96 protein-coding genes, 1 pseudogene and 1 riboswitch (1 of these 98 running past the window's edge) are annotated in these 114,940 nt (G+C 72.2%); of the genes and pseudogenes, 59 read left to right on the top strand and 38 right to left on the bottom strand.

Annotation, left to right across the window (positions count from 1 at the left end; genetic code table 11):
- The first annotated feature begins 15 nt into the window (after positions 1 to 15).
- From DT019_RS06400 to DT019_RS39430, 4 genes are all read left to right on the top strand, one after another.
- Entirely contained in the window at positions 16 to 1,212 is a 1,197-nt protein-coding gene (locus DT019_RS06400; protein WP_189389221.1) for a bifunctional adenosylcobinamide kinase/adenosylcobinamide-phosphate guanylyltransferase, read from the top strand.
- A 30-nt stretch (positions 1,213 to 1,242) separates the two neighbouring features.
- A complete protein-coding gene (cobT, locus tag DT019_RS06395; RefSeq protein WP_114035647.1) occupies positions 1,243 to 2,328 on the top strand; it encodes a nicotinate-nucleotide--dimethylbenzimidazole phosphoribosyltransferase in 1,086 nt (361 codons plus the stop codon).
- Between the two features lie 79 nt (positions 2,329 to 2,407).
- Positions 2,408 to 4,177, top strand: coding sequence for a phosphatidylglycerol lysyltransferase domain-containing protein (locus tag DT019_RS06390; RefSeq protein WP_114035646.1), 1,770 nt, complete (start codon positions 2,408 to 2,410; stop codon positions 4,175 to 4,177).
- Complete coding sequence (locus DT019_RS39430) at positions 4,174 to 4,905, top strand: hypothetical protein (RefSeq protein WP_189389218.1); 732 nt, start codon at positions 4,174 to 4,176, stop codon at positions 4,903 to 4,905. Before DT019_RS06390 ends, DT019_RS39430 begins: the two co-directional genes overlap by 4 nt.
- On the opposite strand, the gene DT019_RS06380 is transcribed toward DT019_RS39430, so the two are convergent.
- Complete coding sequence (locus tag DT019_RS06380; RefSeq protein ID WP_114035645.1) at positions 4,854 to 5,609, bottom strand: hypothetical protein; 756 nt, start codon at positions 5,607 to 5,609, stop codon at positions 4,854 to 4,856. The genes DT019_RS39430 and DT019_RS06380 overlap by 52 nt on opposite strands.
- A gap of 69 nt (positions 5,610 to 5,678) precedes the next feature.
- On the opposite strand from DT019_RS06380, the gene DT019_RS06375 reads away from it, so the two are divergent.
- Positions 5,679 to 6,470, top strand: coding sequence for an adenosylcobinamide-GDP ribazoletransferase (locus tag DT019_RS06375; RefSeq protein ID WP_388975983.1), 792 nt, complete (start codon positions 5,679 to 5,681; stop codon positions 6,468 to 6,470).
- A 3-nt stretch (positions 6,471 to 6,473) separates the two neighbouring features.
- Here DT019_RS06375 and DT019_RS06370 read toward each other — a convergent pair whose 3' ends face one another.
- Genes DT019_RS06370 through DT019_RS06350 form a run of 5 tightly spaced genes read right to left on the bottom strand, consistent with a single transcriptional unit; the run spans position 6,474 to position 13,019 of the window.
- Positions 6,474 to 7,289: an endo alpha-1,4 polygalactosaminidase gene (locus DT019_RS06370; RefSeq protein WP_114035643.1), complete on the bottom strand. Its 816-nt coding sequence runs from the start codon at positions 7,287 to 7,289 to the stop codon at positions 6,474 to 6,476.
- A complete protein-coding gene (locus DT019_RS06365) occupies positions 7,286 to 7,903 on the bottom strand; it encodes a spherulation-specific family 4 protein (RefSeq protein WP_114035642.1) in 618 nt (205 codons plus the stop codon). The genes DT019_RS06370 and DT019_RS06365 overlap by 4 nt, the downstream gene beginning before the upstream one ends.
- Before the next feature lie 58 nt (positions 7,904 to 7,961).
- Positions 7,962 to 9,398 (bottom strand): hypothetical protein, encoded by a 1,437-nt coding sequence (locus tag DT019_RS06360; RefSeq protein WP_114035641.1) that lies wholly within the window; start codon positions 9,396 to 9,398, stop codon positions 7,962 to 7,964.
- Positions 9,395 to 10,945, bottom strand: coding sequence for a GT4 family glycosyltransferase PelF (gene pelF / locus DT019_RS06355; RefSeq protein ID WP_114035640.1), 1,551 nt, complete (start codon positions 10,943 to 10,945; stop codon positions 9,395 to 9,397). The genes DT019_RS06360 and pelF overlap by 4 nt, the downstream gene beginning before the upstream one ends.
- Before the next feature lie 40 nt (positions 10,946 to 10,985).
- Positions 10,986 to 13,019 carry a hypothetical protein gene (locus DT019_RS06350; protein WP_388975378.1) on the bottom strand — a complete coding sequence of 678 codons (2,034 nt, stop codon included), beginning with the start codon at positions 13,017 to 13,019 and terminating at the stop codon, positions 10,986 to 10,988.
- Between the two features lie 310 nt (positions 13,020 to 13,329).
- Between DT019_RS06350 and DT019_RS06345 the strand changes: the two genes are divergently transcribed.
- The 8 genes from DT019_RS06345 (at position 13,330) to DT019_RS06310 (ending at position 25,283) form a co-directional block, all read left to right on the top strand.
- Positions 13,330 to 14,850: a leucyl aminopeptidase gene (locus tag DT019_RS06345; protein ID WP_114035638.1), complete on the top strand. Its 1,521-nt coding sequence runs from the start codon at positions 13,330 to 13,332 to the stop codon at positions 14,848 to 14,850.
- Positions 14,851 to 15,183: 333 nt separating this feature from the next.
- The gene (gene lpdA / locus DT019_RS06340) at positions 15,184 to 16,572 is read left to right on the top strand and encodes a dihydrolipoyl dehydrogenase (protein ID WP_053727683.1); all 1,389 of its coding nucleotides are present in this window, start codon (positions 15,184 to 15,186) and stop codon (positions 16,570 to 16,572) included.
- Positions 16,573 to 16,665: 93 nt separating this feature from the next.
- A complete protein-coding gene (gene sucB, locus DT019_RS06335) occupies positions 16,666 to 18,429 on the top strand; it encodes a 2-oxoglutarate dehydrogenase, E2 component, dihydrolipoamide succinyltransferase (protein ID WP_114035637.1) in 1,764 nt (587 codons plus the stop codon).
- Between the two features lie 205 nt (positions 18,430 to 18,634).
- Positions 18,635 to 19,261: a GntR family transcriptional regulator gene (locus tag DT019_RS06330; protein ID WP_114035636.1), complete on the top strand. Its 627-nt coding sequence runs from the start codon at positions 18,635 to 18,637 to the stop codon at positions 19,259 to 19,261.
- A gap of 226 nt (positions 19,262 to 19,487) precedes the next feature.
- Complete coding sequence (gene aceE / locus DT019_RS06325) at positions 19,488 to 22,184, top strand: pyruvate dehydrogenase (acetyl-transferring), homodimeric type (RefSeq protein ID WP_114035635.1); 2,697 nt, start codon at positions 19,488 to 19,490, stop codon at positions 22,182 to 22,184.
- Positions 22,185 to 22,284: 100 nt separating this feature from the next.
- Positions 22,285 to 23,058: a VOC family protein gene (locus tag DT019_RS06320; RefSeq protein WP_114035634.1), complete on the top strand. Its 774-nt coding sequence runs from the start codon at positions 22,285 to 22,287 to the stop codon at positions 23,056 to 23,058.
- A gap of 227 nt (positions 23,059 to 23,285) precedes the next feature.
- Complete coding sequence (locus tag DT019_RS06315; protein WP_114035633.1) at positions 23,286 to 24,269, top strand: helix-turn-helix transcriptional regulator; 984 nt, start codon at positions 23,286 to 23,288, stop codon at positions 24,267 to 24,269.
- Between the two features lie 78 nt (positions 24,270 to 24,347).
- A complete protein-coding gene (locus DT019_RS06310; RefSeq protein ID WP_189389215.1) occupies positions 24,348 to 25,283 on the top strand; it encodes a winged helix-turn-helix domain-containing protein in 936 nt (311 codons plus the stop codon).
- A gap of 49 nt (positions 25,284 to 25,332) precedes the next feature.
- On the opposite strand, the gene DT019_RS06305 is transcribed toward DT019_RS06310, so the two are convergent.
- The gene (locus tag DT019_RS06305) at positions 25,333 to 25,563 is read right to left on the bottom strand and encodes a hypothetical protein (RefSeq protein WP_114035631.1); all 231 of its coding nucleotides are present in this window, start codon (positions 25,561 to 25,563) and stop codon (positions 25,333 to 25,335) included.
- 259 nt (positions 25,564 to 25,822) lie between these two features.
- Between DT019_RS06305 and DT019_RS06300 the strand changes: the two genes are divergently transcribed.
- Positions 25,823 to 26,692, top strand: a complete 870-nt coding sequence (locus tag DT019_RS06300; protein WP_114035630.1) for a winged helix-turn-helix domain-containing protein — start codon at positions 25,823 to 25,825, stop codon at positions 26,690 to 26,692.
- Between the two features lie 107 nt (positions 26,693 to 26,799).
- Positions 26,800 to 27,321 carry a DUF4240 domain-containing protein gene (locus tag DT019_RS06295; RefSeq protein ID WP_189389267.1) on the top strand — a complete coding sequence of 174 codons (522 nt, stop codon included), beginning with the start codon at positions 26,800 to 26,802 and terminating at the stop codon, positions 27,319 to 27,321.
- Between the two features lie 18 nt (positions 27,322 to 27,339).
- Here the strand turns inward: DT019_RS06295 and DT019_RS06290 are convergent, their stop codons facing one another.
- Entirely contained in the window at positions 27,340 to 28,143 is an 804-nt protein-coding gene (locus DT019_RS06290; RefSeq protein ID WP_114035628.1) for an SDR family NAD(P)-dependent oxidoreductase, read from the bottom strand.
- A gap of 119 nt (positions 28,144 to 28,262) precedes the next feature.
- Here DT019_RS06290 and DT019_RS06285 point away from each other — a divergent pair, with 119 nt between their 5' ends.
- On the top strand, positions 28,263 to 28,913 hold the full coding sequence (locus DT019_RS06285) for a TetR/AcrR family transcriptional regulator (RefSeq protein ID WP_114035627.1): 651 nt from the start codon (positions 28,263 to 28,265) through the stop codon (positions 28,911 to 28,913).
- Between the two features lie 9 nt (positions 28,914 to 28,922).
- On the opposite strand, the gene DT019_RS06280 is transcribed toward DT019_RS06285, so the two are convergent.
- Both DT019_RS06280 and DT019_RS06275 read right to left on the bottom strand, forming a co-directional pair.
- Positions 28,923 to 30,188, bottom strand: a complete 1,266-nt coding sequence (locus DT019_RS06280) for an amidohydrolase (protein WP_223279326.1) — start codon at positions 30,186 to 30,188, stop codon at positions 28,923 to 28,925.
- Positions 30,189 to 30,225: 37 nt separating this feature from the next.
- Positions 30,226 to 30,753, bottom strand: coding sequence for a GNAT family N-acetyltransferase (locus DT019_RS06275; RefSeq protein WP_114035626.1), 528 nt, complete (start codon positions 30,751 to 30,753; stop codon positions 30,226 to 30,228).
- A gap of 36 nt (positions 30,754 to 30,789) precedes the next feature.
- Here DT019_RS06275 and DT019_RS06270 point away from each other — a divergent pair, with 36 nt between their 5' ends.
- The gene (locus DT019_RS06270) at positions 30,790 to 31,686 is read left to right on the top strand and encodes a TIGR01777 family oxidoreductase (protein WP_114035625.1); all 897 of its coding nucleotides are present in this window, start codon (positions 30,790 to 30,792) and stop codon (positions 31,684 to 31,686) included.
- 706 nt (positions 31,687 to 32,392) lie between these two features.
- Positions 32,393 to 33,709 carry an NAD(P)/FAD-dependent oxidoreductase gene (locus tag DT019_RS06265; protein ID WP_114035624.1) on the top strand — a complete coding sequence of 439 codons (1,317 nt, stop codon included), beginning with the start codon at positions 32,393 to 32,395 and terminating at the stop codon, positions 33,707 to 33,709.
- Positions 33,710 to 33,760: 51 nt separating this feature from the next.
- On the opposite strand, the gene DT019_RS06260 is transcribed toward DT019_RS06265, so the two are convergent.
- The gene (locus tag DT019_RS06260; protein ID WP_114035623.1) at positions 33,761 to 35,209 is read right to left on the bottom strand and encodes a regulator; all 1,449 of its coding nucleotides are present in this window, start codon (positions 35,207 to 35,209) and stop codon (positions 33,761 to 33,763) included.
- Between the two features lie 226 nt (positions 35,210 to 35,435).
- Between DT019_RS06260 and lipB the strand changes: the two genes are divergently transcribed.
- The 4 genes from lipB (at position 35,436) to DT019_RS06240 (ending at position 38,556) form a co-directional block, all read left to right on the top strand.
- Positions 35,436 to 36,245, top strand: a complete 810-nt coding sequence (lipB, locus tag DT019_RS06255) for a lipoyl(octanoyl) transferase LipB (protein ID WP_114035622.1) — start codon at positions 35,436 to 35,438, stop codon at positions 36,243 to 36,245.
- Between the two features lie 139 nt (positions 36,246 to 36,384).
- Complete coding sequence (gene lipA / locus DT019_RS06250; protein ID WP_114035621.1) at positions 36,385 to 37,341, top strand: lipoyl synthase; 957 nt, start codon at positions 36,385 to 36,387, stop codon at positions 37,339 to 37,341.
- Between the two features lie 275 nt (positions 37,342 to 37,616).
- Positions 37,617 to 37,829 carry a hypothetical protein gene (locus DT019_RS06245; protein WP_114035620.1) on the top strand — a complete coding sequence of 71 codons (213 nt, stop codon included), beginning with the start codon at positions 37,617 to 37,619 and terminating at the stop codon, positions 37,827 to 37,829.
- A 19-nt stretch (positions 37,830 to 37,848) separates the two neighbouring features.
- Positions 37,849 to 38,556, top strand: coding sequence for a DUF4191 domain-containing protein (locus DT019_RS06240; RefSeq protein ID WP_114035619.1), 708 nt, complete (start codon positions 37,849 to 37,851; stop codon positions 38,554 to 38,556).
- Between the two features lie 96 nt (positions 38,557 to 38,652).
- On the opposite strand, the gene DT019_RS06235 is transcribed toward DT019_RS06240, so the two are convergent.
- The gene (locus DT019_RS06235; protein ID WP_114035618.1) at positions 38,653 to 39,120 is read right to left on the bottom strand and encodes an RDD family protein; all 468 of its coding nucleotides are present in this window, start codon (positions 39,118 to 39,120) and stop codon (positions 38,653 to 38,655) included.
- Positions 39,121 to 39,329: 209 nt separating this feature from the next.
- Between DT019_RS06235 and glnA the strand changes: the two genes are divergently transcribed.
- Entirely contained in the window at positions 39,330 to 40,739 is a 1,410-nt protein-coding gene (gene glnA, locus DT019_RS06230; RefSeq protein ID WP_114035617.1) for a type I glutamate--ammonia ligase, read from the top strand.
- A gap of 164 nt (positions 40,740 to 40,903) precedes the next feature.
- Positions 40,904 to 42,790, top strand: coding sequence for an ABC transporter ATP-binding protein (locus tag DT019_RS06225; RefSeq protein WP_114035616.1), 1,887 nt, complete (start codon positions 40,904 to 40,906; stop codon positions 42,788 to 42,790).
- Positions 42,791 to 42,802: 12 nt separating this feature from the next.
- On the opposite strand, the gene DT019_RS06220 is transcribed toward DT019_RS06225, so the two are convergent.
- A complete protein-coding gene (locus DT019_RS06220; RefSeq protein WP_114035615.1) occupies positions 42,803 to 43,909 on the bottom strand; it encodes a HoxN/HupN/NixA family nickel/cobalt transporter in 1,107 nt (368 codons plus the stop codon).
- Between the two features lie 28 nt (positions 43,910 to 43,937).
- Positions 43,938 to 44,150: riboswitch (cobalamin riboswitch) on the bottom strand.
- Between the two features lie 76 nt (positions 44,151 to 44,226).
- Between DT019_RS06220 and DT019_RS06215 the strand changes: the two genes are divergently transcribed.
- Positions 44,227 to 44,589 (top strand): metalloregulator ArsR/SmtB family transcription factor, encoded by a 363-nt coding sequence (locus DT019_RS06215; RefSeq protein ID WP_114035614.1) that lies wholly within the window; start codon positions 44,227 to 44,229, stop codon positions 44,587 to 44,589.
- A gap of 70 nt (positions 44,590 to 44,659) precedes the next feature.
- On the opposite strand, the gene DT019_RS06210 is transcribed toward DT019_RS06215, so the two are convergent.
- Complete coding sequence (locus DT019_RS06210; protein WP_114035613.1) at positions 44,660 to 44,941, bottom strand: hypothetical protein; 282 nt, start codon at positions 44,939 to 44,941, stop codon at positions 44,660 to 44,662.
- A 117-nt stretch (positions 44,942 to 45,058) separates the two neighbouring features.
- Between DT019_RS06210 and DT019_RS06205 the strand changes: the two genes are divergently transcribed.
- Positions 45,059 to 45,418, top strand: a complete 360-nt coding sequence (locus DT019_RS06205) for an arsenate reductase family protein (RefSeq protein WP_114035612.1) — start codon at positions 45,059 to 45,061, stop codon at positions 45,416 to 45,418.
- Here DT019_RS06205 and DT019_RS06200 read toward each other — a convergent pair.
- Entirely contained in the window at positions 45,415 to 46,320 is a 906-nt protein-coding gene (locus tag DT019_RS06200; protein WP_114035611.1) for a Gfo/Idh/MocA family protein, read from the bottom strand. The genes DT019_RS06205 and DT019_RS06200 overlap by 4 nt on opposite strands.
- Before the next feature lie 314 nt (positions 46,321 to 46,634).
- Between DT019_RS06200 and glnII the strand changes: the two genes are divergently transcribed.
- The 6 genes from glnII to DT019_RS06170 all read left to right on the top strand — a co-directional run bounded on the left by glnII (position 46,635) and on the right by DT019_RS06170 (position 53,543).
- A complete protein-coding gene (gene glnII / locus DT019_RS06195) occupies positions 46,635 to 47,666 on the top strand; it encodes a glutamine synthetase (RefSeq protein WP_114035610.1) in 1,032 nt (343 codons plus the stop codon).
- Positions 47,667 to 48,040: 374 nt separating this feature from the next.
- Positions 48,041 to 48,625 (top strand): winged helix-turn-helix domain-containing protein, encoded by a 585-nt coding sequence (locus DT019_RS06190; RefSeq protein WP_114035609.1) that lies wholly within the window; start codon positions 48,041 to 48,043, stop codon positions 48,623 to 48,625.
- Between the two features lie 256 nt (positions 48,626 to 48,881).
- Complete coding sequence (locus tag DT019_RS06185) at positions 48,882 to 50,147, top strand: sensor histidine kinase (protein WP_114035608.1); 1,266 nt, start codon at positions 48,882 to 48,884, stop codon at positions 50,145 to 50,147.
- Positions 50,132 to 50,779 carry a LuxR C-terminal-related transcriptional regulator gene (locus tag DT019_RS06180; protein ID WP_114035607.1) on the top strand — a complete coding sequence of 216 codons (648 nt, stop codon included), beginning with the start codon at positions 50,132 to 50,134 and terminating at the stop codon, positions 50,777 to 50,779. Before DT019_RS06185 ends, DT019_RS06180 begins: the two co-directional genes overlap by 16 nt.
- A gap of 74 nt (positions 50,780 to 50,853) precedes the next feature.
- The gene (locus tag DT019_RS06175) at positions 50,854 to 51,999 is read left to right on the top strand and encodes a methyltransferase (RefSeq protein ID WP_114035606.1); all 1,146 of its coding nucleotides are present in this window, start codon (positions 50,854 to 50,856) and stop codon (positions 51,997 to 51,999) included.
- Between the two features lie 98 nt (positions 52,000 to 52,097).
- Positions 52,098 to 53,543 (top strand): DUF1996 domain-containing protein, encoded by a 1,446-nt coding sequence (locus DT019_RS06170; protein ID WP_114035605.1) that lies wholly within the window; start codon positions 52,098 to 52,100, stop codon positions 53,541 to 53,543.
- 51 nt (positions 53,544 to 53,594) lie between these two features.
- Here the strand turns inward: DT019_RS06170 and DT019_RS06165 are convergent, their stop codons facing one another.
- The gene (locus DT019_RS06165) at positions 53,595 to 53,978 is read right to left on the bottom strand and encodes a hypothetical protein (protein ID WP_114035604.1); all 384 of its coding nucleotides are present in this window, start codon (positions 53,976 to 53,978) and stop codon (positions 53,595 to 53,597) included.
- A 99-nt stretch (positions 53,979 to 54,077) separates the two neighbouring features.
- Between DT019_RS06165 and DT019_RS06160 the strand changes: the two genes are divergently transcribed.
- The 6 genes from DT019_RS06160 to DT019_RS06135 all read left to right on the top strand — a co-directional run bounded on the left by DT019_RS06160 (position 54,078) and on the right by DT019_RS06135 (position 60,289).
- Complete coding sequence (locus tag DT019_RS06160; protein WP_114035603.1) at positions 54,078 to 54,659, top strand: rhomboid-like protein; 582 nt, start codon at positions 54,078 to 54,080, stop codon at positions 54,657 to 54,659.
- A 29-nt stretch (positions 54,660 to 54,688) separates the two neighbouring features.
- Positions 54,689 to 55,483, top strand: coding sequence for a tyrosine-protein phosphatase (locus DT019_RS06155; RefSeq protein WP_114035602.1), 795 nt, complete (start codon positions 54,689 to 54,691; stop codon positions 55,481 to 55,483).
- Positions 55,484 to 55,559: 76 nt separating this feature from the next.
- Complete coding sequence (locus DT019_RS06150; protein WP_114035601.1) at positions 55,560 to 57,494, top strand: hypothetical protein; 1,935 nt, start codon at positions 55,560 to 55,562, stop codon at positions 57,492 to 57,494.
- Between the two features lie 66 nt (positions 57,495 to 57,560).
- Complete coding sequence (locus DT019_RS06145; RefSeq protein WP_114035600.1) at positions 57,561 to 58,448, top strand: metal-dependent hydrolase; 888 nt, start codon at positions 57,561 to 57,563, stop codon at positions 58,446 to 58,448.
- Between the two features lies 1 nt (position 58,449).
- On the top strand, positions 58,450 to 59,514 hold the full coding sequence (locus DT019_RS06140) for a PDR/VanB family oxidoreductase (RefSeq protein ID WP_114035599.1): 1,065 nt from the start codon (positions 58,450 to 58,452) through the stop codon (positions 59,512 to 59,514).
- A 61-nt stretch (positions 59,515 to 59,575) separates the two neighbouring features.
- Entirely contained in the window at positions 59,576 to 60,289 is a 714-nt protein-coding gene (locus DT019_RS06135) for a TetR/AcrR family transcriptional regulator (RefSeq protein ID WP_114035598.1), read from the top strand.
- Between the two features lie 121 nt (positions 60,290 to 60,410).
- Here DT019_RS06135 and DT019_RS06130 read toward each other — a convergent pair whose 3' ends face one another.
- The 4 genes from DT019_RS06130 to cynR all read right to left on the bottom strand — a co-directional run bounded on the left by DT019_RS06130 (position 60,411) and on the right by cynR (position 70,719).
- The gene (locus tag DT019_RS06130; protein ID WP_114035597.1) at positions 60,411 to 62,012 is read right to left on the bottom strand and encodes a fused response regulator/phosphatase; all 1,602 of its coding nucleotides are present in this window, start codon (positions 62,010 to 62,012) and stop codon (positions 60,411 to 60,413) included.
- A 119-nt stretch (positions 62,013 to 62,131) separates the two neighbouring features.
- Entirely contained in the window at positions 62,132 to 64,165 is a 2,034-nt protein-coding gene (locus tag DT019_RS06125; protein ID WP_114036037.1) for an ATP-binding protein, read from the bottom strand.
- Positions 64,166 to 64,255: 90 nt separating this feature from the next.
- Entirely contained in the window at positions 64,256 to 69,589 is a 5,334-nt protein-coding gene (gene pulA, locus DT019_RS06120; RefSeq protein ID WP_114035596.1) for a pullulanase-type alpha-1,6-glucosidase, read from the bottom strand.
- Positions 69,590 to 69,822: 233 nt separating this feature from the next.
- Positions 69,823 to 70,719 (bottom strand): transcriptional regulator CynR, encoded by an 897-nt coding sequence (cynR, locus tag DT019_RS06115; RefSeq protein ID WP_189389213.1) that lies wholly within the window; start codon positions 70,717 to 70,719, stop codon positions 69,823 to 69,825.
- Between the two features lie 124 nt (positions 70,720 to 70,843).
- Here cynR and DT019_RS06110 point away from each other — a divergent pair, with 124 nt between their 5' ends.
- Together DT019_RS06110 and cynS are read left to right on the top strand one after the other, a co-directional pair.
- A complete protein-coding gene (locus DT019_RS06110; protein ID WP_114035595.1) occupies positions 70,844 to 71,428 on the top strand; it encodes a carbonic anhydrase in 585 nt (194 codons plus the stop codon).
- A 45-nt stretch (positions 71,429 to 71,473) separates the two neighbouring features.
- Complete coding sequence (gene cynS / locus DT019_RS06105; RefSeq protein ID WP_114035594.1) at positions 71,474 to 71,944, top strand: cyanase; 471 nt, start codon at positions 71,474 to 71,476, stop codon at positions 71,942 to 71,944.
- Positions 71,945 to 71,987: 43 nt separating this feature from the next.
- Here the strand turns inward: cynS and DT019_RS06100 are convergent, their stop codons facing one another.
- From DT019_RS06100 to DT019_RS06080, 5 genes are all read right to left on the bottom strand, one after another.
- Positions 71,988 to 73,052, bottom strand: coding sequence for a LacI family DNA-binding transcriptional regulator (locus tag DT019_RS06100; RefSeq protein WP_114035593.1), 1,065 nt, complete (start codon positions 73,050 to 73,052; stop codon positions 71,988 to 71,990).
- A complete protein-coding gene (locus tag DT019_RS06095) occupies positions 73,037 to 74,725 on the bottom strand; it encodes a glycoside hydrolase family 13 protein (RefSeq protein WP_114035592.1) in 1,689 nt (562 codons plus the stop codon). The genes DT019_RS06100 and DT019_RS06095 overlap by 16 nt, the downstream gene beginning before the upstream one ends.
- A gap of 71 nt (positions 74,726 to 74,796) precedes the next feature.
- A complete protein-coding gene (locus DT019_RS06090; protein WP_223279325.1) occupies positions 74,797 to 75,648 on the bottom strand; it encodes a sugar ABC transporter permease in 852 nt (283 codons plus the stop codon).
- A 7-nt stretch (positions 75,649 to 75,655) separates the two neighbouring features.
- Entirely contained in the window at positions 75,656 to 76,648 is a 993-nt protein-coding gene (locus DT019_RS06085) for a carbohydrate ABC transporter permease (protein ID WP_114035590.1), read from the bottom strand.
- An 80-nt stretch (positions 76,649 to 76,728) separates the two neighbouring features.
- Positions 76,729 to 78,003, bottom strand: a complete 1,275-nt coding sequence (locus DT019_RS06080) for an extracellular solute-binding protein (RefSeq protein WP_114035589.1) — start codon at positions 78,001 to 78,003, stop codon at positions 76,729 to 76,731.
- 288 nt (positions 78,004 to 78,291) lie between these two features.
- Here DT019_RS06080 and DT019_RS06075 point away from each other — a divergent pair, with 288 nt between their 5' ends.
- From DT019_RS06075 to DT019_RS06065, 3 genes are all read left to right on the top strand, one after another.
- Positions 78,292 to 79,935 carry a glycoside hydrolase family 13 protein gene (locus tag DT019_RS06075; RefSeq protein WP_114035588.1) on the top strand — a complete coding sequence of 548 codons (1,644 nt, stop codon included), beginning with the start codon at positions 78,292 to 78,294 and terminating at the stop codon, positions 79,933 to 79,935.
- Between the two features lie 25 nt (positions 79,936 to 79,960).
- Complete coding sequence (locus DT019_RS06070; RefSeq protein ID WP_114036035.1) at positions 79,961 to 80,989, top strand: LacI family DNA-binding transcriptional regulator; 1,029 nt, start codon at positions 79,961 to 79,963, stop codon at positions 80,987 to 80,989.
- Positions 80,990 to 81,090: 101 nt separating this feature from the next.
- Positions 81,091 to 82,002 carry a phosphatase PAP2 family protein gene (locus tag DT019_RS06065; protein WP_114035587.1) on the top strand — a complete coding sequence of 304 codons (912 nt, stop codon included), beginning with the start codon at positions 81,091 to 81,093 and terminating at the stop codon, positions 82,000 to 82,002.
- Positions 82,003 to 82,038: 36 nt separating this feature from the next.
- Here DT019_RS06065 and DT019_RS06060 read toward each other — a convergent pair whose 3' ends face one another.
- Positions 82,039 to 85,032: a bifunctional [glutamine synthetase] adenylyltransferase/[glutamine synthetase]-adenylyl-L-tyrosine phosphorylase gene (locus DT019_RS06060; RefSeq protein WP_114035586.1), complete on the bottom strand. Its 2,994-nt coding sequence runs from the start codon at positions 85,030 to 85,032 to the stop codon at positions 82,039 to 82,041.
- Between the two features lie 560 nt (positions 85,033 to 85,592).
- On the opposite strand from DT019_RS06060, the gene DT019_RS06055 reads away from it, so the two are divergent.
- Complete coding sequence (locus DT019_RS06055; RefSeq protein ID WP_223279323.1) at positions 85,593 to 87,698, top strand: PIG-L family deacetylase; 2,106 nt, start codon at positions 85,593 to 85,595, stop codon at positions 87,696 to 87,698.
- A gap of 23 nt (positions 87,699 to 87,721) precedes the next feature.
- Here the strand turns inward: DT019_RS06055 and DT019_RS06050 are convergent, their stop codons facing one another.
- On the bottom strand, positions 87,722 to 88,831 hold the full coding sequence (locus DT019_RS06050) for an acyltransferase family protein (RefSeq protein ID WP_189389210.1): 1,110 nt from the start codon (positions 88,829 to 88,831) through the stop codon (positions 87,722 to 87,724).
- Between the two features lie 194 nt (positions 88,832 to 89,025).
- On the opposite strand from DT019_RS06050, the gene DT019_RS06045 reads away from it, so the two are divergent.
- Genes DT019_RS06045 through DT019_RS06035 form a run of 3 tightly spaced genes read left to right on the top strand, consistent with a single transcriptional unit; the run spans position 89,026 to position 92,205 of the window.
- A complete protein-coding gene (locus DT019_RS06045) occupies positions 89,026 to 89,913 on the top strand; it encodes an alkaline phosphatase family protein (protein WP_223279322.1) in 888 nt (295 codons plus the stop codon).
- 1 nt (position 89,914) lies between these two features.
- The gene (locus DT019_RS06040) at positions 89,915 to 91,183 is read left to right on the top strand and encodes an MFS transporter (protein WP_114035583.1); all 1,269 of its coding nucleotides are present in this window, start codon (positions 89,915 to 89,917) and stop codon (positions 91,181 to 91,183) included.
- Positions 91,180 to 92,205, top strand: a complete 1,026-nt coding sequence (locus tag DT019_RS06035; protein ID WP_114035582.1) for a PD40 domain-containing protein — start codon at positions 91,180 to 91,182, stop codon at positions 92,203 to 92,205. Before DT019_RS06040 ends, DT019_RS06035 begins: the two co-directional genes overlap by 4 nt.
- A gap of 72 nt (positions 92,206 to 92,277) precedes the next feature.
- On the opposite strand, the gene DT019_RS06030 is transcribed toward DT019_RS06035, so the two are convergent.
- Together DT019_RS06030 and DT019_RS06025 are read right to left on the bottom strand one after the other, a co-directional pair.
- A complete protein-coding gene (locus DT019_RS06030) occupies positions 92,278 to 92,637 on the bottom strand; it encodes a 5-carboxymethyl-2-hydroxymuconate Delta-isomerase (RefSeq protein WP_114035581.1) in 360 nt (119 codons plus the stop codon).
- 32 nt (positions 92,638 to 92,669) lie between these two features.
- Positions 92,670 to 93,269, bottom strand: coding sequence for a CGNR zinc finger domain-containing protein (locus DT019_RS06025; RefSeq protein WP_189389207.1), 600 nt, complete (start codon positions 93,267 to 93,269; stop codon positions 92,670 to 92,672).
- A gap of 87 nt (positions 93,270 to 93,356) precedes the next feature.
- Between DT019_RS06025 and DT019_RS06020 the strand changes: the two genes are divergently transcribed.
- Positions 93,357 to 94,619: a cysteine desulfurase gene (locus tag DT019_RS06020; protein ID WP_114035579.1), complete on the top strand. Its 1,263-nt coding sequence runs from the start codon at positions 93,357 to 93,359 to the stop codon at positions 94,617 to 94,619.
- A gap of 39 nt (positions 94,620 to 94,658) precedes the next feature.
- Here DT019_RS06020 and DT019_RS41015 read toward each other — a convergent pair.
- Positions 94,659 to 94,745: pseudogene (locus DT019_RS41015) on the bottom strand (glutamine synthetase); the annotation flags it as partial.
- A gap of 105 nt (positions 94,746 to 94,850) precedes the next feature.
- On the opposite strand from DT019_RS41015, the gene DT019_RS39425 reads away from it, so the two are divergent.
- A complete protein-coding gene (locus DT019_RS39425; protein ID WP_317617738.1) occupies positions 94,851 to 95,024 on the top strand; it encodes a hypothetical protein in 174 nt (57 codons plus the stop codon).
- 138 nt (positions 95,025 to 95,162) lie between these two features.
- Here the strand turns inward: DT019_RS39425 and DT019_RS06010 are convergent, their stop codons facing one another.
- A complete protein-coding gene (locus DT019_RS06010; protein WP_189389204.1) occupies positions 95,163 to 95,783 on the bottom strand; it encodes an HNH endonuclease signature motif containing protein in 621 nt (206 codons plus the stop codon).
- Positions 95,784 to 95,856: 73 nt separating this feature from the next.
- Between DT019_RS06010 and DT019_RS40135 the strand changes: the two genes are divergently transcribed.
- Both DT019_RS40135 and DT019_RS40130 read left to right on the top strand, forming a co-directional pair.
- A complete protein-coding gene (locus tag DT019_RS40135; RefSeq protein ID WP_223279321.1) occupies positions 95,857 to 96,114 on the top strand; it encodes a hypothetical protein in 258 nt (85 codons plus the stop codon).
- A 118-nt stretch (positions 96,115 to 96,232) separates the two neighbouring features.
- The gene (locus DT019_RS40130; protein WP_317617737.1) at positions 96,233 to 96,964 is read left to right on the top strand and encodes a site-specific integrase; all 732 of its coding nucleotides are present in this window, start codon (positions 96,233 to 96,235) and stop codon (positions 96,962 to 96,964) included.
- 55 nt (positions 96,965 to 97,019) lie between these two features.
- On the opposite strand, the gene DT019_RS06000 is transcribed toward DT019_RS40130, so the two are convergent.
- A complete protein-coding gene (locus DT019_RS06000) occupies positions 97,020 to 98,381 on the bottom strand; it encodes a glutamine synthetase family protein (protein ID WP_114035578.1) in 1,362 nt (453 codons plus the stop codon).
- A 238-nt stretch (positions 98,382 to 98,619) separates the two neighbouring features.
- On the opposite strand from DT019_RS06000, the gene DT019_RS05995 reads away from it, so the two are divergent.
- The 5 genes from DT019_RS05995 to DT019_RS05975 all read left to right on the top strand — a co-directional run bounded on the left by DT019_RS05995 (position 98,620) and on the right by DT019_RS05975 (position 104,528).
- On the top strand, positions 98,620 to 100,596 hold the full coding sequence (locus tag DT019_RS05995) for an amino acid transporter (protein ID WP_189389201.1): 1,977 nt from the start codon (positions 98,620 to 98,622) through the stop codon (positions 100,594 to 100,596).
- A gap of 80 nt (positions 100,597 to 100,676) precedes the next feature.
- The gene (locus tag DT019_RS05990; protein WP_114035577.1) at positions 100,677 to 101,036 is read left to right on the top strand and encodes a hypothetical protein; all 360 of its coding nucleotides are present in this window, start codon (positions 100,677 to 100,679) and stop codon (positions 101,034 to 101,036) included.
- Between the two features lie 62 nt (positions 101,037 to 101,098).
- Positions 101,099 to 101,794 carry a DUF3105 domain-containing protein gene (locus tag DT019_RS05985; protein ID WP_114035576.1) on the top strand — a complete coding sequence of 232 codons (696 nt, stop codon included), beginning with the start codon at positions 101,099 to 101,101 and terminating at the stop codon, positions 101,792 to 101,794.
- A complete protein-coding gene (locus DT019_RS05980; RefSeq protein ID WP_114035575.1) occupies positions 101,791 to 102,432 on the top strand; it encodes a DUF305 domain-containing protein in 642 nt (213 codons plus the stop codon). Before DT019_RS05985 ends, DT019_RS05980 begins: the two co-directional genes overlap by 4 nt.
- A gap of 137 nt (positions 102,433 to 102,569) precedes the next feature.
- Positions 102,570 to 104,528 (top strand): protease pro-enzyme activation domain-containing protein, encoded by a 1,959-nt coding sequence (locus DT019_RS05975; protein WP_114035574.1) that lies wholly within the window; start codon positions 102,570 to 102,572, stop codon positions 104,526 to 104,528.
- Between the two features lie 410 nt (positions 104,529 to 104,938).
- On the opposite strand, the gene DT019_RS05970 is transcribed toward DT019_RS05975, so the two are convergent.
- From DT019_RS05970 to DT019_RS05960, 3 genes are read right to left on the bottom strand one after another with little or no spacing between them, the layout of a single operon-like run.
- Positions 104,939 to 105,772 carry an alpha/beta fold hydrolase gene (locus DT019_RS05970; RefSeq protein WP_114035573.1) on the bottom strand — a complete coding sequence of 278 codons (834 nt, stop codon included), beginning with the start codon at positions 105,770 to 105,772 and terminating at the stop codon, positions 104,939 to 104,941.
- Entirely contained in the window at positions 105,769 to 106,449 is a 681-nt protein-coding gene (locus tag DT019_RS05965; RefSeq protein ID WP_114035572.1) for a DUF998 domain-containing protein, read from the bottom strand. The genes DT019_RS05970 and DT019_RS05965 overlap by 4 nt, the downstream gene beginning before the upstream one ends.
- Before the next feature lie 32 nt (positions 106,450 to 106,481).
- Positions 106,482 to 107,915 (bottom strand): APC family permease, encoded by a 1,434-nt coding sequence (locus tag DT019_RS05960; protein ID WP_114035571.1) that lies wholly within the window; start codon positions 107,913 to 107,915, stop codon positions 106,482 to 106,484.
- 84 nt (positions 107,916 to 107,999) lie between these two features.
- Here DT019_RS05960 and DT019_RS05955 point away from each other — a divergent pair, with 84 nt between their 5' ends.
- Together DT019_RS05955 and DT019_RS05950 are read left to right on the top strand one after the other, a co-directional pair.
- Complete coding sequence (locus tag DT019_RS05955) at positions 108,000 to 108,845, top strand: DUF4190 domain-containing protein (protein ID WP_114035570.1); 846 nt, start codon at positions 108,000 to 108,002, stop codon at positions 108,843 to 108,845.
- 78 nt (positions 108,846 to 108,923) lie between these two features.
- Complete coding sequence (locus DT019_RS05950; protein ID WP_114035569.1) at positions 108,924 to 110,684, top strand: NAD+ synthase; 1,761 nt, start codon at positions 108,924 to 108,926, stop codon at positions 110,682 to 110,684.
- A gap of 30 nt (positions 110,685 to 110,714) precedes the next feature.
- Here DT019_RS05950 and DT019_RS05945 read toward each other — a convergent pair whose 3' ends face one another.
- The 3 genes from DT019_RS05945 to DT019_RS05935 form a co-directional block, all read right to left on the bottom strand.
- Positions 110,715 to 111,737: an endonuclease/exonuclease/phosphatase family protein gene (locus DT019_RS05945; RefSeq protein WP_114035568.1), complete on the bottom strand. Its 1,023-nt coding sequence runs from the start codon at positions 111,735 to 111,737 to the stop codon at positions 110,715 to 110,717.
- Between the two features lie 181 nt (positions 111,738 to 111,918).
- Entirely contained in the window at positions 111,919 to 112,530 is a 612-nt protein-coding gene (locus DT019_RS05940) for a TetR/AcrR family transcriptional regulator (RefSeq protein WP_114036031.1), read from the bottom strand.
- A 61-nt stretch (positions 112,531 to 112,591) separates the two neighbouring features.
- Entirely contained in the window at positions 112,592 to 114,199 is a 1,608-nt protein-coding gene (locus DT019_RS05935; protein ID WP_114035567.1) for an MFS transporter, read from the bottom strand.
- A 197-nt stretch (positions 114,200 to 114,396) separates the two neighbouring features.
- Between DT019_RS05935 and panB the strand changes: the two genes are divergently transcribed.
- Positions 114,397 to 114,940, top strand: the 5' portion of a protein-coding gene (gene panB, locus DT019_RS05930) for a 3-methyl-2-oxobutanoate hydroxymethyltransferase (protein ID WP_114035566.1). 335 nt of this gene lie beyond the right edge of the window; the window shows 544 of its 879 coding nt (coding positions 1–544); the start codon lies at positions 114,397 to 114,399; the stop codon falls past the right edge of the window.

Below are 114,940 nucleotides of genomic sequence, written 5' to 3'. Positions count from 1 at the left end.
GGGAGGATCGTCCCTGTGGAACTGACTCTCCTCGGCACCGGGGCCCCCGTCGGCCTGCCGCGCCCCGACTGTCCCTGCGCCGCGTGCGCCCTGGCCCGCGGCCGCGACGCGCGGGCCGCGACCGCCCTGCTCGTCGACGGCGCGCTGCTGCTCGACCTCACCCCGGGTGCGGCCCTGGCCGCGGCCCGGGCCGGGCACACCCTGGCCGGGGTGCGGCAGGTGCTGCTCACCCATCCGCACGACGGGCCGGCCGTGGAGCTGCCCGCCGGACTGCCCGCGGCGGGGCGGGTGCCGGACGGCCGCAGGCTCACCCTGATCAGCGGCCACCGGGTCCTCGCGGTGCCGCTGGACTCGCCGGGGACGGGGTACGAGGTGACCTCGCCGGAGGGCGAGCGGCTGCTCTACCTGCCCCCGGGCGGCGCTCCCGCGGGCGCCGCCGGGATGCGCCCGTACGACATGGTGGTGGCCGATGTCGCCGGGCGGCCCGACGCGCTGGCGCGGCTGCGGGCGGCGGGCGGCATCGGCCCGGCCACCGACGTGATCGCCGTGCACCTCGACCACGACGTGCCGCCCGGGCGGGAGTTGGAGCGCCGGCTCGCGGCGCTCGGCGCGCGTGCGGTGCCCGACGGCACCACGCTGACCGTCGGCGAGTACCACGCGGTGCCCGATCTGCCGCGCCGCACGCTGGTCCTGGGCGGCGCGCGTTCGGGCAAGTCGGTGGAGGCCGAGCGGCGTCTGGCCGCCTTCCCGCAGGTCGTGTACGTCGCGACGGGCGGACTTCGGGACGGCGACGCGGAGTGGGCCGCGCGGGTGGGCCTGCACCGCGAACGGCGGCCCTCCTCCTGGCGCACCGAGGAGACCTGCGAGCTCGCCCCGCTCCTGGAGGAGCCCGGGCCGCCGCTCCTGGTCGACTGTCTGGCGCTGTGGCTGACCGACGCGATGGACCGGGTCGGCGCGTGGGACGACGAGAAGTGGGCGGCCGGCGGCGAGCGCGCGCTGAAGGAACGTACGGCGGAACTCGTCGCGGCGGTCCGGGGCACCTCGCGGACGCTGGTCGCGGTGAGCAACGAGGTGGGCTCCGGCGTCGTGCCGGCCACCTCGTCGGGACGGCGGTTCCGGGACGAACTGGGGCGCCTGAACGCGGCGTTCGCGGCCGAGTGCGAGCAGGTCCTGCTCGTCGTCGCGGGGCAGGCGCTCACACTGCGCGGCTGAGGCGGGCGCGCTGGCGGTACTGTTCGGCAAATGAGCAGGCTGAACCTGGACGACTTCTCCGATCTGATCGAACGCCCCGACAACGGTGTGCGGCGGGACGCCGAGGAACGCCGGGAGCGGCTGACCGTGCCGCCCGGCGCGCTCGGCCGGCTCGACGAGCTGGCCACCTGGCTCTCGGCGGCGCAGGGCGCCAACCCGGTCCGGGCCCTCCAGCGGCCCCGCGTGATCCTCTTCGCGGGCGACCACGGCGTGGCCGGGCTCGGCGTCTCGGCCCGCCCGGCGGCCTCCGCGCACACGCTCGTACGCTCCGTCCTGGACGGCGCGAGCCCGGCCGCGGTGCTCGCCCGGCGGCTAAGCGCCTCGGTCCGCGTGGTCGACGCGGGCCTGGACTGCGACCCCGCTCTGCTGCCCGAGGACGTCGTACGCCACCGGGTGCGGCGCGGCAGCGGCCGGATCGACATCGAGGACGCGCTGACCGTCGAGGAGGCGGAGGCGGCCGTACGGCTCGGCATGCGCATCGCCGACGAGGAGGCCGACTCCGGCACCGACCTGGTGGTGCTCGGCGACCTCAGCGTGGGCGGCACCACCCCCGCGGCAGTGCTGATCGCGGCTCTGTGCGGGACGGACGCCTCGGTGGTGACCGGCCGCGGCGGCGCGGGGATCGACGACCTGGCGTGGATGCGCAAGTGCGCCGCGATCCGCGACGCGCTGCGCCGGGCGCGGCCGGTTCTCGGCGATCAGCTGGAACTTCTGGCCGCCGTGGGAGGCGCGGACCTTGCCGCGACGACCGGTTTCCTGCTGCAGTGTGCGGTGCGCAGACTGCCGGTGATCCTGGACGGGGTCGTCTCGTCGGCCTGTGCGCTGGTGGCTCAGCGTGCGGCCTTCCGGGCTCCGGACTGGTGGCTCGCTGGCCAGTTGAGCGGCGAGCCGGGCCAGGCCAAGGCGCTGGACCGGATGGCGCTCAACCCTCTGCTCGATCATGGCGTCACAGTGGGCGAAGGAACCGGGGCACTGCTCGCTCTTCCCCTCGTACAAGCCGCGGCCGCACTGGCCGCGGAGCTGCCCGAGCGCACCGATGCGCGCACGGAGAGCGCGCAGGAGAGCGGCGACGAGTGAGCCGCGGCGGAGCCGGGGGCTGCCCTCGGCTCCCCCCGCGACCGCTGTGGAACGCATTGCCCCCATATCATCGCGTTTCATGGGAGAAGTCCGCTTGAGCACCACCGAAGGAACGAACCGGAGCACCGCCCGGTCGCGACGCAGCGCGGCGTTCGCCGTCTGGTACCTGCGCATCGTGACGTTCATCAATTTCCTGAGCGCCGTATGGGTCACCCTCGGCCAGGGGCTTCGGCGGCACAACACGGACGACTACTTCACGCCGTATCTGCTCGAAGCCGGCTTCACCTCCGGCGTCGTCACGCTGTTCCTCGCCGTCACCATGCGCCGGCGCAAGCGGGCCGCCTGGATCCTCAACATCGTGCTCGCCGGGCTCTTCCTGGCCCTGTTCGCGTTCGCCATGGTCTTCCCGGACATCCACCGCTACGCCCAGAACTGGATCTCGCTCGGGCTGACCGCGGCCTTCGTGCTCGCGCTGTTGCTCGGCCGCCGCGAGTTCTACGCCAAGGGCGACCGTTCCAACCCGCTGGCCGCGGTGGTCACCGCCGTCGGCGGCCTGCTGATCACCTCGCTGATGGCGGCGGTCCTGGTCAGCGCGACCAACACGTACGACGGCACCGACCACTCGACCTTCCTCGAGCGGTGGCGCTACGGCGTGATGCGGCTCGTGTTCCTGGTCCCCGACGACCGGCACACCCAGGGCATCACCACACCGGGCTGGGTCAACGTCACCATCAACGTCCTGGCCACGCTGCTCCTGATCGCCGTCCTCTACGCCGCCTTCCGCAACCGCAAGGCCGTCGACCCGCTCACCGTCGAGGACGAGGAGAAGCTGCGCGCGCTGCTCGACAAGCAGGGCGAGCGCGACTCGCTGGGCTACTTCGCGCTGCGCCGCGAGAAGGCCGTCATCTGGTCGCCGACCGGCAAGGCGGCCGTCACCTACCGCGTGATCAACAGCGTCTCGCTGGCCTCCGGCGACCCGATCGGCGACCCCGAGGCCTGGCCGGGCGCGATCGAGCCCTGGCTGGCCGAGGCACGGGAGCACGGCTGGATCCCGGCCGTGACCGGCGCGAGCGAGGAGGCCGGGCAGATCTACGCCCGGCACGGCCTGGACGCCCTGGAGATGGGCGACGAGGCGATCGTGGAGACCGCCGAGTTCACCCTGGAGGGCCGCGCGATGCGGACCGTGCGCCAGGCGTACAACCGGGTGAAGAGGGCCGGGTACGAGGTGCGGATCCGCCGTCACGCGGACATCCCTGCCCAGGAGATGGACGAACTCCTGCGCAAGGCCGACGACTGGCGCGACGGCGCCACCGAACGCGGCTTCTCCATGGCACTCGGCCGGCTCGGCGACCCCGCCGACGGCCAGTGCATGATGCTCGAATGCTTCGACGGCGAGGGCGAGTTGAGGGCGCTGCTCAGCTTCGTGCCGTGGGGCCCCCACGGGCTCTCGCTCGACCTGATGCGCCGTGACCGCGACTCCGAGAACGGCCTGATCGAGTTCATGGTGATCGAACTCCTGCAGCGCGCCAAGGAGATCAAGATCACTCAGGTCTCACTGAACTTCGCGATGTTCCGTTCCGTCTTCGAGCGCGGCTCGAAGCTCGGGGCAGGACCCGTGCTGAGGCTGTGGCGCTCGCTCCTCAGCTTCTTCTCCCGCTGGTGGCAGATCGAGTCCCTTTACCGGTCCAATGCCAAGTACCGGCCGATCTGGGAGCCGCGGTTCACGTTGTTCGAGAAGAGTGCAGACCTGCCACGCATCGCCATCGCGTCCGCGCGCGCCGAAGGGTTCCTGGAGGCCCCGGGGCTGCCCAAGTGGCTGCACCGCAGGCATCTGGAATCCCAGAGATGAGCGGCTCGGGGAAGGGGTTCGCGCGCCGGTTCGCGGCGCGCGAGTGGGGGCCCCTGTTCAGGACCGTGAAGTACGCGGTGCGCACGCAGCGCTGGCGGGCTATTCCGCTCACCCTCTCCGCGGTCGCCCTCACCTCGGTCTTCCAGATCATCCAGAACCAGTCCTGGGGTTTTCGGCCGGTGCAGATCGTGGGCTCGGTGAAGGCCGAGTACCCGCTGTGGATCTCGCTCGTGCGCACCCCGCTCTCGCTCTTCGTGCCGGCCCTCGACCTGCCGGTGTGGGGCGCGCTCGTCCAGGTGCTGCTCGTCTTCGGCATCGCGGAGATCTGCATCGGCCGGGGCCGGATGCTGCTCATCGCGTACGCGGCGACGCTGGCCGGCACCCTGTACGCGCGGGTGGGCATCCACATCGGCCCGGACAGCGTGTTCGGGCTGCCCGCCTCCGCCGCGAAGATGGTCGACACCGGCCCGTCGGCCGCCGTCGTCGCCCTCGCCGTGTACGTGTGCTGGCGCTACCGGGCGTACTGGACGGCCGGGACCGTGGCGATGGCGATGGTCGTCGAGGTGGCGCTCAAGAACAACCTCGCGGGCAAGGAGCACATCGCCGCGCTCCTGGCGGTCGCCGTGATCTGCTGGATCACCTGGGTACGGCGCAAGCGCCGGCGCGACCGCCTTGATCAGGGGCGGCGCACCGGGAGTCTGTCGGGTGCGCCGCCGATCCAGTCCTGAAAGCGGCGCCTCGGCTGGGACCAGCGCCGGTCGTGGCGGAAGGCCCTGAGCTGGGCCTTGGCCCTGGCGCGCGGCCGGTTGCGGTAGAAGCGCTGGGCCCACGGGGAGCCCGGCCGGGCGAGCCGCACCGCGCCGAACAGCGCGACGAACGGCACGAACGTGCCGATCACCGACAGCCGCACCTTGCCCTTGAACAGCGAGATCAGCACGAAGCAGAAGTTGATCGCGATCGTGGTGATGAACGACCCCCTGCTCTGCCGTTCCTCGGGGCTCACGTCGTTGACGCCGAGCGGTGAGAACCCCGCGAGCACCAGCGTCATGAGGGCGGCGGCCATCACCACGATCTCGACGCTCTTGCGCCCGTTCTCGCTCCAGTACACGTCGTCGAGGTGCAGGATCAGCGCGAACTCGTCGAGGACCAGGCCCGCCCCCGTCCCGAAGAGCACGGCGAAGACGGCCGCCGCGATGCCGTGCCGTCCGCTGCCGACCGCCCCGAAGCCCCCGACGACGGTGAGGATGACACCGGGCACCACGTGGTGGATGTGCAGCCCGCCCGGCCTGATGTTCCGGAACGGGCCGCGCCCGGCCCGGATCAGGCGGGTGATGGAGCGCGTGACCAGGAACGTCACGACAAAAGAGGCCAGCGCGAGCAGCATGGGGAGCTTGCCCGGCTCGGTGATGTTCCGATAGAACCAGTGACCCATCCCACCCGCCCTTGTTTGCGCTGGTATGCGCAATTTACCGCCGCCGGGGGCCCGAGCGCTCGGGATACCCTGCGCCGGGTGAACCCCAGCAAGGCCCTGCACGGCGTACGTTTCGCCTTCGGCACCCTCACCGTCTTCCCCGCCCGCATCACCCGGTGGGACCGCTCCGCCGCCCGCGCCGGCATGACGCTCGCTCCGCTCGCCGGGCTCGCCGTCGGCCTGTGCGCGGCGGCCGCGGGCGCGGGGTGCTGGGGGCTCGGGTCCGGGGGGCTGCTCGCGGCGGTGGTGAGCGCGGCCGTGCCCGCCCTGCTCACCCGGGGTCTGCATCTGGACGGGCTCGCCGATGTCGCGGACGGCCTGGGCAGCGCCAAGCCCGCCGAGGACGCGCTGCGCATCATGAAGCGCAGCGACATCGGCCCGTTCGGCGTCGTGGCGCTGCTCTTCTGTCTGCTGGCCCAGATCGCGGCCCTGTCCCGGCTGTACGAGGACGGCTGGGCCCGGGGTGCCGCGGCGACCGTCGTCTCGGCCGTGGCCGCCCGCGCCGCGCTCACCCTGGCCTCCCGGCGCGGGGTCCCGGCGGCCCGTCCGGAGGGGCTCGGCGCGGTCGTGGCGGGCACGGTGCCGGTGGGTCGCGCGCTCGTGGTGGCCGCCCTGGTGACGGCCGCCTGCGCGGCGGCGGGAGCGCTGTTCGGGCCGTGGTCCGCGCTGCACTTCGCGCTCGCCGTGGCGGCCGGACTGGCCGCCGCCCAGATGCTGCTGCGGCGCTGTGTGGGACGGTTCGGCGGGGTGACGGGCGATGTGTTCGGGGCGGTCGCGGAGACCGCCGCGACGGCGGCCCTGGCCGCCCTCACCCTCGGCTGAGGCTCAGCAGGGTCTGCGCCACGCCAGCAGGTCGTACTTCTTCTCCATCGAGCTCAGGCCCAGCTTCTTGGACTGGGCGCAGAAGCGCTCCGGCGGCAGTTCGTACTCGACGTGGAAGACGGCCTTGTTCGCCTTCACGAACGGCGTGAGCTTGTCGCACTCGCCGTACTGGGCGCACTGCTCGTTGACCGCGAAGTCGAAGTGGTCGAGCAGCCGCGGGATCTGGTCGAGGTCGTTCTTCAGGCCCACGGCCAGGCCCCGGTCGTGGGCGAGCTTCGCGATGAGCTCGTTGTACTTCAGCTGGTCGGCGGGCTTGAGGGGGAAGCCGGTGTCGTTGTTGTAGCCGTCCATGTTGTCCGGCTCGACCGCGTCGAAGCCCTTCTGCCGACAGAGGTCGAACCGCTTGGCCATCAGGGGCTCCAGGACGTCGGTGCGCCGGATGTCGAGCCAGCGCTCGCCGTCCCAGCCGTTGCCCTTGCCGAGCACCGCCTGGGGGAACTGCTTGGCGTCGGGCCGCCAGTTCTCCCAGGCGCCCGTCGAGACGTAGCAGATGACCTTGCGGCCCCTGCGGTGCAGATCGGCCACCGCCGCCGCGTCCTGGTCGACGGCGTCGATGTCGTACACCTGGACGTCGACGCTCGGGTCGAGCTTGCCCTTGAGCTGCCACTGCCAGGTCAGGCCCGGGGCGGGCTGCCAGTGCGGGCCGGAGGGCGCGGGGGGCGAGGAGTCCTGGCCGTCCCCGTCGTCGGGGCCGTCGGGGGAGCTGGAGCACGCCGCCAGCAGGCAAAGCGGGACAAGCAGCCAGAGTGCGCGTTTCACCGGACGGGCTCCAAGCGGTGCGGCAACGTGCCCCAGGGGTGCGGCAGTTGACCGGGGACGAGACAGTGGACCGGGGCCAGGGCCACCGCGTCCGGCGGGGCCCCGTAGATGAGGTGGCAGGTGTCGGGGGTGGTGGGCCCGGCCGGCCGGTACGCCGACCACGGCCCCTCGAAGGTGACCAGAAGATCGCCGATCCGGGCGTAGCCGGGGTGCGGCACGGCGCCGTGGTTCAGGACAAGGGTGACATACGTGTCGTACGTGGCGGCGAGCGCGGCCCGCAGGTCGGCGTAGTACGGCAGTTGGACGGCCGAGGTGGCCACCTGGTCGAGGAAGAGCCCGTGCACCCCGTACCAGGCGCGGTGGCGGGCCGCCTCGCGCACGACGTCCTGCGGGGGGCGGTCGCCGTAGGCGGTGTCCACGTACCCGAGCACCCGCACCCCCGCCGAGCGCAGCCGGCCGGCCACCGCGGCGAAGGCGGCGTCGGGCGAAGGGCCCGCGCCGCTGGCCGGGTTGAGGACGACCCCGTACAGCGAGGGCGCGGCGGCGATCAGCGCGTCCCAGGCCTCGGGCTGCTCGGCCGGGTGCTCGTAGTAGGGCACCAGCAGCTTGCTCATGGGCTTCCTCGCAGCGCGCTCGGGGTACTCGGGTGGCTCTGTTTCCTCGACGGCATCCTCATGAGCGGTGGGCGGTCGCCCTCCCCAGCAGGACACAGACCAGCACGGCGAGCAGCGCGGCCGCGCACCCCGACACCACCGGGCCGGTCTGCCGCGGCGCGCCCAGGAGGAGTGCCAGGGTCTGCGCGACGGCCGCCGCACAGCACACCAGGGCGGCGCCCGCCGCCGCCCCGAACGACTGGAGCAGCAGCCCGGCCCACAGCACCGCGCCGATCAGGAGCAGGGTCGCCAGGCGCAGGCCGCCGAGCGCCGGGGCACCAGGCCACAGCCGGGTGCCCGCCTCGGCGAGCGCCGCCAGGATCAGCAGATAGGCGCCGAGGCAGCAGGTCACGGTGGCGGCGACCGAGCCGCGGAACCCCCGGGCGCTGGACGTGGTCCGCAGCCCGGTCAGGCTCGCGGCCCGGAACCGGTGCAGCAGCCATTCCGCGGGGCCCATGCTGAGGGTGAGCGCGACCGCGGACGGCCCGGCCACCGCTCCGGCCGAGCCGTGCCGGAACACGTCGCCCAGGGCGGCGTACAGCACGAGCACGCCCGCGCCGAGCCCGAACAGGCCGTACGGCACGGAGGCGGCCATCGGGGGCGACACGGCGCCGCGCGGTCCGGGCCCGGCCGTCTCGCCGCGCAGCGCGAGCACGGCGAGAGTCACCGCCGCGAGCAGCGAGACGAGCAGCAGCACCGGGCCGACGGCGGACGGCAGCCCCGGTACGAGCCCGAGGGTCAGCGGCAACAGGGCGCACAGCAGCGGGCGTTCGCGGCCGAGCACGAGCAGCGCGGTGGCCGCCGCGAGGTAACAGCACTGACCGGCGGCGAACGCGGCGGCGGGCAGTTCGCCCGGACCGGTCACGGCCAGCGCGGCCAGGGAGCTGAGCGCGGCGCCGAGCGGGGCGCCCAGGCGCAGCGCGCGGACGGCGGCCGGGCGGTCGGCGAGGCTGAGCCAGGAGTGCGCCCGGTGCGAGAGCGACTGGTTCCACACCCAGCCGGTGACGGCTCCGGCGAGCAGCGGAATGGTTCCGGCGGGCAGGCCGAGCGTGGCGCGCGGGCCGGCGAGCAGGGGCGCGCCCAGGACGTAGGCGAGGCCGGGCAGCGCGAAGACGAGGCCCCGCAGGAGGCAGGAGCCGAGGTGGGTGTGCCAGGGTTCGGCGGGCGGCGCCGGGGCCGGGGGGTAGCGGCGCTCGACGCGGCCGTAGAGCTCCTCGGCGAGCGAGAAGGAGTCGGGGTGGCCGTAGACGGCTCTTATCTGGGCGTCCGTCATGCCGTCGGACTCGATGATCGCGGCTATCTCGTCCGGGTGCACGGCCGCGGCTATCAACTCGTCCAGGCGCAGGGCGAGTTCGGCCAGCGGGTCGTCCGCGGGCGGCTTGGGCAGGCGCTGGCGGGGGATGAAGGGCAGGGTGTCCTGCCCCTCCTCCCCGCCGACCCACAGCGATCCGCTCACCGGGGTGCCCCGTCGAGCAGGCCGGCCTTGGCCTCGCCGGACAGCTCGCGGTACCACGGCCCGGTGAGTTGCAGGGTCCAGTCGTCCTCGGGCGTGAACGCGGCCCGCGCGAGCTCCGGTTCGGGGTGTCCGGCCAGTTCCAGGTAGATGCGGCGGAAGCCGTCCACCGAGCGGTGCAGGGTGAACTTGTCGATCACCCGCTGCCGGGCGGCGGCGCCGAGCTCGGCCCGCCGCTCGTGGTCGCGCAGCAGCGCGAGGGCCGCCTCGGCCATCATCGCGGGCTCCCGGGGCGGCACGACGACACCGGCCTCACCGGCCGCCTCCCGTACACCCCCGACGTCCGTGGACACCGTGGCGCGGCCGCAGGACATCGCCTCGATCAGCGAGAACGGAAAGCCCTCGCTGATGCTGGAGAGCATCACCACGCTGCCCGACGCGTAGGCGCTCGCCACGTCGCTGACCCGGCCCTCGTAGGAGATGCCGTCCGTGACGCCCAGCTCGGCGGCCAGCTTCTCCAGGCGGGTGCGGTAGTCCTCGCCGCCGGCCGGGACTCCCCCGTACAGGCGCAGCCGGGTCTCGGGGAGTTCGGCCCGCACGATGGCGTACGCGCGGATCAGGGTCTCCAGGTCCTTGATCGGGTCGATGCGTCCGCACCAGCTGAGGGTGGGGACGGCCGGGTCGGGCCCGGCGTGCGGGAAGAGGTCGGGGTCGACCCCGTTGTAGACCGTGCGGATGCGCTCGGACGGGGCGCCCCCGCGCTCCTCCCAGCGGCGGTTGTACTGGTTGCACGGGGTGATGAGGTCGGCCTGGCGGTAGCCCATGGAGTTGAGCTCCCGGTAGAAGCCCAGCAGGACCGCCTTCACCGGCCAGCTCTGCTCGCCGGTGCGGTAGCCGAGGTAGCGCTCGCGCAGATAGATCCCGTGCTCGGTCAGCAGGAACGGCACCCCGTCGAAGTACTGCGCGGCGAGCGCGGGCAGCGTGGCGAGGCCGCTGCTGACCGCGTGCGCCACGCTGTCCGCCGGAATGCGGGCGGACAGCGGGCGCAGTGCGTGTTCCAGGAGGTCGGTCGCGGTCAGGGCGTCGTGCACGGTGGGCTTCGCCCTGGACAGCGCCAGGTGCGGCATGGTCCAGATCCACATCAGGGACTTCAGCGCCGCTTCGGAACGCAGTGCCGCCGAAAGCCGCCCGGCCCGGGCCAGCTCCGCGAGCCCGTACAGGGCCGAGGTGAAGTCACAGCCGGACTCCGGGTCGAGCAGGGCGAGCAGGAAGCGCTCGTAGGTGTCGGTGAACCGGCGCCTCTCCTTGCCGAGGAGCGGCCGCCGCCCACCGGGCCGCGGCCCCCACAGGGGGAAGGCCGTGTGCCGGTAGACGTTGGCCGGTAGCTCCCAGGCGACCGGCTCACGGCCACTGCCGGTGAGGGCGACGACGTTGAAGTCGACCTCCGGCATGCCGCGGACGAGCTGGTCGCACCAGGTGCTCACACCCCCGTGTATATGCGGATATGTGCCTTCGGTGAGCATGGTGACATGACGGCCACTGCTCGGCATGGATGTCCCCCCAGGACAAGCGGTCGTGCGAGACGAGCGATCAGGCCGGCAACTTCAGCGTGACCGCCGACTGGAGCAGCTCGGGAGAGGACCAGTCGGAGCGCTGACCCGCGTACGGCGTACCGAACACGGTGGTGCCGAGGAGCAGTTGCTTGCGCGTGCCCTCCGGTGCCGTGATCGGTGCGGCCACCCCGTTCGGAGCCTGCACGGTGACAGTGTCGCCGATCCGGTAGGCGGTCACCGAACCGGAAGCCAGCGCCTTGTCCCAGGACGCGCGCCGGGCGAACTCGGTTCCCGCGTCCTTCTCGCGCAGGTTCACGATCGGGGCGTTGCCGGCGTAGAGGGCCTTGTAGTCACCGAGGACCTTGTCCAGGACCGGGTAGAGGATCCGCTCCTCGGCCAGGTTGGACTGGTGCACGTAGTGCGGCCGCGGGTCGTTCCACAGGACGTGCGACAGCGCGGTCTTGGCCTCCCGCGGGACGATGTACGACTGGTAGCCGGTGGCGGTGTCGAGCGGGGCGGCCATGCAGGTGGAGGCCGGGTTGTTCTCGCAGACGCCGCTGCCGCCGTCCGCCTTGGAGGTGTACAGCCAGTTGTACTCGTCGGTCATCTCGGCGGCCTTGCCGACGTTGTAGTACACGTTCATCGGGTGCCTGGGCACCGTCTGGGCGGCGCCGACCGCGCGCTGGTCGGGCTCGCGCGAGGCGTCGCTGCCGGTCCACTTGACGCCGTTGTCGGCGAGCGCGCCCGCCAGGTTCGGGTTGTCGTCGGGCTGCTGCGGCAGGACCTTCATGCCGGAGTGCTCACCGGTGACGAGCTCGCTCCTGTCGACCGGCAGGCCCTTCTGGGCGGCCCAGGTGTTGTTCTGCGAGATCTGGGCGGAGATGTCGGCCCGGCTCATCCACTGGGTGGAGCCGTCGGCGTTCTTCTTGCACTGCCAGGGCACGACGGTGGTGTCCTGGATGCAGCCGAGGAACTCGTGGGTGTAGGTGTGGTTCACCCAGCGGAACTTGGCCTTGTCGGCGAGCAGCTGCGCGGTGAGCGCGTCGGTGCCGCCGTTCTCGGACTTCCACTCCTCGCCGGAGCCCGCGTTGAAGACCATGTCGAGCGTGAACCCGTTGGTCTGCTCCCACTGGGCCGCGTACTGGGCGTCGGCCGCGGTCATCCGGATGTCCGGGTTGGTGGCGCCGCCGGCCGGGCAGTCGAAGTCGCCCGGGGTGCAGTTGTGCACGCTGTCCCAGCGGGCGTCGGGCGCGAACACGTCGTCCACGTGCACCGAGAAGTAGTTGCGGCTCTGGCCCAGGTGCACGCCCTGGGTGAGCCACTCCACCATGCCCTTGGCCAGCGCCTGGAACTGCTCCTGGTACTGGTTGTAGGCGAAGGTGACGACCAGCTCGCTGCGGCCGTCGTGGGTGTACTGGCCGAGCATGCTGCCGCCGGTCGGCGCGTCCAGGTAGCTGGTGAAGCCGTCCCTGGGGTGGGCCGCGTAGCCGTAACTCTCGGGAACCGTCGGGTCGTTGTCCTCGAAGGTGAGGGGCCCGTTCAGATATCCGAAGGGGCCCGCCTTGCCGGCCGCGGTGACCTGGGTCTTCGCCCCGTCCAGGACGCCGGACCAACCGCCGTTCTGGTCCGTGTAGTCGAGCCCCACCTCGGGGTGCGCCCAGGTGTAGGCGTCGATCTGGCGGATCCCGAAGGTCTGCTCGTACGCGGCGAGAGCGGTCTGCTCGGGCGCGGCCGCCGAGCCGAACGGGATCTCGTTGGGCGCGACCACGCCCTGGAACTTGGCGCGCGGCCGGCCGCCCACCGTGTCGCTCAGGAACGCGGCGTCGACCGTCGGGCGGCCCGCGGCGTTCAACTGGACGGTCTGGTACGGGACTCCGGTGTTCTTCAGCTCGGCGACGACCGCCCCGACCGCGCTTCCGCCGTCGTCGAGGACCAGCACCTTCAGATCGATGCGCGGCGCCACCGTGGCCGCCGCGTTGGCGGCCGGGATGGCGGTGCCGAGCAGACCGGCAGCCATCAGCGCCGTGAGCGCAAGCCTGGTTCTGCCCAATTTCAAGGCCTTCGCCTTCATTTGTCCCCCCTCATAAAGCCTTCGCGCTCAGAGCTTGCGCGAAGAACCTGTGGTGATGATGCAAAGGGGCACGGTGCCCCCTGTACTCGATTGAGGCGAGTGTGACGTAGCTCTCACGGAGTGTGCGGCCCAAACGTGAAAGAGACACCACGGATGAGTGAATTGCGGCCACCGCGATCGAACGCCGTCACCGCGCGTAGGCTCGTGGCTGGTGGTCGACCCGCCCGAAATACGATGGACCGGGCCCCGGCCGGCCCATCCGACGGTCGAACACTCCACAGGATTCTCAAGGAAGAGAGATCTCACCACCGTGACTGCTCTGACTCTCAGCACTGCCGGTGCGGCAACGCTGCGTGCCGACGCCCTCGTCGTCGGCGTCGCCAAGGCCGCCGGCCCCAAGGGTGGGCTGGTCGTCGCGCCCGGCGCCGAGGCCGTGGACAAGGCGTTCGGCGGAAAGCTCGCCGCCGTCCTGGCGACCCTCGGCGCCAGCGGTGCCGAGGGTGAGGTGACCAAGGCCGTCTCCCCCGCCGGCCTCAAGGCCCCGTTCGTGCTCGCGGTCGGCCTCGGCACCGCCCCCGCCCAGGACGAGGCGTACGCCGCCGAGGTGCTGCGCACCGCCGCGGGCAACGCCGCCCGCGCCCTGCACGGCGTGAAGAAGGCCGCGTTCGCGCTGCCGATCGAGGCCGCCGAGGACATCGAGGCGATCGGCGAGGGCGCCCTCCTGGGCGCGTACGCCTTCACCGCCTACCAGGACCGCGGCGCGGACGCCAAGGGCCCGCTCGCCGAGGTGGCCCTGCTGGGCGCCAAGCCGCGGGACAAGGCCCACAAGGCCGCCGCCGAGCGCTCCCTCGCGCTGGCCGAGGAGATGAACCGCGCCCGCGACCTGATCAACACCCCGCCGAACGACCTCACCCCCGAGGCCTTCGCCGCCGTCGTGTCGGCCGCGGGCAAGGAGCACGGGCTCAAGGTCCAGGTGCTCGACGAGAAGGCGCTGGAGAAGGGCGGCTACGGCGGCATCCTCGGCGTCGGCGCCGGCTCGGCCAACCCGCCCCGCCTGGTGAAGATCTCCTACACCCACGCCAAGAACGCCAAGCACCTCGCCTTCGTCGGCAAGGGCATCACCTACGACTCGGGCGGCATCTCGCTCAAGCCGGCCGGCCACAACGAGACGATGAAGTGCGACATGAGCGGCGCCGCCGCGGTGTTCGCCGCCGTCGTCGCGGCCGCGCGCCTGGGGCTCGAAGTGAACGTCACCGGCTGGCTCGCGCTGGCCGAGAACATGCCGTCGGGCTCCGCCACCCGCCCGGGTGACGTCCTGCGCATGTACAGCGGCAAGACCGTCGAGGTCCTCAACACCGACGCCGAGGGCCGCTTGGTCCTGGCCGACGCGCTGTGGAAGGCCTCCGAGGAGAAGCCGGACGCGATCATCGACGTGGCCACCCTGACCGGCGCCATGGTGCTGGCCCTCGGCGACCACACCTTCGGGATCATGGCCAACGACGACGCCTTCCGCACCGCGATCCACGAGATCGCGGAGGAGTCCGGCGAGCAGTCCTGGCCGATGCCGCTCCCCGCCAACCTGCGCAAGACCATGGACTCCCCCACCGCCGACCTCGCCAACATGGGCGTGCGGATGGGCGGCGGCCTGGTGGCCGGCCTGTTCCTGAAGGAGTTCGTCGGCGAGGGCATCACCTGGGCCCACCTGGACATCGCGGGCCCGGCCTACAACGAGGGCGCCCCGCACGGCTACACCCCCAAGGGCGGCACCGGCTCCTCGGTGCGCACCCTGCTCCGTCTGGCGGAGCGCACCGCCTCCGGCGACCTCGGCTGACAGCCCGGTCACAGCCGACCCACAGGGCGGCCCCGGGCACACGCCCCGGGGCCGCCCGTGCGCACGCTCCGCACCGTCGCGCTCCGTACGGATTTCGCTGTGGATGAAATCCGTACGTCTCCGCGCGGCGGTGGAGTGACCTCTGAGAGGCGCTGAGCCCGACGATCAGCCGTCTCAGACCCCGGCCCCGCGTCCCGCCTTCCGTCAACAAGTGCGAAGATGGGTTCTCGGCAGGACAGGGCCCCCACCACAGGGCCGAAGACAAGCGGCCGAACACCAGCCGCCGCCGGTCATCGACGACCGCGCCCGGCGCACATGCATGGAGGACGTGACGTGGCGAACGACGCCAGCACCGTTTTCGACCTAGTGATCCTCGGCGGTGGCAGTGGCGGCTACGCCGCGGCCCTGCGCGGAGCGCAGCTGGGCCTGGACGTCGCACTGATCGAGAAGAACAAGCTCGGCGGCACCTGCCTGCACAACGGCTGCATCCCCACGAAGGCCCTGCTGCACGCCGGCGAGATCGCCGACCAGGCGCGCGAGGCCGGCCAGTTCGGCGTCAAGGCCACCTTCGAGGGCATCGACATCAACGCGGTCCACGCGTACAAGGACGAGGTCATCTCGGGCCTGTACAAGGGTCTGCAGGGCCTGGTCGCCTCCCGCAAGGTGACCTACATCGAGGGTGAGGGCCGCCTGTCGTCCCCGACCTCCGTGGACGTCAACGGCCAGCGCATCCAGGGCCGCCACGTCCTCCTGGCGACCGGCTCCGTGCCGAAGTCGCTGCCGGGCCTGGAGATCGACGGCAACCGGATCATCTCCTCCGACCACGCGCTGACCCTGGACCGCGTCCCGCAGTCCGCGATCATCCTGGGCGGCGGCGTCATCGGCGTCGAGTTCGCCTCGGCGTGGAAGTCCTTCGGCACCGACGTCACCGTCATCGAGGGCCTCAAGCACCTCGTGCCGGTCGAGGACGAGAACAGCTCCAAGATCCTGGAGCGCGCGTTCCGCAAGCGCGGCATCAAGTTCAACCTGGGCACCTTCTTCCAGAAGGCCGAGTACACCGCCAACGGTGTGAAGGTCACGCTGGCCGACGGCAAGGAGTTCGAGGCCGAGGTCCTCCTCGTCGCCATCGGCCGCGGCCCGGTCTCCCAGGGCCTCGGTTACGAGGAGCAGGGCGTCGCGATGGACCGCGGCTACGTCCTGGTCGACGAGTACATGCGCACCAACGTGCCCACCATCTCCGCCGTCGGCGACCTCGTCCCGACGCTCCAGCTCGCGCACGTCGGCTTCGCCGAGGGCATCCTGGTGGCGGAGCGTCTGGCCGGTCTCAAGACCGTCCCGATCGACTACGACGGCGTGCCCCGGGTGACGTACTGCCACCCCGAGGTCGCCTCCGTGGGCATCACCGAGGCCAAGGCCAAGGAGATCTACGGTGCGGACAAGGTCGTCGCTCTGAAGTACAACCTCGCGGGCAACGGCAAGAGCAAGATCCTCAAGACCGCGGGCGAGATCAAGCTCGTCCAGGTCAAGGACGGGGCCGTGGTCGGCGTCCACATGGTCGGTGACCGTATGGGTGAGCAGGTCGGCGAAGCCCAGCTGATCTACAACTGGGAGGCTCTGCCGGCCGAGGTCGCGCAGCTCATCCACGCGCACCCGACGCAGAACGAGGCGCTCGGCGAGGCCCACCTGGCGCTGGCCGGCAAGCCGCTGCACTCCCACGACTAGTAGCCCCTCGGGCGCGACGACCACTACCTTCCCCAAGCTCTCGACTGCGCTCGAGCAGGGGAGACCCCATTCTCGTAAGGAGCAACCGAAACCATGTCGGTTTCCGTAACCCTTCCGGCGCTCGGCGAGAGCGTCACCGAGGGCACCGTCACCCGCTGGCTGAAGGCCGAGGGCGAGCGCGTCGAGGCCGACGAGCCGCTGCTCGAGGTCTCGACCGACAAGGTCGACACCGAGATCCCCGCCCCCGCCTCCGGCATCCTCGCCTCCATCAAGGTGGCTGAGGACGAGACCGTCGAGGTGGGCGCGGAGCTCGCCATCATCGACGACGGCACGGGCACGCCCGCCGCCGCCCCGGCTCCGGCCGAGGCCGAGGCCCCGGCCGCCCCGGCCCCGCAGGCGACCCCCTCCACCGAGGCCGCCGCCCCCGCCCCGGCCCCCGCGGCCGAGGCCGCTTCCGGCGGTGGCTCCGCCGAGGGCACCGACGTCGTCCTCCCCGCGCTCGGCGAGAGCGTCACCGAGGGCACCGTCACCCGCTGGCTCAAGGAGGTCGGCGAGGAGGTGGCCGAGGACGAGCCGCTGCTCGAGGTCTCCACCGACAAGGTCGACACCGAGATCCCCGCCCCGGTCGCCGGTGTGCTGCTGGAGATCGTGGTCGGCGAGGACGAGACCGCCGAGGTCGGCGCCAAGCTCGCCGTCATCGGTGCTCCGGGTGCGGCTCCCGCCGCTGCTCCGGCTCCGGCCGCCCCGGCCCCGGCCGCAGCTCCGGCGCCCGCTCCGACCCCGGCCCCGGCGCCCGCCCCCGCGGCAGCCCCGGCCGCTCCGGCCCCGGCTCCGGCCGCCCCGGCTGCTCCGGCCCCCGCGGCCGCTCCGGCCCCGGCGCCGGTCACCCCGGCTCCGGCCGCTCCGGCTGCCGCTCCGGTCGCCACCTCCGGTGACGACGGCGCGTACGTCACGCCGCTGGTCCGCAAGCTCGCCTCCGAGTCCGGTGTGGACCTGGGCGCGGTCAAGGGCACCGGCGTCGGTGGCCGCATCCGCAAGCAGGACGTCATCGCCGCCGCCGAGGCCGCCAAGGCTCCGGCTCCGGCCGCCGCCGCTGCCCCCGCCGCGAAGGCCGCCCCGTCCCTCCAGGCGTCCCCGCTGCGCGGCCAGACGGTCAAGATGACCCGCATGCGCAAGGTCATCGGCGACAACATGATGAAGGCCCTGCACTCGCAGGCCCAGCTGACCTCGGTCGTCGAGGTCGACATCACCAAGCTGATGAAGCTGCGCGGCCAGGCGAAGGACTCCTTCGCCGCCCGTGAGGGCGTCAAGCTGTCCCCGATGCCGTTCTTCGTGAAGGCGGCGGCCCAGGCGCTGAAGGCCCACCCGGTCATCAACGCCCGGATCAACGAGGACGAGGGCACCATCACGTACTTCGACTCGGAGAACATCGGCATCGCCGTGGACTCCGAGAAGGGTCTGATGACCCCGGTCATCAAGGGTGCGGGCGACCTCAACATCGCCGGCATCTCGAAGGCGACCGCGGAGCTGGCCGGCAAGGTCCGCGCCAACAAGATCACTCCGGACGAGCTGTCCGGCGCCACCTTCACGATCAGCAACACCGGCTCGCGCGGCGCGCTGTTCGACACGGTCATCGTGCCGCCGAACCAGGTCGCCATCCTGGGCATCGGCGCCACCGTCAAGCGTCCGGCGGTCATCGAGACCGCGGAGGGCACCGTCATCGGCGTCCGCGACATGACGTACCTGTCGCTCTCCTACGACCACCGTCTGGTGGACGGCGCCGACGCGGCCCGCTACCTGACGGCCGTCAAGGCGATCCTGGAGGCCGGCGAGTTCGAGGTCGAGCTCGGCCTGTAGGACCGCCACCGGCGCCACGAGGCGGCTGTAACACTCGTCTCACCAGCGGCCGCGCCCCCGTCCGGACACTTCCGGACGGGGGCGCGGCCGTATTGTTTGGGGGTCACCGCTCGCCTTATGGTCTGTCCGGCGGATCAGGTCGCCGTTGAGCTGCCCAGGCGTCGCGTCCGGACGAGATCCGCCGGGCAGACCTTAAGGAGCCCCCATGACCGTGCCCGTCGTCCACTCGCTGCGCGAGCAGATCCGCGAGCACATCGTGGAGGGGATCGTCAGCGGGCGCTGGAAGCCCGGTGAGCGGATCGTGGAGCGGCGCATCGCGGTGGAGCTCCAGGTAAGCCAGACGCCGGTGCGTGAGGCCCTGCGGGAGCTGGAGAGCCTGCGCCTGATCGAGTCGGCGCCCAACAAGGGCGTACGGGTGCGGAATCTGAGCGCCGCCGACCTGGAGGAGAGCTACCCGGTGCGGGCCGGTCTGGAGCAGATCGCGGCGGAGCTCGCGGCCGGGCGCCTGGCCGAGGACTGCTCGGCCCTGGAGCCGCACGTGGCGGCGCTGTACGAGGCGGACCGGGCGGCCGACGGCACCGCGCAGGTGCGCCACACGGTCGGCTTCCACCGCGAGCTCGTGCGGGCGGCCGACAACAGTGTGCTGTTGCACACATGGGAGGGCCTCGGCATCGAGGTGTTCACCGCGCTCTCCATCCGCTGGCTGGGCACCGTCCAGAAGTCCTACGCGGAGGAGCACGAGGACCTGGTCGCCGCGTTCAGGCGGCGGGATCCGGCCATCGGCGCGCTGGTGAAGGCCCATGTCCTGGGGTGCGCGCCGCGTAGCGCCTGACCTGCGGAGCGGCCCGCCGGGCACCTGGCATTCCAAGGCACCGGGTGCCCTTTTTTGCGGCACCCTGTGCCGACTTTCTCGATTCGAAGAAGTTTTTGGCTCAACGCTTTGATCGATCATCGATCGGCGGCTTACAGTCGACGGCGGACTCACCGGTCCAAGGCCCCGTCCTGCCAGACAAAGGCCCCTTTTTCTCCACCCCCCTCCTGTCCGGAAGGCGGCGATCATGATCGACCCCGTAGCCAAGTTTCCGAGCGAGCTCGACCAGCTCCCGGACCGTGACACCGAGGAGACCGCCGAATGGGCGGCCTCCCTCGATGCCGTCGCCAAGGCCGCCGGCCCGCACCGGGCCGCGTATCTGATGCGCCGCACGCTGCAGCACGCCGAAGGCGCGGGCCTGGCCCTGCCGAAGCTGCTGGAGACGGACTACGTCAACACCATCCCCTCCTCCTCCGAGCCCGTCATCGACGGTGACGAGGAGATGGAGCGCCGGATCACCGCGTGGAACCGCTGGAACGCGGCGGCCATGGTGACCCGAGGCTCGAAGTACGGCGTCGGCGGCCACATCGCGACCTTCGCGTCCGCGGCCTGGCTGTACGAGACCGGCTTCAACCACTTCTTCCGCGGGAAGGAGGGCGACGGCTCCGGCGACCAGCTCTACATCCAGGGCCACGCCTCGCCCGGCATCTACGCCCGCGCCTTCCTCGACGGCCGCCTCACCGAGGCGCACCTCGACAAGTTCCGCCAGGAGTCCGCGGGCGACGGCCTGCCCTCCTACCCGCACCCGCGCCGCCTGCCCTGGCTGTGGGAGTTCCCGACCGTCTCCATGGGTCTGGGCCCGCTCTCCGCCATCTACCAGGCGCGCTTCAACCGGTACCTCACCAACCGGAACATCAAGGACGTCTCGAACTCCCACGTGTGGGCGTTCCTCGGCGACGGCGAGATGGACGAGCCCGAGTCGACGGCGGCCCTCGCACTCGCCGCCCGCGAGGGTCTGGACAACCTGACCTTCGTCATCAACTGCAACCTGCAGCGCCTCGACGGCCCGGTCCGCGCCAACTTCAAGATCGTGCAGGAGCTGGAGGCCCAGTTCCGCGGCGCCGGCTGGAACGTCGTGAAGTCACTGTGGGGCGGCGCCTGGGACGAGCTCTTCCAGCTCGACACCACCGGCGCCCTGGTCCGCCGCCTGCGCGAGGTCCCCGACGCCCAGGTGCAGACGTACCAGACGCGCGACGCGGCCTACATCCGCGAGGACTTCTTCGGCAAGGACCCGGCGCTCGTCGAGATGGCGAAGCTGCTGTCCGACGACAAGATCCTGGAGTGCTTCCACCTGTCGCGCGGTGGCCACGAGCCGCGCAAGGTGTACGCCGCCTACAAGGCCGCCCTGTCCCACAAGGGTGCGCCGACCGTCATCCTGGCGCAGACCGTCAAGGGCTTCACCCTCGGTGAGGGCTTCGCGTCCAAGAACGCGAACCACCAGATGAAGAAGCTCACCAACGACGAGTTCAAGAAGATGCGTGACCTTCTTGAACTGCCCATCTCCGACGCGCAGTTCGTCGACGGCGTGGTCCCCTACGGCCACCCCGGCGCCGACTCCCCCGAGGTCCGCTACCTCCAGGAGCGCCGCGCGGCGCTCGGCGGCCCGGCCCCGGCCCGCCGCAGCCACGCGATCGCCCCGCTGCCGGCCCCGGCCGACAAGTCGTTCGCGGCGTTCGACAAGGGCTCCGGCAGCCAGTCCATGGCCACCACCATGGCGTTCGTCCGGCTGATGAAGGACCTGATCCGCGACAAGACGACCGGCAAGCGCTGGGTCCCGATCGTCCCGGACGAGGCCCGCACCTTCGGCATGGAGTCGCTGTTCCCCTCGCTCGGCATCTACTCGCCGAAGGGCCAGACGTACGAGCCGGTCGACCGCGACCAGCTCATGTACTACCGCGAGGCCAAGGACGGCCAGATCCTCAACGAGGGCATCACCGAGGCCGGCTCGATGGCCGACTTCATCGCCGCCGCGTCGTCGTACGCCACGCACGGCGAAGCGATGATCCCGTTCTACATCTTCTACTCGATGTTCGGCTGGCAGCGCACGGCCGACCAGATGTGGCAGCTCGGCGACCAGCTGGGCCGCGGCTTCCTGGTGGGCGCCACCGCGGGCCGTACGACGCTGACCGGTGAGGGCCTCCAGCACGCCGACGGCCACTCCCCGGTGATCGCGGCGACCAACCCGGCGGCCCTGTCGTACGACCCGGCCTTCGCCTACGAGGTCGCGGCCATCGTCAAGGACGGTCTGCGCCGCATGTACGGCGAGGCCGCCCCGGGCGAGGACCGAGACGTCTTCTACTACCTGACGGTCTACAACGAGCCGATGCCGCAGCCGGCGAAGCCCGCGGGCATCGACGAGGGCATCGTCAAGGGCCTGTACCGCTTCAACACGGCGGAGTCGGCCGGTGTCACCGTGCCGGTGAACGCCTCGCGCATCCAGCTCCTGGCCTCCGGCACGGCGATCCACTGGACCCTTGAGGCCCAGAAGCTGCTCGCCGAGGAGTGGGGCGTGGCCGCCGACGTATGGTCCGCCACCTCGTGGACCGAGCTGCGCCGCGACGCCCTGGAGGCGGACGCCGCGCTGCTGCGCGGCGAGGAGCGCATCCCCTTCATCCGCAAGGCACTTGAGGGCGTGGACTCCCCCGTCCTCGCGGTCTCCGACTACATGCGCCAGGTCCCGGACCAGATCGCGCAGTGGGTCGAGCAGGACTGGTCCTCGCTCGGTGCGGACGGCTTCGGCCTCTCCGACACCCGCGAGGCGGCCCGCCGCCACTTCGGCGTCGACGCCCAGTCGATCGTCGTCGCGGCCCTGGCCCAGCTCGCCAAGCGCGGCGAGGTACCGGTCACGGCCGTGAAGGAAGCGCGCGAGCGCTACGGCCTGTAGGCCCCGACCGGCCACCCGCGCGTGCCCCGTCCCGATTGCCGGGGCGGGGCACGCGTGCGTGAATGGTCTGCCGGGGGCGCCACGACTCCGGGAGCACCGCATGAGGATCTTCAACCGCCCGTCCGCGCCCACCTGGGCCGACCTCTCGACGACCGACGTCGCCGCCGCCAAGGGCTTCTACGGAGGCCTCTTCGGCTGGCAGGGCGCGGACGTGCCGCTGGCGGAGGCGGGCGGCTACGGGATGTTCCTGCTCGGCGACCGGTACGTCGGCGGGTACGGCCCCTGCATGGCTCCGGGGCAGCCGGTGGCCTGGCTGGCGTACTACCAGGTCGAGTCCGCCGACGCGACGGCCGCCGCGGTCACCGGCAACGGCGGTTCGGTCGTCGCCGGTCCCATGGACGTCTTCTCGTCGGGCCGGCTCGCGGTGTTCGCCGACCCCGAGGGCGCGGTCTTCGGCGTCTGGCAGCCGAAGGAGCACCAGGGCTTCGGCGTCGCGGACCAGCCGAACAGCATGTGCTGGTTCGAGCTGCTCACCCGGGACGCGGACCGGGCCAGGACCTTCTACCGGGCGGTCTTCGGCTGGGACTGCGACACCGAGCCGTACGGCGGCTCCGAGTACACCGAGTGGCGGCTCGACGGCGAGAGCTTCGGCGGCATGATGCGCATGAACGAGGACTTCCCGCCGGAGGCGCCGCCGCACTGGATGGTGTACGTCCAGGTGGCGGACTGCGACGCGACCGCGGCGAGGGCGCGGGAGCTGGGCGGCGAAGTGCACGTGCCGCCCACGACCATCCCGCCCGGCCGCTTCGCCCTGCTGCGGGACCCGCAGGGCGGGGTCTTCTCGATCATCGCGCTGACCGAGACCCACCCGTAGCGTCAACGCCGGGCGCCCTACGGGGGCGCGGGGCCGCGCTCGACCGTCAGCGCCGGGCGCCCTACAGGGGCGCGGGGAACTGCGCGACCGGCCACGGACGGCCCGCACCCGAAAACGAACCCCGGGTGCGCGGGGAACGGCGCGAGCACCCCGCACGATCCGCACCCGAAAGCGACCCCGAAGCACACCCGGCCCCACCCAGGCCCCCCACCCTGCATCATGACCGCATGCGCGCTGCCCGGCTCATCAAGATGGTGCTTCTGCTCCAGGCCCGCCCCGCCATGACCGCCGCCGAACTGGCCCGCGAGCTGGAGGTCTCGGAGCGGACCGTGACCCGGGACGCGCAGGCGCTGGCCGAGGCGGGGGTGCCGGTGTACGCGGACCGGGGCCGGGCCGGGGGCTACCGCCTGGTCGGCGGGTACCGGACGCGGCTGACCGGACTCGCCCGCTCCGAGGCCGAGGTCCTGTTCCTGTCCGGAGTGCCGGGCGCGCTGCGGGAGATGGGTCTTGAGGACGCCGCCTCGGCGGCCCGCCTGAAGGTGTCGGCGGCCCTGCTGCCCTCCCTCAAGGACGCCCCCACCGCCGCCGCCCAGCGCTTCCACCTGGACGCCCCCGGCTGGTGGCAGGAGCCCGAGACGCCCGAACTGCTGCCCGCCGTCGCGGAGGCGGTGTGGGACGACCGACGGGTCCGGGCCGGCTACCGGCGCCCGGACCGCTCCGAGGTGGAGCGCGAGCTCGAACCGTACGGCCTGGTCCTGAAGGCGGGCGTCTGGTACCTGTGCGCCCGCCCGGCGGACGAGGACGGCGGCTTCCGGGTGTACCGGCTCGACCGGTTCACCGCGGTCGCGGTCGGCGAGGACCGGTTCGTCCGGGACGCGGACTTCGACCTGCCGGGCTTCTGGGCGGCGCGGTCGGCGGAGTTCGCCCGCTCGGTGCTCCGCGAGACGGTGGTCGTACGGGTCTCACCGGCCGGGGCCGCCCGGCTGCCGTACGCCACCGGCGACCGGGACGCGGTGCGCGAAGCCCTGGCGGAGCGGGCCGGGGAGCCGGACGAGGACGGCTGGGTCACGGTCACCCTGGCGGTCGAGTCGCAGGACGTCGCGTACGGCCAACTACTCACTCTGGGGCCGGAGTTGGAGGTCCTGGAACCCGCCGCGCTGCGCGAGCGGTTCGCCGACGCGGCGCGCGCCCTGCGCCAACTCTACGAATAGATCGGCACCATTGGCAGATACTGGCAGTTTCGGTTGGACAACTCGCCGTCATTGGCAGGAAGTTGTAGGATTCGAAACGTGCCTGGTAACAGCGCTTCGACCGAGGGACAGCGTCGTCCGCGGGATGTGGTCGCGGACGGCTTGCGCGCGCTCATCTCCGGTGGGGAGCTGCGCGTCGGTGAACACCTCCCGACCCAGGCCCAGCTCAGCGAGCGGTTCGCGGTGCCGCGCGGCGCGGTCCGCGGCGCCGTGGAGCTGCTGGAGAAGGAAGGCCTGATCAGGCGGGCCCAGCAGGGCACCCCGCCGACGGTCGCCCGCCCGGCCGCCACCCGGCCGCCCGCGAGCAACGGCCGCGAGGTGCCGGGGCCGCGCCGCCATGCCCCGCGCCCCGCGGGGGTCTTCCTGGGCGAGCGGGTGGCGCAGTGCTTCCGCCAGGAGGAGGTGACCATCGACGCGTACTGCCTCAATGGCGAGACGCTGGCCGCCGCGCTGGCGGGCCCGCTGGTCACCGTGCAGGCCGAGGGCGCCGGTCCGCGCCGGGTGGCCGTGCGCATCCTGCTGCCCGACGCCGAGGCGCCCCTCGCCCTGCCCCAGGTGATCGGCGATCTGCACAACGGCCGGCCGCGCGAGCGGCTGCGCATCACCAGCAACCACATCTACGGCTCGCTGCGGCACTCGCTGCGCATGCTCAAGGTCCGCGACCTGGTGGAGGACGTGACGGTCGAGGCCCGCAAGGTGTCGATCACCCCGACGCAGAAGGTGTACATCCTGAACGGCCGGGAGGTCCTGGCCGGCCACTACCAGGTGACCGAACGCACGGTGGACCTCGACCGGAACCCGATCGAGATCTACGACATGCTCGGCGTGGAGGGCATGCTCTTCCGGCACACCGTGGTGGACGACGACCAGGTGACCCGCAGCTATGTCGAGCAGACCCAGCAGTGGTTCGACTCGCTGTGGAACACCATCGCCCGTCCCATGGACCCCAACGCCCGCCCCGTGGACCCGAGCTGAGCCGGATCGGGAGCGGGCCCGCCCGAGGGCGGTGATCGAGCGGCCCCGTTCAGACCGCGGCGATGAGCAGAAGCACCAGGAGCACGGCCGCCACGCACACCAGGTTGGTGCGCGGCCCGGCCGGTACCGGCCCAGGCTCCCCGCGGACCGCGCCGTCGCCGCCCTTCGTGAGCAGTACACCCAGAGCCAGCACCAGCAGACCCGACGGGCCGAGCAGGGACACCACACCCGCGTTCGACAGCAGTTCGAGGACGATTTGCACGCGTGTCTCCAGTCCCATGGAACACCTCCTCCGGTTGTCGCCGCCGCGGCCCGCACGTACTGACGATCGGTACCCTCATTGGCCGGCGATTGTGTTCCCTCCTCCTACCCGTGCTGAATGGCTGCCATCTATGGTCAGCCGACTGCATATCGGGCAACACGACTATGCCAATGGAACATTGGGCGTCCATCTGGTCCAACCAACCGGTCAATTGGGCCAGTTGACCTGTCCTCGCAGCCATCTGTCCTGTCCTGACCGCGAGTTGTAACCTCTCGGGGTGACGACCCACACCACCGGGACCGACCGGGACGACGTCGGGGAGATCCCCCGCTACCGGACGGTCGCCGACGCACTGCGCCAGGACATCCAGAACGGTGTCCCCGCGCCCGGCGACGCGCTGCCCAAACAGGAGCAGCTCATGCGCCGGTTCCGCTGCGGTCGCGGCACCGTACAGAAGGCGCTCCAGCTGCTGCGCGCCGAGCAGCTCCTGGAGGACGGGGTGTCCGGCCGGGGTGCCCGGGTGGCCCGCCAGGCAGCCATCGGACGGCCATTGGTCTACTACGTCTCCCGTGCCTTCGAGGCGCGCCATGTCTCGCTCGACGTCTGGTCGCTGCACACCGAGGAGCTCTCGCGCGCCGTCCAGCAGCAGGCCGAACTCATCCGGCTCGGCGACCGGGCGGCCCCCGAGTCGGTCCGGGTCCGGGTGCTGGTACCCGATCTGGACACCGACCACCCCTACCCCCGCGCCCTCGACGACCCCCTCGACCCGCGCCCGCTGCGGCGGTTGCGCCGGGTCATCCGGATGTACGCGGAGGCGCTGCACCACTCGCTCACCCAGCTGGCCGAGGAGGGCACGGTCGGCACGGTGTCCGTGGAGATCCGGAGCCTGCCGACGGTGCCGGGCGAGAAGCGCTACCTCATCAACGGCACCCAGATGCTGACCGGCTACTACTTCCTGCGCAGGACCCGCATCCTCGTCGACGCGGAGTCGATAGAGGTGGTCGAACTGCACAGCGACACCCTGTTCCCCGCCACCCTTGAGGGCAACGGGGCGCGGTCCCTGGAGCGCGCGGAGTTCGAGCAGGTGCAGGCCTGGTTCGACTCGCGCTGGGAGATGGTCGCCAACACGCTGCCCCTCGACGAGTAGCGAACGCGGGGCGACAGGTGTGCCAGGGGTGAGCCAGGAGCGGCAACCGGACGAAAAGCGCCGCTCCGCGTGCGCGGCCACCCCCCACCCACGATGCTGGTTCCGTGATGGACGAGACGGAGTTCTGGGAGATCGTCGACCGTACCCGCGAGGCCGCCGACGGCGACCCCGAGGAACAGGCCGACCTGCTCGTGGAGCGGCTGCTGCAGTACGACCCCGACTCCGTGCTCGACTTCGCCCGGCACTTCGAGGCGCGCTACAACCGCGCCTACCGCTGGGACCTGTGGGGCGCGGCCGCCGTGCTGCTCGACGGGGCCAGCGACGACGCCTTCGACTACTTCCGCTGCTGGCTCATCGGCCAGGGCCGCGAGGTCTTCGAGGGCGCGCTGCACGACCCCGACGCGCTCGCCGACCTCCTCGGCGAGTTCGACGAGGAGGTCGACGGCGACGGCGAGGAGCTCGGCTACGCGGCGGACGAGGCGTACGAGCAGCTCACCGGCGTCGTGGCGCCGGACCTCGGCATCCCCGCCCAGTCCGAGGAGCCGGCCGGAATCCCGCTGGACTTCGAGGACGCGTCGGCCCTCGCCGACCGCTTCCCCCGTCTGTGGGAGCGGTTCGGCACCGGCTGAGCGGGGCCGGGCGGCGGATCAGAAGTGCGTGCCGCCGTCGACGCGGACCTCGGTCCCGGTGATGAAGCGGCCGTCGTCGCTCGCCAGCATCGCGACCACCGACGCCACCGTCTCGGGGCCCGCGAAGCCCTGGCCGATGGCCGGGGCGAGCTTCGCGAAGAGCGACATGTCGGCGTCGGCGGGCAGGCCCGGGCCCACGCTCGACCGGGAGGCGCCGGTGCCGTCGGTCATGCCGGACGAGATCGACCCGGGCTGCACGGCGGTGAAGCGGATGCCCTGCTTGGCGTATTCGGCGGCGAGCGCGTGCGTCATCGACTGGATGCCGCCCTTGCTGGCCGCGTACGCCGCCATGTAGGGGTGGGCGAACATCGCCGAGGTCGAGCTGAAGTTGACGACGGCCGCGCCGTTGCCCTTCAGGAGCGCCGGGACGGCTTCGCGGATCATCAGGAACGTGCCGGTCAGATTGACCGCGACGACCTTGTTGAAGTCGGCCAGGCTCGTCTCGTGGGTGTGCGAGGAGCGCAGGATCCCGGCGGCGTTGACCAGCACGTCCAGACCGCCGAGCGCGGCCACGGCGGCGGCGACGCCCGCGCGCACCGAGTCCTCGTCGGCTATGTCGACGACGAGGGTGGTGAGCCGGCCGGCAGTGGCGCCCGCCTTGTCGGCGGTGTCCTTGAGACCGGCCTCGCTGACATCGGCGGCGACGACATGGCCGCCCTCCGCGAGCAGGCGGAGCACGGTGGCCTGGCCGATGCCGGAGCCACCGCCGGTGACCAGGGCGCGGCGACCTTCGTAGCGGTCGGTGACGGTGTTCGGGCTCATCGCGGTCCAGCTTTCTCGCGTGCGGGGATCGTGGATGCCACCACCGTACGCCCAAGTGGCACGTTTTGCCACGACGTCATTCCATGCCGGTACGGAGACCGCGGGCGTAGGCTTGCGCGGTGACCCAGCCCGATCCCCAGGCCGCTCCCCCGGCCAAGGCCTCCCTGACCGAGCGCCGCAAGGCCGCGACCCAGCTCGACATCGCCCGCGCCGCCGCCGCGCTCTTCGCCGAGCACGGGCCCGACGGCACCACCGCCGAGGCCATCGCCCGGCACGCCGGGGTCGCGCTGCGCACCTTCTACCGCTACTTCCGCTCCAAGCAGGACGCGGTCGGCCCGCTGCTCTCGGGCGGCGCCGAGCGCTGGCGGGCGCTGCTCGAAGCCGCCGAGCCGGGCCCGCTGGGGAAGACGCTGGAGGCCGCCGTGCGCGAGGCCCTCGCCGCGCCCGACGCGCACGGCGCCGAGCAGCTGAGGTGGACCCGGGGACTGCTGCGCGCGGCCGAGCACGACGCGGCCCTGCGCGCGGTCTGGTACCGGGTGAACCAGGACTCCGAGGAGCGCCTGCTGCCCGTCCTCGCCCGGCTGGCCGGGCCGGGGGCCGACACCCTGGAGCTGCGGCTCGCGGCGGCCGCGGCCACCGACGCGATCCGGGTCGCGCTCGAAGCGTGGGCGGCCACCGACGCGCCGGCCTCCGGCCCGGGCTCCCCCGCCGATCTCGCGGTGCGCTGCCTGCGCGAACTCACCGGCGCCATGCGCCTGTTGGGCCGCTGAGCCGGACCGCTAGCGCGGGTCGAGCCAGGCGAGGGCCGCGGTCGTCAGAGCGGTCACCCCGGTGGTGAGCGTGGGCTCGACCAGCGGGGCGAAGAAGGGCGAGTGGTTGGAGGGGACGTCCTGGTCGAGGGTGCCGGCCGCGAACGCGGCGCCGAACGCCTCGGCGTCCACTCCCCCGAACAGCCAGTAGCAGACCGGGATCTGGGCCTCGGTGCCGAACAGGCCGACGTCCTCGCTGCCGGTCACCGGGCCCGGGTCGAGCACCTGGCCGTCGCCGATGACCGCGCCGACCGCGGCCATCGTCCGGGCCGTCGCGTCGGCGTCGTTGACGAGCACCGGGAAGGAGTCGATCTCGGTGATGTCCGGCTCGCGCGTGGCCCCGGCGACGGCCGCCTCCCCCCGCACGATCCGCTCGACGGCGGCCAGGACCCGGGTCCGTACGTTCTCCTTGTACGTCCGGATGTTGATCTTCAGCTCGGCCTCGTCCGGGATGATGTTGTCCTTGGTCCCGGCGTTCAGGGCGCCGACGGTCACCACGGCCGTCTCACCGCCCGGGATCTCGCGCGAGACGATCGTCTGGAGCCTTAGCACGGTGGAGGCGGCCATCACCACCGGGTCGACGGACGTCTCGGGCCGCGAACCGTGCGCCCCCTTGCCGTACATGACGACCTTGAGCGCGTCGGTGGCCGCGAAGGCGGGGCCCGCGTGCGCCCCGATCATCCCGGCCGGGAACGGCGCCACGTGCTGGCCGAGCACGACGTCCGGGGTGCCGAACCGCTCGTAGAGCCCGTCGTCGAGCATGGCCCGCGCGCCCTGCCCGATCTCCTCGGCCGGCTGGAAGACGCCGAGGACGGTGCCGCTCCACAGCGAGCGGGCGTCGGCGAGCAGCCGGAGCGTGCCGAGCAGGCAGGTGACGTGCATGTCGTGCCCGCAGGCGTGCATCACCCCCTCGGCGGTGGAGGCGTAGTCGAGACCGGTCCGCTCGGTCACCGGCAGCGCGTCGAAGTCGGCCCGCAGCAGCACGGTGGGCCCGGGCCCGTTCGCGAGCACGGCGACGACCCCGGTGCGCCCGACGCCCTCGGTCACCTCGCACCCGAACTCCCTTGCCCTGCGGGCGACTTCGGCCGCGGTGCGGTGCTCGGCGAAGGACAGCTCGGGGTGCGCGTGCAGATCGCGGTAGATCCCGGCGAGATCCTCGCGGATCGCGTCGAGCCCGCGCAGGACGAGGGCCGCGGCGTCGGCGGTGGCCTTGGCGGCGGGGGTGGAGTGGGACACGGTGGCTGCCCTGCTTTCGGAGGTCTGGTCTCGGTCGTCAGCCGGCGAGCAGGGAGCGCCCCATCAGGACGTCGTCCACGTACGCGCCATCCAGGAGGAACTCGCCCGGCAGTACGCCCTCGACGGCGAAGCCCTCCGCCTCGTACAGCGCGCGGGCCGGGGTGTTGTGGCCGAGGACGCGCAGTGTGATGCGGGTGGCGCCCTGGCGGCGGGCGGCCTCGTAGGCGCCGCGCAGCAGGGCCCGCGCGACGCCCCGGCCGCGCGCGGCCTCGCTGACTTCGAGGCCCTGGATCTGGCGGACGTGCCGATTGCACGCGAGCGGGGTGGCTGGAACCAGCCGGACGAACCCCACGACCTGGCCCTCCGCCTCGGCCACGAGATAGTGCGCGGGCTCGTGCCGCTCGTCGAAGAAGGGCGCGTACGGGGGTGTCGGGCGCGGCTGCACCGAGTGCAGCGGGGACCAGGCGGCCCGGGTGAGCGCGCCCAGCGGCTCACCGTCGGAGCGCCGGGCGGCGCGTATGAGGACCGGAGGAGAAGTACCGGGCTGGGTGTACGACTCGGGCATGCGGCCACTGTGCCATGTGGGCCCGAGAGCGCAAGGATGGGCTCCATGAAGATCGCGGTGACGGGTTCGACGGGACTGATCGGTGCGGCGCTGACGCGCTCGCTGCGGGCGGACGGGCACGAGGTGCTGCGTCTCATACGGCGCGGGGCCCAGGCCCCCGACGAGGTCGAGTGGGATCCGGCGCGCCAGTACGTGGACGCGGCGGGCCTCGCCGGCTGTGAGGCGGTGGTGCACCTGGCCGGGGCGGGGGTGGCCGCCCACCGCTGGACGGCGGCGTACAAGAAGGAGATCCGGGACAGCAGGGTGCTCGGCACGGCGGCCCTCGCCGAGGCGCTGGCCTTGCTCGACACCCCGCCGAGGGTGCTGGTGAGCGGCTCGGCGATCGGCTACTACGGCGACACCGGCGGCCGCCCGGTGGACGAGTCGGCGCCGCCGGGCGACGGCTTCCTCGCGTCGGTGTGCGTGGAGTGGGAGGAGGCGGCGGCTCCGGCCGAGGAGGCGGGCATCCGCACGGTGTTCGCGCGTACGGGTCTGGTGGTGGCCCGCGAGGGCGGCGCGTGGGCCAAGCTGTTCCCGCTGTTCCGGGCGGGGCTGGGCGGCCGGCTTGGCAGCGGCCGCCAGTACTGGTCGTTCATCGCCCTGCACGACGAGGTCGCGGCGCTGCGGTTCCTGGTGGACACGGAGGGGGTGTCCGGGCCGGTGAACCTGACCGCGCCCCAGCCGGTGACGAACCGGGAGGTGACGGAGGCGATGTCCCGGGCCCTGCACCGCCCGGCCCTCCTGCCCGTCCCGGCGGCGGCGATGCGGTTGGCCGTCGGGGAGGCGGCGGGGGATGCGCTCGCCAGTACGCGCGTTCTGCCGGCGCGGTTGCTGTCGGCGGGGTTCAGGTTCGCGTTCCCCACGGTGGAGGGGGCGATCGGCGCCGCAACCTGACCGGGGGCTGTGCCCCCGACCCCGGGGGGGTGCCCACCCACCCGCCCGTGCAAGGGGTTGGATGGTTCCGCCCCTGGGGCTCCGCCCCAGACCCCGGGGGTTTGCCCACCCGCCCGCCCGTGCAACGGGTTAGTTGGTTCCGCCCCTGGGGCTGCGCCCCAGACCCCCTGAGGGGCTTCGCCCCTCGAACCCCGACGGGGGCTCTGCCCCCGCACCCCCGTTCGCGCCTGAACGGCGCTCGTCCTCAAACGCCGGACAGGCTGGGTATGCCTGTGCTGGCCAGCACGGTGCCGTTAGGGGCGCGGGGAACTGCGCGACAAACCACCCACGGTGGACGGACGAAACGGGGTTGGGGGCACAAGAAATGGGCGAACCCATCAAGCCCCACAAGCACAACCCCTGGGGGCGCGGGGAACTGCGCGACCAGCCACCCACGGTGGACGGACGAAAGGCGGGGCGCGGGGGCCCGTAGGGGCACGGCCGGGGGCGGGGGCGGAGCCCCAGGGGGGTGGGGCCGGGGGCACCCCGGCAAGGGGGAAGCCCCCCGGAGGGGCGCCGTGCGCCCGGTATGCCTCAACGCCCACCCCCACGCGCGGCGGAGCCGGGACGGCGAACGGTATCTACTCTCTCCACGAACTCCGGCATTCCGTGGGCCAGTTGGGGGCATGAGGCCTCCACCTACCGCGCCTACCTCGGGGAGGGCCACGTGCTCAGCACCGCACACCATGCGGACGTACTCATCGTGGGGGCCGGGCTCGCGGGCCTGTCAGCGGCTCATCAGCTGACCGGCGCGGGAGTCACGGTCAGCGTCCTGGAGGCGGCCCCTTCCGTGGGCGGCCGCATGTCGACCGCCACGGTCGACGGGTTCCGGCTCGACCGGATCGGGCAACTCCTTTCGACCTCGTACCCCGAACTGACCCGCACCCCGGGCCTGGAGGACCTGCCGCTGCGCCCGTTCTCGCCCGGCGTCCTCGTGCACAGCGAGGGCCGGCACTACCGCGCGGGCGCGACAGGGAGCGCAAGGGGCGCACTGGCCGCCGCACGCGCCCGCGCGAGCGCCCCTCGCGGCACGGTCACCCCGCTCGGCGGCGCACTCGATCAGGCCCGGCTCGGCAAAGCGCTCGCCAGGCTGGCCGCGACCCCCGTCGAGCGGATCGTCGCCCGGCCCGAACTCCCCATCGGCCAGGCCCTGTCGGGCCGGGGCCTGCCCGCCCGCACGCTGGACGGCTTCGTGCGCCCGCTGCTGTCCGCCCTGCTCTGCGACCCGGACCTGACCACGTCGAGCCGCTGCGCCGACCTCGCGCTGAGGGGCTTCGCGCGCGGTCGGCTGTGCGTCCCGGCGGGCGGCGCGGCCACCCTGCCGGAGTTGCTCGCCCGGGCGCTGCCGCCCGGCACGGTGCGTACCGACGTGAAGGTGACCTCGGTGGCCACCACCTCGGTCACCACGTCCGACCACGGCGTACTCGGCTGCCGCTCCGTGCTCCTGGCCACCGACGCGCCCGCCGCCGCCGAGCTCCTGCCCGGCCTCAGGGTCCCCGCCTTCCACCCGCTCACCGTGCTGCACCACACGGCGCCGCACACCCCGCTCGCCGACCCCGCGCTGCTCCTGGACGCGGACCGCAGCGGGCCGGTGGCGTACAGCTCGGTGATGAGCGAGGTCGACCCGAGCCGCGCGCCGCACGGCCGGGCGCTGATCACCTCGACCGTGCTCGGCACCCCGCCCGCCGACCTGGAGCGCGCGGTACGCCGCCAACTGGCGCGCCTGTACGCCACGTCCACGGCCGACTGGGAGCCGCTGGCCGTGCACCACACCCCGCAGGCCGTGCCCTCGATGCCCGCCCCGCACGATCTGCGCCGCCCGGTCCGGCTGCTCGCCGGTCTGTACGTCTGCGGCGACCACCGCGACACCAGCACCGTCCAGGGCGCCCTGTACTCGGGCCGTCGCGCCGCCCAGGCGATCCTCACCGACCTGGGCGTCCCGTCCTGGCAGGCGCCGGCGGAGGTGATCCGCAAGGCGGCCTGACGGCGGGGCCGCCCTTCGGAGTCCGTGGCCGGATGCCGCCCGGCCACGGGCTCACCCCAACGCGGCCACCCGGTCCCGGTAGGTGCGCACCGCGGCCGCGTCCCGGTACGGCTCCAGACGGCGCTCGAAGTCGCGTACGTACTCGACCGCGCGCGCCGACCTCATCTCGCTGGCCTGCTGGGCCGCCTCCGCGCCCAGCGCGCAGGCCTGGTCGAGCTCGCCGAGGCCGAGCCGGGCCGTGGCCAGCACGACCCGGCAGAACAGCCGCGAGCGGGCGTAGCCCGGGGCGCGCAGTTGCAGGGAGCGCTCCGCGTGCTGCGCGCAGGCGCGGTACTGCTGGAGGTCGCGGTGGCAGTGGCCGAACTCGTCGGCGAGCTGCGCCTCGTCGAAGAACCGCGCCCAGTGCGGCACGTCGTCACCGGGCCGGGCGCTCTCCAGCGCCCGTTCGGCCCGGACCAGCGAGGCGGTGCACGCCCGTACCTCGCCGAGCACCCCGTGCCCGCGCGCCTCCACCGCGTTGAGCAGCGACTGCACGACGGGCGGCGCCGCGGAGCCCACGCCCTGCTGGGCGACCCGGGCGAGCTGGACCGCCTCGCGGCCGTGGCCCAGATAGACCGCCTGGCGGCTCATCGTGACCAGCACGTACGAGCCGTACGCCCGGTCCCCCGCGGCCTGTGAGAGCCGGAGCGCCTGCACGAAGTAGCGCTGGGCGAGCCCGTGCGCCGCGATGTCGTACGAGGTCCAGCCGGCCAGCCTGGTCAGGTCGGCCGCCGCCGCGAACAGCCGGCGCCCCACGTTCTCGCCGTAGGTGCCGCGCAGCATGGGTTCGGCCTCGTGCTCCAGATAGCGCACCAGTGCCTGGCGCGCGTGCCCGCCGCCGTAGGCGTGGTCGAGCGTGCGGAACAGTTCGCCGACCGAGCGGAGCGCCGCGATGTCCCCGCTGGTCACGCGCTGCCCGGGGCCGCGGTCGGTGGTGCGCTGGCGGGGTACGGAGGGGCGGCCCTGGACCGGGATGCGGGTCACGTTCGCCTGGGGGTTCGGCTCACCGCGCCCCACCCGGTCGTCGGCCCGCCCGATCAGCCAGTCCCGGCTGGGGACCACCAGGCCCGCCGGGGTGAACGCGATCTTGCGGAGTTCGGCGTGGCTGCCCGAGTCCTTGCGCCAGAGGCCGCTGACGATGTCGACGGCCTCCTCCGGGGTCGCCGCGAACTCCAGACCCGCGTACACCGGCGCACAGGCGTCGAGCCCGAGGTCCTGTGCGGAGAGTCTGCGGCCCAGCCTCCGGGTGAACACCTCGGCGATCAGCGCGGGCGTGGTGCCGCGCGGTTGCTGGCCGCGCAGCCACCGCGTCACCGAGGTCTTGTCGTAGCGCAGATCCAGGCCGTGCTCAAGGCCGAGCTGGTCAACGCGGCGGGCCAGCCCGGCATTGGAGAACCCGGCTTCTGCGATGAGTGCGGCGAGCTGGCGGTTGGGGGTGCGCTGCGAGGGTCGTTCCGTCATCAGCTCTGCGTTCTCCTGCCTTCCGGGCCAACCTTGCAGCCCTCATGGAACGGCGAGAATTTAGCGGTCAATACGGCCGGTGCCGCCACCTTCGCCCCGCATTCATCCGATCGTGTGGTGAGGTGCCGTTTCTGCCCGGGTCTGGGGGGCGTGCGGCGGCCCTCGAACACGGTCGTACAGTGAGGGAGGGCTGCATGCATCCGAGAAGTTCGACAGGGGAGCTGGCGTGAACGAGCTGCGATTTGTCCGGCTGGGGTTCGGCGCGGACGCGGTCGAGTACCAGGAGGCCTGGGACGAGCAGCGCCGGGTGCACGCGGCCCGGTTCGCCGACGAGGTTCCGGACACCTGCCTGCTCCTCGAGCACCCGCCGGTCTACACCGCGGGGCGGCGCACCGAGGACAGCGAGCGCCCCCTGGACGGCACCCCGGTGATCGACGTCGACCGCGGCGGCAAGATCACCTGGCACGGCCCCGGCCAGCTCGTCGGCTACCCGATCCAGAAGCTGCCCCGCCCCGTCGACGTCGTCGCGCACGTACGCCGCCTCGAAGAGGCCCTCATCCGCACCGCCGCCGACTTCGGCCTGGCGACCACCCGGGTCGAGGGCCGCAGCGGCGTGTGGGTCCTCGGTGACCCGGTGGAGCGGCGCCCCAGGCTCGGCGGCCTGTCCCTCGACCTCGACCCGCGCCTGACCGACGACGAGTTCGACGCCCGCCTCAACGGCCCCGAGTACGCGCCCTCCAACGCGGGCCAGCGCCGCGAGGACCGCAAGCTGGCGGCGATCGGCATCCGGGTGGCCAAGGGCGTCACGATGCACGGCTTCTCGTTCAACGTGAACCCGGACAACACCTGGTTCGACCGGATCGTGCCGTGCGGGATCCGCGACGCGGGTGTGACCTCGCTCTCGTACGAGCTGGGGCGCGAGGTCACGATCGAGGAGGTGCTGCCCGTGGTGGAGCGCCACCTCAGGGACGTCCTGGAGAACGCCGACCTGGCTCCGCGCGAGATCGAGCGGCCCCAGGCCCCCGCGGTGGCCTGACCCGCCCCGGCACCCGCGCCGGGGGAATGCCGCCGGACCCCGGCAGGTTGCCCCCATGGCAACGGGCCGCACCCCAGCCGTCCAAACAACGGGCGTACCCTAGGGTTCGCCGAAGAATCGAAGTCACAGGGAGCCGGACGTGTCCGCAGTCGCACCCGACGGACGCAAGATGCTGCGCCTGGAGGTCCGGAACAGCCAGACCCCCATCGAGCGCAAGCCCGAGTGGATCAAGACCCGGGCGAAGATGGGTCCCGAGTACAACCAGCTGCAGAAGCTCGTGAAGAGCGAGGGCCTGCACACGGTCTGCCAGGAGGCCGGCTGCCCGAACATCTTCGAGTGCTGGGAGGACCGCGAGGCGACCTTCCTCATCGGCGGCGACCAGTGCACCCGGCGCTGCGACTTCTGCCAGATCGACACGGGCAAGCCCGAGGCGCTGGACCGGGACGAGCCCCGCCGCGTCGGCGAGTCGGTCGTCACCATGGACCTGAACTACGCCACCATCACCGGCGTCGCGCGCGACGACCTGGCCGACGGCGGCGCCTGGCTGTACGCGGAGACCGTGCGCCAGATCCACGCGCAGACCGCGGGGCGCGCCGAGGGCCGCACCAAGGTCGAGCTCCTGGCCCCCGACTTCAACGCGGTCCCCGAGCAGCTGGAAGAGGTCTTCTCCTCCCGCCCCGAGGTCTTCGCGCACAACGTCGAGACCGTGCCGCGGATCTTCAAGCGGATCCGCCCCGGCTTCCGCTACGAGCGCTCCCTCGACGTGATCACCAAGGCCCGCGACTACGGCCTGATCACCAAGTCGAACCTGATCCTCGGCATGGGCGAGACCCGCGAGGAGATCAGCGAGGCGCTGCAGCACCTGCACGACGCCGGTTGCGAACTCATCACGATCACCCAGTACCTGCGCCCCTCCGTGCGCCACCACCCCGTCGAGCGCTGGGTGAAGCCGCAGGAGTTCGTGGAGCTGAAGGAGGAGGCCGACGAGATCGGCTTCTCCGGTGTGATGTCGGGTCCGCTGGTGCGCTCCTCCTACCGCGCGGGCCGGCTGTACCAGCAGGCGATGGAAGCGCGGAGCGCCGCCGCCACCGCCTGAGCCCCGTCGCGCACGACAGGGACTGCGTGAATCCGCTCACAAGCGGCTACTGATCGGTAATGGCCGATTCGACGCGGCCCGTACCTTCCCCGCAGGTCGGGGCATGCGTACGGGCCGCGTCAACGCTTTGCCGGTCCGTATCAAGGTTTCATTGGCGTTTGACCGCTTGGACACGCCCTGGTAACACCAATCAGTGACATTGGCTTTACGCACCGCGCATGCCCCCACACCCACCGTCCGTTCCTGACTTCCCGTCCCGAGGGGGGACCTCGACGATGCAGGCCGCTACCGCTCCGCAGACCGTGCGAGCCACCACGCTTCCGTCCGTCACCGGCGCGTTGCGCGTCATGGAGTCGCTGATCATGGGCTCCGGGCAGCGCACCGCCCGCCGCAACGCCTGGACCGCGGTCCTGGAGGACCGGCGCCGGGCCAAGGACCGCGTCGAGGCCCAGCACGTACTGGAGGCCGTGGCCACCCGCCGCTCCTAGGCCACGTAAACTTCCTGGTATGGCGAGGAAGGCAACCGCAGAGAGCGCTGCGAACGATGCGAATGCGGGGCGACTGAAGCAGATCGCCCTGACCTACAAGATGACCCGCAAGGCCGACTCCAAGATCGGACTTGTCATCGCCGGCGTGGGAATCGTCGTCCTCGGCGTCTTCCTCGCGATCGGCTTCCTGCTCGGACACCCGGTCTACCTGGGCATTCTGGGCCTCCTGGTGGCCGTGCTCGCGATGGCGATCGTCTTCGGGCGGCGGGCCGAGCGGGCGGCGTTCGGTCAGATGGAGGGTCAGCCGGGCGCGGCGGCCGCGGTGCTCCAGAACATCGGGCGCGGCTGGACCACCACCCCGGCCGTGGCGATGAACCGCAGCCAGGACGTCGTCCACCGGGCCGTCGGCCGGGCCGGCGTCGTGCTGGTGGCCGAGGGCAACCCGAACCGGGTGAAGTCCCTGCTGGCCGCGGAGAAGAAGAAGATGGCCCGCATCGTGGTGGACGTACCGGTCCACGACGTGATCGTCGGTGACGGCGAGGGCCAGGTGCCGCTGAAGAAGGTGCGCACCACGCTCCTGAAGTACCCCCGCGTGCTCTCCGGCCCGCAGGTCACCGCGGCCAACGACCGGCTGCGCGCCATGGGCGACCTGATGAGCAACATGCCGCTGCCGAAGGGTCCGATGCCCAAGGGCACCCGGATGCCGCGCGGCGGAAAGATGCGCTGACCTCACCTCGTAGGGCCACGGAGCCCGTACGCACACGAAGGCGGCCCGGACCGATGTGGTCCGGGCCGCCTTCTGACGTTCCAGCGGGTGGGAGGTTCAGATCCTGACCTGGACCGCGCGGGCCAGCCGGTCGTGCAGGCCGCGGCCGTCGCGGTCCCAGATCAGCGCCGGGATCGCCAGGCACAGCAGCACGGTGCGGACGGTGACCCGCACGATGCCGAGCCGGCCGCCCTCCTCGGCGACCACGCGCAGACCGAGCAGCCGCTTGCCGGGCGTGAAGCCGACGGTCCCGACCGTCAGCACACCGAGGACGAGGAACACGAGGAGCGCCCAGTTGCTCGCGCTGTGCGCGTTGCCGCGGGCGATCAGCTGGTAGGCGATCAGGGCGCACAGGCCCCAGTCGATGAAGATGGCGCCGAAGCGCCGGCCGAGGGGGGCCACCGAGCCGGGCCCGTCCTTGGGCAGACCGAGCCGCTCGCCCCGGTAGCCGAAGTCGACGCCCATCTCCTCGGCGGCCGCGCGGGGCCCCGAGAGCCACGATCCGATTGCTTGCCTGTTGTCCACGGAACCACGGTACTGCGCCCGTTTTCGATCACTTCGACCCGGGTCAGTCTTGGCGGCGTCGTCACCAGGCCGGTTAACTTGGGCGAAACAAACGGGTCACGCTTGAGAAATCCCGCCTGCCTATGGTCGGGTCCAGCGTGTGCCACCGCACTGGCCGCACGACCGAGCTGCAACCCCGCCCCTCCCCGGGTGGGAGTAGGAGGAGTTGGATGTTCCAGAACGCCGACGACGCGAAGAAGTTCATCGCGGACAACGACGTGAAGTTCGTCGACGTCCGGTTCTGTGACCTGCCGGGCGTGATGCAGCACTTCACGATCCCCGCGAAGGCGTTCGACCCGGCGGAGGAGCTCGCCTTCGACGGCTCGTCGATCCGCGGCTTCCAGGCGATCCACGAGTCCGACATGGCGCTGCGCCCGGACCTGTCGACGGCGCGCCTCGACCCGTTCCGCCGCGACAAGACGCTGAACATCAACTTCTTCATCCACGACCCGATCACGGGCGAGCAGTACAGCCGCGACCCGCGCAACATCGCCAAGAAGGCCGAGGCCTACCTCGCCTCCACCGGCATCGCGGACACCGCGTACTTCGGCCCCGAGGCCGAGTTCTACGTCTTCGACTCGGTACGTTTCGAGACCTCCGCGAACCAGGGCTTCTACCACATCGACTCCGAGGCCGGCGCCTGGAACACCGGTGCGGTCGAGAACAACCGCGGCTACAAGGTCCGTTACAAGGGCGGCTACTTCCCGGCCCCGCCGGTCGACCACTTCGCCGACCTGCGTGCCGAGATCTCCCTGGAGCTGGAGAACTCCGGCCTCCAGGTCGAGCGCCAGCACCACGAGGTCGGCACCGCCGGCCAGGCCGAGATCAACTACAAGTTCAACACGCTGCTCGCCGCGGCCGACGACCTGATGCTCTTCAAGTACATCGTGAAGAACGTCGCCTGGCGCAACGGCAAGACCGCGACCTTCATGCCGAAGCCGATCTTCGGCGACAACGGCTCGGGCATGCACGTCCACCAGTCCCTGTGGGCCGGCGGCGAGCCGCTGTTCTACGACGAGCAGGGCTACGCGGGCCTCTCGGACACCGCCCGCTACTACATCGGCGGCATCCTCAAGCACGCCCCGTCGCTGCTCGCCTTCACCAACCCGACGGTGAACTCCTACCACCGCCTGGTCCCGGGCTTCGAGGCGCCGGTCAACATGGTGTACTCGCAGCGCAACCGCTCCGCCGCGATGCGCATCCCGATCACGGGCTCCAACCCGAAGGCCAAGCGCGTCGAGTTCCGCGCCCCGGACCCGTCCTCGAACCCGTACCTCGCCTTCTCCGCGCTGCTCCTGGCGGGCCTCGACGGCATCAAGAACAAGATCGAGCCGGCCGAGCCGATCGACAAGGACCTCTACGAGCTGGCTCCCGAGGAGCACGCCAACGTCCAGCAGGTCCCGACCTCGCTGCCGGCCGTCCTCGAGGCCCTGGAGGCGGACAACGAGTACCTCCAGGCCGGCGGTGTCTTCACCTCCGACCTGATCGAGACCTGGATCGACTACAAGCGCACGGCAGAAATCGCCCCGATCCAGCTCCGCCCCCACCCGCACGAGTTCGAGCTGTACTTCGACCTCTAAGCCCCCCACCTCCGCGACACCCGAGCCCCGCCGCCCCACCCCGGGCGGCGGGGCTCGCCGCTTTTCGCTGCGGCCCCCCCTATTGGGTGGATCACCGCGCATACCAACCCCCTTGGGCGATTCATGCGGGAAAGTGGGCGGATTCCCACAGCGGAGGGGGCGGCATGGCGGAGGTCGTGGACGGGCGGGCGGATGAGCAACTGCGGTACCGGTCGGGCTCGTTGGAGGTGTTGCAGCGGCATCCCGTGACCACGCGGAGCATGGCCCGGCGGCTGCCGCAGCTCGTGCGCAAGGCGTTGGCGCTGGCCTGGCGGGTGGACCGGCGGGCGGTGCTCGTGCTGCTCTGCTGTCAGGCGCTCTCGGGGTTCTTCGAGGCGTTCGGGCTGCTCGCCACGACGCGTACGATCACCGCGCTGATCGCGAGCGGGGACATCGCGCACCGGCTGCGCGAGGCGCTGCCGTCGATCGCGGTGCTCGCCGCGGCGGCCGGGCTGCGGGCGCTGCTCGGCATCGTGGTCGTGAACATCTCCGGCCGGCTCTCGCCGCGGATCTCCCGCGAGGCGGAGATGCAGATGCTGGCCGCGGCCGTGCGGGCGGAGTTGTCGGCGTACGACCAGCCGGGTTTCAACGACAAGCGGGAGGCGGCCGACCGGGGCGCCGAGGTCGCCCAGCAGCTCCTGACCGACTCGCAGGACCTGATGGCGTGCGTGGCCTCGCTGGTGGCGGCGGCCGGGGTCGTGACCGTGCTGCATCCGGCACTGCTCCCGCTGCTCCTGCTGGCCGCGCTGCCGCAGGGCGTGGCCGGGGTCAAGGCGGCGCGGGTGCACTACGAGGCGTCGCGGGCGATGAGCGCCGAGCGGCGCACCCTGAGTCTGCTGCGCTGGTTCGTGATCGACAAGGACACCGCCGACCAGCTGCGCTCGTGCACGATGGCCGAGTTCCTGCTGGAGCGCTACCGGGCGATCGGACGCCGGGTGGACGCGGCGACCGACAAGGCCGTGCACCAGGGCGCCCGTTACTCGGTCGCCGGGGCGCTGGCGGGCGGGGTCGCGGCCGGGGTGGTGTGGGCGGCGCTCGCCTATCTGCTCGGCTCGGGGCGGATGTCGGTGGCCTCGGCGGGCACGGCGGTGTTCGCGCTGCGTACGGTCGCCTCCTCGCTGCGGGGCGTCGTCGGCTATGGGACGCGGCTGTTCCGGACCGGGCTCTACCTGGACGACTGGGCGGAGTTCATCGAGGAGGCCGGCGGCCACCGGATGGCGCGCGGCACCCTGGCGCCGCCCGCCCCGGAGGTCGTACGGGCCGAGTCGCTGACGTACCGCTACCCGGGCAGTGAAAGGCCCGCCCTGGAGAAGGTGACGGTCCAGGTGCGCAGGGGCGAGGTGCTGGCGCTCGTCGGCGAGAACGGGTCCGGCAAGACCACGCTCAGCAAGCTGCTCACCGGGCTCTATCTGCCCAGCGAGGGGTCGGTGACCTGGGACGGGGTCGCGGTGGAGCGGTGCGATCCGTCGGCGCTGTGGCGGCAGACCGCCGTCGTGCCGCAGGACTTCGCGCACTGGCCGATGTCCGCGCGCGACAACATCACGCTCGGGCAGCCGCACGGCGGCGACGAGGCGGTGCGCCGGGCCGCCGTCCACTCCGGCGCCGCCGAGGTCGTGGACGGGCTGCGCAGCGGGCTGGACACGCTGCTCGCCCGCGAGTGGTTCGGCGGCGTGGAGCTGTCCGGCGGGCAGTGGCAGCGGATCGCCATCGCGCGGGCCTTCCACCGCCCGGCCGGGCTGCTCGTGATGGACGAGCCCACGAGCGCGCTCGACGCCCGTGCCGAGCACCGCATCTTCACCGGGCTGCGCACCGTCGCGCGGGACCGGGCGGTGGTCCTGGTGACCCACCGCCTCGCCAACGTCGCGGTCGCCGACCGCATCGTGGTCCTCGACCGGGGCCGGGTCCTCCAGGAGGGCACCTTCGCCGAACTGGTCGCCACCGAGGGCCTGTTCAGGGAGTTGTGGCTGCTGCAGAACGACCGGGGAGTGCCCGGGCCGCGCGCGGGTGCGTGAGCCCCGGGCGCCTCATGCCCCGGTGCCGGCCCACTTCTGCTCGACCTTGCCGAGCCGCCAGTACGCCAGCGCGATCGCCCACACCACGACGAACAGGCCGACGATCACGAAGCCGACGTTGTCCAGGTTGAGGGACGCGATCCAGCCGCTGACCGGGTCGGTGAGGTCGAACTTCTCGTGCAGCACGCCGACCAGTTCGATGGTGCCGATGAAGAAGGCCACCGCGATCGACAGGCCGGTGATGGTGAGGTTGTAGTAGACCTTGCGGACGGGGTTGGAGAACGCCCACTGGTAGGCGAAGTTCATGAACGTGCCGTCCAGGGTGTCGAACAGGCTCATCCCCGCCGCGAACAGCAGGGGCAGGCACAGGATCGCGTACCAGGGCAGTCCTGCGGCGGCGCCCGTGCCGGCCATCACCATCAGGGTGACCTCGGTGGCGGTGTCGAAGCCGAGGCCGAAGAGGAAGCCGAGCGGGAACATCTGGCCGGGCCGGGAGATGGACTTGGTGAAGCGGCCCAGGATGCGGTTCATGAAGCCCCGCGAGTCCAGGTGCGCTTCGAGCTCCTTCTCGTCGTACGCGCCCGCGCGCATCGCCCGGAACACCTTCAGGATGCCGAACAGGGCGACCAGGTTGAGGGCGGCGATCAGGTAGAGGAAGGAGCCGGACGCGGTGGTTCCGACGACGCCGAGCACCTGGTGGGCGCGCGAGTCCTCGTTCATCAGGGTGCCCGCGAGCTGGGCGCCTCCGGCCACCAGGCCCGCCATGACGACGACGACGCTGGAGTGACCGAGCGCGAACCAGAAGCCCACGGAGACCGGCCGCTTGCCGTCGGCCATCAGCTTGCGGGTGGTGTTGTCGATGGCCGCGATGTGGTCGGCGTCGAAGGCGTGCCGCATGCCGAGGGTGTAGGCGGTGATGCCGAGGCCGATGCCGTAGGTCTTGGTGCCCACGGCGTAGTGCTCGGGGGCCACGAGCAGGAACAGCACGCCGAAGGCGACGACGTGCAGGGCGGCAATCACCGTGAGGAGGACGGCGGTTCGGACGGTGTCCTCGCGCCGCCAGTGGAAGGACGGCGCGGCGGCGCCGGGTTCGGCGGACGTGCGAACGGGCAGGGTCATGCGGGTCACGCTCCAGCACCTCGTGGATCACTTCGTGAGATGCCGCGGCCGGTCTCCTGGCTGACGGGTGGGTGCGGCCGCCCCGGCCTTCCCAGCCAGGTGGATCCTGGCCAGTGGCGTCGCGAGGGGACGGCAGCTCCCCGGCAGCCGGGGAACCCGATCACAGTGGCGAGGGCCGCTCCGGTTTCGCACCGGTCTTCCCGAACACCACGGCCCGGTCACCCTAGACGCTGGCAACTCGCCTGCCCAGCTGCACAGCTGTGCAGGTATCGAAGATCACACGGGGCATCGCGGAGTCCTGCTGCGAGGATGCGTCCATGCATCTCGTCCCCGCCGAGCGCGTCGGCCACCGCACCATCGACGGCCACCGGGTCTGCGACGCCATCGCGGCCATCGGTGACCCGGACCGGGTGCGCGCCTGGGCCGAACGGTTCTCCCTGCTCGCCGACGCCAACCGGCTCGCGCTGCTGCTCGCCCTGCACCGGGCCGGGCCGCTCGCCGTCTCCGACCTGGCGGTGGCGACGGGCATGCGCGACCCGGCCGTCTCGCAGGCCCTGCGGCTGCTGCGGGCGGCCGGGGCGGTCGCGGGTGAGAAGGAGGGGCGGGTGGTGCGCTACCGCGTGGTCGACGAGGCGACCGCGTGCCTCCTCGACGCGTACGCGGCAAACGGACGCGGTTAGCGGTGCGAGGGGTCGGCGTGCCCGGGCCGGGCCGACGGCTTCCCGCCGGCGCGACCCGGGCCGGGCGCGGTCAGCGCCCGTCGTAGATCAGCGCGCGCACCATGCGGCAGGTCGTCTCCGACGGCGGGTGCACTCCGATGAGCGCGGCCACGGTGCGTATCGTGCGGTCGGGCGCCTGCTCCGGTCGGTAGACCCCCGAGTCGAGCAGGGCGATGGCCAGGCGCATGGCCTTCAGGCGCCGGTTGTGGGACTCGTACCACACGCGCGGGCGTCCCGCGGGCAGCGGCACCTTGCGGAGGGGCTGGAGGGACAGCTGTTTCGGGGCGTGCGAGGTGAGTACGGCAGCGGTCATGGGCATCCTCCTGGGCAGTCGGGAACCCTCACTTACTGCCTCCATTTTACTGGGGGGCACTGACAATCGGCCCTGGCCAGCGGGGCTTTGGGGGCTCGGCGCGGGTAGCCTGGCGGCATGGAGATCTGGATCAATCCGGCCTGTTCGAAGTGCCGCGACGCGGTGAGTCTGCTCGACGCGGAGGGCGCCGAGTACACGGTGCGCCGCTACCTGGAGGACGTGCCCTCCCCCGACGAGATCCGGGCCGTGCTCGACCGGCTCGGCCTCGAACCGTGGGACATCACCCGCACCCAGGAGGACGCCGCCAGGGAACTGGGCGTCAAGGACTGGCCGCGTGACGCGGAGACCCGCGAGCGCTGGGTGGCGGCGCTCGCCGAGCACCCCCGGCTCATCCAGCGCCCGATCATCACGGCGGACGACGGCACGGCCGTGGTGGGCCGCACCGACGAGGCGGTACGCGACGCCCTGTCGCGCTAGTCCCGGCCGAGCCGCGCCTCGGCGTCGGCCAGCAACTCGGTGATCCGCGCCCCGAACCGTACGTCGCAGGGGTGGGGCACCCCCGTGCGGGCCGCCTCAAGGAGGGCGTCGAGCGCACCGGCGAACGCGTCGAGCGCGCCGCCCCATTCGGGCATCACAGCGGCGCCCGCCGTGCCGAGCAGCGAGACCTCGACGCCCGCGGCGGCCGGCGGCGCGGTGAAGCTCAGGTCGGCGGTGCTGGAGGCGCCCGAGGCGTGCCGCAGGACCAGGTGGGCGGTGTCGCCGGGGCCCGCCGCGGCCGTCAGCGAGGTCACGTCGCCGAGCACCCCGGCGAGCACGGCGAGCGCGTGCGGGCCCACGTCCCAGAGCGCGCCCTTCTCCCCCCGCCAGGGCGAGGCGGCGTACGGGCTGCGCGCGGCGCCCGGGGTGAACAGCGACCCGTACCACCGGGCGTGCCCGGTGAACCAGCCGTCCACGGCGGCCTGTTGGGCCACCCACGCGGCGGTCTCCCGCGCGAAGCGCAGCGTGAGGAAGACGACGGAGGCGACCTGGGCCCGCTCGACCGCGGCGGCCAGTTCGCGGGCGCCCGCCGCGCTCGTCGCGACCGGCTTGTCCAGGAGCAGATGGCAGCCGGCCTGCGCGGCCCGTACCGCCAGCGGGGCCTGGACGTCCGGCGGCAGCGCGAAGGCGACGGCGTCGCAGTCCGCGAACAGCGCGTCGGCGTCCTCGTACACCGCCACCCCGTGCTCCCCCGCGAGCGCGGCCGCGGCCTCCGGACGGCGGCCCCACACGCCCGCGAAGTCGACGCCGGGGTGTGCGGCGAGCGCCGGAGCGTGGGTGGCGACGGCCCAGGGGCCGGTGCCGAGGAGGCCGATGCGGGTGGTGCTGCCGGTCTGGTTCATGAGGACCAGTCTGCCCGGAGCGGCCGACGGCACCCCACCGGCGGCGGCCGGGCACCGGGCGCGCCCGGTATACGAGACGGCCGGGGCGCCGCCCGCGGGGCCCGCTTCGAACGAACCGCCGGGGCGCCGGGGCGCTTCTCGGAGGAACCGAGGAGGCGGCGGCCCTCCGGCGGCCTCGCGACACCCGCGGTAACACCGGGTTCACAAACGGGCAACGGACGGGAAATGCCGGGGTGTGAGGCTGCCGCCACAGAGACAGCGCCGCAGCGTGGCAGCGCGCAGGCACCCCGCAGCTCCCGCAAAGGATGGCTTCCGTGACGTACAAGGCCGAGTACATCTGGATCGACGGCACCGAGCCGACCGCCAAGCTCCGTTCCAAGACGAAGATCATGGCCGGTTCGCCCGTCGCCGTCGCGGAGCTGCCCGTCTGGGGCTTCGACGGGTCCAGCACCAACCAGGCCGAGGGCCATGCGTCGGACCGCGTCCTGAAGCCGGTGTTCTCGTGCCCGGACCCGATCCGCGGCGGCGAGCACATCCTGGTCCTGTGCGAGGTCTTCGACATCGACGGCACCCCGCACGCGTCCAACACCCGTGCGCTGCTGCGTCCGTTGGCCGAGCGGTTCGCCGCGCAGGAGCCGATCTTCGGCATCGAGCAGGAGTACACCTTCTTCGACGGCACCCGCCCGCTCGGCTTCCCCGTCGGCGGCTTCCCCGCCGCGCAGGGCGGCTACTACTGCGGTGTCGGCGCGGACGAGATCTTCGGCCGCGAGATCGTCGAGAAGCACCTCGACCACTGCCTCGCCGCGGGTCTGAGCATCTCCGGCATCAACGCCGAGGTCATGCCGGGGCAGTGGGAGTTCCAGGTCGGGCCGGTCGGGCCCCTTGAGGTGTCCGACCAGCTGTGGGTGGCGCGCTGGCTGCTCTACCGCACCGCCGAGGAGTTCAACGTGTCGGCCACCCTCGACCCCAAGCCGGTCAAGGGCGACTGGAACGGCGCGGGCGCCCACACCAACTTCTCCACCAGGGCGATGCGCGAGGGTTACGAGGCGATCATCACCGCGTGCGAGGCGCTGGGCGAGGGCTCCAAGCCGATGGACCACGTCAAGAACTACGGCGCGGGCATCGACGACCGCCTCACCGGCCTGCACGAGACCGCCCCGTGGGACCAGTACAAGTACGGCGTCTCGGACCGCGGTGCCTCGGTGCGCATCCCGTGGCAGGTCGAGGTGGACCAGAAGGGCTACATCGAGGACCGCCGCCCCAACGCCAACGTCGACCCGTACGTGGTGACCCGCCTCATCGTCGACACCTGCTGCACCGGGCTGGAGAAGGCCGGCCAGGTCTGAGTCGTCCGCCGGTCCTCAAGGGCGTCCTCCGCTGCCGCGGTGGGCGCCCTTCGACGTGGGGGGCGCGCCGAGTTGGAGGGACGGGTTCCGGTCACGCTGTGCCAAGGATCCGTATCAGTCCGTGGGAGGGGGCTGCTGCGCGGGGCGAATCGTCTGGTTGAATGGGGCCATGTCCAGCATCCAGAACCCCGCGACAGGTCGCAGCGACCTTGAGCCGTTCTGGCCGTCCCGCCAGGACCATGACTTCGACCGGGTGTGTTGCCGCGCGACGAACGCGCCGGCCCTCTAACGCCTCGATCCACTCCAGGCCTTCGGCCGCCGCGCAACGACGTACGTCCCCCTCGACGACTCCCGCGCGAAAGAGCTGACCCCTCATGGCGAACACCCGTACCCTCCCGAACTCCGACGCCCCCGCCGCCGTGCCGCTCGGCCGCCACCGACTGCGGGCCGTGGACCGCGACGAGGTGGCCGTCCCGGCCGCCGGTCAGGTCATCGACTTCCTGCCGCCGGGCGCGACCTGGCTGCCCGCGCCCCAGCACACCCTGCCCGCCCTGCCGGGCCGCCCGCCGATGGTCGGCTATCTGGTGCTCGTCCCCGCCGACCAGCAGCCCGCGCTGCTCGCCGCGGCGCCCGAGCCCCTGGCGCCGGTGCCGGTCCAGCCCGCCGCGTTCGGCGGTGACGCGCTCGTACGGATCGACACCGTGCGCCGCACCGCAGAGGTCGACGGGGAGCAGCTCGACCTGACCTACCTCGAATTCGAGCTGCTAGCCCATCTGGTGGCGCATCCGCACCGGGTACACACCCGCGACCAGCTGGTCACCACGGTGTGGGGCTACGGGCACGTCGGGGACGGCCGCACCGTGGACGTGCACGTGGCCCGGCTGCGCCGCAAGCTGGGCGCCAAGCACCGCGGTGCGATCCAGACGGTGCGCCGCGTGGGGTACAAGTACGCGCCCTGATGGGCGGGTTGGAGAGGGGCGGGGCGCCGGGGGGCGCCCCGCCCTTCTGTCTGCGGCGGCTCCGCGGCCGGGCAACGCATGAGGTCAGGGGGTGTTGCCAGCCCCACCTCCGGGCCGGGGGCAGAACCCCGTGACGCGGGGCGGGGCGCCCGGCGACACTGGTGGCCGGCCCCACCGGCGCTTGGCGCTCCACGGGGAGTGCGGTGCTCCGGAAGGGGCGTGTACCGCGGCGGAGCTCAGGGAGACGGGGACGTACATGAATGCGGCCAAGGCACGGGACGCGCTGCTCGCGGGGGTGCGGGGGTTCGCCCTCATCTTCGTCTCGCTCGTCGGGTCGATCCTGCTGTTCACGCTGACCGCCGTGTCCCTCGCCCTCATCCCGGCCGGCGTCGGCGTGTTCACGACCCCGTTGATCATCGGGCGGGTGCGCGCCCACGCCGACTTCCGGCGCGAACTGGCCGCCCGCTGGAGCGGGGTGCGCATCCCCTCGGCGTACCGGCCGGTGCCGCGCCGTCCGGGCCTGGGCGGCTGGGTCGGGCGGTGCACCACCCTGCTGCGTGACCCGGCGACCTGGCACGACCTGCGCTGGATGCTCGCCGACATGACGGCCGGGTTCGTCACCGCGCTGCTGCCGCCGGTCCTGCTCCTGTACCTGGGGTACGGCTGGGTCCTCGCGCTCGGGGTGTGGCGGCCGATCGCCGACGCGGGCGGACTGTGGTTCCTGTTCGTCCACGTCACCAGCCTGCGCAGCGCGTACGCTGCCGCCGCCCTCGGCACCGCGCTGTCCGTCCTCGGCCTCTTCGTCAACCCGGCGCTGCTGCGCGGCCACTTCCAGCTCGCCCAGGCGCTGCTCTCCCCCTCCCGCGAGGCCGAACTGGCGCGGCGCGTGGACCGTCTGACCGAGACCCGGCACGACGCCGTGGACACCTCGGCGGCCGAACTGCGCCGCATCGAGCGCGACTTGCACGACGGGGCCCAGGCCCGCCTGGTCGCGATGGGGATGAACCTGGGCACCATCGAGGCGCTCGTCGAGACGGACCCGGCGAAGGCCAAGCAGCTCCTCGCGATGGCGCGCGCGTCCTCGGCCGAGGCGCTGACGGAGCTGCGCGACCTGGTGCGCGGCATCCATCCGCCGGTGCTCGCCGAGCGTGGACTCGCCGACGCGGTAAGGGCGTTGGCGCTGCGCCTCCCGGTCCCGGCCGAGGTGTCGGTGGACCTGCCGGAGCGGGCCCGCGCCGAGGCGCCGGTCGAGTCGGCGGCGTACTTCGCGGTCAGCGAGCTGCTCACCAACGCGGTCAAGCACGCGGAGGCGGACAGCGTCTGGGTCGATCTGTCGTACGCGGCGGGCGCGTTGCGGGTCTCCGTCGGCGACAACGGCAAGGGCGGGGCGCGGGCCGGGGCGGGCAGCGGCCTGAGCGGGGTCGAGCGCCGACTCGGTACATTCGACGGCGTCCTGGCCGTCAGCAGCCCCGCGGGCGGCCCCACCCTGGTGACCATGGAGATCCCTTGCGAGTTGTCCTAGCCGAGGACCTGTTCCTGCTCCGCGACGGCCTGGTCAGGATGCTGGAGGCGTTCGACTTCGAGATCCTCGCCGCGGTCGAGACGGGCCCCGAGCTGACCCGGGCGCTGGCCGACCTGGAGCCGGACGTCGCGATCGTCGACGTCCGGCTTCCGCCGTCGCACACCGACGAGGGCCTCCAGTGCGCACTCGCCGCCCGCCGCGCCCGGCCCGGCCTGCCGGTCCTCGTCCTGTCCCAGCACGTGGAGCAGCTGTACGCGCGCGAGTTGCTCGCGGACGGCAACGGCGGGGTGGGCTACCTCCTCAAGGACCGGGTGTTCGACGCGGCGCAGTTCATCGACGCGGTGCGGCGGGTGGCGGGCGGCGGCACCGCGATGGACCCGCAGGTGATCCAGCAGCTCCTGTCGCGCCGGGCGCAGGACAAGCCGCTCGGCGGGCTCACCCCGCGCGAGCTGGAGGTGATGGAGCTGATGGCGCAGGGCCGCTCGAACGCCGCGATTGCCGAGCGCCTGGTCGTCACCGAGCGGGCCATCGCCAAGCACACCTCCAACATCTTCGTGAAGCTGGGCCTGCCGGTCTCCGACGACGACAACCGGCGGGTCCTCGCGGTGCTCGCCTATCTCGACCGGGGCTGAGACGGCACGGCCCCGAGCCGCGGCGGCCGGGTTCCCCGGCCGTTTCGGGTTAGCCTGGCGGGACAATGAACCGCATGATCACGCCCTGGGGCGAGCACGACCTGACCCGATTCCCCGAAGACCCCCGCGATCCGCTGCGGGCCTGGGACGCCGCCGACGAGTATCTGCTGCGGCACCTGGCCGAAGGCGCGGACCTGGACCTCTCCGGGAGCGTGGTCGTCGTCGGCGACCGCTGGGGCGCGCTCACCACGGCGCTGGCCGGGCACAGCCCGGTGCAGATCAGCGACTCGTTCCTGGCCCAGGAGGCGACCCGGGCCAATCTGGCGCGGGCGGGCTTCGCGCCGGATTCCGTACGCCTGCTCTCCACCCGGGACGAGGTGCCCGAACGGGTCGACGTGCTGCTCGTGCGGGTGCCCAAGAGCCTCGGCCTCCTGGAGGACGAGCTGCACCGCGTCGCGCCCTCGGTGCACGCGGGCACCGTCGTCGTCGGCACCGGCATGGTCAAGGAGATCCACACCTCGACGCTGAACCTGTTCGAGCGGATCCTCGGCCCGACGAAGACCTCGCTGGCCGAGAAGAAGGCCCGGCTCATCTTCACCACGCCGGACCCGGAGCTGGTCCGGCCGCACAACCCGTGGCCGCTGACGTACTCCCTCGAGCTGGGCATCGGGCCCGCGTCCGGGCTGGCCGTGACCAACCACGCCGGGGTGTTCTGCGCCGACCGCCTCGACATCGGCACCCGCTTCCTGCTCCAGCACCTGCCCGCGCGCACCGGCCCCGACCACGTCGTGGACCTGGGCTGCGGCAACGGCATCGTGGGCACGGCCGCGGCGCTCGCCAACCCCGAGGCCCGCGTCACCTTCGCCGACGAGTCGCACCCGGCGATGGCCTCGGCCGAGGCCACCTTCCGGATGTGCGCGGGGTCCGGGCGCGAGGCCGAGTTCCGGCTCGGCGACGGCCTGGCGGGCTTCCCGCCCGGCACCGCGGACCTGGTCCTGAACAACCCGCCGTTCCACACCCACCAGGCGACGACAGACCGCACCTCCTCGCGGATGTTCGCGGACGCCCGCGCCGCGCTGCGCGAGGGCGGCGAGCTGTGGGTGGTCGGCAACCGGCACCTCGGCTACCACGAGAAGCTCCGCCGCATGTTCGGCAGCTGTGACGTCGTGGCGTCCGACCCGAAGTTCGTGGTCCTGCGCGCGGTGAAGCAGGCCCGCTGACACAGAAGGGATTTCCAACTCCCTTGAATCTCCTGAGCCGTTGAACGCCCCACCCTTCCCATCCGTATGGAACTGCGCGCTTCAAGCGAAGGAGTTCCATGGGACGCTCAGCACGCTCACCCCGAAAACGGCAGGCCCTCCCCCGCCGGATGACCATGGCCGCGGCCGCGCTCATCCTGGGCGGCGGCGGGCTCGTCGCGGTCAATTTCTACGCCTCCGCGAGTGAGGGCTCCTCGGGCGGCCCCGGCTCGTCGGGTCAGGACATGGCGCGGATGCGGATGGTGTCGACCATCGACTGCCCGGACGTCGGCAACGCCCTGTCCACCGTGCCCCCCGCCGCCAGACCGCAGGTGGACCGCCGGCTCGCCGATCTCGACACACAGATCACCGACGCGTACACGAAGTTCGCGGACAACAAGGACCGGATCCAGCAAAATCCCCAGCTGGCCGACTCCATGGTCCTGTCCCCACTGAAACGGCAGCGCACCGATGCCATCGGGCGGATCGCGGACGCCACCGGGCAGCCGGACCTCAACGGCAAGGGGCTCGCCGCCTGCACGATGCGGGCCGCCGACGCCCCCGCGCCCGGCGACCGCACAGGCGCGCAGGGCGACGGCCAGAACGCCGTCAACGCCACACACGCCGCCGCTTCCGCCTCCGGGCTCGCGCGCGGCGACTTCGTCGACATCCGGTCGGTACGGCCGAACGCCGCGGCCCCCCGGCCCGGGCCCGGCGCCTCCACCGGCACCTTCACCAGCGACTGCGGCCGCAACCAGAACGGCAAGCGCAACCCCGACAACGTCATCGTCGCACCCGGCGTGAGCAACGGCGCCCACCACATGCACGACTACGTCGGAAACCAGGCGACGGACGCCTTCGCCAGCGACGACGATCTCGCCAGGGGCCGGACGAGTTGCCGCAACCAGGGCGACAAGTCGACCTATTACTGGCCGGTCGTGCGGGTGCTCAACCAGGGCAACGACACGGACGCGCGGGCCGACGGCGGCGGCAAGGACAAGAACCTCGGAAAGATCCAGACCCCGGTCCAGGCGACGATCCAGCTGGTGGGCAGCCCGGTCGGCAAGGTCACCGCCATGCCCCGCTTCCTGCGGATCATCACGGGTGACGCCAAGGCGTTCACCAACGGCAATGCCAACGCCAACGCCTCCTGGAGCTGCACCGGATTCGAGAACCGCCAGCTCAAGGACAAGTACCCGCTGTGCCCCCAGGGCAGCAAAGTGGTCCGCACCTTCAAGTTCCAGAGCTGCTGGGACGGCAAGAACACCGACAGCGCCAACCACCGCACCCATGTCGCCTTCGCGGACAGGAGCGGCGCCTGCCCCGCCGGATTCACGGCGATCCCCCAGCTCGTGCAGCGCATCGTCTACGACCTGCCCGCCAAAGCCGGTGCCTTCGCCGTGGACTCGTTCCCCGAGCAGCTCCACAAGCCCGTCACCGATCACGGTGACTTCATCGACGTCTTCAGCGATCAGCTGATGGGGAAGGCGGTGAACTGCATCAACACCGGGCGCTCCTGCGCCTGACCCCCCGCGCGTGAACGCGAGGAGGCACCTGCCGCTGCGCGGCCGATTCGGTCAGTGTCCGGAATGCATGGTCCCGGTCTCGACACTGCCACCGAGCCGGCCGTGCAGTGCCGTGACCACCGGCTGGTCGCCGACCGCCACCCATTTGCGCCCGACCAGGTAGACGCCGCCGTAGTCCCGTGCTTCGTTGATCCACTCCCGCTGGCCGCGGTCGGTGGCGAAGGTGGCGAGCACGTAACGGCCGTCCTTGGTCGCGCAGTTGGCCTGCCGCAGCTCGGCCGAGTCCGTCGAGACGACCGGCTTGCACGCGGCCCGCGCGGCCAGCTGCTCCAGGGTCCCGCTCGCGGTCGTGGGCGCGTGCGAGGACGCACCGCACCCCGTCATCACGGCGACGGCCACAACCACCCCGAGGACCCCTCGCGCATCGTTTCGCATCACCCCATCTTGCCCTCAACTCCCTTATGTACAAGGCGACTTGAGGACTTTCATCGGGGCGAGGAGGCGGCCGGGTCCGCCATGTCCGATCATGGACGCATGCGTGTACCCACCCTCGCGCCCGCATACGTCGGCGGCGTCCAGCTCATCGCGTACGCGAGCCGTCGGCTGCTCGGCGAGCGGGCCCGTCACGACCTGCTGCGCTCGTGCTCCACCAACGCCGACAACCTGTCCCAGGGGCGGTACGGCACGCTGGCCACCAGCGCGGTGCTCGTCGAAGCGCCGATGGAGCTGCCCTACGCGCTGCTCCTGCTCGCGGTGCTCGGCTACGCGGAGTACGCGCGGGGAGCCTGGTGGGCGGCCGGGGTGTTCCTGCTCGGCCACGTCGGCGCCACGCTGCTGGTGTACGGCGGGCTGCGCGCGGGCCGTCCCTCGCCCGCCACCCGCGCCGCCCTGGACGTGGGCACCAGCTACGGCTTCCACGCGGTCCTCGGCGCGCTGACGTCGGCCCTGCCGCACGGACGGCTGCGCGGCGGCGCGCGGATCGCCCTGCTCGCGCTGGCCGCGCGGCCCCTGCTGCGGCCCGGTCGCACCTTCACGGACGCGGGACACTGCGCGGCACTGGGACTCGGTCTCGGAGTGGCGATGGCCGTGGACTACCGTTCGGTTCGAAACCGGTAGATTTCACCCCGCTCAGGAGCCTCCCGCACATGATCGCGATCCCCGCCACCACCGTCGCCAACCTGCGCGACCTCGGCTCCACCCCGCTGTCCGGCGGCCGAACCGTCCGCTCGGGCCTGGTCTTCCGCGCCGGCCAGCTCGACCGCATGGACCCGGCCGGCGATCCGGCGGTGGCCGCCCTCGGGCTGCGTACGATCATCGACTTCCGCACCGGCGCCGAGCGCGCCGACTACCCCGACCGGGTGCCGAGCGGCGCCCGGCTGCTGATCGCCGACGCGCTCGCGGACAAGATGTCGGCCGCCGGAGCGCCCGCCGCCGCCCAGCTCAAGCACATCCTGGCCGACCCGATCGTGGCCGAGGAGCACCTCGGCGGCGGCAAGGCGCAGGCCCTGTTCGCCGACACCTACCGCTCGCTGGTCTCCTCCGGTTCGGCCCGCGCCGCCTACCGCACCCTGCTGACCGAACTGGCCGCCGAGGACGCGGGCCCGCTGCTCTTCCACTGCACGGCGGGCAAGGACCGCACCGGCTGGGGGGCGACGGTGATCCTGGCGCTGCTCGGCGCCGACGAGGCGACCGTCGAGCGCGAGTACCTCTCGGTCAACCCGGCGGTGCGCCAGGCCTTCGCCCCGCTCATCGAGGGCTTCATCGCGCAGGGCGGCGACCCCGAGATCGCCCTCGCCATCATCGGCGTCGTCCCCGAGTACCTGGCGGCCGCCCTCGACGAGGTCGCCACGCGGTACGGCTCGATGGAGAAGTACGTCCGCGAGGGACTCGGGGTGCCGGACGACGCGGTGGCCCGGCTGCGCGAACGGCTCATCGCCTGACGGCGGCCCCCACCGTCAACTCCCCTGATCGATGGGTGGGTTGTGTACGGGGTGACCATCTCCACATTCGCTCGTTTTGCTGAACGTGGCCCCAGAGCAGGACATCCTCAACCCACCCGCCCCCTCCGTCGGCGTCGAGCAGGCCGAGGCCGCGCTCGTCGAGCACTATCCGCGACTGGTGCGGCTCGCCTACCTCGTGCTGCCGCCCTCCCTCGGGCGCAACCGCCGGGTGCTGACCGCCCACGCGATCGTGCAGCGCTCGCTGCCGCGCGGCCGGGGCGCGGCCGCCGACGACGGGCTCATCCCCGGCGCCCGGCGGGCCGAGGGCGGCGGGGACCCGGGGTATGTGTATGTGCGGCGGCAGGTGGTGCGCCAGGCCCTCGAAGCGGGGCTCCCGCTGCGCCGCAGGGCGTGGCCCAAGCGGGCGCAGTTCCCGCCGCTGCTGCCGCAGGTCCGGGGGCTGCGGCTGTTCCCGCGCTCCGGCGGCGCCGATGAACTCGCCCTGGACCAGCGCCTTTCCGCCCTGTCGGGCCCCGCGCGGGCGGCCTACGTGCTGCGAGGTCTCGAACGGCTCGGCGACGACGAGGTGTGCGCGGAGCTGAACGCCGCCGGGGTCGGCGAGACGCGCCGGGCGCTCGCCGAGGCCGACACCGTCACGGCGCAGGCCGGGCTCCTGGAGTCCGCGGAGTTCGACCCCTGCTCGCTCCAGGCGCGGCCCACCGATCTGATGCGGCGGCGCCAGCACGGCCGGGCCGCGCTCGCCGCCGTGGCGGCCCTGGTGGTGTGCGGGGCCCTCATCGGCCTGCCGGGCGACGGCTGGGGTCCGGACGGCGCGGCCGCGCCGTCCTACGCGCAGAACCCGGCGGCCCGGGCGGCGCTCGACCCCGGCCGGCTGCTGCGGGTCGAGCCCACGGCCTGGTCGACGGCGACGCGTACGGACTTCTCGGTGTGGCCGGCCCGGGGCGGTCTGCTCGGCGACTCGGGACTGCTGCGGCGGGCGCTCGCCGTGTGGGCGCGGCCGGGCCCGGCCGTGCAGGTGTCGGCGACGCCGGGCACCCCGTCGGGCCCGCCGATGGGCTCGCCCCAGCTCCTGTTCGCGGGCGATGTGGACCGGGCCAGGGTCGTGCTGCTCTACGACGGGCTGCGGGTCGCCCGCTATGCCGAGCCGCGCGACGGCACGGCCGGGGCCGCGCTGGACTTCGCTCGGGTGGACGCGGCCGACACCGCGTCCGCGGGCGCGCTCGTGGTGGGCCGGACCGACGGCAACGTGCGCTATCTGACCGCGCCCTGGGTGCGCGAGGCCTCCGTACGCGATCTGCTGACCCCGGACGCCGGGGCACGGCCGCTGCACCGGGACCGCGACGGGGTGACCGACCCGGTCGTCTCGCCCTCACAGGCCCGCCAGTGCACGTCCTGGGAGGCGCTGGAGTTCCACGACGACAGCGGGGTGCGGCTCGTCACCGACCTCGGCGAGCTCGCCCCGGCCCGGCTCACCTGGGGGCCGCCGTCGGACGCCCGCGACGTCGGCGACCGTTCGGCGCGCGAGGGCTGGGCGCGTACCGCGTGCCTGCTGCCCACCGTCCGCTCGCACGGGGTGCGCTCGGTGAACGACTGGCAGTTCGCCCAGCAGGCGCTGCCCGAGGGCAACGGCACCGCCGACTGGATCTGCACCCGCGCCGAGACCTGGCGGGGCGCGGGGAGCCGGGTGTTCGCCCAGTTCCAGGCCCCCTCCGCCAAGCTCGCTCCGGGCGCCATCGCGGCCCGCGCGGAGAACTCGGCGGCCTGCGGGATCCGCGAGGCGCGGGTGCTCGCGGGCGTGCTGTGGAAGTCGCGCGGCGGCACCTGGTTCGTGCTCGCGGCGGGCAGCGAACAGGTGGCGTCGGTGGCCCTGTCCGGCGGGATGACCGGCGGCGAGCGGGGCAACCTGCTGGCCGTACGGGCCAAGGAGGGGGCACGCGCCGAGCTCAACGGGAAGCTCGCGGACGGGAGTCCGATCAGCACCCTGCGCTGAGCCCGCGGGCCAACAAGTGGGTGCACACCCCTGTCGCCGCGGCGTACCCGTCAGTACATTGACGCCATGTCTAATACGCCGCAGCCCGCTCCGGTCGCGGAGGAGCGCATCGAGCTCAAGGCCCGGAACGTCTCGTTCGCGTGGGAGAAGACCCCGCTGCACTGGATACCCGGCGACCCGTTCACCGGCCACACCATCAACGTGCTGCACCTGTTGCTGCCGGCCGGTGAACGCTGGTTCGTGCACGTGTACCAGCAGGTGCTGCCGTACATCACGGACGACCGGCTGCGCGAGGACGTCATCGGCTTCATCGGGCAGGAGGCGATGCACTCCGCCGCGCACGACGACGTGCTCCCCCACCTCAAGAAGCTCGGCCTCGATCCGACGCCGTACACCGCGCAGGTGGACTGGCTCTTCGAGAAGCTGCTCGGGGACCGGACGCTGCCGCCGGGCCGGGCGCGCCACTGGTGGCTGATGGAGCGGGTCGCCACGATCGCGGCGATCGAGCACTACACGGCGTTCCTCGGCAACTGGATCCTCAACGCCGAGACCCTGGACGAACGCGGCGCCGACCCGATGATGCTGGACCTGCTGCGCTGGCACGGCGCCGAGGAGGTCGAGCACCGCTCGGTGGCCTTCGAGCTGTTCATGCACGTCGACGGCGGCTACCGGCGCCGGGTGCGCACCTGGGCGACCGCGTTCACCGCGCTCGCCTTCCTGTGGCAGCGCGGGGCCCGCTTCTTCATGGCGAACGATCCGACGCTCGCGGACGGGAGGGCGAGCTTCGGGGAGTTCTACCGGGCGGGCAGGAAGGGCATGCTGCCCTCCACCCCCGCGATGCTCAGGTCCATCCCGCGCTATCTGAGCCGCACCTACCACCCCTCGCAGGAGGGCAGCACCGCCCAGGCCGTCGCCTACCTCGCCTCCTCCCCCGGCGCCAACGGAGGCCGGTGACATGCGCCGTGCCACCACCCTCGCCCTGGCCGCCGGGGCCGCCCTGCTGGCCCGCCGGGCGCTGCGCCGCCGCATCGAGGCCTCGCCGCTGTGGCCGCTGCCCGCCCTGGAGAACCCCGTCTCGGGGCAGGGCACCCGGCACTCCACCCGCGCCCTGAAGCTCACCGTCACCGAGCGGACCGAGCCCGCCGAAGGCGTCGTACGGCTGCGTCTTGAAGCCCTGGACGGCTCGGAGCTGCCCGCCTGGGAACCCGGCGCGCACCTCGATCTGGTGCTGCCCTCCGGTCTGGTGCGCCAGTACTCGCTCTGCGGCGACCCGGCCGACCGGAGCTCCTACACCGTCGCGACCCGCCTCGTCGAGGACGGCCGGGGCGGTTCGCGCGAGGTGCACGAACAGCTCCAGGAGGCCGTCGAACTGTCGGTGCGCGGCCCGCGCAACCGCTTCCCGCTGGTGAGCGGCGGCTCGTACGCGTTCGTCGCGGGCGGCATCGGCATCACGCCGATCCTGCCCATGCTCCGGGCGGTTGAGGCCCGCGGCCAGGACTGGCGGCTGCTGTACTGCGGGCGCTCGCGGGCCACCATGCCCTTCCTCGACGAGATCGAGCGGCTCGGCGGCAGGGTCACGGTCGTCCCCGAGGACGAACTCGGGCGGCCCGACATCACCGGATTCCTCGCCAACTCCCCGTCCGAAGCGGTCGTTTACTGCTGCGGCCCCGATCCGCTGATGGACGCGGTCGGTGCCGCGCTCGGCCCCGGCCGCGTCCCGCGCCTGGAGCGGTTCGCGCCCGGCGCGGCCACGGCGGGCGCGGCCTTCGAGGTCGAACTGCGCCGCTCGGGTCGCACGCTCGCCGTTCCGGCGGACACCTCACTGCTCGGCGTCCTGCGCGCGGAGCTTCCGGGCGTCTCGTACTCCTGTGAGCAGGGCTTCTGCGGAACCTGCCAACAGCGCGTCCTGGAGGGCGAGATCGACCATCGCGACGATCTGCTCACGGACGCGGAGCGGGACGACTCGATGCTGATCTGTGTGTCGAGGTGCCTCGGCGAGCGGCTCGTCCTCGACCTGTAGGGGCGCCCGCCGGGGCGGCCCGGCCTGCCCCGGCGGGCCACCCCCTGGGTACTCTGTTCGCATGACGACCGGGGTACGGCGCAGGATGGGCGTCGACGAGCGCAGGCAGCAGCTGATCGGGGTCGCCCTGGAGCTGTTCAGCCACCGCTCGCCCGACGACGTGTCCATCGACGAAATAGCGGCGGCCGCGGGGATATCGCGGCCGCTGGTCTATCACTACTTCCCCGGCAAGCAGAGCCTGTACGAGGCCGCGCTGCGCCGGGCCGCGGACGAGCTCGCCGGCCGTTTCGTGGAGCCGCACGAGGGGCCGCTCGGCGCCCGGCTGCTGCGCGTGATGGGCCGGTTCTTCGACTTCGTCGACGAGCACGGGCCCGGCTTCTCCGCGCTGATGCGGGGCGGCCCCGCCGTGGGGTCGAGCACCGCGAACGCCATGATCGACGAGGTGCGCAACGCCGCCTACCTCCAGATCCTGGCGCATCTGGGCGTCCAACAGCCGCCCGCACGGCTTGAGTTGGTCGTACGGTCGTGGGTCTCGCTCGCCGAGTCGACGGCGCTGATCTGGCTGGACGGGCGGCGGATTCCGCGCGGCGAGCTGGAGTTGCAGCTGGTGCACGACTTCGCGGCGCTGGCCGCGGTGAGCGCCGCCTACGACCCAGAGATGGCCGCGATCGTGCTGCCCATGCTCGCGGACGAGCCCGCCGACGGGCCGTTCGGCGAGCTGGTGGACCGGCTCGGCGCCCTGCTCCCCCTGGTGCCCGCGCCCCGCCTCGGCTGAACCCCGCGGCCTGACCGGCGCTTGGCATCCGCCCTCGCCCTCGCCACCCCGTCCGTCGCCCCCGACGAGGTCGGCGAGCAGCCCGCAAAGGCGGACGGCGAAGGCGGCGGCCCGTCCGCGGTCACGCCGGGAGAGAAGGCCCTCGGGCCGCGCCGAGGCGCAGCGCGAGCAGGGCCACGTCGTCCTCCCGGTCGTCGCCGAAGCGGTCGAGCAGCCTGTCGCACAGCGCCCCGGTGCCGGCCGGGGCGGCGGCCGCGGCGCTTCTGAGCTGTTCCAGGGAGTCCGCCAGGTCGGCGCCGCGCCGCTCGATGAGGCCGTCGGTCACCATCAACAGGCCGTCGCGCGGGCCCAGTCGGAGCCGGGTCGAGGGCGGGTGGCGCAGGCCGAGGCCGAGCAGCGGGCCCCGGATGTCGATGAACGAGGCTCCGCCGCGGTGCGGCAGGAGCAGCGGCGGCAGGTGCCCGGCGCTCGCGACGCGGGCCAGGCCGGTGGCCGGGTCGATGAGGGCGAGGCAGAGCGTCGCGGTGGCCTCGGGGTGGTAGCGCTGGAGCATCCTGTCCAGGCGCCGGATCAGCGCGGCGGGTTCGTGGACGTCGGTGGCGTACGCGCGCAGGGCGTGCCGGAGCTCGACCATGACCGTGGCCGCGTCCAGGGAGTGGCCGACGACGTCGCCCACCCCGACCAGGAGACCGGCGGGTGTGGTGAGCGCGGTGTAGAAGTCGCCGCCGATCTCGGCGCGGCTGGAGGCCGGGACGTAGCGGACGGCGAGGTCGGCGCCGGGCAGCCGGGGCACGTGCTGCGGCAGGAAGCTGCGTTGCAGGGTGAGGGCGATGTGGCGCTCCTCGGCGTAGGTGCGCAGGGATTCGGCGGCGACGGCCAGGGACTGGGCGAGCCGGGAGAGCAGCGCCTCGGTCTCCGGGCCGTACGGCAGGCGGGCCGGGACCGCGAGGCAGACGGGCGGCTGGTCGGCCTGGCCCCGGGCGAGCACGAGCCGTGCCCCGTCCCGGCCGAACGGCTCCGGCGGCCACAGCGGGGCCGGGGCGAGGACGGAGCGCACGCCGTCGCCCGCGGCCATGGCGCGGCGGAGCAGCGCGGCGAGCGTCGAGGGGTCGGGGGCGGTGGCCCAGCGGGGCGCGCCGCCCACGTGGAGGGAGGTGTCGGCGGCGAAGACGAAGGCGGTCACGGGGCCCGAGGTGAGGAGGGTGGCCGCGGCGGCGGCCGCGTCCGCGAGCTCCTGCGGGCAGCGCGCCCGGTGCAGGGTGGCGGTCGCCTCGGCCAGGCGGCTGAGCCGGCCGGCCCGCGCGGCCGACTCGTGGCGCAGCCGGGCGCCGCGCAGCGCGGCCCGCACGACGGCCTGGATCTCCTCGGGCTCGACCGGCACGGTGAGATAGGCCTCGGCGCCCGCGTCCAGGCCGCGGGTGCGGTCGCGCGGGGTGAGGGAGGCCGCCGAGAAGTGCACGACGGGCATCGGCGCGATGCCCGGGTGGGACTTGAGGCGGCGGCACAGTTCGAAGCCGTCCATGTCGGGCAGGCCCACGTCGACGACGGCGGCGTCGGGCAGCGCTCCCGCGCGCAGCCGGGCGTCGAGTTCGACCAGCGCGGCCGAGGCGCTGGACAGCGGGACGACCCGATGACCGGCCCGGCTCAGGACGGCGCCCATGGCGCAGCGGTTGGCGTCGACGTCGTCGACCACGAGAACCGTCGTGTCCCCGGATACGGGCATCCTCCGACTCACCGCCGATCGTCTCGGGGCCCACCGGGGCGAGGTGTCGCACCGTGACACGGACCCGCGACCCACCGTAGCGCCGGGGGCCCGGCCGGTGCCGTCACACGCCACTTTCGTCAACTCCCGGCTGGCAAACCACCCTTGAGGGCCACCGTCAGGCCGCCGTCCACCCCGGCGGCCACACCCCGGTCGAACGCCGAGTCGTACGCGTCGTCGCCCAGTGCCGCGCGCGCCCGGCGCTCGCACCGCTCGCGCAGAGCGGTCAGCTCGGGCGCGCCCATCTGGGCCTTGCCGACCGTGCGCCAGCACTCCTGGCCGACGCCGAGGAGCATCGCGCCGTCCTCGCCCGCGCCCTGCGAGGTCACCGCGCAGGCCAGCAGGTCGAGGCCGATCGCGATGCCGAAGCTGTCGTGCAGGAGGCGCTTGCCGGCGAGCATGGCGCGGGCGTGGGCGGCGGCCTCGGCGGGCCGGTCGAGGGCGAGCGCGCTGACGGCCAGGACGTAGTCGGCGTATGCCCGCATCCAGCGTTCACCGCGCGCCGCGCACTGGTCGCGCAGCTGGACGGCCTCGGCGGCCGCCTCGGTGTAGCGGCCCAGGTTGCTGAGGGCGTAGATACGGGCGAGCGTGCACAGGATGCGGCCTGCCGAGAAGCCGGTGTCCTGCGCGAGCGCCGGGTCGAGGATGGCGAGGGCCCGCCCGGGGTCGCCGGGCATCAGGACACTGGCGCCGTACAGGTAGGCCCCGCGCAGCCGCTGTTCGGGGGCGGTGGCGGCGCGGGAGCACTCCTCGCCCAGGCGTTGCGCCATGACGAGGTCGCCCTGGAGGAGCGCGCACACGCCGAGCGCCCACACCGCGGCGGCCCGGTGGGGCCCGGGGCCGGGACAGCCGTCCAGGGCGCGCTGGAGGTAGGCGCGGCCCTCGCGCAGCCGCCCGCAGCAGACCCAGACGAACCAGAGCGCGCCCGCCATGTCGAGGGCGGCCTCGGGGTCGGTGGCCAGGAGGTGCTCGAGGGCGGTGCGCAGGTCGGCGTGCTCGGCCTCCAGGCGCACGTACCAGTCGAGTTGGGCCGGGCCGAGCCAGGCGGCGTCGGCCTCGTGGGCGATGGCGCGGAAGCGGTGGGCGTGCCGGTCGGCGACCTCCTGACTCTCGCCGAGTTCGTCGAGCCAGCGCAGGCCGTACTCGCGGATGGTGTCCAGCATGCGGTGGCCGAACCGGCCGGAGCCCGCGAGCCGGGTGCGGACGACGGACTTGTCGATGAGGGCGGCCAGGACCTGCTCCACCCCGCAGGCGGGGAGGGGGCCGCCCGCCCCGATGTCCTGGGCGGCGGTGAGGTCGAAGTCGCCCGCGAACACGGAGAGCCGGGCCCACAGGAGTCGCTCCAGGGGTTCGCACAGCTCGTGGCTCCAGCCGATCGCGGTGCGCATGGTCTGGTGGCGGGGCAGCGCCGCGACCCTGGTGTCGGCGAGCACATCGAAGCGGGAGCCGAGCCGGACGGCGAGCTGTTCCACCGACCACAACCGGAGCCGGGCGCCCGCGAGTTCGACGGCGAGCGGGATGCCGTCGAGGCGTCGGCAGACGTCGGCGGCCGCGGCGGCGCGGGCCGGGTCGTCGAAGCTGAGGTGGGGCACGGCTTCGGTGGCGCGCTCCTTGAAGAGGGCCAGCGCCTCGCCGGAGACGGGCAGCGGCTCCAGGGGGAAGACACGTTCCTGCGGCCTGCCCAGGCGCTGGCGGCTGGTGGCGAGCACGGTGAGCCCGGGCGAGGTCTGGAGCAGCTCCCCGATGAGGTGGCCGCAGGCGCTGATGAGGTGCTCGCAGGTGTCGAGCACCAGGAGCGGGCGTTTGTCGGTGAGCCAGGAGCACAGGGCCTCGCAGGCGGTGCGCAGGCTCTGGTCGGTGACGCCGAACGCGTCGGCGACGGTGGCGGCGAGCAGGGTGCGGTCCCGCAGCGGCGACAGCTCAACCCACCAGACCCCGTCGGGGTAGCGGTGCTCGATCCGCCGGGCGGCCCGCAGGGCGAGCCGGGATTTTCCGACACCTCCCGGCCCCGTGACGGTGACGAGCCGATGCCGTTCGAGGAGGCCGTCCAGGCTGGTCAGTTCGGCCGACCGGCCGATGAAACTCGTGCTCTCCGCAGGAAGATTCCCCACCACGGGCACAGTCTGGACCACAGTGCGGCCCATGACGGAACCCGAGGCGGGGAACAACCGGAATCGCTCGTCGCGCGACCTGGAATGATCGGTTCAGTGCTGTTTGAAGACCGCAACGGTACGGGCCGGGACGGTGAAGCTCCCCGAACCCTGGTCGTAGGCGGCCGTTTTGACCACCGGGTCAGCCCCGGCCGCCTGCCGGGGGTGCAGGGCGAACGCGGTGCCCGCGAGGGCGGGGACGCGCTGGGTCCGCGCCTGCGGGGTGGCGTTGAAGACGACGACGAGCGGGCCGAGCCGCATGGTGATCACACCCGGCGTCTCGGCGGGGCCGGACAGCGGGAACGAGAGCGCCGACTGGACCTGACCGGCCGTGGCGAGACCGAACGCGCTCTCACTGCCCCGGATCGCGAGCAGGTCCTGGTAGGCGGCCGAGGTCCCGTTGATCTCGGCGCAGCCCGGGGTGAGCGACGGGTTCGTCAACAGGGGCTTGGCGAAGGGCCACTTGGCCCGGTTGTCGGCGGCCATGGGCAGCCCGCGGCCGAACCCGTTGCCCGATCGGCAGTCCCAGTGCAGCGCGTTGAACCAGTCGCCGCTGTCGAACGAGTTGCGGTCGAGCGACTTCGAGCGCAGCAGGTCGCTCCCGGCCTGGGAGAGGGCCGGGCCCTGCGACAGGGCGGCGGTCGCCAGCGCCAGGACCTGCATGCGGGACCGGTCGGCGGCCGAGGTGCCCGCGGGCAGCTTGTAGGCGAGCGCGTCGTAGAGCGACTCGTTGTCGTGGGCGTCCGCGTAGGCGACCGCGTCACCGGGGGCGGCCGCGTACCCCGCCGGGGCGCCGTTGTAGTCGACCTCGGAGCCCTTGACCGTGCGGCCCGCGCTGTCGGTGAAGGTGTAGGCGGCGAGGTTGCCGGTCAGGCCCACCTTGAGGAGGTCCTGGTAGTGCAGCAGGCGTGCCTTCTGCTCGGCCGACGTGCCGTTGGCCTGCGAGGAGTTGGGGTCGGTGTAGAGGCCGGAGGCGAAGCCCTGCACACCCGGGTCGGCGTCGAAGGGGCTGCCGCCGCGCACCGCGTCGCGGGCCCGGTCGGAGAACGTGGCGACGCCGGTGCCCGCCATGTTCTTCTGGGTGGCCTGCACGAAGCGGGCGTCGTCTGCGACCTCGCCGAAGTTCCAGCCCTCGCCGTACATGATGATCTTCTTGCCGTCCACGCCGTCCTTGGCGGGGGTCAGGGCGTCCAGCGCCTGGCGCACCGCGAGGATGTTGGCCTTGGGGTGGTGGCCCATCAGGTCGAAGCGGAAGCCGTCGACCTTGTACTGCTTGGCCCAGGTGACCACCGAGTCGACGACGAGCTTGCCCATCATGGCGTTCTCGGGCGCGGTGTTGGCACAGCAGGTGGAGCTGGCGACGCTGCCGTCGGCGAGCAGCCGCTGGTAGTAGCCCGGCACGATCTTGTCGAGCACCGAGTGATCGGCCTGCCCGGCGGCCGCGGTGTGGTTGTAGACGACGTCCATGACGGTGCGCAGCCCGGTGGCGTTGAGCCCTTGCACCATCTGCCGGAACTCGACCGTGCGGCGGGTGCCGTCGGGGTCACTGGCGTAGGAGCCCTCGGGCACGGTGTAGTGCAGCGGGTCGTAGCCCCAGTTGTACGCGTCCTTCGCGGCCGTCCTGGCGACGCAGGCCTGCTGCTCCTCGGAGTCCGGCGCGTACACCTTCAAGTCGCAGGCGGGCACGGACTGTTCGGACCTCTTCTCCGGGATTCCGGCGATGTCGAAGGCGGGCAGCAGATGGACGTAGGAGGTGCCGGCCTTCGCCAGCCGGGCGAGGTGCCGCATGCCGTCCGACCTGGTGTCGGTGAAGGCCAGGTACTGACCGGGGTGGTGCGAGGTGGGGTCCGCGATGGAGAAGTCGCGGATGTGCAGCTCCTGGATCCGCGCGTCCCGCAGCGGCACGGCGGCCGGCTTCTTCAGGGTGGCCCAGCCATTGGGCGCCAGCTTCGGATCGGCGAGGTCCACCACCAGGCTGCGGGCCGAGTCGGTGGTGAGGGCGGTCGAGTACGGGTCGGTGACCAGGTTGGTGACCACGCGCTGGACGCTCGGCGCCCACACCGTCACCGCGTACCGGTACGGCTTGCCCGACCAGGACGCGGGTCCGGTCACCGACCAGACGCCGGAGGCGCTGTCGCGCCGCATCGCGACGGTGCGGCCGTCGAGTTCGAGACGGACCCGCTGGGCGGTCGGCGCCCACAGGGAGAGGGTGGGGCGGCCGTGGTCGAAGACCGGGCCGAGCGAGGCCTTGACGGCCGCCGCGCTGTACAGGTCGTCGAGGATGCCCTGGGTCTGCACACCGGTCGCGGCGAGCAGCGCTCCGTTGGCGGCGCGCTGGGTGGCGATGACCTGCCCGGTGAGGGATTCGCGGACGCGGGAGCGGTCACGGGCGTCCACGGTGAACGCCGGATAGTCCTTCAGGTGCGGGTACTTGGCCTTCTGCGCGTCGCTCAGCGCCGACGGCGTGAGCCGCAGCCACTGCCCCTCGTCCGAGAGCGCGCCGTCCTTGACGGACAGGCCGCCCCCGGGCGCGTACACCAGCTGCTGGCTGGTGGCGCCGGTCGCCTTGACCTTCCAGACGACCGTGTCCCGGTCGATCCACTGTGCCTCGGACTTGGCGAGGTCGAGCGAGGCGCCCGAACCGGTCTGCGGGAGCAGGTACTTGGGCTGTGCGGCGAGCAGCCACACCTCGTTGCCGTAGGTGGCGAGGTCGAGGGACTGGTCGGCGGGCAGGTCCTTCTGGTCGCCCTTGTGCAGGATGTAGCTGAGCGAGGTCGCGCCCTGGGCGAGCGGCACCTCGAAGGTCACCCCGTACGCGTCGCGGCCGGTCGGCATCAGGGGCTTGGACCAGTCGGTGGACGAGGCGGCGCCGGTCCACGTGTGCAGGCCCCAGCCGTCGTAGTCGCCGTCGGGCCGGGAGTAGTGCAGGACCACCTTGGACTTGTCCTGCGGCGGGTACGCGCCCGCCGGGGCCTGGTCGGCCTGCGCGTCCTTGCCCTGCGCGATCCACACCTCGCCGGTCCTGCCGAGGTCGACGGTGCGCTGCGGCCCGTCGGCGCTGCCGTCCTTGGCCACGGTGTACGCGATCGACCCGGCACCCTGGGGGACCTTGACCCAGGCGAAGGCGCCGTAGGCGTCGCGCCCGGTGAAGGGCGCGCTCTGCCCCTCGGCCGCCAGCCGCCAGCCGTCGTAGTCGCCGCCGGGGCGCCGGTAGTGCACGACCGCGTAGTCCCGTTCGACGGCGGTCGGCCTGGCGGGCGCGGGCGTCTGCCCCGCCGTGGTGGAGGCGAGCGCGCTCGCGGTGCGTCCGGTGCTGTCGACCACAACCGCCTTGTAGCGCACGGGAGTTTTGGCGGCCAGGTCCAGGTACTGGGTGACCTTGTAGGGGGCGTGGTCGGCGGAGCCGAGAGTCCGCCACGTCCCGTTGCCGCTCTGGGCGGCGAACACGACCCGGTCGAGCTGTCCTCCGCTGACGTCCGCGGAGAGTTCGACGGTCCCGGTGGCGCCCGGGGCGGGGGCCTTCAGGGTGATCGACGGCTTCGCGGCGGGCGCGGGCAGCGGGGCGGCGGCCTTCAGGACCAGCGAGGACAGGGCGGGCACGGTCACCTCGACGGTGGCGTCCGCGCCGGAGCGCACCGTGCCCGAACCTCCGTACAGGACCGCGAAGCCGGCGTCCGGCGAGCCGGTGGGCACGGAGACCGTCTTCGGCTCGCCGGCGTTGTTCACGGCCACCACGTACTCGGTGCGCGTCGTGGCGTCCGTACGCGAGAAGGCGTACACGGAGTCCTTGGCGTAGCGCTCGGTCTGGACGCCGTCGCGCAGCGCCGGGTTGGCGCGGGTGAGGCGGGAGAGGTCGGCTATGGCGCGGTAGAGCGGATGGGTGGGGTCGTAGGCGTCCGAGGCGTGGGTGCGGTCGGTGCCCAGCTCGTCGTCGGCCAGGTAGTCGGGGACCTTCGAGGCGAACATCGTCTGGCGCGCGTCCTTGTCGCCGCCCGCGCCGGTGAAGCCCTGCTCGTCGCCGTAGTAGACCACCGGGTTGCCCCGGCTGAAGAACATCAGCTCGTTGGCGAGCCGGTCGCGCCGGAGCAGTTCGGCGTCGCTCGCCCCGGGGTGGTCCTGCTTGAGGAAGGTGCCGATGCGGCCCATGTCGTGGTTGCCGAGGAAGGTGACCTGCTCGTAGGCGTTGGCCTTGTCGGTGGTGTAGCGGTAGTCGTCGGCGAAGAGCGCGGCGAGCCGGGCGGCGGGCGCGCCCTGGGAGGCGTACTGGCGGGCCGCGTCCTGGAAGGGGAAGTCGAGGGTCGCGTCCAGGCGGCCCCGGGTGACGTACGGGGAGGTGACGGCCGGGTCGGCGGAGTAGGTCTCGCCGAACATGAAGAAGTCCGGCCGCCCCCGCTTCTTCGCGTACGCGTCGAGCGCGGTCGCCCACTGGGTCCAGAAGTCGAGGTTGACGTTCTTGACGGTGTCGATGCGGAAGCCGTCCACGGCGAAGTCGCGGACCCACTTCTCGTAGATCCGCTCCATGCCGCTGACGACCTCGGGCCGTTCGGTCCACAGGTCGTCGAGCCCGGAGAAGTCCCCGTACTCGGCGCTCTCCCCGGCGAAGGTCGAATCGCCCCGGTTGTGGTACATCGTGGGGTCGTTCAGCCAGGCCGGGACCTTCTTCTCCGTCACGACGGGGGTGTAGGGGAAGGAGTTCGCGTCGACCTTCCGCATGCCCGCCCGGTCGTCGAAGGGGCGGCCGCTGGTGTCGAGGTAGGGGTAGGCGCCCTTGGGCCGGTAGCCGTACTGCTTCTCCGCGTAGTCCACGGTGTCGGCGGTGTGGTTGGTGATGACGTCGAAGAAGACCTTCATGCCCTTGGCGTGGGCGCCCGCGATGAGCCGGGTGAGGTCGGCGTTGGTGCCGAAGTGCGGGTCGACCTGGGTGAAGTCGGTGATCCAGTACCCGTGGTACCCGGCCGAGGCGTCCTTGCCGGTGCCCTGCACGGGCTTGTTCTTGAAGATCGGGGCGAGCCAGATGGCGGTGGTCCCGAGCCCCTTGATGTAGTCGAGCTTCTGGGTGAGGCCCTTGAGGTCGCCGCCCTGGTAGAAGCCCTTGTCCGTGGGGTCGTATCCGGTCTCCAGGCGCGAACCGGTCAGCCCGCCCCGGTCGTTGGCGGCGTCCCCGTTGGCGAACCGGTCCGGGAGCACGAAGTAGAACTGCTCGCGCGTCGCGTCGTGCCGGGCGGGTTCGGCGGCGAGCCGGGCGTCACTGGGCGGCGCGGGCGGCTTCGGCGCGGCCGCGGCGGGCAGCGCGGGGACGAGCGCGGCGCACAGGGCGGCCGCGAGCGCGACGGCCGTTCTTCGCAGGGGGATCACCGGGTGCTCCTCGGTCGTACGGGGTCTCGGCATGCGGACGGTGCGGGATGGGGGCCGCCCGGCGCCCGGCGGGGCGGAAGGGACGCCGGACGGCCCGGTTCGCGGTGACCAGGCTTGAATGTTCTTGCAGCAAGACTGAAAGCACCTCTGAGCAGGTGACCGTAGGAGGAGGCACGGACCAGGTCAATGGGTTGGGCAGAATCCGGGACGCCGGATGGCCCCCCTGCAAGGAATTGCGCCGTCGGTGAGCGCGGCGCGACCGGGATTCAGGCGGGGGCGTATCCGCGGGCGCGGACGAGGTCCAGGGCGAGCCGGGTGAACTCCCGGGCCGCGGCGCTGCGATAGGCGCTCTCGCGCCGGAGCAGGACGACCGTGCGGGCGGGCAGCGGCGGATCGAGCGCGACGGGTGCGAGCCGCGGGTGCTCGTGCGCGACGGCGTCGGGCAGCACGGTGGCCAGCGGCGTGCGCTGGACGATCTCGGTGAGCGCCTGGAGCGAGTTGGCCTCGACGGTGATGCGGGGGGTGACGCGATGCCGTCCGAGGTAGGCGTCGATGTGCCCCCGGGTCGCGAAGTCGCCGCTCAGCAGCGCCAGTTGACGCTCGCCCAGCTCACGCACGGTGAGGGCGGCGGCTCGCGCGGCCGGGGCCGCGACCACGAGGCCGAGGGTCTCGGTGAACAGGGCCGTCGCGGCGATGCCCGGCAGGTGCGGCCCGGCGAAGGCGATGCCGAGGTCGAGCTCGTCGGCGAGCAGCGCCGCCTCGATCCGGTCCTGCGCCAACTCCCGTACTTCCAGAGTGATTCCGGGGTGGCGGGTGTGCAGTTCGGCGACGAGGGGACCGACCAGGTACGCGGTGAAGGTGGGGGTCACCGCGAGGCGCAGGGTGCCGCGCGAGAGGTCGGCGACGTCCAGGACGGCCCGCTCGGCGGCGGCCAGGTCCCGCAGGGCGCGCCGCGCGTAGTGGGCGTAGGTCTCGCCCGCGTCGGTGAGCCGCACCGCCCGGCCGGTGCGGTCCAGGAGCTGGACGCCCACCGTCCGCTCCAACTGCTTGATCTGCTGGGACAGGGTGGGCTGGGAGATCCGCAGCTCTTCGGCGGCGCGGGTGAAGTTGCCCTGCTCGGCGACGGCGAGCAGATAGCGCAGATGACGCAGTTCCGGGGCCATACGTCCAACTATAGATGGGGCCAATAGCAGATATCGAAAGTACGTCTTGGACTCTATAGGTGCAGCTCATGCAGGGTGGTTTTCGTCAGCCCCTCGGGGCCGGCCACCATCGAAGGGAGTGACCATGCAAGACCTCGCCGAGGGCGTCGCGCGTTTCCAGCGCGGCGTCTTCCCCGCCAAGGCGGAGCTCTTCGCCCACCTCGCCGCCACCCACCGTCCGACGACGCTGTTCATCGGCTGCTCCGACGCCCGGGTGGTGCCCGAGCTGATCACCCAGAGCGAGCCGGGCGAGCTGTTCGTCATCCGTACGGCCGGGAATCTGGTGCCCGCCCACACCCCGGGCCCGGACGGCGTCGCGGCCGGCGTCGAGTACGCCGTGGCGGTGCTCGGCGTCCGCGACCTCGTGGTCTGCGGCCACTCCGCCTGCGGCGCCATGACCGCGCTCGCCGAGCGCCACGACCTCACCGGCATGCCCGCGATCGCCGACTGGCTGCGGCACGCGGACGCGGCCCCGGCCCACGCGGACTCCGCGGAGCTGGACGCCCTCGTACGCGGCAACGTCCTGGCCCAGCTCGCGAACCTCGCGACGCACCCCTCGGTGGCCCGCGCCCTGGCCGAGGACCGGCTCACGCTGCACGGCTGGGTCTACGACATCCCGACCGGCGCGGTCGAGGTACTCGACACGACGCGCCCCCGCGCCCGCGCCTGACCCCTGGCTCAGGTCCCAACCCGCCCACACCCCCGAGGAGTTACCGTGATCCACGCCCAGTTCGACCCCACCGCCCGCCAGGCCCTCGCCGCCACCGCCGTCGAGGCGAAGGTCCGCAAGGACCTGTCGTGGCAGCAGATCGCCGACGCGGCCGGCCTCTCGGTCGCCTTCGTCACCGCGGCCGTGCTCGGCCAGCACCCGCTGCCCGCCGAGTCCGCGCGGGCGGTCGCCGCCCTGCTCGGTCTCGACGACGACGCCGCACTGCTCCTGACCACCGTCCCGAGCCGCGGCTCGATCCCGGGCGGCGTCCCCACCGACCCGACGATCTACCGCTTCTACGAGATGCTCCAGGTGTACGGCACCACCCTGAAGGCCCTGGTGCACGAGCAGTTCGGGGACGGCATCATCAGCGCGATCAACTTCCGGCTGGACGTGCGGAAGGTCGCCGACCCCGAGGGCGGCGAGCGCGCCGTGATCACCCTGGACGGCAAGTACCTCCCCACCAAGCCGTTCTGACCGCGGCCGGGTTTCCGGGGGCCGGGCCCCGGAAACCCGTTCCTCACCCGGCGGACGGGTGCTGCCCAGCCCGCGCCGTGGACCCGCGGACCACCAGCTCCGGCTGGAAGACGAACTCCGTGCGCTGCACGGGAGTGCCCCCGATCTCCTCCAGGAGGGCCGCGACGGCGGCCGCCGCCATCGCCTGCACCGGCTGGCGCACGGTGGTCAGGGGCGGATCGGTGAAGGCGATGAGCTGGGAGTCGTCGAAGCCCACCACCGAGATGTCGCCCGGCACGTGGAGGCCGCGCTCGCGCGCGGCGCGCACCACGCCGAGCGCCATCATGTCGCTGCCGCAGACGATCCCCGTGCAGCCCTGGTCGAGCAGCGCGCCCGCGGCGACCTGTCCGCCCTCCACGCTGTAGAGGGTGGGCCTGATGCGGGCCGCCGCCTCCGGTGCGCGCAGGCCGAGCCGCTCCCCAAGCGCGGCCGTGAACCCCTCGGTCTTGCGGCGGGAGGGCGAGTAGCGCAGCGGTCCGACCGCGAGTCCGATCCGGGTGTGCCCGAGGTCGGCCAGGTGCCCCACCGCCATCCGGGTCGCCGCATGGTCGTCGAGCGAGACGAAGGGCCCGCGGACCTGCTCGTTGTACCCGTTGACCAGCACGTACGGAACACCCCGTTCGGCCAGCCCCCGATAGCGGGCCGGGTCGGTGGAGGTGTCGGCGTGCAGCCCGGACAGGAACACGATGCCGTTCACACCGCGCTCCTCCAGCTGCTCGACGAGCTCGTCCTCCGTCGCCCCGCCCGGCAGTTGGGTGCAGAGCACCGGGGTGTAGCCGTGACCCGCGAGGACCTGCTCCACCGCCTGCGCGAAGGCGGGGAAGATGGGATTGGTCAGCTCCGGGGTGACCAGGCCGATCAGCCCCTCGCTGCGCCGGCGCAGCCGGGCCGGGCGTTCCCAGCCGAGCACGTCGAGGGCCGCGAGTACGCGCTGGCGGGTGGGGTCGGCGACCCCCGGCCTGCCGTTGAGCACCCGGCTGACGGTGGCCTCGCTGACGGCGGCCTGGGCCGCTATGTCCGCGAGGCGCGGCCCGGCCGGCTGCGCGGCCTGGCTCACACCGTCCACCACACCGTCGTGTCGCCGGGGAGCTCGAACTCCTCGCCGTCCACGGCGAGTTGGGCGCTCGCCAGGATGACGCGGCCGGGCGTGGCGAGGCGCACCGCCCGGCCCGTCAGGTTGACCGTGCACACGAAGCCGTCCCGGGCGAAGGCGAGCACGCCCTCGGGCCCCTCCAGCCACTGCACGTCGTCCCCGGCGCCGAGACCGGGGTGGGCGCGGCGGGCCGCGATGGCCCGGCGGTAGAGCTCCAGGGTGGAGTCGGCGACGCCGGTCTGGGCCTCGACGCTGAGCCCGGCCCAGGAGTCCGGCTGCGGAAGCCAGCTGCCGCCGCTGCCGAACCCGTACGAGCTGCCCTCGACGGTCCACGGGATCGGCACACGGCAGCCGTCGCGGAAGCCGTCCTGGCCCGCGGCGCGGAAGAACGACGGGTCCTGGCGCACCTCGTCGGGCAGGTCGGTGACGTCGGGCAGACCCAGTTCCTCCCCCTGGTAGACGTACGCCGAGCCGGGCAGGGCCAGCATCAGGAGGGTGGCGGCCCTGGCCCGGCGCAGGCCGAGCTCGCGGTCGCCCGGGGTGCGCAGCTGGGTGCCCAGGCCCTGCGGGTTGGCGAAGCGGGTGGCGTGCCGGGTGACGTCGTGGTTGGACAGGACCCAGGTGGCCGGGGCGCCGACCGGGCGCATCGCGGCGAGCGAGGCGTCGATGACCTCGCGCAGCGCCGCCGCGTCCCAAGGGGCGCCCAGGTACTGGAAGTTGAAGGCCTGGTGGAGTTCGTCGGGGCGTACGTAGTTCGCGGTCCGCTCGACCGTGGGGGTCCACGCCTCGGCGACGGCGATGCGCTCGCCGTCGTACTCGTCGAGGATGGTCCGCCAGGAGCGGTAGATCTCGTGCACGCCGTCCTGGTCGAAGAACGGCATGACGTCGTGGCCGAGCAGCCTGAGCTGGTCGTGGCCGCCGATGTCGGGCAGGCCGGGCGCCTTGACGAGGCCGTGGGCGACGTCGATGCGGAAGCCGTCCACGCCCATGTCGAGCCAGAAGCGCAGGATGGAGCGGAACTCGTCGGCGACGGCCGGGTGGTCCCAGTTCAGGTCGGGCTGCTCGGGGGCGAACAGGTGCAGGTACCAGTCTCCCCCAGCCTCCGGCTGGGAGGTGCCCCCATCGCCTGACGGCGCCGGGACGCGGGTCCAGGCGGGCCCGCCGAAGATGGACTCCCAGTCGTTGGGCGGCAGTTCACCGTTCTCGCCCTTGCCGGGGCGGAAGTGGTAGCGGGCCCGCAGGGGCGAGCCCGGGCCCTCCTTCAGGGCGCGCTTGAACCACTCGTGCTGGTCGGAGGAGTGGTTGGGGACGAGGTCGATGATGATCCTCAGGCCCAGCTCGTGCGCGTCGCGGATCAGCGCGTCCGCGTCGAGCAGGGTGCCGAACATCGGGTCGATGGCCCGGTAGTCGGCGACGTCGTAGCCGGCGTCGGCCTGCGGGGAGGCGTAGAACGGCGAGAGCCAGACGGCGTCCACGCCGAGGTCGCGCAGGTACGGCAGCCGGCTCCGCACGCCTGCGAGGTCGCCCATGCCGTCGCCGTTCCCGTCGGCGAAGCTGCGCGGATAGACCTGGTAGATCACGGCGTCCCGCCACCACTGTGTGCCGGTCTTCCCGGTCAGGCGGTCGGGGGCGGTGAAGTGCTGGGTCATGTCGTCCTTAGGGGTCTGGGGGCGGTCAACCCCCGAGCCTTTGCTGTGCTGGAGCCGGGCGGTGGCCCGGCTCAGCCCTTGGTGGCGCCCGCTGTCATGCCGGTGACCAGGTGCTTCTGCACCAGGTAGAACACGGCGGAGACGGGGATGGCGATGAGTACGGCGGTGGCGGCCATGTAGTTCCACTGGGCGTCGTGCTGGCTGACGAAGCTGGACAGGCCCACGGCGAGGGTGTACTTGCTGTCGTCGAGCATGAAGGTGGAGGCGAACGCCACCTCGCCCCACGCGGTGAGGCAGGTGTAGAAGGCGGCGACCGCCAGGCCCGGCCGGGCGAGCGGCAGGATGAGGCGGAAGAAGGTGCCGAACGGGGTGAGTCCGTCGACCCGGCCCGCCTCGTCGATCTCGACGGGGATGGAGTCGAAGTACCCCTTGAGCATCCAGGCGCAGTACGGCACCGCGGTGGAGCAGTACACCAGGATCAGGCCGCCGTAGGTGTCGATGAGGCCGAGGTCGCCGAGGATCTGGTACATCGGCACGATCAGCACGGCGATCGGGAACATCTGGGTGACGAGCAGCACCCACATCAGCTTGCGGTAGCCGGGGAAGCGCATCCGGGAGACCGCGTAGCCGGTGGTCGCCGCGAACATCACGCCGATCACGCAGGTCAGCAGGGCGATCAGGGCGGTGTTGCCGAGCCAGGTGAAGAACTTGGTGTGCTCGGTGACGAACGCGTAGTTGGAGAAGGTGATCTTCGACCAGATGCGCCCGGGGTGCAGGTAGTCGTCCTTGTCCGGGCCGAGCGAGATGAAGACCAGCCACGCGATGGGGAACAGGGCGACGAGGCTGGCGACGCTCAGCGCCAGGTGCGACAGGACGGCGGTGCGGCGCCGGCCCTGGTCCCGGGAAACGACCTTGGTAGCCATGGGGGCATCAGACCTGTTCATTGCGGGCCAGCCAGCGACGGTAGAAGGAGGAGAAGACGATCAGGATGGAGAGCAGCAGCACGCCGTAGGTGGCGGACTGCGCGAAGTCGCGGGGCTGCTGTCCGAAGCCGAGCCGGTAGGCCCAGGTGACGAGGATCTGGGCGTCGGGGGCGCCGCCGTTGCCGAACAGCAGGAAGATGATCACGAACTGGTTGAACGTCCAGATGATGCCGAGCAGCACGACCGTGGCGCTGACCGGGCGCAGCCCCGGCAGGGTGACGTGGCGGAAGCGCTGCCAGGCGCTCGCGCCGTCCATCTCGGCGGCCTCGTACAGGTCGGCGGAGATCGACTGGAGCCCGCCGAGCAGCGACACCATCATGAAGGGCACGCCGACCCAGGTGTTGACGAGGATCGCGGCGAGCTGCTGGAAGTGCGGCTCCTCCAGCCACTGGGGCTGCGGCAGGTGGAGCGTGCCGAGCGCGGTGTTGACGATGCCGGAGTCGCTGAGCATCAGCCGCCAGGAGAAGACGGTGACGAACGTGGGGACCGCCCAGGGCAGGATCAGCATCATCCGGTAGAAGGTGCGGCCGCGCAGCTTCTGGTTGAGCAGCAGGGCGAGCGCGAGACCGATGACGTAGTGCAGGGTCACACAGGCCACGGTCCACACCACGGTCCAGAGGAAGTGCGACCAGAACCGGTCCCAGGCGGTCGGCCCCCACAGGACGTCCGCGTAGTTGTGCAGCCCGACGAACTCGTAGGTCGCGTCGATGTGGTTGGCGCCGATGGTGCGCGCCGAGTTGAGGCTGTTGGCGTCGGTGAGCGTGTAGTAGACGCCCTGGACGAGCGGATAGAGCACCAGGACGCCGAGCACCACGACGATCGGCGCGACCATCGCGTACGCGTACCAGTGCTTCTGCCAGGACTGCCTGAGGCGCTCCAGCGGCCCCCTGCGCGCCGTGGACGCGTTCGTGGGGGCCGCGCCATCGACGGCAACGGTCATCTCGACACCTTTTCCGGGGGGTTCGGCGGACGTGCGTACCGCCGGGCCGTCCCCCGGGGGGAACGGCCCGGCGGCGGGGCTCACTTGGTGAAGTCGGGGACCAGCTTGGCCATGTCCTGCTGGAGGCTCCCGGTGGCGTCGGCCACGGACTCCTTGCCGTCGGCGACCTTCGGCAGGGTGGTGTCCATCGGGGTCCACAGCGAGCTGTACTCGGGCAGCTCGGGCCGCGGCTGGGCGGCGGCGAGGACGCCCTGGTAGCCGGCGATGCCCGGGTCGGCCTTGACCTGCGCGGTGAAGGCGTCCTCACGGGTGGGCAGCGTGGAGTTCTTCAGCGCGATGGTCTCCTGGCTCTTGGCCGAGCTCATGAAGCTGACGAACTTCATCGCGGCCGCGGCGTGCGCCTTGTCGGAACCCGCGTACACGGACAGGTTGTGGCCGCCGGTCGGGGCGCCCGCCTTGCCGGTGGACCCGGCCGGGACGGTGGCGATGCCGAGGTTGGCCTTGTCCTTGAACGCGGAGCCCTTGTAGAAGTTGGTGATCTCCCACGGGCCCTGGATGATCGCGGCGACCTTGCCGTTCACGAAGGCGTCCTGGATGTGGGCGTACGCGTCGGCGGTGACGTCCGCCTTGTGCAGGCCCGGGCCGTCGAACAGGCTCTTCCAGGTCTCGAGTCCCTTGACCGCGGGGGCACTGGCGATGGTGACCTTCTTGGCGGCCGCGTCCACGGTGTCGGTGCCCTCGCCGTACAGGAAGGGCTGCGCGTAGTACCCGGCGGTGGAGCCCCAGTAGCCGTCGACGCCGGCCTTCTCCTTGACGAGCGCGGCGTCCGCCTTCAGCTCGTCCCAGGTGGCGGGGGCCTTGGTGATCCCGGCCTTGGCGAACAGGGCCTTGTTGTAGACGAGGGCGAGGGTGTCGGTGACCAGCGGGACGCCGTAGGTCTTGCCCTGGAACTGGGCCTGCTTGATCAGGTTGGGCCGGAACTTGGCCTGGTCGGTGAGGGCGTCGGTGCCGTCGAGCGGCAGGAAGTAGCCCTTCTTCGCGAACGCGGGCGTCCAGCCGACCTCGGCGCGCAGCACGTCCGGGGCACCCTTGGCGCCGGCGGCGGTGTCGAACTTGTTCTGCGCCTGGTCGAAGGGGACGTTGACGTACTTCACCTTGATCGTCGGGTTCGCCTTCTCGAACTCCGTGACCAGCGCCTGGTAGGTCGGCGCCTCGTTCGTGGCGTTCGAGGTGTCCCACCAGGTGATGGTGACGGGGCCGTCCGCCTTGCCGCCGTCACTGTCGCTGCCACCGCAGGCCGTCGCCGCGAGCGCCAGGGTCGCCGCGAGCGCGGTGGCCGCTATGCCACGTCGCATGAGAACTCCTTCACTGGGTGCCGCTCCATCACGGCGCCGGATCGCCAGGAACGTAACAAGGATGAAAGGAGTCCGAAAGACCTTGCGAAGAATTTCTGCAAGGCCCGCTGATCGTTACGTCAGCGTGTCCGCACGGTTGCCGTTGTGCACCTTGTCAAAGCCGGTACGGCTGGTCCATATGCGCCTGCGGGGGCCCTGCAAGACTTCCGCAAGACCTTGCAGGACTGTTACTTTCGAGGGCCATCGGCGTTGATCGGGTGGACACAGGGTTTCGAGAGGGGACCACACATGACGCAGGAGCTGACGACCGCCGCCGTCACCCACGCCCGCCCCGGCCCCCGGACCGGCTGGTGGCGCGACGCGGTGATCTACCAGGTGTACGTCCGCTCCTTCGCGGACGGCGACGGAGACGGCATCGGCGACCTGCCCGGCATCCGGGCCCGGCTCCCCCATCTCAAGGACCTGGGGGCCGACGCGGTCTGGCTCACCCCCTTCTACGCGTCCCCGCAGGCCGACGGCGGCTACGACGTGGCCGACTACCGGACGGTGGACCCGCTCTTCGGCTCCCTGTCCGACGCGGACGACCTGGTGCGCGAGGCCCACCGGCTCGGCCTGCGCGTCATCGTCGACATCGTCCCCAACCACACCTCCGACCAGCACCCCTGGTTCCGCGCGGCGCTGGCCGGCGGCCCCGAGCGCGAGCGCTACCACTTCCGCCCCGGAAAGGGCGAGCACGGCCAACTCCCGCCCAACGACTGGGAGTCGGTGTTCGGCGGCCCCGCCTGGACCCGCGTCCCGGCGCCGTCAGGCGATGGGGGCACCTCCCAGCCGGAGGCTGGGGGAGACTGGTACCTGCACCTGTTCGCCCCCGAGCAGCCCGACCTCAACTGGGACCCTCCGGAGGTGCGCGCCGAGTTCGACTCCGTGCTCCGCTTCTGGCTGGACCTCGGCGTCGACGGCTTCCGCATCGACGTGGCCCACGGCATGGTCAAGGCCGCGGGCCTGCCCGACATCGGCGCGAGCGAGCAGGCCAGGCTCATCGGGGCCCAGGTGCTCCCCTTCTTCGACCAGGACGGCGTGCACGAGATCCACCGGGCCTGGCGCGAGCTGCTTGACGGCTACGACGGCGAGCGCATCGCGGTCGCCGAGGCCTGGGCCCCCTCCCCCGAGCGCCTCGCCCTGTACGTACGCCCCGACGAACTGCACCAGGCCTTCAACTTCCAGTTCCTGACGTGCGATTGGGACGCGGCGCGGATGCGCTCGACGGTCGACGCCTCGCTCGCCGCGACGGCCGCGGTCGGCGCCCCCACCACCTGGGTGCTCTCCAACCACGACGTCGTACGCCATGTGACCCGCTACGGCGGCGGCGAGCAGGGCCTGCGCCGGGCCCGCGCCGCGACCCTGTTCACCCTGGCCCTGCCCGGCTCCGCCTATCTCTACCAGGGCGAGGAGCTGGGCCTGCCCGAGGTCACCGACCTGCCCGACGAGCTGCGCCAGGACCCGGCCTTCCACCGCGCCGCGGGCCAGGACGGCTTCCGCGACGGCTGCCGCGTGCCGATCCCGTGGACCGCGGACGGCCCGAGCCTGGGGTTCGGCGACGCGGCGCCCTGGCTGCCGCAGCCCGACTCCTGGCGCGGGCTCAGCGTCGCCTCCCAGTCGGGCGACCCGCACTCGACCCTGGAGCTCTACCGCGCGGCGCTCGCCCTGCGCCGCGAGCTGCCGGGCCTGGGCGACGGCACGATGGACTGGCTCCCGGCGCCCGAGGGGGTGCTCGCCTTCGCCCGGCCCGGGTTCGCGTGCACCCTCAACACCCTGGACCACGCGGTCCAACTCCCGCTTCCGGGAAGGCCGCTGCTCACCAGCGGCGCCGTCGAGTTCGGCACGGCGGGCGTCCTGCTCCCGGCCGAATCCGCGGTCTGGTGGGCAATCTGACGTGCGACCGGTACAGTCCAATCCCGTGACCGCACGGCTCGCCGACATCGCAGCCCAGGCGGGGGTCAGCGAAGCCACAGTCAGCCGCGTGCTCAACGGCAAGCCCGGTGTGGCCGCGGGCACCCGCGAATCCGTTCTCGCCGCACTCGACGTGCTGGGCTACGAACGGCCCGTACGACTGCGCCGCCGCAGCGCGGGGCTCGTCGGCCTGATAACGCCGGAACTGGAAAACCCGATCTTCCCCGCCCTCGCCCAGGTCATCGGCCAGTCGCTGACCCGGCAGGGATACACGCCGGTGCTCGCGACCCAGACGCCCGGCGGATCCACCGAGGACGAGCTCACCGAGATGCTGGTGGACCGCGGCGTCTCCGGGATCATCTTCGTCTCCGGACTGCACGCGGACACCACCGCCGACATGGAGCGCTACGAGCAGCTGCGCGCCCAGGGCGTCCCGTACGTGCTGGTGGACGGCTTCTCGCCGAAGGTGCAGGCGCCCTTCATCTCCCCCGACGACCGGGCCGCGATGCGCCTGGCGGTGACCCACCTCGCCGCGCTCGGCCACACCAGGATCGGCCTGGCCGTGGGCCCCAAGCGCTTCGTGCCGGTGTTGCGCAAGATCGAGGGCTTCACGGCCGGCATGCAGGACCGGCTCGGTCTGAGCCTCACGGAGGCGGAGTCCCTGATCCAGCACTCGCTGTACACCCTGGAGGGCGGCCAGGCCGCCGCCTCCGCGCTGATCGCGCAGGGCTGCACCGCGGTGGTGTGCGCCAGCGACATGATGGCGCTCGGCGCGATCCGGGCCGCGCGCCAGGCGGGCCTCGACGTGCCCCGTGATGTCTCTGTGGTGGGATTCGACGACTCTCCGTTGATAGCGTTCACCGATCCACCGCTGACCACCATCCGCAAGCCGGTGACGGCGATGGGCCAGGCGGCGGTCCGCGCCCTCCTCGAGGAGGTCGGGGGCACCCCCGCCCCGCACAGCGAGTTCGTGTTCATGCCCGAGCTGGTCGTACGCGGTTCAACCTCCGGGGCCAGGCCCCGGAGCCGACCCTGAGGTACGCCCGGAAACTCGTCCTTGGGGAGTAGCAGGTGCGCGGCGAACCCGACCGGAGGATGATCGGCGGGGGGTATGTGCATCTGGCAGACTCTCTTCCCATGGGTGAAATGACCGTGAAGACTCTGGAAGGCCGGACGGCCGCTCCACCGAACGAGCCGTCGGCCTCACCCACCCCTTCCGAACCGGGACGAACCGGCTTTCTCGCCCGGCTGAGAGGCGTGCGCACGCCGCGCCGCCCGCGCATCTGGTTCGAAGTGCTTCTGATCGCGGTGAGTTACTGGGTGTACTCACTGATCCGCAACGCGGTGCCCGAGCAGAAGGCGCAGGCGCTCAAGAACGCCGACTGGATCTGGAGCGTCGAGCACCACCTCGGCATCGCGGTGGAGCGGTCGGTCAACCACGCCGTGGATTCGGTGACATGGCTCATCGTCGGCATGAACTACTACTACGCCACACTGCACTTCATCATCACCATCGGTGTCCTGGTGTGGCTGTTCCGTAGTCACCCCGGCCGCTACGCGGCGTCACGGCTCGCTCTCTTCGCGACCACGGGCGTGGCCCTGGTCGGCTACTACTTCTTCCCGCTGGCGCCGCCGCGCCTGATGAACGGCGGCGGCTTCATCGACACGGTCCTGGTCCACCACACCTGGGGCTCCATGGCCTCCGGCGACCTGAAGAACATGTCGAACCAGTACGCGGCGATGCCGTCCATGCACATCGGGTGGTCGACCTGGTGCGGCCTGACGATCTTCGCGCTGGCGTCCGCGCCCTGGGCGAGGATCCTCGGGCTGCTGTACCCCGCGGCCACCCTGGTCGTGATCGTCTCCACGGCGAACCACTTCTGGCTGGACGCGGTGGGCGGCCTGCTCTGCCTGACCTTCGGCGTCCTGGTCTCCCGCGCCTGGTACGGCAGCCTCCCCCACCACCTCCCGAAGCTGGTACGGGGCGCCACACGCCCGCCCTGGCGAGCCAAGGCGGCCCGTCCGGCGCTTGAGGACGAGCGCTCCTGAAGGCGCGAACGGGGGCGGGGCGACCCCGTTCGCGCGCTACAGGTGGGCCCCGTAGAACAGCTCCTCGACGACCGCCCGCGCCCTGCGCGTGAGGCGTCGGTAGTCCTCCAGCATGTCCCCGACGTGCCCCGGCTCGTACCCGAGGTAACGCCCCACCGCCGCCAGCTCCCGCCCGTCGGACGGGAAGGTGTCCCCGGCCCGCCCCCGGACCAGCATGACCCCGTTGCGCACCCGCGTCGCCAGCACCCACGCCTCGTCCAGTATCGAGGCGTCCTCGGCGGCGATGAGCCCGGCCGCGTGGGCGGCGGACAGGGCGTGGCGGGTCCGCGTGGTGCGCAGACCCGGCAGCTCCCAGCCGTGCCGCAGCTGAAGCAGCTGGACCGTCCACTCGACGTCGGACAGGCCGCCCCGGCCGAGCTTGGCGTGCAGGGTGGGGTCGGCGCCGCGCGGCATCCGTTCGGACTCCATGCGGGCCTTCAGGCGCCGGATCTCGCGCACCGCCTCGTCCCCGAGGCCCTCCACCGGGTACCGCAGCGGGTCGATCAGCTCGATGAAGCGGGCCCCGAGGTCGGCGTCGCCCGCCATCACCTCCGCACGCAGCAGCGCCTGGCTCTCCCAGACCAATGACCAGCGCCGGTAGTACGCCTCGTACGACTTGAGGGTGCGGACCATGGGGCCCGACTTGCCCTCCGGCCGCAGATCGGCGTCTATCAGCAACGGCGGGTCGGCGGTGGGGAGTTGGAGGAGCCTGCGCATCTCGGCGACGACCCGGTTGGCGGCCCGGGCCGCCTCCTGCTCGTCCACGCCCTCGCGGGGCTCGTGCACGAACAGGACGTCCGCGTCGGAGCCGTAGCTCAGCTCGTGGCCGCCGAAGCGGCCCATGCCGATGACCGCGAACCGGGTGGGCAGGGTGTCGCCCCACTCGGCCCGCACGGCGGCGCGCAGCGCGCCCGCGATGGTGGCCGCGTTCAGGTCGGTGACCGCGTTGCCGACCCGGTCGACGAGCGCGCCCGGGTCCTCCTCGGCGGGGCTGTCCTCGGTCCCGTACGAGCCGATGAGGTCGCCGGCGGTGGTGCGGAACAGTTCGCGGCGGCGCACCCCGCGGGCCGCGGCGACCGCGCCCTCGGCGGTCTCGGCGCGGCCGACCGCGGCCAGCACCTCCTGTTCCAGGTGGTCCCGGCCGCGCGGGGCGAGCCCGTCCGGGTCGCCCAGGATGGCGACCGCCTCGGGCGCGCGAAGGAGCAGGTCGGGGGCGAGCCGCCCGGCCGAGAGGACCCGGGCCAGGTTCTCGGCGGCGGCGCCCTCGTCGCGCAGCAGCCGCAGGTACCAGGGGGTCTTGCCGAGCGCGTCGGAGACCTTGCGGAAGCCGAGCAGTCCGGCGTCCGGGTCGGCGGAGTCGGCGAACCAGCCCAACAGGACGGGCAGCAGGGTGCGTTGGATGGCGGCCTTGCGGCTCACGCCCGAGGACAGCGCCTCCAGGTGGCGCAGGGCGGCCGCCGGGTCGGCGTAGCCGAGGGCTTCGAGGCGGTGGGCGGCGGCGCGGGCGCTGAGCCGGGTCTCGCCGGGTGCGAGCTGGGCGACCGCGTCCAGGAGCGGCCGGTAGAAGAGCTTCTCGTGCAGCCGGCGCACCACCGAGGCGTGCCGCTTCCACTCCTTGTTGAGACTGACCACGGGCTCGGTGCGCAGCCCGAGCGAGCGGCCGAGCCGGCGCAGATCGGCCTCGTCCTCCGGCACGAGGTGGGTGCGGCGCAGCCGGTAGAGCTGTATGCGGTGCTCCATGGCGCGCAGGAAGCGGTACGCCTCGTCGAGCTGGGCGGCGTCAGACCGGCCCACGTAGCCTCCGGCCGCGAGCGCCGCGAGCGCGTCCAGGGTGGTGCCGCTGTGCAGGGTGGCGTCGCTGCGTCCGTGCACCAACTGGAGGAGCTGGACGGCGAATTCGACGTCGCGCAGGCCGCCGGGGCCGAGCTTGAGCTCGCGCTCGACCTGTGCGGCGGGAATGTTGTCGACGACTCTGCGGCGCATCTTCTGGACGTCGGCGACGAAGTTGTCCCGCTCGGCGGCCTGCCACACCAGCGGGGAGACGGCGTCGAGGTAGTCCTGGCCGAGCTCGGGGTCGCCCGCCACCGGCCGGGCCTTGAGCAGCGCCTGGAACTCCCAGGTCTTGGCCCAGCGCTGGTAGTAGGCGAGGTGGCTGGAGAGCGTGCGCACCAGCGGACCGTTGCGGCCCTCGGGACGCAGGTTGGCGTCGACGGGCCAGATGACGCCCTCGACGGTGGTCTCCGAACAGATCCGCATGAGGTGGGCCGCGAGCCGGGACGCGGCCTGCAGGGCCTTGCCCTCGTCGGCGCCGTCGGCCGGTTCGGCGACGAAGATCACGTCCACGTCGGAGACGTAGTTGAGCTCGTGTCCGCCGCACTTGCCCATCGCGATCACCGCGAGCCGGCACTGGGCGGCGTCGGCGGGGGCCGCGGTGCGGGCGATGGCGAGCGCGGCGCGCAGCGTGGCGGTCGCGAGGTCGGCCAGCTCGGCGGCGGTCTGTGCCACGTCGGTGGTCCCGCACACGTCGCGGGCCGCTATGGCCAGCAGGCACCGCCGGTAGGCGACCCGCAGCGTCACCGGGTCGACGGCCCCGGCGAGGCCGCGCTCGAACTCGGCGACCCCGGGGTGGAGGTCCGCCGCCTCGTAGGTGACCAGGGCGTGCCACTCTCGGGGGTGGCGGGCCAGGTGGTCGCCGAGCGCCTCGGAGGCGCCGAGCACGCCGAGCAGCCGGTCGCGCAGCGGTTTCGCACCGGCCAGGGTGTCCAGGAGCGCGCGCCGCTCGTCGGCGTCCTGGGCCTCCACGAGACGGACGAGGCCGAAAAGGGCCAGGTCGGGGTCGGCGGTGGCGCCCAGCGCGTCCAGGAGCACCGGGTCGGACCGTACGGGTGCGAGTTCGGGGCTCTCCAGGAGGCGCTCGGCGGCCGAGGGATCGGTGAAGCCATGCCGCAGCAGCCGTGTGAAGGTGCTGCTCCTGCGCCCCGGCACGGTCATCTGGCCGCCTCCCACCTCGTACGTACGCCCGCACGCCCGGTCGGGGGTTCCCGGAACCGGCCCACCCGATCAAGACCCGGATTCCGAGCCTAGCCGCAGTAGGGGGCGCGGGGCCCGGCGAGGTGTCCCCGGGCGGCAGGTCCCGGCCCTTCCCGGCCGGGGTCGCGCACGAGCCGCCCAAAGGGCCGACCGGCACCGGGGCGGGGGACGGCGGGCCCGGGACCTTCGACCCGAAAGAGCCGGACGGAACCCCTCACGACCGGTGACGACCGCTCGACATACGGCAACTTTCCGGACATACGGAAGGTGAACTACCGCCTCCCGGTGTCCACTTCGCGGCATTCCGTGCCGGACTTGAGGCGATTTAAGGCGAATTCGGGGTGATCAAGGCCACACGATTTGCCATCGAGTCCAAATGAACCCGATTCTTGGACCTTTCGTCTTCCATGCCGATCAGGTTCTGACCAGCCCTGATCGAGCACTCACGACCGGGCTCGGCGAGGACGTGCTCACGCACTGACCCCGGCCGCCCAGGCCGCCCGTACCGAAAGACCGTACCCATGAAGTCCAGGCTGCCGCTGCGTTCCACGCTGCTGTCCCGCCGTGGCGCCGTCGCCGGCTCCGCGCTCGCCGCCGTGCTCATCACGGGCGGCGTCTTCGCCGAACTCGCCATCTCCGACACCGAGGGACAGGACACCCCGGGCGGTCGCGCCTCGGGCGCCCCGGCCGCGGTGGCCTCGGGGCCGGTGCGGCCCGAGAGCGGCTCGGTGATGCAGGTCATAGCCCACCCCGACGACGACCTGTTCTTCATGAACCCGGACACCGGCCAGTCGCTCCGCTCGGGCCGCCCCATGACGTCGGTGTACGTCACGGCCGGCGAGGCGGACGGCGTGAACGCCCCGCCGCCGAAGAAGCCGGGCGGCCCCAAGCCGCCGGTCGACAAGGCGAAGTACGCCGAGGCCCGCCAGAACGGCATACGCGGGGCGTACGCGCAGATGGCCACCGGCGACCGGGCCAGCTCGTGGACGCGCGCCTCCATACCCACCGCCGGCGGTGGCACCGCCGAGGTCGACACGCTCAACGCGCACCCCGACATCCACCTGGTGTGGGTGCAGCTGCGCGAGGCGGGCTCCATCAACGGCAACCAGCCGCACAGCCTGCGCGGCCTGTGGAACGGCCAGGTCTCCGAGCTCGCCTCGCAGATCGCCTCCGGCAGCCCGGCCAAGGCCTTCACGTACACGAAGGACCAGGTCGTCAAGACGCTCGCCGGTCTGATGGAGCGCTTCCGGCCCACGCACGTGCGCACCCTCGACCCGACCCCGGGCAAGGAGGGCAAGCTGCACAAGATCATCGACCACCAGGACCACATCTACAGCGCCCGCTTCGCGCAGGCCGCGCTGCAGCTCTACGCGAAGTCCGTGAACCACCCGAACTTCAGCGTGCAGACGTACTTCGGCTACAACACCAGCTACCTGCCGCACACCTTCGCCAAGCCGGCCGCCGACGCCAAGGCCGACATCGTCAAGACGTACGCCTGGATGAACCCGGACGACAACTACTGCGCCAGCACCGCCGGCTGCGGCGACCGCAAGGTGTCGGTCCGCCCGTACGGCAACAACTGGGCCCAGTCGGTCCGTTACAGCCGCACCAACTCCACCTCCTGGCTGCAGTCCGGCAAGGACGGGAGCCTGTGGGCCTTCGGCGTGCTGGACCAGCGCCTCGCGGTGTGGCACAAGGCACCCGGCGCGGACAGCGCCTGGGGCGAGCCCAAGCTGCTGCCCGGTGACGGCATGGACTCCGGGGTGAGCGCGACGCGCCTGCCGGACGGCCGGCTCGCGGTGTTCGGCACCCGTACCCTGTTCGGCACCGAGCTCACCGACTACCGCCGCGAGGCGGTGGCCGCCGTGCAGACCACCCCGGGCGGGGACTTCGGGCCGTGGCGCTCGCTCGGCTCGCCCGATCACAGCGGCACCAACGGCGTCTTCGACATGTCGACCCCGACCGCGGCCGTGGACGGCACCGGAAAGCTCTCCGTGTTCCTGCGCGGCGACGACCGCCAGCTGTACTCCGCGACGCAGGGCGCGAACGGCGCCTGGGGTCCGTGGACCGTCCTGGGCGGCGTCAACATGGCCGGCGACCCGGTCGCCACCACCGACGGCGCGGGCCGCGTCCACGTCTTCTCCAGCACCCCGAAGACGGTGCTGACCTGGGCCCAGCCGCAGGCCGGGGCTCCGATGCCGGCGCGCGCGGTCGAGACGAAGCTGCCGCCGAACACCACGGGGCTCTCGGCCCAGCCGGAGGGCGACGGGGTGCGCGTGTACTACCGCAAGGTGGACTCGGGCAACGTCCAGAGCGTGCTGTTCACCGGCGTGACCCCCTCGGCGGTCACCGACCTCGGCGACACCTCCGGCTACGGCACGGTCGGCGCGGCCGGACCGCTCCTGGCCGGCCGCACCGCGTCCGGCGCGCTCGCCAGCCTGGAGCCGGGCACCGACGCCCCGCGGTGGAAGTCCGACGGCAGCATCCTGTTCACCGGCTCGCCCTCGGCGGTCGAGAACGACGGGGACACCGCGGCCGCCGCCATCGGCCTGGACGGCCGGCTGTACTGGACGCGGACCGCGGGCTCCGACGGCCCGGCCTCGCCCTGGAAGCCCGCCGCGAACTGACCGCGGCGGGCCCTCCTCGGCGCTCAGCGCGCGAGGGTCTTCTCGCGCTCGGCGGCGGCCGTCGGAGCCGTCGCGGGCGCGGGCACCTGCGCCCGCGGCACCAGCATCCGCGGAAGGCGCGGCTCCACCAGGGGCCGGGCCAGCGCCCGCACCGGTGGCGTCGACAGCAGGACGACCACCCCCACGGCGAGCCCGCTGAGCACCAGCTGCCCGGCCAGGCCCGACTCCCGTACGGCGCGGAAGAACCCGTAGTGCTCGGCGACCCGGATCGCGATCCCGTGCAGCAGATACGGGTAGAGGGTGACCGCGCCCAGTGCCGTGATCCACATCCGGCGGCCCGGCACCAGCGCGAGGAACGAGCCCACCAGGAGCGCGCTCACCGCGAACAGCGCCAGCCGGAGCAGCAGGTACCGCACCGGCGAGACGTGCAGCGCGCCGTCGCCGACGTCCATCGACAGCCAGTCGTCGCTCGGGTCGGGTGACAGGCGGTAGGCGAGCGCGAAGGCCCCCAGGAAGACCGGCACCGCGATGCGGCGGGCCGTGCGGGTGCGCAGCCGGGCGAAGTGCTCGGGCGTCAGCCGGAGCCCCAGGACGAACCACGGCAGGAACATCAGCACCCTCGGCAGCGCCAGGTCCTCGCCGATCACGGTGGTGCCCGCGGCGAGCGAGACCACGACCGAGAGGGCGACCGGATACCGCACGGCGTTCCAGATCGGGGTGGTCAGCCGCCACACGAACAGGGCGATGAGGAACCACAGCAGATACGTCGGCGAGGTCGGGGTGACCGCGAGCTCCGTGCCGCGCACCCAGTGATACACGAACGTGTAGATGGTCTCGAAGATCAGATAGGGCGCGAGGACTCCGGTGAGGAGCCGACGGATCTGGTCGGGGCGGCCGGTGAAGCTGCGCGAGAAGTAGCCGGAGAGCAGGATGAAGGCCGGCATGTGAAAGCCGTAGACCAGGTTGTGCAGGGCTCTGAGGCCCTCGGTGTGCGGGGTGAACACCTGCTCCCAGCTGTGGCCGAGCGCGACCAGGACAATGAGCAGGAATTTGGCGTTGTCGAAGAAGGGCCTGCGGTCGGGGGCGGGGGCGGGGGGAACCAGGGCGCCGGGGTGGGGGGTGGAGCTGGTCATTGGCCCCAATGTAGGGGGACGAAGGTGGTCCATGGGGACGCCACCGCGTTGGGCACGGGACGTTCCCCGGGTCTTCACCCACTTTCACCTTCCAGGTTGACATGGACACCCCTAATCTCTGGGTGCACCGCCACCCGCTCCCTGGCTGTACCCGACCCCTGGGTGAGCCATTCCCCCTCAATCCGGAGGTAGCCGTGTCCGGCGAGCCCACACCACGCCGCACCCGCACCGCCCTCTTCACCGCCCTGGGCCTCGCGGCCACGTCCGCCGGCCTGTGGGCCGGCCTCGGCGGCACGTCGTCCGCGGCATCCGCGGCGAGCGTCCCCACCCCGGACCACGTGGTCGTCGTGGTCATGGAGAACCACGCCTACAACCAGGTCATCGGCAGCTCCAGCGCCCCGTACATCAACTCGCTGAAGACCGGCGGCGCCAACCTCACCGCCTCGTACGCCGAGACCCACCCGAGCCAGCCGAACTACTACGCCATGTTCTCCGGCGACACCCAGGGCATCACCGACGACAGCTGTGTGACCCCGGGCTTCTCCGACGCGCCCAACCTCGCCTCCGAGCTGATCGCCGCGGGCAAGTCGTGGGCCAGCTACAACGAGTCGCTGCCCGGCCAGGGTTCCACGACCTGCTCCAGCGGCAAGTACGCGCAGAAGCACAACCCGTGGTTCGGCTTCTCGAACGTGCCGACCTCCTCGGCGTACACCTTCGCCCAGTTCCCCACCGACTACTCGACCCTCCCCCAGGTCTCGTACGTCACCCCGAACCTGTGCAGCGACATGCACGACTGCTCGGTCTCCACGGGTGACACCTGGCTGAAGAACAACCTGGGGGCGTACGCGACCTGGGCCAAGACCCACAACAGCCTGCTCGTCGTCACCTTCGACGAGGACAACCGGCTCGCCGGCAACCGGATCCCGACGGTCCTCTACGGCCAGCCGGTGACCCCGGGCTCCTCGTCCTCGACGACGTACAACCACTACGACGTGCTGCGCACGATCGAGGACATGTACGGCACCGCGCACGCCGGGCAGGCCGCCGACGCCACCGACATCACGGGGATCTGGGCCGGCTGACGTGTACGTAGCGGACAGTCGCGGCACCCCGGCCGCATCCGCCGACGCCGCCCGGCCCACCTCCGGGCGGCGTTCGGCCGTCGCCCCCACCGTGTTCGCGCTCGGCACGGTCAGTCTCATCACGGACGTCTCCTCGGAGATGGTCACCGCCGTGCTCCCGCTGTACCTGGTGACGGGCCTGGGCCTGTCCCCGCTCGGCTTCGGCCTGCTCGACGGGGTCTACAACGGCTTCAGCGCGCTGGTCCGGCTCGTCGGCGGCCACCTCGCCGACCGGGGCGGCCGGCACAAGACGGTCGCGGTGCTCGGCTACGGGCTCTCCGCGCTGTGCAAACCCCTGCTCCTGGTGGCGAGTTCACTGCCGGTGATCGGCGCGGTGCTTGCCGCCGACCGCACCGGCAAGGGGCTGCGCACCGCGCCGCGCGACGCGCTGATCTCCCTCGCGTCCGCCCCCGAGTCCCGCGGCCGGGCCTTCGGGGTGCACCGGGCGATGGACACGGCGGGCGCCCTGCTCGGCCCGCTGACCGCCTTCCTGATTCTGCGTCAGGCAACCGACGGATACGACGCGGTGTTCACGGTGAGCTTCTGCGTGGCGGCCGTGGGCGTCCTCGTCCTGCTCCTGTTCGTGCCCTCCCGCGTGCCCGCGACCGCCCTCCCCGAAGGCGCCCCGCGCGCCTCCCTGAAGGCGGCCCTGGCGCTCCTGCGCGTGCGGACGGTGCGCCAACTCACCGTCGCTGCGCTCCTGTTGGGGCTGGCCACGGTGAGCGACTCCTTCATCTACCTGCTGCTCCAGCACCGGCTCGGCGTGCCCGACCGCTGGTTCGCGCTGCTGCCGCTCGGCACGGCTGCGGCGTTCCTGCTGCTCGCCGTGCCGCTCGGGCGGCTGGCCGACAAGGTGGGCCGCTGGCAGGTGTTCCTCGGCGGCCACCTCGCCCTGCTGACGGCGTACGCCCTGCTCCTGACCGGCTGGCAGAGCCCGGCGCTCCCCTTCCTGACGCTCGCCCTGCACGGCGGGTTCTACGCGGCGACCGACGGCGTCCTGATGGCGGCCGCCGCCGGTTCGGTCCCGGCCGAACTCCGCTCCTCCGGGCTCGCGTTGATCCAGACCGGCCAGGCCCTGGCCCGCTTCGTCTGCTCGATCGCGTTCGGCGCGGCCTGGACGGCGTGGGGCGACCGGACGGCGCTGGGCACGGCGGCGGCGGTCCTCACGGCCTGCGCCATGGGCGCCTTCCTGCTCCGCCCCTCGAACTCCGCGAAGGAAGCCCGGCCTTGACCCTCCGCAACAAGATCCTGGTGCTCGTGGCGGCCCTCGCGGTCCTGGCGGGCGTCGCCACCGCGTCCGTGCTGCACGCGGCGGGCCGGGCGGACCGCAAGAACCGGACGCAGGCGGGCGGGCCCCCGGTGGCCGCCGGAACGGTGTCACTGACACCCGGCGCCAACCGGAGGATCGTGTTCCGCAACATGGCGTGGGGCCCGCACCGCGACGAGCTGAGCACGGTCGCGGCCGGTGATCCGGCGGGCCCGCGCACGGCTTCCGGGGTGAAGTGCCTGCGCTTCTACGCGGCGGCGGGCACGGGCATCTGCCTCCAGGCCGAACGCGGCACGATGACGGACGCCTACCGCGCGGTGGTCCTCGACGCGTCGCTCAAGGAGCGCGCGCACTACAGCCTGCCCGGCATCCCGACCCGCGCCAGGGTCTCGCCCAGCGGCCGCTGGGTGGCGTGGACGGTGTTCGTCGGCGGCGACAGCTACGCGGGCACGAACTTCTCCACCCGCACCGCGGTCCTCGACACCAGGACCGGCCGCCTCACCGCGTCCCTGGAGGACTTCCGCGCCGTCCTGGACGGCAAGGAGCACCACGCCGCCGACACCAACTTCTGGGGCGTCACCTTCGCCGCCGACGACCAGCACTTCTACGCGACGATGGCGACGGGAGGCCAGACCCACCTCGTCCGGGGCGACCTCGCCACCCGCACGGTGACCGCCCTGCACACGAACGTCGAGTGCCCCTCCCTCTCCCCCGACGGCACCCGGATCGTCTACAAGAAGCGGGTGCCGGGCCTGCCCGCCGACGCGCCCTGGCGGCTGTACGCCCTGGACCTGGCGACGATGCACGAGACGCCGCTCGCGGAGCCGAGGAGCGTGGACGACCAGGCGGTCTGGCAGGACGACCACACGGTCGCCTACGCGCTGGCCGGTGACTACGGCAGCGACCTGTACACCGTCCCGGCCGACGGCACGGGCCAGCCCCGCCGCCTGCTGACGGCGGGACTGGCCCCGGCCTACCTGGGCTGACCCCTCCCCCGCCACGACCTGGTGGGCGCGGTGGCCGTGGAGTTCGCCGGTGCTCTGCTCGACGGCGGGGCGCTACTCCTTGTGGGCGCGGTAGTAGTCCCGCTCCATCTCGCGGGTCTCGACCATGACGTGCAGCCGCCGCCCGTCGACGGCCGTCACATGCTTGCGGGCGATCTCCAGGACGGTCTCGCTCAGCGTCTCGATCGCCTTCGGGGTGCGCCCGGAGAGGATCGCGACCTGGACGAAGACGGAGTCGATGTCGTCCTCGGCGGCGCCGAAGTACGACTCCTCGATGCGCCGGAACCGGGTCTTGAAGGCCTCGGTGGACGCGTTGACCGACGCGGGCGCCACCTCGTGGACCTCACGGGCGAAGGCCCGCCGGTCGAAGGTGGCGGCGAGCCGCTCGGAATATTCGACGGTGACGAATGGCATGGACCGGTTCCCTTGCGTAGCCGATGGGTTGATCAGACGGATGTCTTGCGGGCGGCGTAGTGGCGGGCGGCCCGCACCCGGTTGCCGCACTTGGTGGTGCACCAGCGGCGGGCCGCGTGCGAGCGCAGGAACCAGCGGGTGCACCCCGGCGCGCCGCAGGGTGCGAGCTGACCCGCGTCGGCCCCTATGAGCAGGTCGGCGCCGTCCTCGGCGAGCGCGCAGAGCGCGGCGCCGACGGGGTTCGCCGTGTCGGGCTCGTCAGCGCGGTGCGGCTCGCGGCCGGCCCAGACCAGCCGGGGCGTGGGGGGCGCGGTGGCCAGCGCGGCGTTGAGCGCGTCCAGGCTCGGCGCGGGCGGCACGGCCCCCTCGGCCCGGGCCGCGAAGAGGTCCCGCACGGCCTCGCGCAGCGCGCGCAGCCGACCGGCCTGACGCCCACTCAGAACCGTGCGGTCCGGCAGAAGTTCATGACGTACGAGCCACAGCCGGGCGGCGCCGGTGTCCTCCAGCAGGTCCACCTCGCCATGGCTGAGCGCGAACCGGGTGTTCACCAGGGCGAGGGAGAGGAAGCGCTCCTCGCCGGGGACCGGCGGCTGATGGAGGTAGTGCGGGGCGTCGTGATCCACGTATCTCATGCTAACGCTTGCCGTTATCCGTGAGAAGCTCTACGGTCACCTAACGTCGAATGGCATCTGTATGCGTGAGACAGAGGAGGCCGGAGGATGAGCACGACGAGGGACAGCTACGGGATCAGGACGGGCATCGATGTGGAGCGGGTCCGGGAGGACTTCCCGATCCTCGGGCGGACGCTCGACAGCGGGGCCCGGCTGGTCTATCTGGACTCCGGGGCCACGACCCAGAAGCCGCTCCAGGTCCTGGACGCCGAGCGGGACTACTACCTGAACCACAACGCGGCCGTGCATCGCGGCGCCCACCAGCTGTCGGTCGAGGCGACGGACGCGTACGAGGGCGCCCGGCGCAGGATCGCGTCCTTCGTCGGCGCGGGCGAGGACGAGATCGTCTTCACCAAGAACACCACCGAGGGCATCAACCTGGTGGCGTACGCCCTCGGCAACGCGGGCACCCTGGGCCCGGGCGACCGGATCGTGGTGACCGAGATGGAGCACCACGCGAACCTGGTGCCCTGGCAGCAGCTCGCCGAGCGGACCGGCGCGACGCTCGACTGGTTCGGCCTCACCAACGAGGGACGGCTCGACCTGGACGCCCTCGACGACTTGGTGGACGACGCGACGAAGGTCGTCGCCCTGACTCACCAGTCGAACGTCCTGGGCACGCTCAACCCGGTCCGCACCATCGCGGACCGGGCGCACGCGGTGGGCGCGCTCGTGGTCGTGGACGGGGCCCAGTCGGTCCCCCACCGTCCGGTGGACGTAGGGGAGTTGGGCGCGGACTTCCTCGCCTTCTCGGGCCACAAGATGCTGGGCCCGAGCGGCATCGGCGTCCTGTGGGGCCGGGCTGCCCTGCTGGAGTCGCTGCCGCCGTTCCTGACGGGCGGCTCGATGATCGAGGTGGTCGAGATGGAGCGCTCGACGTTCCTCCCGCCGCCCCAGCGCTTCGAGGCGGGCGTCCCGATGACCGCCCAGGCGGTGGGCCTCGCGGCCGCGGTCGACTATCTGGAGGCCCTGGGCATGCGGGCGGTGGCGGCCCACGAGGCCACCCTGACCGCCCTGGCCCTCGACCTCCTGGGCGAGATCCCGGGAGTCCGGATCATCGGCCCCACCGACTCGGCCGACCGGGGCTCGGCGGTGTCCTTCGCGGTCGAGGACATCCACCCCCACGACGTGGGCCAGATCCTGGACGACCGAGGAGTGGCCGTCCGCACGGGTCACCACTGCGCCCGCCCCCTGACCCGCCGCTACGGCCTGGCGGCCACGACGAGGGCGAGCTTCTACGTGTACAACACGACGGAGGAGGTACGGGCCCTGGCGGAGGGGGTCCGGGCAGCCCAGAAGTACTTCACCTGACCCCCGGAGGAGGCGGGGCCCCACCTCCCGCCAACTCACCTACAGCACCGGCAAGTTCTTCCGCGGGTCGAAGGCAGTGACCTCGCTGCGGTACTCCTCCCACTCCTGCTTCTCGTTGCGCAGGAAGTGCCGACGGCCCGGAGCGAGCTCCCACGACCGAAGTCTCCGCGGTGTTGACCTGTGATTGAGCGACTCTCATCGGTCGTTGTCGGTCGCTGTGGGCCACCCTTCGTGGAACGCGTCGAAGCACTGCGGGCCGGAGCGCAGATCGAATCCGCCCGTGCTGGCGCGACCTACACCGAACAGCTCGCCACGGCGCTGGTCCCCCGCGCGAGCCTGCCCGGCGTCAACCCGCAGGCCGTCACCGGCGCGGGCCTGCCGCCCCAACTCCTCGCCAGCGAGTAGAAGAACACGTGAGCACCATCCTGCGACCGATGGTCACCCATATCGGCCCCGGGTCTCCGCCGATACGGAACCGCTGTAGCAGCTGCGTCAAGGACATCTGGAGAGCGGCTGGTTGAGAGCGCTGCCGCCTCGGCCAGGTCAAGCCTGGCCGCGGTGTTCAGCCCGGTGTACGTCGAGCCAGACTCGGTGCTCATCGTGCAGATCAGCAAACACAGGCGCCCCACGGAGGCCCGCATAGAGGGGGTAGTCGTCCAAGCCGACTACGTCCAGCTCGCCGGTGTCCGGGTCCACGGTGATGCGGCCCAGGTCGAAGAGCCGGTGAATGTCGCGGCGCAGGAGCAGACCGCCGAATTCGTGGTGTTCGCCGCTGTCGGCATAGCTGCACAGGTGCGCGGCGTCCAGCACACATGCGGGCGCGGGGCCGGTGAAGGCACAGTTCTCCCCCTGCTCGTCCAGCAGCCGTTCCCTGAATGCCTGCTGGCCCACCCGGGTACGGGTCTTGCCGATGCGGTGGCCCCCGGCCAGCCGGCCACGCCGCGTCCTGCTCCTCTGGGATTCGCCGCTGATCACCAGCGCGGCAGCGATGTCCGGGGTCCGGGTGGCCAGGAGAGCTTCCTGCGGTCTCTCCCAGCGGGCCGGGCGCATGCTCAGCTGCGACTTGGGCGCATCGCACAGAGCCCTGACCTGGGCGCCGGTCAGCAGACCGCGGCCGTCGCGCCAGTTCTCGGCTACGTCTTGTCCGGCCGGACCGACCAGCAAAAGATCCTGCTCATGGTCGACCCGTCCCGCTCCGGAAAGGGAGCCATCGCCCGGGTATTGATGATGCTGAAAAGTGGCTCAACAAATCGAGTCCGACATGGACAGCGGGCGGTACATCGACCCGACCGCGAGCCGGATCAAGTTCCGCCAGTACGCGGAAAACTGGCTCTTTTCCCAGACCGCGGGCATCACGACTCGGGACTCCGTGGACGTACAGATCCGACGGCACGCGATCCCGTACCTGGGCCCGCGCCCGCTGGGACCGTTCAAGCCGGAGCACATCCGGGACTGGCTCAGCGAGCTGGAGCGCGCGGTGCCCGCTTCGCCGTAGCGGCGCGTCATTTTCGCGAGCGTGTCGGCCATCTTCAGCGCGGCCGTGGAGGAAGGCTACCTACACCGGAATCCGTGCAAGGCCAGCACCGTGCGCGCACCGTCATCCAACAACCGACGTGTCGTCCCCTGGACGGCCCAGCGCACGTTCACGGTGCGTGCAGCTCCCGTCGCAGTACCAGGCGGTCGTCCACCTCGGAGGCGGCTGCGGCTTGCGGCAAGGAGAACTCTTCGGGCTCCCCGTCGACGAAGTCGGCTTCGACACCGGCTGGCTCCACATCGCCTGTCAAGTGAAGGTAGCGGGCGGAAAACTCGTATTCGTCCCGCCCAATCGCAATAAGGAGCGGGACGTACCGTTGCCCGATTGGATGGCCCACGTACTCAAACAGCACATCGAAGCGCATCCGTCGATCGAGGTCACATGGCCCTGGTTACGGCCCCACAGCGAGCCGAAGACCAAACGGCTGCTGTTCGCCCGGCCGGACGGTGACGGGGCCGTACGCCGAACGGACTTCAACCCGCGCTGCTGGAAGGCCGCCCTCGTCGCGGCTGGAGTCATTCCCGAGCCCAAGCGGGGCGAGCGCCACCAAGTGGCCCGCGAGCACGGCATGCACGCGTTGAGGCACTTCTACGCGTCCGTTCTCGTGGATGCTGGGCAGAACATCGAAGCGCTCAGCACACACCTGGGGCACACCGACCCGGAGTTCACCCTCCGGGTCTTCACGCACCTGCTGCCGAGCGGCGAGGGGCAGACCCGGAGCACCGTGGACAGCCTGTACCGGGGGCACCGGTTCCGCGCCGGACGGCCTACAGACGGCCCAAGGCGCGTGAGACGGGCGCGGGGCCCGTAGTGGATGACCGTGGGCCCCGCTCACCGTTCGGCAGGAAAACCGTTCTGACCCGCGCCTACAGCACCGGCAGGTTCTTCCGCAGCTCGAAGGCCGTGACTTCCGAGCGGTACTCCTCCCACTCCTGCTTCTTGTTGCGCAGGAAGAAGTCGAAGACGTGCTCCCCCAGTGTCTCGGCCACCAGTTCGCTGCGCTCCATCAGGGTGATGGCCTCGCCGAGGTTCTGGGGGAGGGGTTCGATGCCCATGGCTCGGCGTTCGGCGTCGGTGAGGGCCCAGACGTCGTCGTCGGCGCCCGCCGGGAGTTCGTATCCCTCCTCGATGCCCTTCAGGCCCGCCGCGAGCAGGAGGGCGTAGGCCAGGTACGGGTTGCAGCCCGAGTCGAGGGAGCGGACCTCGATGCGGGACGAGCCGGTCTTGCCGGGCTTGTACATCGGGACGCGGATCAGGGCCGAGCGGTTGTTGTGGCCCCAGCAGATGTACGAGGGGGCCTCGCCGCCGGCGCCGGCGGTGCGCTCCGAGCCGCCCCAGATGCGCTTGTAGGAGTTGACCCACTGGTTGGTGACCGCGGCGATCTCGGCGGCGTGCTTGAGGAGGCCCGCGATGAAGGAGCGGCCCACCTTCGAGAGCTGGTACTCGGCGCCGGACTCGTAGAACGCGTTGCGGTCGCCCTCGAAGAGGGAGAGGTGGGTGTGCATGCCCGAGCCCGGGTACTCCGAGAACGGCTTCGGCATGAAGGTGGCCTGGACGCCCTGCTCCAGGGCCACCTGCTTCATGACCAGGCGGAAGGTCATGATGTTGTCGGCCGTGGAGAGCGCGTCCGCGTACCGCAGGTCGATCTCCTGCTGGCCCGGCGCGCCCTCGTGGTGGCTGAACTCGACCGAGATGCCCATCGATTCGAGCATGGTGATCGCCTGGCGGCGGAAGTCCATGCCGACGTTCTGCGGGGTGTGGTCGAAGTAGCCCGAGTTGTCGGCCGGGACGGGGCGGGTGCCGTCGAGCGGCTTGTCCTTCAGGAGGAAGAACTCGATCTCGGGGTGGGTGTAGAAGGTGAACCCGAGGTCGGAGGTCTTGGCGAGGATGCGCTTGAGGACGAAGCGGGGGTCCGCGAAGGACGGGGAGCCGTCCGGCATGCGGATGTCGCAGAACATCCGGGCCGTGCCGGGGGCCTCCGCGCGCCACGGCAGGATCTGGAAGGTGGACGGGTCCGGACGGGCGATCATGTCGGACTCGTAGACGCGGGCGAAGCCCTCGATGGCCGAGCCGTCGAAGCCGATTCCCTCGTCGAAGGCCTGCTCCAGCTCCGCCGGGGCGACCGCCACCGACTTGAGGAAGCCCAGCACATCGGTGAACCACAGGCGCACGAACCGGATGTCGCGCTCCTCGAGAGTCCGGAGCACGAACTCCTGCTGCTTGTCCATAGCCACATCCTTGCAGTTCAGACGGCCTGTGCACCGCTACCCCGGCAGCGCCGGGCACGGCGGGGGAATCCTCAGTATCGAGGCGCTGGATTACCTCCACATTACGCACCCCGTATGACCTGCGGCACGTCCCCTCCCCGTGGGTGCCCCTGCCAGGCGCGTGACGGGGAAGGTGGTGGATACTCGCTCCTCGTTGCCCGCAGAACGGCCCGCCAGAATGGCTCTAGGAGAACCTCGCATGACCGGCATCCAGGTGGATCCTCCGGATACCGCCGTCGCACCCCCCGCCCGGCGCCGCTGGAGGGGCTGGCTGCTCGACGGACTGAGCGAGCGCTCCGCCCGCCACCCCGGTCCGCACGGCACCGTACCCGCCGAGCACCGGGGGCACCGCTGGTGGCGGGTCATGTGCCTGACCGGCGTCGACTACTTCTCCACGCTCGGCTACCAGCCCGGCATCGCCGCGCTCGCCGCGGGGCTGCTCTCCCCGCTCGCGACGCTGGTGCTCATCGCGCTGACGCTCGGCGGCGCGCTGCCGGTGTACCGGCGGGTCGCGAGGGAGTCGCCGAACGGCGAGGGCTCGATCGCCATGCTGGAGCGGCTGCTGCCCTGGTGGGCCGGGAAGATCTTCGTCCTGGTGCTGCTCGGCTTCGCCGCCACCGACTTCATGATCACGATCACCCTGTCGGCGGCGGACGCCTCCGCGCACGTCGTGGAGAATCCTTTCACCCCGGGCTTCCTGCACGGCTCCAACCTCTGGATCACGCTCGCCCTCGTGGCGGCGCTCGGCGCGGTCTTCCTCAAGGGGTTCAAGGAGGCCATCGGGATCGCGGTGGCGCTGGTCGGCGTCTACCTGGCGCTGAACCTCGTGGTGCTCGCCACCGCCGTCTGGAAGATCTGCACCGAGCCGGTCGTCATCGGCAACTGGTGGGACGCGATGACGGCCGAGCACTCCTCGCCGCTCGCGATGATCGGGGTGTCCCTGCTCGTCTTCCCGAAGCTCGCGCTCGGCATGTCCGGCTTCGAGACGGGCGTGGCGGTCATGCCGCAGATCCAGGGCGACGCCTCGGACACGTACGACAAGCCCCTCGGCCGCGTCCGCGACACCCGCAAGCTGCTGACCACGGCCGCGCTCATCATGAGCGGCTTCCTGCTCGTCTCCAGCCTCGCGACGACCATCCTGATCCCGGAGTCCGAGTTCAAGGCGGGCGGCGGGGCCAACGGCCGCGCCCTCGCCTTCCTCGCCCACCAGCGCCTGGGCGAGGGCTTCGGGACGGTGTACGACATCTCGACCATCGCCATCCTCTGGTTCGCGGGGGCCTCGGCGACGGCGGGTCTGCTCAACCTCGTACCGCGCTACCTGCCGCGCTACGGCATGGCTCCCGAGTGGACGCGTGCGGTGCGGCCGCTGGTCCTGATCTTCATGGCCATCGCCTTCTTCATCACCTGGTGGTTCGACGCCGATGTCGACGCGCAGAGCGGCGCCTACGCCACCGGCGTGCTGGTGCTCATGCTCTCGGCCTCCTTCGCCTCGACGGTCGCCGTGCACCGGCGCGGCAAGCGGGGCGCCGCCCTGGGCTTCGGGGTGGTCACCGCCGTCTTCGCCTACACCCTGGTCACGAACGTGATCGAGCGGCCGGACGGCATCAAGATCGCGCTGCTGTTCATCGTGGGCATCGTGGTGTCGTCGTTCGCCTCGCGGGTGCACCGCGCCTTCGAACTGCGGGCCACGGCGGTGACGTTCGACGAGTGCGCCGCCCGGTTCGTCGACGAGGCCGCGCGGAGCGGGCCGCTGCGGATCATCGCCAACGAGCCGCAGGAGCACTCGACGCGGGAGTACCGCGCCAAGGAGTACAGCCAGCGCGAGGAGACCCACATCCCGGACGGCCGGCCCGTGCTGTTCCTGGAGGTCTTCATCCAGAACTCCTCCGACTTCACCACCGAGCTCACCGTCCACGGCGACGAGAAGCACGGCGTGCGCAGGCTGCGCGTCGAGGGCGCGGTCGTGCCCAACACCATCGCGGCCGTGATGATGGAGCTGCGCGACCGCACCGGCGAGGTCCCGCACGCCTACTTCAACTGGACCGAGGGCCACCCCCTCAGCCATCTGCTGCGCTTCCTGGTGTTCGGCGACGGCGAGGTGGCGCCGGTCACCCGCGAGGTGCTGCGCCGGGCCGAGCCGGACCTGAGCCGACGGCCCCGGGTCCACGTGGGCTGAGCCCCCGGTGCCCGCGCTTTCTGGCCGATGACGCACCCGGCCTGCCGTGAGCCGCACTCCCTCCCCTACCATCTGCGCCCATGGGGGGAGTGCGGCTCACGCGCATCACGCGTCCCGTGGCGCTGCTGAGCGCCATGGCGACGCTCCTCGCCGCGCTCTTCCTCTGCCTCGCGGCGGGCGGCGGCGAACACTTGGGCCGCCCCCACGGCCCGCTCGCCGACGGCCCCGCCCAGTACAGCTGCCCCTCGGACCAGGGCGGCTGCGGGCTCCACGCCCACTCCGTCCCGGCCGTGCTCACCACGCCCCCGACGGACGCGCCGACCCCGGCCGCCGTCCACGGGCTGCGTCCCGTGACGCCCCGCGCGGGGGCCGCGGCCGTACGGTTCGGGGCCCGGCCGCGCGCTCCCGACCTGCACGTCCTTCAGGTGCTGCGGACCTAGCGGGCCCCGCGGCCCCGGCCGCTCCGCCCCGACCCCCCCTCAGCAGAAGGACGTTACGGAACATGACCATGCAGGGCGACCCCAGCACCTCCCGCAGAGCGCACATGGACGAGCTGCGCCGGGCCGAGCAGGCCCGCCGCCGGCGCGGCCGGATCGTGGTGATCTCCTCGGTCACCGCCGCCACCGTGGTGATCGCGGGCCTGGTCGGATTCGGTGTGTACGAGTTCGGCCGGTCGAAGGACAGCGGCTCCGGCGCGTCCGGCACGACGCCGACCGAGGCGCAGACCCGGGCCGGGGCCGACGCGAAGGCACCGATCGCGGGCGAGAAGGACTGGGATCCCAAGAAGCTGACCCGCAACCACGTGACGACGAAGGTCGCTTACCCGATGAAGCCGCCGGTGGGCGGTGACCACGACCAGGTGTGGATGAACTGCGGCGGCGTGGTCTACCCGCGGCAGGTCCCGGACATGAACGCCGTGCACTCCCTCGAGCACGGCGCGGTCTGGGTGACGTACACCGAGAAGGCGTCCGCCGCCGATGTGAAGAAGCTCGCCGCCAAGGTGTCCACCACGCCGTACTCGCTGATGAGCCCGTACAAGGACCAGGCGGGGACGATCATGCTGAGCGCCTGGGGCAAGCAGCTCACCGTGGACAGCGCGGACGACCCCCGGGTCGGCCAGTTCTTCACCCGGTACGTCCAGGGTCCGCAGACGCCCGAGCCGGGTGCCGCGTGCACCGGCGGGCTGGACGAGCAGTGAGCCGGCGGTACTGGGGGCTCGCCGCGGCGCTCGCGCTCGCGATGGTGTTCGCGGCGGCCGCGGTGCTCGTCTCGTCCGGCGGCCGGGGCGCCACGGCCGAGCCCAAGTCCGGTACGCCGCTGGCGACCTCGGCCGACGCCGGGTTCGCCCGCGACATGTCCACCCACCACCAGCAGGCGGTGGAGATGTCCTTCATCGTGCGCGACCGCACCACGGACGAGGAGGTGCGCCGCCTCGCGTACGACATCGCCAACACCCAGGCCAACCAGCGCGGCATGATGCTCGGCTGGCTGGATCTGTGGGGGCTGCCGAAGAACGAGGCGTCCCAGCAGCCGATGGCGTGGATGGGGATGGGCATGGCGCCGGGGGCCGACGGCGCGCTGATGCCGGGCATGGCCACCAACACCGAGCTGAACCGGCTGCGCACGCTCGGCGGCAGGGACGCCGAGGTGCTCTACCTCCAGCTCATGACCGAGCACCACAAGGGCGGCGTCCACATGGCCGAGGGCTGTGTCCAGCGCTGCGCGGTGGGTCCGGAGAAGCGGCTGGCGCAGGGCATGGTCGACTCCCAGCAGTCGGAAATCGACCTGATGGCACAAATGCTGAAGAAACGGGGCGCCACCCCGCTCAGCAACTGACCATCGGTAAACGCTCTTTGGCGTTTCTTGGTGATCACATGCCCCCCGCATGAACTGTTCCTGACAAGAGTGACGCATTACATGCGCGCATCAGACAGCGCTTGTACAGCATGCGAAGACCTCACGCAGGGGGTTACATGAGAACAAGCCGCGCCAGGCGGCGCGCCGGTGTGAGCATGGCAGCGACACTGCCACTGCTCGCCGGCGCGCTCGCCCTCGGCATACCGTCCGCCCAGGCGGCCGACCCGGTCCCCAGCGGACGGGCGGCCCTCGCGGGCACCCAGCCCGTCTGGGCCACCGGCTCCGCCGACCAGGGTGCGACGGCCGCATCCGCGAAGGTCAACGCCCGGGTGTACCTCGCCGGTCGGGACGCGAAGGGCCTCGACGCGTACGCCGCGGCCGTGTCCGACCCGCAGTCGAAGACATACGGCAAGTACCTGAGCGCCGCAGAGGCGCAGCAGCGCTTCGGCGCGACCCAGGAGCAGATCGACGCGGTCACCCAGTGGCTGAAGTCGTCCGGACTGACCATCACGGGCTCCACCCAGCACTACATCGCGGTGTCCGGCGATGTCGCGGCCGCGCAGAAGGCGTTCGCCACGCAGCTGCGCGACTACCGCAAGGACGGCCGCACGTACCACGCCCCGTCCAAGGTCGCGTCGGCGCCGAACGCCCTCGCGGGGGCCGTCCTGACGGTCGCGGGCCTGGACAACGCGCCGCACCAGTCGACGCACCAGGACACCCTTCCGGGTCCGGGCGCGGGCTTCCGCAACTCCGGCCCGTCCTCGTCGTACTTCGGCCAGAACATCGCCAAGACGCTGCCGGACGCGTACGGCACCAAGGTTCCGTACGCCGTGCACGGTTACACCGGCAAGCAGCTGCGGGCCGCGTACGGCGCGGGCAAGTACACCGGCAAGGGCGTGACCGTCGCGATCACCGACGCGTACGCCTCGCCGACCATGGCGGCGGACGCCTCGAACTACGCCAAGCGCAACGGTGACGCGGCCTACAAGAAGGGCCAGTACACCGAGGTCCTTCCGGCGGCCTACAACAGCGTGGCCGACTGCAAGGCGTCCGGTTGGTACGGCGAGGAGTCCCTGGACGTCGAGGCCGTGCACGCGCTCGCGCCCGACGCGAACATCACGTACGTGGGTGCCGCGTCCTGCAACGACCCGGATCTGCTCGACGCCCTCAACAAGGTCGTCGACCAGCGTCTGGCCGACATCGTCTCCAACTCGTGGGGCGACGTCGAGGCCAACGAGACCCCGGACATCGCGGCCGCGTACGACCAGACGTTCAAGCTCGGCGCGATCGAGGGCATCGGCTTCTACTTCTCCTCCGGCGACAACGGCGACGAGGTCGCCAACACCGGCAAGAAGCAGGTCGACACTCCCGCCAACTCGGCGTGGGTGACGGCGGTCGGCGGCACCTCGCTGGCGGTCGGCAAGAACGACAAGTACCAGTTCGAGACGGGCTGGGGCACCGAGAAGGCGTCGCTGTCCGCGGACGGCAAGAGCTGGACCAACTTCCCCGGCGCCTACACCAGCGGCGCGGGCGGCGGCACCAGCTCCACCGTGAAGCAGCCGTTCTACCAGCGCGGCATCGTGCCGGACTCGCTGGCGAAGGCGAACGGCGCGGCCCGGATGCGTACGGTTCCGGACATCGCGGCCGTGGCCGACCCCAACACCGGTTTCCTGGTGGGCCAGACGCAGTCGTGGCCCGACGGGTCGGTGAAGTACGACGAGTACCGCATCGGCGGCACCTCGCTGGCCGCGCCGGTCATCGCGGGCGTGCAGGCGCTCGCCCAGCAGGCGCGCCACTTCCCGATCGGGTTCGCGAACCCGGGCATCTACGCCCGGTTCGACTCGCCGCTGTACCACGACGTGACGGACCACCCGCTGGGTGCGCACCGTGACCTCGCGGTGGCCCGTGTCGACTTCGCCAACGGCGTGGACGCGTCGGGTGGTCTGCTGACGTCCGTGCGCTCGCTCGGCAAGGACAGTTCGCTGGCCGCGACGAAGGGGTACGACGACGTGACGGGTGTGGGTTCGCCCGCGCCGGGTTACGTGGCGTCGTACGGCTTCCCGTTCCGCCGCTGACCCCCTGAACCGGGGTCGCCCCGGCCCCGCCTCTGCCCCGCGGTCCACCGCGGGGTGGGGGCGGGGCCTTTTCACTCCCCACCCCGCCCCTTCCCCAGACCCTCCGGGGGTGACAGTGCGCCTGGGGGCCACCTTTGCCCGCCTGCGCCCGCGGGCCGTACGCGGCTGCTCGCGCCCACGCGGCGGAGCCGCACAATGTCACAGCCCCGCGCCCCCTAGGGGGTTGCCCCTGCCCGCCTGCGCCCGCGGGCCGTGCTCTGGTCCTCGCGGGGTGGCCAGGGGGCATCTCAGCCCGTCATGGGGGTCCCCCCTGGCCCTTAAGGCCTTGGGGGAGATTGAGGACGAGCGCCGTTCAGGCGCGATACGGGGTCTGGGGCGGAGCCCCAGGGGCACTTTCGCCCCCGGAGGGTCTAGGGGAGGGGCGGGGTGGGGGAAGTCACCGCCCGCGCGACCGACTCCGCGCTGTCCAGCATCACCAAGTGCCCAACGCCAACCGCCAGTTGGAAGTCCGCGGACAGGGCCGCCGCCAGGGCGCGCTGGCGGCGCACCCAGGCCGCACCCCCCGCACCACCCGCCAGCACGGTCACCGGCACCCGGGGCAGCCCGAACTCCCGGCGGAGGCAGAGCAGTTCCGCCGCCACCGCCGCGTAGCACGCGTTCTCCAGGACCAAGCCGCGCAGCACCCGCGAAGTGCGGTAGCAGCGGCGTACGAGATCGCGCGGCGCCGGATCGCCGCCACCGGTGCGGCCGGCGCGCACCAGGGCGCGGCGGGCCGCGGGGCCCAGCGCGGCGGGGGCGCCCGCGGCGCACAGCCCCGCCCCGACCGCCCGTGCGAGGGCGAGCCGCGGCCCCGGGGCGGCAGGAGGACGCGCGCGCTCCTCGACGCTGGAGTCGACCAGGACGAGCCCCGCCGTACGGTCCGGGTACAGCCGCGCGAAGGCCTCCGCGTGGAACCCGGCGATGGAGTGGCCGACCACCGTCACCGCCCCCGTCAGACCCAGCGCGTCGAGGAGCCCCGCGATGCGGTGGGCCTCCCCCGCGGCGGTCGGCGCCGCGACGGCCGGTGCGGACAGGCCGTGCCCGGGCCGGTCGAACCGTACGACCGTGTGGTCCGGGGCCAGCAGCGCCACCACCGGGTCCCAGTCGAACCAGCTCATGCCGAGACCCGCGCTGAGCACCACCACCGGCCCGGACCCCTCGACCACCACGTGGTGCGCGACCCCGGCCACCCGCAGAAACCTCATGCCCGCCTCTCCCGCGCCACGCACACCGCCAGCACCCCCAGCCACACCGCCACCAGCAGCACCTGGAGCCGCTGGCCCGCGCCGAGCGCCCAGGTGCCCCGGCCCGCCTGGAAGGCGGCCACCGAGGTCAACGTCCAGGCGGTGGCGAGGAGTTCCAGGGCGGCCAGCACCGTGCCGGGGAGGGCGGCGAGCGGCGGCCACCAGCCGTAGCGGCGGGCCGCGACGGTCAGGGCGACGACGCCCACCAGCGCGCCCACCATCGCGAGGCTGCTGCTCACCGCGTGGGCGGTGTGCGTGGCCGGGACCAGGCCCGCCGTCTCGCGGGCCGCGCAGACCGGGTCGGCGGTGGGGGCGCAGCTCAGCGGGAGGCGCGAGTCGACCGCCGTGGCGGCGCCGAAGAGCGCGAGGCCCGACCAGCCCGCCAGGGACCAGCGCCGCCGGTCGCAGCGCCAGAGCGCGCACACGGCGGCGGCCAGGACCAGGAGCCCCGCGGTCAGGTCGGTGGCGCGGAAGAGTCCGCCGAGCGGCTGGTCGGCCGCGGCGAGTTCACTGACGTACGCCTGGATGGGGTCGAGTCCGGTCTGGAAGACGAGTTCCAGGACCCAGGCCGTGTAGGCGAGGGCGCCCAGCGCGAGCAGGACGGCAACGGGCCGGGGGCGCACACCACTGCGGGACATAGTGGGGCCAATGTTACGGGGGTGGCCGCGGTTCACCGGTGGTCCGGATGCACCCACCCCGGCTTGCGGAAGGTCAGCAGGGCGACCGGCGCGAGGATGCCGAGGGCGAGCAGCCCGCCGCCGACGATCAGCAGATAACGCCAGAGCGGCTGGTTGCCGAACTGGTCGGGCGGCACGAACCCGATGCACAGCGCGGCCACCGACGCCACGAAGCCGATGCCCGCGACCCAGGCGACCGCGGGCACCCGGAAGCCGCGCTCCACTTCGGGCCGCGTCCTGCGCAGGCGGACCACCGCCACGAACATCAGCAGGTAGGCGATGAGGTAGATCTGCACGGTGATGACGGAGAACATCCAGTACGCGCTCGACACGTCGTCGCTGAACGCGTACAGGATGCCGATCAGGGTGGTGATGACGCCCTGCGCGACCATGATGTTGCGCGGGGTGCCGTACTTGTTCAACCGCTGGAGGACCGGCGGGAGATAGCCCTCCTGACGCGACAGGAGCACCAGTCCCTTGGCCGGTCCCGCGAGCCAGGTCAGCATGCCGCCGAGCGCGGCGGCCACCAGCATCACGCCGACGACCTTGGTCATCCAGCCGATGTGGAAGTGGTCGAAGAAGGCCTGGAACGCCTGCATCAGACCGGCCGTGAGGCTCAGCTCCGACGACGGCATGACCCAGGAGATGGCCAGGGCCGGAAGGATGAAGATCAGCAGGACCAGGCCGGTGGCCAGGAACATCGACTTCGGGTACTCGCGCTTGGGGTGGCGCAGCGAGGACACGTGGACGCCGTTCATCTCCATGCCCGCGTACGACAGGAAGTTGTTGACGATCAGGACCAGACTGGCGAGCCCGGTCCACGGCGGCAGCCAGTGCGAGGCGCTCATCGGCGCCTGTGACGGGTTGCCCTGCCCGAGGAAGACGATGCCGAGGGCGACGAGCAGCACCCCGGGCACGAGCGTGCCGATGACGAGCCCGAGCGAGCTGAGTCCGGCGACGGTCCTGGTGCCGCGCGAGGAGATCCAGACGCCGGTCCAGTAGATGACGACGATGACGACGGCGACGTAGAGGCCGTTCTCGGCCAGCCTCGGGTTGATGACGTAGGCGAAGGTCGAGGCGACGTAGGCGAGCAGGCTCGGGTAGTAGGCGATCGTCATGGCGAACTGGCACCAGACCGCGAGGAACCCGAGCGGTTTGCCGAGCGCCTCGCTCACCCAGCGGTAGATGCCGCCGGTCCAGCCGGAGGCCAGCTCGGCGCCGACCAGGGCGGTGGGGAGCAGGAAGACGACGGCGGGCAGCAGGTAGAGGAAGACCGCGGCGAGGCCGTAGATGGCCATGGACGGCGAGGGGCGCAGGCTGGCGACGGATGCCGTCGTCATCAGGCCGAGGGTCACCCAGGAGACGTACTGCCGTTTCGTCCCTTCGTCCGCGACGAGTTCTTCATCGGAGGCGTCCGTGGTCGTCATGCGCCCATGATCGGCGCGGCGGCCGTCTCCCGCATGTCGGGCCGTAGGGTGGGCGGAAAAAATGGATCACCGAAGGACTCCCCCATGACCGTGCCCGTCAACTCCCCCGGCCAGCCGCAGTCGGGGCCCGTTTTGCCCGGCCGTCCGGCGTCGCCGCCGCCCCCGGCCGGGCGGGCCCGCAACGGTGCCGGTGCCGCCTCGCTGATCCTCGGCGTCCTCGGGGTGGCCTTCGGCCTGGTGCCCTTCCTCTTCTGGCTCTCGGGCGCGCTGGGAGTGGCGGCCGTGGCGCTGGGCCTCGTCGGACACGCCCGGGCGCGCAAGGGGTGGGCGACCAACAGGGGGGTGGCGCTGGGCGGCACGGCCCTCGGTGCCGTGGCGACCGTGCTCGCCGTCGCGGGGCTGCTGCTCACGGTGGTGTTCGTGAAGGACGCCGCCCGAGGCAGCAACGGCGCGATACCGACGACGCCCTCGCGGGCCGCGTCGCCCGTGGCGCCCCCGGTGAAGCCGTCGCCGAGCGGCCCGGCCGCCGCGAAGCCGCAGCCGTTCGGGGCGACGCACACCTATCGGGACGGGGTGAAGGTCACCGTCTCCCGCCCGGCCCCGTACACGCCGGACGCGTCCGCCTCCGGCCACCGCAAGGGCAATCGGGCGATCCGGTTCACCGTCACCATCGTGAACGACGGCGACGAGTCGATCGACATCACCTCGGCGGTGCCGACCGTGCGCGGCGCGGACGGCATCGAGGTCGAGGCGATCTACGACGACGCGCACGCCACGGCGATGTTCGCGGGCAGCCTGTCGCCGGGTGACCGCGCCACCGGCGGGTTCGCCTTCTCGGTGCCGCCGGACTCGCGGACGGTGGACTTCCAGATCGGCCCGCAGACGCTGAGGTACGACGAGACGGTGTGGCGCGGACCGGTCACCGGCTGACCGCCGGCCTCCCGGCGGGACGCTCCGCGTGGCGCCGATGACCCCCCATCGCGTCGCATTGACGATTACACTGGGCGGGTGCCTCAACTACGTCTCGCCCTGAATCAGATCGACTCGACCGTCGGGGACATCTCCGGCAACGCCGAGGCGATCGTGCACTGGACACGGCACGCCGCCGAGCAGGGGGCGCATCTCATCGCGTTCCCCGAGATGGTGCTGACCGGCTACCCCGTCGAGGACCTGGCCCTCAGATCGTCGTTCGTCGAGGCGTCCCGGCAGGCGCTGACGGCGCTCGCGGCGCGCCTGGACGCGGAGGGCTTCGGGGAGATCCCCGTGGTGGTCGGCTATCTGGACCGCTCCACGGTCGCGAGTCCCCGGCTCGGCCAGCCGGCCGGTGCCCCGCAGAACGCGGCGGCGGTGCTGCACGGCGGCCGGGTCGCGCTGGCCTTCGCCAAGCACCACCTGCCCAACTACGGCGTCTTCGACGAGTTCCGCTACTTCGTGCCGGGCGACACGCTGCCCGTGGTGCGGGTGCGCGGCATCGACGTGGCCCTCGCCATCTGCGAGGACCTCTGGCAGGACGGCGGCCGGGTGCCGGCCACCCGCTCGGCCGGGGCCGGGCTCCTCATCTCCATCAACGCCTCGCCGTACGAGCAGAACAAGGACGACTCCCGGCTCGACCTCGTCCGCAAGCGGGCCCAGGAGGCGGGCTGCACGCTGGCGTACGTCGCGACCATCGGCGGCCAGGACGAGCTGGTCTTCGACGGCGACTCCATCGTGGTCGACGCGGACGGCGAAGTGGTGGCCCGGGCCCCGCAGTTCTCCGAGGGCTCGGTCGTCCTCGACCTGGAGCTCCCGGCCGCGGGCCCCGCTCCCTCGGGGGTGGTCGACGACGGCCTGCGGGTGGACCACGTGGTGATCTCCGAGGAGCAGGTCCCGCCGTACGAGCCGGAGTTGACCGGAGGCTACGCCGAGCGCCTGGACGACGACGAGGAGGTCTACTCGGCGCTGGTCGTGGGCCTGCGCGCGTACGCCGCGAAGAACGGCTTCCGGTCGGTCGTGATCGGCCTGTCGGGCGGCATCGACTCGGCGCTCGTGGCCGCCATCGCCTGCGACGCCCTGGGCGCGGCCAACGTCTACGGCGTGTCCATGCCGTCGAAGTACTCCTCGGACCACTCCCGGGGCGACGCGGCCGAGCTGGCCCGGCGCACCGGGCTGAACTTCCGCACCGTGCCCATTGAGCCGATGTTCGACGCGTACATGGGCTCGCTCGGCCTGACCGGGCTCGCCGAGGAGAACCTCCAGTCGCGGCTGCGCGGCACGATGCTGATGGCGCTCTCCAACCAGGAGGGCCACATCGTCCTCGCGCCGGGCAACAAGTCCGAGCTGGCGGTGGGCTATTCGACGCTGTACGGCGACTCGGTGGGCGCGTACGGGCCGATCAAGGACGTCTACAAGTCCTCGGTGTTCCGGCTCGCCGAGTGGCGCAACCGGGCGGCGGCCGAGCGCGGCCAGACCCCGCCGATCCCGGAGAACTCCATCACCAAGCCCCCGAGCGCCGAGCTCCGACCGGGCCAGGTCGACACCGACTCGCTGCCCGACTACCCGGTCCTGGACGCGATCCTGGCGATGTACGTCGACCGGGACCAGGGCGCGGAGGCGATCGTGGCGGCCGGGTACGACCCGGAGCTGGTGGCGAAGACGCTGCGGATGGTGGACGCGGCGGAGTACAAGCGCCGCCAGTACCCGCCGGGCACGAAGATCTCGGCGAAGGGCTTCGGCAAGGACCGCCGCCTGCCCATCACCAACCGCTGGCGCGAGGAGGGCCTGGGGCGCTGACCCGGCGGGGCCCGGGGCGCGTCCGGGCCCTCAGATCTGCAGGCGCGCCGCGATCGGCAGGTGGTCGCTCTGCGTCTTGGGCAGCGTCCAGGACGACTTGGGCTCGATGCCCTTGACCATGATCTGGTCGATGCGGGCCATCGGGAACCCGGCCGGCCAGCTGAAGCCGAAGCCGTTGCCCGCGGCGCCCTGGGTGGAGCGCATCTGGGACGTGATGTTGGTCAGGGAGCGGTCGTTCATCGTGCCGTTCAGGTCGCCGAGGAGGACGACCTTCTTGACGGGCTCCGCGGAGATCGCCTCGCCCAGCGTGTAGGCGCTGTTGTCACGCTGGTTGGCGGTGAACCCCGCGTTCAGCTTGACCCGTACCGAGGGCATGTGGGCCACGTAGACCGCGATGTCGCCGCTCGGGGTCTTCACGGTGGAGCGCATCGCCCGCGTCCAGCCGATCTTGATGTCGACGGGCCGGCTGTCGCTCAGCGGGTACTTGGACCACAGGCCGACCGTGCCCTGGACCGAGTGGTACGGGTAGAAGCCGGCGAGCGCCTTCTTGTACGTCTCGACCTCGTCGCCCGGGACCTCCTCCAGGGCCAGGACCTGCGCTCCGGAGGCGGCGACCTGGCGGGCGGTGCCGGCCGGGTCGGGGTTCTCGGCGTTCACGTTGTGGGTCGCCACGATCAGGTTGCCGCCGGAGCCCTGCTTGTCGGTGAGGAGCCCGCCGAACATGTTGAGCCAGACGATCGCCGGGAGCAGCAGGGCGATGAGCGCGGTCGCCGAGCGGCGCCACAGGGCGAGGCCGAACAGGACCGGCACGAACACCCCGAGCCAGGGCAGGAAGGTCTCGGAGAGCGAGCCGAGGTTGCCGACCGAGTTGGGGATGCGCGCGTGCAGGAGCATCACGAGGGCGATCAGGACGGCGAGGCCCGTGAGGACCAGGCCGCGGCGCCAGATGCCGCGGTCGGTCCGCCATCGGTCGGCCAGGCGCCGGAACCGGGACCGGGAGCGCTCAGCCTCCGCGCTGCCGTCGCCCGTCTCCGTCATGTACGCCCGCGCCATACCGCTGTCCTCACTGCTGTTCCGCACACCGTCCCCGCCGTTCGACCCTAGGCGAAAACGGGTGGGATTCCCTGCCGTCGTACCGCTCGTACGACATCCGTACGGCCAGCAGGACGACCGGGCGCGGCGCCGGGTTCCAGGCCTGGGCCCCGGGCGGGGCCCTGTGACACAACGCGCATATTCAGCGGGCCGGGCGCAGCCCTTCGAGGACGGCGTCGACGATGCGCTCGGCGAGCTCGGGCCCGGGCAGTTCGGAGCCGGGCCGCAGCATGGTGCGCACCAGCATCGGGGCGACGAAGAGGTCGGCCGCCATGTCGAGGTCGAGGCCGGCGCGCAGCTCGCCGTTCTCGACGCCCCGCCGCAGCACCTCGTCGAGGAGCGCGCGGCGGGGGTCTATGACCAGGCTGTGGTACCGGGACCAGAGCTTGGGATAGCTCTGCATCTGGGCGAAGACGTTGTGCAGCAGGGCAGAGGACTGCTTGGCGAGGCTGCGCAGGCGCACGTTCTCGACCATGGCGACGAGGTCGTCGCGGAGCGAGTGGCCGGGCAGCGGCGGGGCCGGCGACTCCATGGACTGGACGACCTCGACGTACAGCTCCTCCTTGCCGGACCAGCGCCGGTAGATGGTGGCCTTGCCGACGCCGGCGGTGCGGGCGATGCGTTCGATGGAGAGGTCGGCGAGCGACACGCCTTCCTCCAGGAGCTTGATCACGGCTTCCAGGATCTGCCGGTCCGCGGCCTCGGAGCGGGGCCGTCCGCGCCGGGGTTCGCCGTCCTTGTGCTGCTCGTCCATCAGGGTCACGCCCGCTCCGCTTCCTCTTGCCGACCCGCTGATTGTCCCGGAGGCCCGCGCCCTAGCTGCGGGCGGCCTCGGTGGGCCGGTCCTGTGCCGCGGGTGCGTCCGCCGCGGGCGGCTTCGGCGGCAGGAACAGGGCGACGACGAGCGCGCCGAGCAGGGCCACGCCGGACGAGGCGAGCGCGGTGATGTGCATGGCGTGCAGGAACGCGTCGTCGGCCGGTCCGATCAGGGCCTTGCCCGCGGGGCCCATCCGCTCGGCGATGCCGAGGGTCGCCTCGATGGATTCGCCCGCCGCCTTGCGCGCTCCGGCGGGGACCGCGCCGAGGTGGCCCTCGATGTCGCCGCGGTAGACGGTGGAGAGCACCGAGCCGAGCACGGCGACGCCGAGCGCGCCGCCGACCTGGCGGAAGGTGTTGTTGACGGCCGAGCCCGAACCGGCCTTCTCGCGCGGCAGCGCCTGCATGATCGAGACGGTGACGGGCGGCATGATGTGCGCCATTCCGGCGCCCTGCACGAAGAAGACGACCTCCAGGACCCAGATCGGGGTGTCCGCGTCGAACAGCCCGAACGCGGCCAGGCCGATCGCCACCAGGATGAGGCCGGCGGTGCAGACGGCCCGGGCGCCGAACCGGTCGACGACCAGCCGGGCCCGCGGCGCGAAGATCATCTGGGCCACGGCGAGCGGCAGGATGAGCAGGCCGGACTGCAGCGCGCTGTAGCCGCGCACGCTCTGCATGTAGAAGACCGAGAAGAAGGTGACGCCCATCAGCGCGAAGAAGGTCAGCGCGATGGCGACGACGGCGGCCGAGAACGCGGGCTTCTTGAAGTAGTCGATGTCGATGGCGGGGTGGTCGACGCGCTTCTCGTAGAGCACGAAGCCGACCAGGACCGCGACGCCCCCGAGGATCGTGGCGAGCACCGTCGTATCGGTGAAGTCCGCCAGCTCGCCGCCGTGGATGATGCCGTACACCAGCAGGACGAGGCCCACGACGGACAGCAGCACGCCCACCGGGTCGAGCTTGCCGGGGCGCGGGTCCCTGGAGTCCGGCACGAGGACCACCATGGCGATCAGCGCGATGATCACGACCGGCACGTTGACCAGGAAGACCGAGCCCCACCAGTAGTGCTGGAGCAGGACGCCGCCGGTGATCGGACCGATCGCGATGGCGAGGCCCACGCCGCCGGCCCAGATGCCGATGGCCTTGGGCTGCTCCTCGCGCTCGAAGACGTTCATGAGGACGGCGAGGGTGGACGGCATCACGAAGGCGCCGCCGAGGCCCATCAGGGCGCGGAAGGCGATGAGTTGGTCCGGGGAGTTCGAGAACGCGGCGAGGACCGAGCCGAGGCCGAAGACCGTGATGCCGAACAGCAGGATCTTCTTGCGGCCGAGCCGGTCGCCGAGCAGGCCGGAGGTGAAGAGCAGCCCGGCGAAGACGAGCGTGTAGGAGTTGATCGCCCACTCCAGCTCGCTCTGGGTGGCGCCGAGGCCGGTGGGGGCGGGGCTCGCGATCGTCTTGACGGCGACGTTCAGGATCGAGTTGTCCAGGACGACGATCAGCAGGCTGAGCATCAGGACGGCGAGGATCGCCCAGCGTCGGCGATGGACGGCTTCGGGTATCCGGGGTGCGGCCGGGGCACCGGACGCGGCAGGCGAGGTTGACATGCCTCCCAGCCTAGAACAATTTCGATACGGGACCGTCTCGTATAGGAATGTCTTTACTTTTCGGACACCGGTTCGCGTTCGTGGCCGAGATGCCTTCCTGGGCCACCCACTTCCCGCACCGGGCACGGGATGCCACCATGGATGTGGTCCGGAGACGCCGTGAGGGCGCTTCGAGATGACGAACAGGAGCCGTTGCGATGACGCAACAACTTCAGGCTGCCCAGAACCCGAAGGCATCCGACAGCAGCAACCCCAAGGCGCTGTACGGAGGCAAGGGCACCCGGCGCATCACCGTGCACGACATCGCCGCCGCCAAGGCGCGCGGCGAGAAGTGGCCCATGCTCACCGCCTACGACGCGATGACCGCCTCGGTCTTCGACGAGGCCGGAATCCCCGTCCTACTGGTGGGCGACTCCATGGGCAACTGCCACCTCGGCTACGAGACGACCGTCCCGGTCACCCTGGACGAGATCACCATGCTCTCCGCCGCCGTCGTACGGGGCACCTCTCGTTCCCTGATCGTGGCCGACCTGCCCTTCGGCTCCTACCAGGAGGGCCCGGTGCAGGCGCTGCGCAGCGCCATGCGCCTGGTCAAGGACGCGGGCGTCGGCGCGATCAAGCTGGAGGGCGGCGAGCGGAGCCACGAGCAGATCCGGCTGCTGGTCGAGTCGGGCATCCCGGTCATGGGCCACATCGGCCTCACCCCGCAGTCCGTGAACACCCTGGGCTACCGGGTGCAGG

This window comes from Streptomyces sp. SDr-06 (genome assembly GCF_003324565.1).
Classification (GTDB): Bacteria; Actinomycetota; Actinomycetes; order Streptomycetales; family Streptomycetaceae; genus Streptomyces.
This window is presented reverse-complemented; position numbering and strand designations above follow the sequence as displayed.

Excerpts from the sequence above, each read along its gene's own strand:
- cobT (WP_114035647.1), top strand. The coding sequence starts at position 1,243 with ATGAGCAGGCTGAACCTGGACGACTTCTCCGATCTGATCGAACGCCCC.
- DT019_RS06390 (WP_114035646.1), top strand. The coding sequence starts at position 2,408 with ATGGGAGAAGTCCGCTTGAGCACCACCGAAGGAACGAACCGGAGCACC.
- DT019_RS39430 (WP_189389218.1), top strand. The coding sequence starts at position 4,174 with ATGAGCGGCTCGGGGAAGGGGTTCGCGCGCCGGTTCGCGGCGCGCGAG.
- DT019_RS06380 (WP_114035645.1), bottom strand. The coding sequence starts at position 5,609 with ATGGGTCACTGGTTCTATCGGAACATCACCGAGCCGGGCAAGCTCCCC.
- DT019_RS06365 (WP_114035642.1), bottom strand. The coding sequence starts at position 7,903 with ATGAGCAAGCTGCTGGTGCCCTACTACGAGCACCCGGCCGAGCAGCCC.
- pelF (WP_114035640.1), bottom strand. The coding sequence starts at position 10,945 with ATGCCGAGCAGTGGCCGTCATGTCACCATGCTCACCGAAGGCACATAT.
- DT019_RS06350 (WP_388975378.1), bottom strand. The coding sequence starts at position 13,019 with ATGAAGGCGAAGGCCTTGAAATTGGGCAGAACCAGGCTTGCGCTCACG.
- sucB (WP_114035637.1), top strand. The coding sequence starts at position 16,666 with ATGTCGGTTTCCGTAACCCTTCCGGCGCTCGGCGAGAGCGTCACCGAG.
- DT019_RS06330 (WP_114035636.1), top strand. The coding sequence starts at position 18,635 with ATGACCGTGCCCGTCGTCCACTCGCTGCGCGAGCAGATCCGCGAGCAC.
- aceE (WP_114035635.1), top strand. The coding sequence starts at position 19,488 with ATGATCGACCCCGTAGCCAAGTTTCCGAGCGAGCTCGACCAGCTCCCG.
- DT019_RS06320 (WP_114035634.1), top strand. The coding sequence starts at position 22,285 with ATGAGGATCTTCAACCGCCCGTCCGCGCCCACCTGGGCCGACCTCTCG.
- DT019_RS06315 (WP_114035633.1), top strand. The coding sequence starts at position 23,286 with ATGCGCGCTGCCCGGCTCATCAAGATGGTGCTTCTGCTCCAGGCCCGC.
- DT019_RS06305 (WP_114035631.1), bottom strand. The coding sequence starts at position 25,563 with ATGGGACTGGAGACACGCGTGCAAATCGTCCTCGAACTGCTGTCGAAC.
- DT019_RS06295 (WP_189389267.1), top strand. The coding sequence starts at position 26,800 with ATGGACGAGACGGAGTTCTGGGAGATCGTCGACCGTACCCGCGAGGCC.
- DT019_RS06290 (WP_114035628.1), bottom strand. The coding sequence starts at position 28,143 with ATGAGCCCGAACACCGTCACCGACCGCTACGAAGGTCGCCGCGCCCTG.
- DT019_RS06275 (WP_114035626.1), bottom strand. The coding sequence starts at position 30,753 with ATGCCCGAGTCGTACACCCAGCCCGGTACTTCTCCTCCGGTCCTCATA.
- DT019_RS06270 (WP_114035625.1), top strand. The coding sequence starts at position 30,790 with ATGGGCTCCATGAAGATCGCGGTGACGGGTTCGACGGGACTGATCGGT.
- DT019_RS06260 (WP_114035623.1), bottom strand. The coding sequence starts at position 35,209 with ATGACGGAACGACCCTCGCAGCGCACCCCCAACCGCCAGCTCGCCGCA.
- DT019_RS06245 (WP_114035620.1), top strand. The coding sequence starts at position 37,617 with ATGCAGGCCGCTACCGCTCCGCAGACCGTGCGAGCCACCACGCTTCCG.
- DT019_RS06240 (WP_114035619.1), top strand. The coding sequence starts at position 37,849 with ATGGCGAGGAAGGCAACCGCAGAGAGCGCTGCGAACGATGCGAATGCG.
- glnA (WP_114035617.1), top strand. The coding sequence starts at position 39,330 with ATGTTCCAGAACGCCGACGACGCGAAGAAGTTCATCGCGGACAACGAC.
- DT019_RS06225 (WP_114035616.1), top strand. The coding sequence starts at position 40,904 with ATGGCGGAGGTCGTGGACGGGCGGGCGGATGAGCAACTGCGGTACCGG.
- DT019_RS06220 (WP_114035615.1), bottom strand. The coding sequence starts at position 43,909 with ATGACCCTGCCCGTTCGCACGTCCGCCGAACCCGGCGCCGCCGCGCCG.
- DT019_RS06215 (WP_114035614.1), top strand. The coding sequence starts at position 44,227 with ATGCATCTCGTCCCCGCCGAGCGCGTCGGCCACCGCACCATCGACGGC.
- DT019_RS06210 (WP_114035613.1), bottom strand. The coding sequence starts at position 44,941 with ATGACCGCTGCCGTACTCACCTCGCACGCCCCGAAACAGCTGTCCCTC.
- DT019_RS06205 (WP_114035612.1), top strand. The coding sequence starts at position 45,059 with ATGGAGATCTGGATCAATCCGGCCTGTTCGAAGTGCCGCGACGCGGTG.
- DT019_RS06200 (WP_114035611.1), bottom strand. The coding sequence starts at position 46,320 with ATGAACCAGACCGGCAGCACCACCCGCATCGGCCTCCTCGGCACCGGC.
- DT019_RS06190 (WP_114035609.1), top strand. The coding sequence starts at position 48,041 with ATGGCGAACACCCGTACCCTCCCGAACTCCGACGCCCCCGCCGCCGTG.
- DT019_RS06185 (WP_114035608.1), top strand. The coding sequence starts at position 48,882 with ATGAATGCGGCCAAGGCACGGGACGCGCTGCTCGCGGGGGTGCGGGGG.
- DT019_RS06175 (WP_114035606.1), top strand. The coding sequence starts at position 50,854 with ATGATCACGCCCTGGGGCGAGCACGACCTGACCCGATTCCCCGAAGAC.
- DT019_RS06170 (WP_114035605.1), top strand. The coding sequence starts at position 52,098 with ATGGGACGCTCAGCACGCTCACCCCGAAAACGGCAGGCCCTCCCCCGC.
- DT019_RS06165 (WP_114035604.1), bottom strand. The coding sequence starts at position 53,978 with ATGCGAAACGATGCGCGAGGGGTCCTCGGGGTGGTTGTGGCCGTCGCC.
- DT019_RS06160 (WP_114035603.1), top strand. The coding sequence starts at position 54,078 with ATGCGTGTACCCACCCTCGCGCCCGCATACGTCGGCGGCGTCCAGCTC.
- DT019_RS06155 (WP_114035602.1), top strand. The coding sequence starts at position 54,689 with ATGATCGCGATCCCCGCCACCACCGTCGCCAACCTGCGCGACCTCGGC.
- DT019_RS06145 (WP_114035600.1), top strand. The coding sequence starts at position 57,561 with ATGTCTAATACGCCGCAGCCCGCTCCGGTCGCGGAGGAGCGCATCGAG.
- DT019_RS06140 (WP_114035599.1), top strand. The coding sequence starts at position 58,450 with ATGCGCCGTGCCACCACCCTCGCCCTGGCCGCCGGGGCCGCCCTGCTG.
- DT019_RS06135 (WP_114035598.1), top strand. The coding sequence starts at position 59,576 with ATGACGACCGGGGTACGGCGCAGGATGGGCGTCGACGAGCGCAGGCAG.
- DT019_RS06130 (WP_114035597.1), bottom strand. The coding sequence starts at position 62,012 with ATGCCCGTATCCGGGGACACGACGGTTCTCGTGGTCGACGACGTCGAC.
- pulA (WP_114035596.1), bottom strand. The coding sequence starts at position 69,589 with ATGCCGAGACCCCGTACGACCGAGGAGCACCCGGTGATCCCCCTGCGA.
- cynR (WP_189389213.1), bottom strand. The coding sequence starts at position 70,719 with ATGGCCCCGGAACTGCGTCATCTGCGCTATCTGCTCGCCGTCGCCGAG.
- DT019_RS06110 (WP_114035595.1), top strand. The coding sequence starts at position 70,844 with ATGCAAGACCTCGCCGAGGGCGTCGCGCGTTTCCAGCGCGGCGTCTTC.
- DT019_RS06095 (WP_114035592.1), bottom strand. The coding sequence starts at position 74,725 with ATGACCCAGCACTTCACCGCCCCCGACCGCCTGACCGGGAAGACCGGC.
- DT019_RS06090 (WP_223279325.1), bottom strand. The coding sequence starts at position 75,648 with ATGGCTACCAAGGTCGTTTCCCGGGACCAGGGCCGGCGCCGCACCGCC.
- DT019_RS06085 (WP_114035590.1), bottom strand. The coding sequence starts at position 76,648 with ATGACCGTTGCCGTCGATGGCGCGGCCCCCACGAACGCGTCCACGGCG.
- DT019_RS06080 (WP_114035589.1), bottom strand. The coding sequence starts at position 78,003 with ATGCGACGTGGCATAGCGGCCACCGCGCTCGCGGCGACCCTGGCGCTC.
- DT019_RS06075 (WP_114035588.1), top strand. The coding sequence starts at position 78,292 with ATGACGCAGGAGCTGACGACCGCCGCCGTCACCCACGCCCGCCCCGGC.
- DT019_RS06065 (WP_114035587.1), top strand. The coding sequence starts at position 81,091 with ATGGGTGAAATGACCGTGAAGACTCTGGAAGGCCGGACGGCCGCTCCA.
- DT019_RS06060 (WP_114035586.1), bottom strand. The coding sequence starts at position 85,032 with ATGACCGTGCCGGGGCGCAGGAGCAGCACCTTCACACGGCTGCTGCGG.
- DT019_RS06055 (WP_223279323.1), top strand. The coding sequence starts at position 85,593 with ATGAAGTCCAGGCTGCCGCTGCGTTCCACGCTGCTGTCCCGCCGTGGC.
- DT019_RS06050 (WP_189389210.1), bottom strand. The coding sequence starts at position 88,831 with ATGACCAGCTCCACCCCCCACCCCGGCGCCCTGGTTCCCCCCGCCCCC.
- DT019_RS06030 (WP_114035581.1), bottom strand. The coding sequence starts at position 92,637 with ATGCCATTCGTCACCGTCGAATATTCCGAGCGGCTCGCCGCCACCTTC.
- DT019_RS06025 (WP_189389207.1), bottom strand. The coding sequence starts at position 93,269 with ATGAGATACGTGGATCACGACGCCCCGCACTACCTCCATCAGCCGCCG.
- DT019_RS06020 (WP_114035579.1), top strand. The coding sequence starts at position 93,357 with ATGAGCACGACGAGGGACAGCTACGGGATCAGGACGGGCATCGATGTG.
- DT019_RS06000 (WP_114035578.1), bottom strand. The coding sequence starts at position 98,381 with ATGGACAAGCAGCAGGAGTTCGTGCTCCGGACTCTCGAGGAGCGCGAC.
- DT019_RS05995 (WP_189389201.1), top strand. The coding sequence starts at position 98,620 with ATGACCGGCATCCAGGTGGATCCTCCGGATACCGCCGTCGCACCCCCC.
- DT019_RS05990 (WP_114035577.1), top strand. The coding sequence starts at position 100,677 with ATGGGGGGAGTGCGGCTCACGCGCATCACGCGTCCCGTGGCGCTGCTG.
- DT019_RS05985 (WP_114035576.1), top strand. The coding sequence starts at position 101,099 with ATGACCATGCAGGGCGACCCCAGCACCTCCCGCAGAGCGCACATGGAC.
- DT019_RS05975 (WP_114035574.1), top strand. The coding sequence starts at position 102,570 with ATGAGAACAAGCCGCGCCAGGCGGCGCGCCGGTGTGAGCATGGCAGCG.
- DT019_RS05970 (WP_114035573.1), bottom strand. The coding sequence starts at position 105,772 with ATGAGGTTTCTGCGGGTGGCCGGGGTCGCGCACCACGTGGTGGTCGAG.
- DT019_RS05965 (WP_114035572.1), bottom strand. The coding sequence starts at position 106,449 with ATGTCCCGCAGTGGTGTGCGCCCCCGGCCCGTTGCCGTCCTGCTCGCG.
- DT019_RS05960 (WP_114035571.1), bottom strand. The coding sequence starts at position 107,915 with ATGACGACCACGGACGCCTCCGATGAAGAACTCGTCGCGGACGAAGGG.
- DT019_RS05955 (WP_114035570.1), top strand. The coding sequence starts at position 108,000 with ATGACCGTGCCCGTCAACTCCCCCGGCCAGCCGCAGTCGGGGCCCGTT.
- DT019_RS05945 (WP_114035568.1), bottom strand. The coding sequence starts at position 111,737 with ATGGCGCGGGCGTACATGACGGAGACGGGCGACGGCAGCGCGGAGGCT.
- DT019_RS05940 (WP_114036031.1), bottom strand. The coding sequence starts at position 112,530 with ATGGACGAGCAGCACAAGGACGGCGAACCCCGGCGCGGACGGCCCCGC.
- DT019_RS05935 (WP_114035567.1), bottom strand. The coding sequence starts at position 114,199 with ATGTCAACCTCGCCTGCCGCGTCCGGTGCCCCGGCCGCACCCCGGATA.